The following is a 98,738-nucleotide window of genomic DNA, read 5'->3' as shown; positions in this document are numbered from 1 at the left end:
TGGCTGACAATACATGGAAATTTAGCTGTGCCCCCATGATGGATTGGACCGACCGGCATTGCCGGGTGTTCCACCGTCACCTCACCCGACGGACGCTGCTCTATACGGAGATGCTGACGACGGGCGCCGTCATCCACGGTGATCGGGAACGGCTGCTTGGGTTCGATGCGATCGAGCACCCGGTGGCGCTTCAGCTCGGCGGCTCGGATCCGCGCGAGCTCACGCTGGCGGCGCGGATCGGCGAGGATTTTGGCTATGACGAGATCAACCTCAACGTTGGTTGTCCGTCCGACCGCGTGAAGGACGGCCGCTTCGGCGCCTGCCTGATGGCGGAGCCGGAGCTCGTGGCGCGGTGCGTCGATGCGATGAAGCGCGCAGTTGCCGTTCCCGTCACGGTGAAGTGCCGCATCGGCATCGATGATCAGGATCCGGAAGTGGCACTCGATACGCTCGCGCGAGCGGTGGTTGCGTCCGGCTGCGACGCGCTGATCGTGCATGCGCGAAAAGCCTGGCTCAATGGATTGTCGCCGAAGGAGAACCGCGACATCCCGCCGCTTGATTATGATCGCGTCTATCGTCTCAAGCGCGCAATGCCGGACGTGCCTGTCATCATCAATGGCGGCGTCCCGGGCATCGACGAGGCGAAGGCGCATCTGGCGCATGTCGACGGCGTGATGCTCGGCCGCGCCGCCTATCAGGAGCCGTGGCGGCTGCTCTCTGTCGATGCCGAGATCTTCGGCGCGCCTGCGCCGCACGCGACCATGCAGGACGCATTCGAGGCGATGATGCCCTACATCGAGGAGCAGCTCGCGCGCGGCACGCGGCTGCACGCCATCACGCGGCATTTCGTCGGCGCGTTCCACGCCGTTGCCGGCGCACGTGCGTTCCGCCGCCATCTCGCCGAGCAGGGTGTGAAGCCGGGCGCAGGTGTCGACGTGCTCCGCGATGCGATCGCGCGCGTCGGTGCGCGCGTGCCGGCGGAGGCCGCTGCTTAGCAGCGTCCACCACGGAGAACGAGCCGGATCGCAAGATCCGGCCCTTCGTCGATCCGCAATCAGCGGAACAGGTCGAAATGATAGTTCACGCCGACGCGGAAGGTGTGGAACTTTGCTGCATTCCAGTCCGGCAGATCGTCGTGCTTGAACTCGGTGTAGAGATACTCGGCTTTGGCCGACCATTTCGGCAGGAATGCCCACTCGACGCCGCCGCCTGCGGTCCAGCCCATCTTCATCTTGTTGATCGGGCCGTCTTTCAACTCACCCGCGGCGAGGCCCGCGGTCCCGAAAAACAACAACCGTGAATCCATCGTGGCGATACCGGCGCGGGCCCGGCCGGTCATGAACCAGGGAATGCTCACGGCGGCGCTGTTGGGGGCGTCGTGGTTCTTGATGTCTCCACCCTCGAAGTCGTTCTCGATGCCGACCACGAACATCGGCGAGAGCTGATAGTTATAGCCGATCTGCACGCCGCCGAAGGCGCCCTTGACCTTGCCGCCGCTCACGCCGACGAGGTTGTTGAAGGCATCGTCGCCGCTCTCGGCGTAGCCGGCGTTGAGGCCCGCATAAAGACCGGTCCACGAATACACCGGCTGTGGTGACGTGTAGGCGGAGGAGGGCGCCGCATAGCGCGGCGACAGGCCGGCAGCGCTGGCACTGCCTGCGGCGAACGCCGTGGCAAAGGGCAGGGCGCGCATCGTGCGGCGTAAGGCGGCTCTGGCATTCATGACTCAAATCTCCCACTTGGCCGCTTCCGGCGGGAAGCAGCGCTTGTCCAACCCCGATCCGGGAATGTCAGTGGTTATAAACCGACCAGGCGGTTTGTAAATACCGGAAATGCCACACCCTCTGCGCATTCGGCGGGCTACCCAAGATCGTCGTTGCGATGGAAGGATTAGTCGACGGCCGTGCGCGGGCGGCGGTGGCTGCTCTGCAGCTCGGGATAGCCCGTGAGCATCAGCTTGTCGGCGCGCACGCCCCAGCTCTCCAGGCGGTCGAGGAAGCTCATGCCGAGCAGATTGGTCTTCATCTGGCCGCGCTGCACGACGAGGGCCGGCACCGATTTCTCGACGAGATGGCCGACGGCGAGACGATCGAGCGTGAGCCGTGCCGCCTTGGTGTGGCCGCCTGCGGTCTCGAGGTCGACGTCGTATTCGAGCATTTCGAGCGGCAGCCCGATCGCCTTCGCCGTTTCCCAGGTCAGCACCACGGAGGTCGCGCCGGTGTCGATCACCATCGGTGCGGCGACGCCGTTGATCTTCGCGCGCAGCGCGAATTCGCCGCCCTGGCCGCGCGGGATCTGCACCGCCGGGGGCGGGGCGGCGGTCTGTCCGCGGAAGATGTGCGAGACCTTGTGGCTCGCGCGCGCGATCTGATCAGGGTCGCCATAGGCGACGACGGCCCCCGCTGTGCCGGCGAGCATGATGAGGACGAGGAGGAAGCGGATCATTGCGCACCTCTATAGGTGCGCGGGGCGATCAGGTGCGTTTCGGTGATCCCGCGATCGGCTGCAAACCGGCGTCCGCCATGCGTGCCGGCAACAGCGCCATGACCGAGAGCCGTTCCGCGCTTTCCATTGCGTGCCAGCGCGCGATCTCCGGCAAGGTGCGGCCGCAGCCGAAGCACAGCTTGGTCTTGGGATCGATCATGCAGACCGCGACGCACGGCGTTTCTTTGCTCATTCGGACATAGTGGAGGGTTGTCGGGCATGTCTGCAAGCATCTGGTTAAGAGCCCGTACCTGCGCTCATGATCGGCTTATGGCGCGGCCGGCGTTTCTCGTCGGATACAGCGGACCCTTCAGGCTGGAGCGGTGGAGAATCGTCCGACAGCGGCGCCAGCGCGCTCATCACCCGCTCCGGCGGGAAGGTGACGATCACCTCGGTGCCGATGCGCAGCTTCGATTTCAGCGTGAATGTGCCGCCATGCAGGTCGATCAGGTTCTTGGCGATCGGCAGGCCAAGGCCCGCGCCCTGTTCCGCCGACTTGATCGAGTTGGAGCCCTGGCCGAACGAGGCGAGCACCACCGGGATCTCGTCCTCGGGGATGCCGGAGCCGGTATCCTTCACCGAGAGATACTGTCCGCCCGAGGCGGTCCAGCCGGCCTTGAGCCAGATCTCGCCGCCTTGCGGCGTGAACTTGATCGAGTTGGAGAGCAGGTTGAGCACGACCTGGCGGATCGCACGCTCGTCGGCCCAGAGCCGCGGCATGGCCTGCTCGAACACTTCGTGGATGGTGATGCCGCGGCTGGAGGCGCGCAGCTTCATCAGATGATGGCAGTCCGCGACGATGCCGACCAGCGACACCGCTTCCTCGTTGAGCTCGTAGCGGCCGGCCTCGATCCGCGACAGATCGAGGATCTCGTTGATGAGGTTGAGCAGGTGCACGCCGGAATTATGGATGTCGGCCGAGTACTCCTTGTAGACCGGCACCGCATGCGCGCCGAAGATCTCGCTCTTCATCACCTCGGAGAAACCGAGGATGGCGTTCAGCGGCGTGCGCAGCTCATGGCTCATCTGAGCGAGGAAGCGCGACTTGGCGACGTTGGCGGATTCGGCGCGGTGGCGCGCTTCGTCCGAGATCGCCTTGGCCTGCTCCAGCTCGCCGATCAGCGCGTCCTTCTCGGCCCGCGCTTCGAGCGTCGCGAAGGTCGAGGAGTGCAGGCGATGCGCCAGCAGCACGAAATAGCCTTCTGCGGCAATCGCCAGCGCGGCCAGGATGTAATTGTCCAGCGAGCCGGTCATCGCAAAGCTCAGCGCCATCGCGACCGCAACCGGCGCGGTGGCGGCGAGGGCGGCGATCGGCAAGTTCGCGGCCAGCATGCTCGATACTGCAATCACCAGCAGCATCAGGAACATCATCAGCGTTTCCGTGACCATGTCGAGCACGGGATGGATCAGGATCGCCATCCAGCACAGGCCATAGAGCAGGTCGAGCACGACGAAGCGGGTGCGCCAGGCGCGCGTTGCCGCGGGCGAGGCGGGTTCGGTCAGGAAGCGCCGGCAACTGCGGACCATCGCGCCGTGGATGCAGAGCATCCCGGCGGTCCAGAGCGCGGCCGGGATCGGCTGCATCCACAGGCCAAACAGCACGCCGGTCGCAACCACCAGCAGCATCACGACATAGGAGGCCGACAATCGCGTCTGCGCGTATTGGCGCAGCATCTCGGCGTCGAAGGCCGGCCGGGTTCCGCTGGTCGACGTTAACTTATCGCGGGCCTCGCGCACCCGCTGCGCCGCAGCCCTTCGGCTGCTCGCCGATGGAGCGCTCACCGGCTCGGCCGGAAGCTGCACTACCTCAGGCTTTTCAGCGGGGTTACTCATCGAACAACAACGATTCCTGCCCGCGCCGGGCGCGGGCCTTCTGCATTGTCTATCTCTGGCAAGAAATCCTTAAGAGGTGACTTAAGGAGCTAAAGAATTACGTTAACCCGGCGTTAATTTTGGATCCGGTCAGCGCCGTCAATGCAAGGCCGCGTGCTGCGCAATATAGACCACCGCGCCGGCCAGATAGCCCGCCAGCGCGGGAGGGGCGATGCGGCGGGCGTACCAGAGGAACTCGATCCGCTCGAGGCCCATGGCCGCAACGCCCGCGGCCGAGCCGATGATCAGGATCGAGCCGCCGGTGCCGGCGCAATAGGCGATGAACTCCCAGATGAAGCTATCAGGCGGATAATGCGCGAGGTCGTACATGCCCATGGTCGCGGCGACCAGCGGCACGTTGTCGATGATGGCGCTGAGCAGGCCGAGCGCGACGACGATGACGTCCTGGCGGCCGATCGTGGCATCGAGCCATCTGGCCAGTAGCGACAGCAGGCCGGCATGCTCGAGGCAGGCGACCGCGAGCAGGATGCCGACGAAGAACACGACCGAGCTCATGTCGATCCGGGTCAGCGCGTGCACCAGCGTGAGCGGCTGGCGCACATGCTCCTCCTTGTGGCGGTGCACGATCTCGCCGACCAGCCAGAGCACGCCGAGCCCGAACAGGATGCCCATGAAGGGCGCCAGATGCGTGACCGCCTTGAACGCCGGCACCGCGATCAGCGTGCCGAGCCCGAGATAGAACATCAAATTGCGCTCGAACCGGTCGACGGCCAGGAGTCCGTTGTCCTTTGGCGGCGGTGCGATGGTCTTGCCCCTGAGCGAGAAGCTGATGAAGGCGAGCGGCACCAGCAGATTGAGCAGCGAGGGCAGGAACACCGCGCCCATGATCTTCAGCGGCGTGATCTGCCCGCCGATCCACAGCATGGTCGTGGTGACGTCGCCGATCACGGTCCAGGCGCCGCCGGCATTGGCGGCAATGACGATGAGGGAGGCGAACAGCAGGCGGTCGTCGCGGCGGGCGATCAGCTTCTGGATCAGCGAGATCATGACGATTGTGGTCGTCAGATTGTCCAGGATCGCGCTGAGGAAGAACGTGACGAAGCCGATCAGCCAGATCAGCGTGACCTGGCTCGTCGTGCGGATCAGGGAGGTGATGACCTCGAAGCCGTCATGGGCGTCGATCACCTCGACGATGGTCATGGCGCAGATCAGGAAGAAGACGATCTGCGCGGTGGAGCCGACGGACTCGTCGAGCTGGCGGCCGACCAGTGCGTGGTCGCCGGTTGCGACCGCGTAGATGGTCCACAGCAGCCCCGCGCCGAGCAGCGCTGTGGCGCTCTTGTTGACGCGAAGCGGGTGCTCGAGCGCGATCGCCGCGTAGGCGAGGACGAAGATGGCGGCGATCGCGATCAGCAAGGTCGTTTCAGGTCGTCAGGTATCAGCGATTGAGGCGCGCGAGCAGGCTCGACGTATCCCAGCGCTTGCCGCCCATCTTCTCGACCTCGGCGTAGAACTGATCGACCAGCGCGGTGACAGGCAGATTGGCGCCGTTGCGGCGGGCTTCGGCGATCGCGATCGAGAGGTCCTTGCGCATCCATTCGACCGCGAAGCCGAAATCGTACTTGTCCTCGTTCATGGTCTTGTAGCGGTTTTCCATCTGCCACGACTGCGCGGCGCCTTTCGAGATGGTCTCGATCACGGCGGCGACGTCGAGGCCGCTCTTCTTGGCGAAATGGATGCCCTCGGAGAGACCCTGCACGAGCCCGGCGATGCAGATCTGGTTGACCATCTTGGTCAGCTGGCCCGAACCGGCCGGCCCGAGCAGTTTGCACATCCGCGCATAGGCGCCGGTGATGATCGGCTCGGCGCCGGCATAGACGTCCTCAGCGCCGCCGCACATCACGGTCAGCACGCCATTCTCGGCGCCGGCCTGGCCGCCGGAGACGGGGGCGTCGATGAACTTGAAGCCGGCCTTGGTCGCGGCCGCATCGAGCTCGCGGGCAACCTCGGCGGAGGCGGTGGTGTGGTCGACGAAGGTTGCGCCCTTCTTCATGCCGGCGAATGCACCGTCGGCGCCGATCGTGACCGAGCGCAGGTCGTTGTCGTTGCCGACGCAGCACATCACGAAATCCTGGCCCTCGGCGGCGGCCTTCGGGGTGGCCGCCGTCTTGCCGCCGAACTTGTCCGCCCATTCCTTCGCCTTGGCCGCGGTGCGGTTGTAGACGGTGACCTCATGGCCCCCTTTTTTCACGAGGTGTCCGGCCATGGGGAAGCCCATCACGCCGAGACCGAGGAAAGCGACTTTAGCCATTGTGGTACCTTGTCCGTAGTTTGAGTTTTACGGTTGTAGCCGGGCGGGGGGCGCCCATGCGGCATTTTGAGGTTCCGCTTCGGAGCGGACCGGGCGCACCATAAACCCTTAAGGGCGGAGGGCAACGCCTTCGTTTGGCGCCCTCTTGTGCTAGGATGGCGGACCTCAAGAACTTCAAAACAAGGGAGCGAAACATGGGTGCGGGTTTGGGCGGCGTGAGCGTTGGCGTCCTCGATCATTTCAACATAAGGACCCGGAATCTGGCCGAGACGGTCCGCTTCTACGAAGACGTGCTGGGTCTGGAAAAAGGCGCCCGGCCGAATTTCGCCTTCCCGGGGGCCTGGATGTACAGCGAGGGCAAGGCGGTGGTGCACCTCGTCGATATTTCGTCGACCTCGGAGCCACAAAAGCCGGATTCCGGCGTTGTCCACCATGTCGCCTTCGTCAGCCGCGGGTTTGACGGCATGAAGCAGCGGCTGACGTCCAAAGGGATGAAGTTCGACTCCCGCCAGGTGCCCGGCGGCGACCTCTGGCAGATCTTCGTCCACGACCCCAACGGGGTCATGATCGAGCTGAACTACGAGGCGGCCCTGGAGCAGGGCGCCGCGCCCGCCGAGATGGCTGACGATATCGGCAGGCAGTAGCCTTTTGGTCGTTTCCGCTCTAATGGGGCATCCTGAAGCCTTGGGCCTGATCTGACCGGATCGTGCCCCGTTTGGGAGATGCGCTTTGAGCGTGACGCAGCAACAGGTTCTCGACAGCCTCGCCCGGATCAAGTCGCCGCGCGGGGTTGCGCTCACCAATGCCAATGTGCTGAGCCCGATCAGCGCCTCCGACGGCAAGGTGTTCTTCTCGATCAATGTCGATGCCGCCGAGGCGCGGGCCTGGGAGCCCATCCGGGGCGAGGCCGAGGCCGCGGTGCGCGCCATTCCGGGCGTCACCACCGCGATGGTGGCGCTCACCGCCGAACGCAAGCCGGGCTCGGCGCCTCCGCCACCACCGCAGCCGAGCCGCGGCGCGCCGGGCGTGCAGCCGGTCCATGCGCACAAGCCGCCGCCGCAGGGCGGCGCCCAATCGCCGATGGCGCGGCAGTCGGAGATTCCAGGCGTTGCCGCCGTCATCGCGGTTGCCTCGGGCAAGGGCGGCGTCGGCAAGTCGACCACCGCGCTCAACCTGGCGCTCGGCCTGCGCGACCTCGGCCTCAAGGTCGGGCTGCTCGATGCCGACATCTACGGCCCCTCGGTGCCGCGGCTGACCGGTTTGCGTGACAAGCCGGAGCTGGATGGCGAGCGCAAGATGATTCCGCTGCGGCGCTTCGGCCTTGCCATCATGTCGATCGGCTTCCTGGTGGAAGAGGAGACCGCGATGATCTGGCGCGGGCCGATGGTGATGTCGGCGGTGACACAGATGCTGCGCGACGTCGCCTGGGGCCAGCTCGACGTGCTCGTCGTCGACATGCCGCCCGGCACCGGCGATGCCCAGCTCACGCTGGCGCAGAACGTGCCGCTCAAGGGTGCCGTGATCGTCTCGACCCCGCAGGACCTGTCCCTGATCGACGCGCGGCGGGGGCTTGCGATGTTCAGGAAGGTCAACGTGCCCGTGCTCGGCATCGTCGAGAACATGAGCTATTTCCAGTGCCCGCATTGTGGCACGAAATCCGACATCTTCGGCCATGGCGGGGCGCGGCACGAGGCCGAGAAGCTGGGAGTGCCGTTCCTGGGCGAGATCCCCCTGCACATGGCGATTCGCGCCACCTCGGACGCCGGCAATCCCGTCGTCGACAGCGAGCCGGACGGTCCCCATGCGGCGATCTACCGCGCCATTGCGGGGCAGGTCCGCGACCAGCTCAAGGGCGTCATCGCCGCGGCCTGAGGCAGCCCATCGGGCATGCGACTTTCGTAGAGCCCCGTCATGCCATTGTCGCGTTCCGAAAGAGCCGCGTCCGTGTTAAAGGCCCACGGCAGTCAAGCCCCCTTCGGACCGGCGCGGGCCCAACGCGTCGCCGGAATGAGCGGCAGCAAAAAGAGAAGTTAAGGGGAAACGCCCCAGCAAGGAGAGACCTGAAGATGAAGCGTCGTGATTTTCTCAAAGTGTCGGCAGCAGGCGCGGCGGCGACCGCTGTGGCCTCGCCGGCGATCGCGCAGTCCTCGCCCGAGATCAAGTGGCGCCTGACGTCGAGCTTCCCGAAGTCGCTCGACACCATCTATGGCGGCGGCGAGCAGCTGGCGAAGTACGTCGCCGAGATGACCGACAACAAGTTCCAGATCCAGGTGTTCGCGGCGGGCGAAGTCGTCCCCGGCCTCCAGGCGCTCGACGCGACCTCGAACGGCACGGTCGAGATGTGCCACACGGTCTCGTACTACTACGTCGGCAAGGACCCGACCTGGGCGATCTACGCCTCGGTGCCGTTCGGCCTCAACGCCCGCCAGCAGAACTCCTGGTGGTACCAGGGCGGCGGCCAGGAGCTCGGCAACGAGTTCTTCAAGAAGTCGAACGTGATCGGCTTCCCCTGCGGCAACACCGGCACCCAGATGGGCGGCTGGTTCCGCAAGGAGATCAAGACCGTTGCCGATCTCTCCGGCCTGAAGATGCGCATCGGCGGCATCGCCGGCCAGGTGCTGCAGAAGGTCGGCGTGGTGCCGCAGCAACTCGCCGGCGGCGACATCTATCCGGCGCTGGAGAAGGGCACCATCGACGCCGCCGAGTGGGTCGGCCCCTACGATGACGAGAAGCTCGGCTTCGCCAAGGTTGCCAAGTACTACTATTATCCGGGTTTCTGGGAAGGCGGTCCGATGGTCCATGCCTTCACCAATCTGGAAAAGTGGAACTCGCTGCCGAAGAACTACCAGGCGATCCTCACCAACGCGGCGGCCAATGCCAACAGCTGGATGGCCGCGCGCTACGACATGCAGAACCCGGCGGCGCTGAAGCGTCTGGTTGCCGGCGGCACCCAGCTTCGTCCGTTCACCAACGAGGTGCTCGAGGCCTGCCTCAAGTCGACCAACGAATTGTGGGCGGAGATCTCGGCCAAGAACGCCGACTTCAAGAAGTCGATCGACGCCATGCAGGCTTACCGCTCCGACGAATATCTGTGGTGGCAGGTCGCCGAATACACCTACGACAGCTTCATGATCCGCTCGCGTACTCGCGGCTGATCGTTCGAACAAGTCGCAAGAGGGGAAAGCCCGGCCTCGAGAAGAGGTCGGGCTTTTTCTTTGCCGCGGCGCGTCGGAAGGGCCAAACAAAAAAATATCGAAAACAACCCCATGCACAGTAGAGGCGGGGTGAGGCACGTTGTCCTGGGCGACGTGGCTAATCGTCTGACATGTTAGGAGAAATCAGCGCGACCGGGCAATCCTGGCGCGGCCGTTGCCAACGCGGCGATTTTTGCTTGGCACGACCGACATCGTCATTTGGCGCGCGTCTGTTTCCAATCGTCATTGCGAGCCAACGGGTCCGCGCAAAGCGCGGCCCGATGACAGGCTCCGCGAAGCAATCCAGAGTCCCTCCGCGGAAAGATTCTGGATTGCTTCGCTGCGCTCGCAATGACGAGCGGATGGAGTGGGGCTCAGCCGAGTCGGAGAGCCGTTTTGACTCGTCGGGCAAAACAGTGGCAGAATGTCATCATCGTATAATCCGAAATCGGTGCATGGTGCCGATCCCCAGGACATGACGATGAGCTTCGATCCCGATGACGTTCAACGCGCGCTGAGCAAGGCATGGTCGCTGTCGACTTCCAGCCAATGGAGGGCTGACAATCCAGCGGCGGGGCAATGCAACGTCACGTCGCTGCTGATCCACGATCACTTCGGCGGTGACCTGCTGAAGACGCCGCTGCCGGCCGGCGACCATTTCTACAACCGGATCGAAGGCACGCGGTACGACTTCACGGCGAGCCAGTTCGATCGGCCGATCGCTTACGTGGACTTGCCGACCAATCGAGCCGAGGCGGAGTTGGGCGCGACAGGCGAACAACTGGCAGAACTCAGGGCCGCGTTTCAGAGGCATCGACCGCAGTCAGCTTAGGGGCAGCGCATCGGGCTCGCCGAACCATCGCGCAGTGACCCGAGACACTTCCTCACCGCCCGAAGTTTTTTCGGTCGCCCAGGCCACGACGCCATCGGGGCGCACGAGCAAGGCGGTCAGGCCCAATCGATCCTTCACGTCTTTCGCAACATAGTTGATCCGGCCGCCCCAGCGGCTCGCAAGCGCCTGGAGCGATGAGCGGTCGTCAAAATCCAGCAACAATCCTTTTCCGGTTCTGAGGCGCTCGCTCAGCCTTGTCCCGTCGGCGAATTCGAAGTCGGGCGCACTTCGGCCCACCAGAGCATGGCCAGCGCCAAGGTCATAGCGGAGAGAGACGCCCCACACGCGTTCGGCGAAGTACGTCGCACCATCGCGTGTGTCGATCAGATCGCGAACGATTGCTTCGAGCGCGCGCGAACTCCTGCTGGGGCGCATGAGCGCGACCTGGGCGCGTGACCAGTCGAGGACTTTTGCGCCCGCCGGATGTCGCTCGGCCGAATAGGTGTCGAGCAGGAGGGCCGGCGCATCGCCACGAATGGTCGCTGCGAGCTTCCATCCAAGATTCATGGCATCGCCGAAGCCGAGGTTGAGGCCCTGGCCGCCCAGCGGCGAATGGACGTGCGCGGCGTCGCCCGCGAGCAGAACGCGGCCTTTGCGGTAGCCGGTTGCCTGATAGGCACGATCGGTCCAGGTGGTCGCGAGCAGCAGGGCAGTCACCTTTACATCGACGCCTGAGACCTTGCGAAGCACTGCCTCGATATGGTCGCGCTGCGGTTCTGTGCGGTGGGCCGCACCGCCGTCGAAATCGACCATCGCGATCGTACCGGGCGCGGCAAATGTGTACATGCCTGAGGGCGTGTAATGGCGACCCGGCCTAAGCGCGCTCGGATCGGACAGCTCGACCTGCACCGAATAGCCGGTGAACTCCGGCTCGGTGCCGGTGAAGCCGATGCCGGCCGCCTTTCGCACGCTGCTACGCCCGCCGTCGCAACCAACGAGCCAGCGGCCGTTGAACGTTGCGCCAGTCACCTCGACGGCAACGCCATCGCCCGATTGCGTGAAGGCCTCGACGCTGCAGCCGCGCCGGATCTCTGTACCCAGCGCCTCGGCGCGGATCGCAAGAATGGACTCGATGCTCGCCATGTCGGCCGCAACGCTTCCGATCGGGCCGGGCAGGCGGTACGGCCATTGCGTGCTGTCGATCTGGTCGTGGAAGAACTGGATGCCGGCGAAATGACCGCCGGGGCGTCGCTGCTGCTGCATCCAGTGCGCGGCTGCCGGCGCGTTGCGGCTCACTGCGCGGGCTTTCAGATCATCCAGCAAGCCGCGGCGCTCGAAGCTCTCGATGCTCGGCACCGAAAGGCCGCGCAGACCAAACGGCAGGCTCTTCAGCGGGGAGTGCGGGGCTTGTGCCTTCTCCAGCACCAGCACCGAACAACCGGCAAGCCGCAATTCGCAAGCCAGAAACAGGCCAACGGGACCGGCGCCGGCGATGATCACGTCATAGGGAATCGTGTGGGAGGGCTGCATAAAATGCTCCGTTGTCGATATTCGACTGTCGATGTTCGACCGGAGCGTTTCCCAGATTTGAGACCTCACGGACGAACGTGTGGTCGCCTCAACAGCGACCGTGTTCGTCGTGGGGATCTCAGGCCTGAGGCCAAAGACCAGAGCTTTCGTTACCGAAAGGACTTGGGCTTACCAGACCAAGTCTGCCTTTTCCGACGTGGTCATTTAGTCGTTTGATCGCAGCCGCGTCAACGGGCTTTCCTGCGAGCTATTGACCAGCTCCTGCCATGTTGGGGCGCTTCGTAGCCAGCTCCGGCGTGCAGGGTGCGTCTTCAATCGTTCTATTTGAGAGGGCGGGGCTTGATGTCCGCCATCTCGACATGCGCGATACGTAGTTTTTCGGTGTTCCTTTTGCGGAACGATCAGGCTATCGGGAACCGGCAATCGGGCTGAAGCTGCGGCGGAATCATCACCGCCGTTCCGGCTTCACGGGACGGTATACCGGACCCAACAAGTCCCGACGGGAATTCAACCTTCATCGAATACGGCGGCATCTCGATCCTTGATCGAGATGCCAGGACGGCCGTTGTCTGGGGACTTATCAGTGACAATGGCAATTGAGATTTTACAACTCCTGGTACGCTCGGCCGACAGCTGGATTTTTGAAGGCAGCCTTTCGGGTCTGAGCGACCGGGAATGGATGACCTTGCGCTATCTTGCCCGTGCAAACAGGTTTTCGAGGACGCCGAGCGCTCTTGCCAGCTTCCTGGGGACGACCCGCAGCGCCGCATCGCAGATTGCCGCCGCGCTGCAGAGCAAGGGATTGATGGTCCGCAAGCCAATTGCGGAAGACAAGCGCTCGATTGCGCTCTGTCTCACGGCAGAGGGCGAGAAATTCCTCGAGCGTGATCCGATGAATGCCCTGCGAGATCGGCTCGTTGCACTCGATGTCATCGACCGATCCCGGCTGCGCGACACGCTTCGCAGCGTCCTCGACGGGCTCGATGTCGGCAAGCGCCGCCATCATGCCGAGATTTGCACTGAATGCATGTTCCTGATCGAGAGGGGCGAGGGAAAGGACAGACATTTCAGGTGCCAGTTCTTCAGGAAACCCATCGCCCAGAAGGACACGACCCTGCTTTGCGCCTATTTCGAGGAACGAAGCGAGAGAGGTCAGCTGCAGGCAGGCCCGTAAGACCTCGTGGCGCAGGACATGCAGGCGTCTGCTATTTCCCGCGATACCTGAGCGCCTCGACCAGCAGCGAAAAGGCCGGCGAGGGTTGGCGGCGGCTCGGATAGTACAGATGATAGCCCGAGAACGGCGGACACCAGTCCGACAACACCCTGACCAGCTTGCCGGCGGACAGGTGGTGCTGCACATGTCCCTCCGTGAGATAGGCGAGGCCCAGGCCCTTGAGCGCTCCGTCCAGCAGAAGGCCGGCGCTGTTGAAGACGAGCTGTCCGTCGACGCGCACATTCAGTTCGCGGCCGCCTTTCTCGAACTCCCACGCATACAGGCTGCCGCCATGGGTCGGAAGGCGCAGGTTGAGGCAGTTGTGATGCGTCAGATCCTGCGGGATCCTCGGGCGCTTGCGTGCGACGAAATAGGAAGGCGAACCAACCACGGCCATGCGAAGGTCGGGGCTGACGCGCACTGCGATCATGTCCTTGGCCACGAGTTCACCGGGGCGAATGCCGGCGTCGACCTGCTGCGCCACGATGTTGGTGAGGCCGTAGTCGATGACGATCTCGACATGGATGTCAGGGTATTTCGGAAGGAGCTTCGTCAGTGCCGGCAGCACGATTTCGGATGCCGCATATTCGGTCGCGGTCAGCCGCACCGTTCCGGCCGGTTTCTCCCTGAGCTCGCTGAGCGCGGCGAGGTCGGCGTCGATCTCGCTGAATTTGGGAGCGATGCTTGCAAACAGGCGTTCGCCGGCCTGGGTCGGCGTGACGCTCCGCGTCGTCCGGTTGAGCAGCCGCATGCCGAGCCGCTCCTCCAGGTTCCGGATGATCTGGCTGAGCGCGGACTGCGTCATGCCGAGCTTCGCCGCTGCGCGCGTGAAGCTGCGTTCGCGCGCCACCGCGAGGAAGGCAAGGAGATCGCCGGCGTCGTCCCGGTTCATTGATTAGCCCAGCTAATGACTGCATTCGAAATCTATCACCTAATCAGGGGAGCGCGGAAGCTCTAGGTTCGGCTCAGCCAATCAGACCACGAAGCAGGAGCCGAGAGAGGCATGTCGGCAACGACGATGCAGGAGCCGGTCGCGGACCCTCGCGGGGCTGCAGCCTTGCTGCCGATCATGGGCGTGGTCTTCGTGGCCTTCCTCGTCATCGGCGTTGCGATGCCCGTGCTTCCGCTTCACGTCCATGATGGGCTCGGCCTCGGCACCTTCGTGGTCGGCCTCGTCGCCGGCAGTCAGTTCGCAGCTTCCCTGGTGTCGCGGCCATGGGCGGGGCACTTTTCGGACAGAAGCGGAGCCAAGCGCGGCGTGGTTGTTGGCTTGCTAGCGGCCGCCGCCTCCGGACTGCTGTACCTGGCTTCGCTGGGGTTGACCCAGGCGCCGCTGATCTCGGTCGCAATACTACTGCTCGGACGCGGGCTGCTGGGCGCGGCCGAGAGCTTCATCATCACCGCTGCCGTGAGCTGGGGACTTGCGCTCGCCGACGGCCGTGGCACGGGCAAGGTGATCGCCTGGGTGGGGGCGGCGATGTTCGCGGCCTTCGCGATCGGCGCGCCCGCAGGCTCCGCGCTCTACGCTGCCTATGGATTTGCCGCGATCGCGGCCGCGACGGCGGTGGCTCCATTGCTGACGCTGCTGCTCGTCGTGCCGCTTCCCGCGATTGCGCCGGTGCACCAGGCGCGTCTCTCGTTCGTTCAGGTCGTCGGCTCGGTGTGGGTGCCGGGTTTCGGCTCGGCGCTCGGCAGCGTCGGGTTCGGTGCGGTGACGACGTTCGTCGCCTTGCTGTTCGCGAACCGTGGATGGGCGAGCGGTTGGCTCGCCTACAGCGCCTACGCTGTCGCGTTCATCCTGGCGCGGGTGTTCTTCAGTCATGCGGCCGACGCAGTCGGCGGCGCAAAGGTGGCGCTGGTGTGCGCGCTGATCGAAGCGGTCGGGCAGGCGTTGATCTGGCTCGCTGCCCGGCCTGAGATGGCGCTCGCCGGCGCAGCGCTGACCGGCTTCGGCTTCTCGCTGGTATATCCCGGCTTCGGCGTCGAAGCCGTGCGCCGCGTTCCCGCGCAGAGCCGGGGCCTAGCCATGGGCGCCTACACCGCCTTCCTGGACCTTGCGCAAGGGCTTGCGAGCCCTGCGCTCGGGCTGATCGCGACCGGTGCGCGGCTCAACATCGTGTTTCTCGTCAGCGCAATGACCGTGCTCTGCGCCGCAATCGTCGCCTCATGGCTGATCGTGCATCCCGCAACATTGGAAGGATCCCCGCGATGAAGCTGCTCGCAGTCACCCTGTTTTCGTTCTGTCTGCTCGCCGGCGACGTGAGCGCCGCCAGCGAGGTACAAGGAGCCAATCTTATGTCCAAGCCCGAAGACATCCGCGCCGTCGCACCCGCGCTCGAAGGCTATGCGCAGAAGGTTCTCAAGGACGAACTCTGGAAGCGGCCGGGCCTCTCGGTTCGGGACCGCAGCATCGTCACCGTTGCGGCTCTCATCGCCCGCAACCAGACGGTGGAGCTGCCGACCTATCTCGGTCTCGCGCTCGACGGCGGCGTGAAGCCGTCCGAGATCTCCGAGATCATCACGCATCTGGCCTTCTACACCGGCTGGGCGAATGCGATGGGGGCGATCCCGGCGGCGAGGGACGCGTTCAGGAGCCGCAACATCGGCGCCGATCAGCTGCCGCCGGCATCGGGGCCGCAGCTTCCGCTCGACGAAGCCACGGAGAAGCAGCGGGCGAGCCGGGTCGGCGAGCAGTTCGGACAGATCACGCCGAGCCTCGTGCAATACACGACCGACGTGCTGTTCCGCGATCTCTGGCTGCGGCCGGCGCTGGCGCCGCGCGACCGCAGCCTCGTCACCGTGAGTGCACTGATCGCAACCGGCCAGGTGGCGCAGATCACCTATCATTTGAACCGGGCGATGGATAACGGGTTGACGCGTGAGGAGGCCGGCGAGGTACTCGGGCATCTCGCTTTCTACGCCGGCTGGCCCAACGCGTTCTCCGCAGCGCCCGTCGTCAAGGACGTCATCGAGAAGCGTCCGCGCTGAGGGAGGCCGGGCCATGCCTCACGTCACACGCAGGGGCGCGCTGATTGGCGGCGCCGCCGCTGCTATCGCAATTCACCGGGCGCTTGCGGCCGCAGCACAGAAGGAACCTGACATGGACATCGACATCAAACGAAACGGATCGCGCCCCTCCCAGAAGGGACCGGCCGATTGGTTCACCGGAACGGTGCGCATCGATCCGCTGTTCCAGGCGCCCGATCCTGCGCGCGTGGCGGCCGGTCAGGTGACGTTCGAACCGGGCGCCCGAACCGCCTGGCACACGCACCCGCTCGGCCAGACCCTGATCGTCACCGCCGGTCTCGGCTGGGTGCAGCGTGAGGGCGGCCCCGTCGAGGAGATCCGGCCCGGCGACGTCGTGTGGTTTCCGCCGGGACTGAAGCATTGGCACGGCGCTTCGCCGACCACGGCGATGACCCACATCGCCATTCAGGAAGCCCTCGGCGGCAAAACCGTTGACTGGATGGAGAAGGTCAGCGACGAACAATATCGCAGGGGATAGCGCGCAGAGCCGCTATATCGGCTTGCGTTCTGCGAAAATCCAGGGAGCCGGGCATGGCGATCGTCTTCATCACCGGCAGCACGGATGGTCTTGGCCGGGCGGCTGCACAATCGCTGATCGATCAGGGACACCGCGTGGTGCTGCACGCGCGATCGGCCGATCGCGCCGCGGCGGTTGCGGACTTTGCCTCGCATGCCGCGGGCATCGTGGTCGGCGACCTCCGAAGCGCCGTCGAGACGAAGGGCATCGCCGACCAGGTCAACGCGATCGGACGCATGGACGCGATCATCCACAATGCCGGCGTCTACACCGAGCGGAGCCGCGGTTCGTCCGCGGAAGGCCATGCCGGCATGTTGGCGATCAACACGCTGGCGCCGTACATGCTGACGGCCCTGATCGCGCGGCCGAAACGGCTGGTCTATCTCAGCAGCGGCCTGCATCGCGGCGGCGAGGGCTCGTTGCGCGACCTCGACTGGACCCGGCGAAGCTGGGACGCGGCCAAGGCCTATGCCGAGAGCAAGCTGCATGCGGTCGCGCTGGCTTGCGCGCTGGCACGGCGCTGGCCGCATGTCCTGAGCAGCGGCAGGCCTGAACGCCGGTTCTGCGTCGTTTTGACGATCATTCGATTGGATTTCAATCGGGCGCCCACCATGGATGGTGAGCGTCCTGGACGGAAAACAGACCGGCAGGATGCCGGCACCGCAGATGCGGAGAACAGCGCCGGCTCGATTCGCCCGTTGCGCGCTTTTCTGTCCGGTATAGACTTGGAGTAGGCGTGATTTTTTTGCGCCGGCTGTTGCGCGGCTGAGGGTTGCGTCGTGGCGAAAGTGGTTTTCAATCTGACCATTGAAGATAGTGGCGAAAGTCATTGCCGCATCGTCGCGGACTACAATTCATCGAGCCGCGAGATTGAAGTCGAAAAGCTCAAGCCGAGCTTTCGTCAGAATCTGAGGCCGTTGCAGGAAGCAATTCTCCAGTGTGCTGCCGCGCGCAACGCGAATGCGTCCGCGACAGGTGGCAGTGATGAAGCGAGACCCGCTTTGCGTGACGCTGCCGGAGGTCTGACCTCGGGGTCGGACGAGCGGATCGTGCAGGAGATCGGATCGCAGCTCTTCGAGTTCATCTTTCAGCGCAAGATCCTCGAGCTCTATCAGGAATGCTCCCAGGCGGCGCGAAAGCACGATCAGCCGTTCCTGATCCGTCTGCGGGTCACCGACCCCACGCTCGCCTACGTGCCGTGGGAGACGATGTACGACAGGAAGAACCGCTTCTACGTGACGACGTCGCAAAGCACGCCATTCATGCGGGCCGTCGACGACTATGGCGAGGAGCGCCGGGTGGCCGCGGCAAGGCCGATACGGATGCTGGGTATGGCCGCGCGGGTCAAGGTCCTGAACGGATTGCCGCTGGACGAGATCGAGGTCGATGCCGAGCAGGTCGCGATCAAGAAGGCGTTGAGCGAGCTGGACGACGGCAAGAGGCTGAAACTGTCGTGGATCCCCTCGGCGAAGGCTCGGGATCTCAACCGCCGCTTCCTGAGGGGAGACGAAGGCAAGCGGTGGGACCTGTTTCACTTCATCGGGCACGGCGGTCACGATCCCGAGCGGCAGATGGGCTTCATCGTGGTCCAGGAGGAGGGCGGGCCGAAGGGGAAACGGCTTTATGCCGACGACCTGAAAGCGTTCCTGACGCAGCCCGGGCAAACGCCGAGCCTCGTCGTCCTGAACTCCTGCAGCGGCGCGCAGGGCGAACCAGGCTCCCTGTTCTCGAGCACTGCTGCCGAGCTCATCCAGGGCGGCGTGCCGGCGGTGATCGCCATGCAGTTCGAGATCAGCGACAATATGGGTCTCGCCTTCGCCGATACGTTCTACACCTATCTGGCGGAGAGCGTCTCGATCCAGGCCGCGCTGGCGCATACCCGGGCCGAGTTGAAGGCGCGGCAATTCGCCGAATGGATTTCGCCGGTCCTGTACATGCGCGGTCTCGACGGGGAAATTTTCGTGGACCGGGCCGGATCGGAGTGAGTTTTCATCCATGCATGGTCTTGACCCGTCGATCGTAGCTCTCGGCCTCGGTGCGATTGCGGTCTGCGTCGTCAGCGCGATCGACTTCCACGCACCTTTCGAGACCGCGGACATCCGCTTTGCCGTGATGCGCGATCGCTATTATTTCGCGGTCTTCGCCTACGTCACGGTCGCGGTGACGTTCTATTTCTTCGTCGCGATCCTGATGTCGCGCGGAACTGGCCTCGTCGTTGCGATCCCTGCGACGATCGCCTTCATGGTGCTGACGCCCCATTTGCCAGTGCTCGGCTGGGTGATCGATTTCCTGCGAAGAATGATGCAGACGCTGGCACGCTACCCGCAGGCCGTGGAGACCGTCATCGTCGCCATCGCGCGGTCGCCCATCAAGGTGACGGAGCGGGCAAGGCCGGAGTTGCAGCGCGAGCTCGAAGGGTACGGCGTTCCCGCCAGGCTGATCGAGAAGGCTCTCAACGATGACGACCAGGTGCTCGCACCCGGCGCCGCGAACATGATCAAGCAGGTCGCTTCCCTCCACACCAGTTTCGTCGAGCTGCGCGGCAACAAGCGGTTCAAGAGATTCTTCCGCGCCCGCAAAGCCGCCTTCGACGAGATGGAAAGGCAATATCGGCGCATGCTGCGACGGTCGGCCCGTGCCCTCCTGCTGACGGACGACATCACGGTATCGGCCCTGGACGCGGAGGAGCTCGCGTACGAGATTTCCGACTTCATCTCCGAGGAATGCGAGGATCTGCGTGTCGCCTACCAGCGCCGATTGGCCGAGGCGACGTTGTCGGTGGTGGACAGGCGCGACTCCCGGATGGAGCTGATCTCCAGCTTCGGATACCAGACCGTTCTTCCCCAGCCGCTGCCGTTTGCGCCTCTGGTGATCATCTTCGTGCTCGACTTCGTGGTCTCCGTCGCACCGCTGTTCTTCATGAACCTGTCGAAGAATTATGAAGTCGGCTCGCTGACCGGAGGCCTCTCCTCCGGCGCACATGCGGTCGCCGTGATGATCTCGATCTTCTTTGCGATCTATCCGAAGGCCTCGACGAATTTCGCGCGTCCCTCGCTGTATGCCTTGCCCTGGCGCTCCTACATCGTCTTCGGCGCGCTATCCTATCTGCTCGGCAATTTTGTGCTCTGGATCACCTACAGCGCGATCCCGATCGCGCCCGGCTGGCTGGCAAGCGGTCATCCGCTTGCGGCGAGCTCGCTGGTGTCCCTGGTCTTCCTGGTCAATACGCTGGTCCTGAGCATTCTTCTCGACGTGCGGCTGAGGGCCGACCGACTGGACTATCACGAGGCAAGGCTGAGGGATGGCGCGACCCATGCGGTGGTGATGGCGTCCGTCATGCTCTGCGTTCTCATCGGCTTCACATTGGTAAGCAGACATTTCGGTCTGAACATGCCGTACATCTCCTGGCTGGTCTACGCCGGCATCGTCGCTCTTTTCGGTGTGCTCGGATTCGTCATGGGCTATCTCGTGCCCTCGACCGCCGAAGCCTACATCGAGGCCAACAAGCTGATCCGGAAGTCGTCGGCGCTCGACGGCAACCGGCTCGAATGGGCGGCGCCGGTGTCTCAGCCGAGCACGCAGCTCAGATCCTGATTTCGCGCCGGGCTCGCAAGGTCCGTGCGGCACATGAGAACGCGGCGAAGCAGGCCGTCTGGACAGGGGCGAAGTCATGGCTGAACTCGAAGTAGCGAACGGGATCGTGGTTCGTGGTCCCGACGATGTCGAAATCAGGATCGTTCAGGACGGTCCTGTCCGCCGCGGATTTCGCCGGGGCACTGCCAGCCAGATCGATGGCGCCAATCAGCTCAAGGGGGCGTTGTCGGCCTCCGACTTCACCATTGCGGCCGAAGTGGAGATGGTGCCGACGCGCCCGGGAACGCGGGCGCTGCGACGGGATGCATCGACGCCGACGCAGATCGAGGTCGAAGTCGGCCCGTCTGAAAGGGCGCTGGTCCTGATCGAGGGCGCAGGCGGCGTCTATGCCTGGACGTATCCGCAAGCGGCGGGCCAACCGTCAAGGCAGCGTGGAGGTGGACAGGTTCTGGTATTTCCGCTGACGGCCACGACGAGGGGCTCGGCGCGCGGCGTCGCCCCCGCCAGCGGCAAGCGCGGTCCCGTTCTCGACTGGGTGTCCGACAAGCTGATCGATCCGGTCCGAGCCTACGTGCTGAAGTTTGCCGCCCGAACCGCGATCGATGTGGCGACTGACTATATCGAGGGGGACAGGGAAGAGGGCATCGTGGTGATGGCCGGGCTCGATCCGGCCGCATGGACACCGGCGCGATCGGCGCGGCCTCGACTGCCGCAGGACCGCCCGCTGAAGATCCTGCTCATGGTGCATGGCACGTTCTCGTCGACGGCGAGCGGCTTCGCGCAGCTTGCCGGCTCCGACAGCGGAAAGACGTTCCTGTCGAAGGCCAGCGCGCACTACGACGCCGTGCTCGGCTTCGATCACAAGACCCTGACCGTCACACCCCGGGAGAATGCGGCCGCTCTCGTCGCCGCGCTGCAGGCGCTCGGCATCCCCAAGAATTCCTCGATCGACGCCGTCATCCACAGTCGCGGCGGACTGGTCTATCGCGTGGCCGAAAACCTGCTTGCGGACGAGCGGCCGGACATCCGGCTCGGCAAGGCGATCTTTGTCGGCTGCACCAATGCCGGAACACATCTGGCCGAGCCCGAGAACTGGGCGGCGATGATCGATCTCTACACCAACGGGATCATGGCCGGCGTCCGCGCGGTTTCATTCCTCGCAGGCGGTGCTGCGCTGAGCCCCGTCGTGTCGCAGGGGATCAAGACCGTCGGCCGTTTCGTCCAGGCGTTTTCCGAAGTCGCCATCGACGAGGGCCGGGTGCCCGGGCTTGCCGCGATGCGGCCGACGAGCGATCTCGTGAGGGAGTTGAACGGAGCGGCCGGTCCTCTCGACAGGCTCGCAGCCTATCATGCGATCACGTCGAATTTCGTCGCGCAGATCGCGCCCGACAAGGGCGTGACGAAGGAGTTCGCCGAGTTCATTGCCGATCGCGTGACAAACCGCCTGTTCCAGCTCGACAACGATCTGGTGGTGGATACGGCGTCGATGACATCGTTCGGGACCCGCGGCCCGCGCCTTGCGAAGGACGCGACATTTGCTTTCGGCGATACGGACGACGTGTTTCACACCACGTATTTTGCAACAGATGTCGTCCCTTCGAAATTGAGCGAGTGGCTGGGTCTTGGGGCAGCTCGTCCCGAGAGCGTCCCGGCGCAAATCGATCTGCAGCAGCCGCCGCCGCGGCGATCGAGGCGGGGCGTGGCGTCCATCGTCGAAAGCCCGCTTGAATCAAGTTCGGCTGCGCGCGAATGGGAAAGCCCCGGATCCGGCTCGATGCCGGACACGCTCACATTGCGACGGACGCGATCGCGCTCGGCTCCATCTGCGAGGCCAGCCGAGGCAAGGGAGGCGCCTGCCGCAGGTGACACGCCGCCCCCGGCATCGACGTCGCCCGGTTCACGAACCGCCGCCTGCTATTTCGCGGCGGAGATCGAGTCTCATCCGCCGCCGAAGAAGCCGGTCCCGCTGTTCGTCACGGTCTCCCGACAGAAGATCGAGGCGGCGGAGAGCCCGGCCTCGGCCGCCCTGAATGCGCCGGTCAATGTCGATACGGCCCGCGCCATCGTCGTCGAGGTCATCGCGCGCAAGAATTGCCGGGTTATCGGAGAGGCCAGCGCCGAGATCGACCTGCCGCAGGGTCAGCGAGCGGAGTCGCTACGCTTCGTCGTAGAGGGCACGGCGGAAGGCGCGGCCGACATCCTGGTCGAAGCACGGCAGGGCCCGCGCATTCTCGCGTCATTCGCCCTGGCCCCCGTGTTCGTCGACGCCGACAGCAAGACCTTGCGCAAGAGCCAGGCCGGACTGGCCATGGCGGCGCATCCGGACGAGCCGGCGGTGCTGCGGATCTACGAGATCATGGAGAGCGGCAAGGTGACGCTGCGCTTCGATCTTGCCTGCGTCGATCCGAACATCGCGGTTTCGGAATCGCGCACGCTTCCAGGCGGCTTCTCCCGCGATGTCTACGTTGCGGAGATCTTCAAGGGCATCGAGAGCGCGTGGCTCGCAACGAACCGCTTGTATGACCAGTTCCTGTCGCGCCTGCAGGCCAACGGAATCGTCATGGCCAACGAGTTGTTGCCGGACAGGGTCCGCGAGGCGTTGTGGACCCACCGCGACGCGATCCGCGCGATCCAGGTCATCTCCGAGGAGCCGTTCATTCCCTGGGAGCTGCTCTACATCAACGATCGGAAGTCCGGGCCGGACGGCAAGGGTTTTCTCGCGGAATGGGGGCTGGTGCGCTGGCTGCACAGCACGCCGTGGCCAGGTCCGCAGCTCGCCATGCGCAATGATCGCGTCAACTGCGTGATCCCGGCCTATGTCGATCCCGGCCTGCGGCTCGAAGGCGCCGATGCCGAACGCCAGATGCTGGCCAAGCTGTTCGGCAGCCCCCGCGAGGTGACGGCCGAGAGCATCGCGGTGACCGGCTTCCTGCAGAAGGATGCGAAGGACTGCGACGTGCTGCACTTTGCCTGCCATGGCGAGGCGGCCCAGCGGGCGGTGATGACGGCTGACCTGTTGATGACGGGCGCCAAGGTCGACGGCAATTTCGCGCAGGACTCGCTCTCGGCGGATCAGGTCAAGGCCTATGCCCGGTTCGCCGAGAGCGGGCCAAATCCGATGGTCTTCATCAACGCCTGCCAGACCGGGCGCGCCGGGCGCGGCATCGGCGGCGGTGTCGCCGGTTTCGTCGACGCATTCCTGCGGCCGTACTCCGAGCGCGGTGCGGGCGCGCTGGTCGGCGCGCTCTGGTCGGTCGACGATAAGCTGGCCTACAGCTTTGCCGAGGCGTTCTATCGCTCGCTCAAGGGCGGGGATACGCTGGTCGACGCCGTCCGCGCCGCGCGCGAGGCCGCCAAGAACCGCAAGGAACTGACCTGGCTGGCCTATTCCGTGTACGGCAATCCGTTCGCCCGCGTCCCGGATGCCTCCTAGGCAGCGGGATCCATCGCTCGCCCTCCGCTTACATGAACCTGACAGGAGCTTCCTGCCAGAGTGCTTTTTCGCTGGCCGAAACCGGTCGAATGGGGGAAGAGAGCACGGATGCGGCGCGAGCCGTGCCGTGACACCGGGACATCCGGCGGGAAATGCGATGCGCCTTCTGATCGTCGAGGACAATGCCGAGCTGTCGCGGCTCGTGGCCGCCGGGCTGTCGGCGGCCGGCTATGAGAGCGACATCGTGGGCAGCGCGGCCGAGGCGCGCGAGGCGGTCAGCAGCGTCAGCTACGCCGCGATGATCCTCGACCTCGGTCTTCCCGATGGCGACGGCCTGTCGGTGCTGCGCGAGCTGCGCCGGCAGATGGAACCGCTGCCGGTGCTGGTGCTGACGGCGCGCGGCGGCCTGCAGGACCGCGTCAGCGGCCTGCGCAGCGGCGCCGACGACTATCTCGCAAAGCCGTTCGCGATGGAGGAGCTGGTGGCGCGGCTGGAGGCGATCCTGCGCCGGCCGGGCCAGCTGCTCGGCCGCTCGCTGCATCTGGCCAACCTCGTCTACGACACCGAGAGCCGCCAGATCTTCGTCGACGACCAGCCGCGGATCATCTCCGCGCGCGAGACCTCGGTGCTCGAGATTTTGCTGCGCCGGCAGGGGCGGGTGGTGCCGAAGAAGAACGTCGAGGACCACATCTTCGGCCTCGAGGGCGAGGTCGCCTCCAACGCGGTCGAGGTCTACGTCTCGCGGCTGCGCAAGCAGCTCGCCGAGCACGGCGCCAAGGTCGTGATCCACACCATCCGCGGCGTCGGCTATTTGATGGCCGAGGAGAAATAGCGTGTCCGGCGCCCGGTCATCCGCCAGGCCGACGTTCAAATCGCTGATCTGGCGCATCGTGTTCCTGCACATCGTCGCGGTCGCGGTGGTCGCGATCTTCCTGCCGCTGGTGCTGTTCTGGCTGCTCAACTCGGAGGTCGACCAGCTCCATCGCGACGCCATGCGCGCCCAGGCCGAGGTGCTCGGCGAACGCATCGTCCCGCAGGCGGACGGGACGCTGACGTTCATTCTGCCGGACAGCCTGCGAGGTCTCTATTCGGAAGCCTATGGCCGGTATCTCTACGACATCCGCGATGAGGACGGCCGTGTGCTGTTCTCGTCCCGCCGCAAGGCGGGTGCCGCGACACCGGCGCCGCCGCTGTCGGAGACGATTTCCGGCGCCGGCGTGACGCGCGTCATCGAGGGCAAGACGGTGCGCATCCGCGTCGCCGAGGACCTTTCGCATCGCGACGTCATCATCGACGACATCATTTCGAACTTCTTCCGGCGGGTGGGATGGATCACCATCCCGATCCTGCTGGTCCTGCTCGCCACCGACATCATCATCTTCCGCCGCGCGATCGCGCCGCTGTGGAAGGCCTCGGAGGAAGCCAGCAATATCGGCCCGGCGCGCACCGACGTCCGCCTGCCGACCGAGCAGATCCCGCGCGAGATCATGCCGCTCGTCACCGCCGTGAACCAGGCGCTGGACCGCCTCGAGGACGGCTTTCGCGTGCAGCGCCAGTTCACCGCGGATGCGGCGCATCAGTTGCGCACGCCGCTCGCGATCCTGCGCACGCGGATCGAGACGCTGCATGACGGCGCGGCAAGAGAGGCGCTGCATGCCGACATCGAGAGCATGAGCCGCATCGTCGCCCAGTTGCTGGAGATCGCCGAGCTCGACACGCTGGTGCTCGATCCCGGCGAGACCGCCGATTTGCGCGCGGTCTGCACCGAGGTGGTCGGTTCGATCGCGCCGTTCGCACTCGCCCAGCACAAGGACATCGCGCTGAAGGGCACCGATGCGCCGGTGCTGATCCACGGCAATGCGGAGATGCTCCAGCGCGCGATCTTCAACCTCGCCGAAAACGCCATCAAGTTCACCGCGACGGACACTGCGGTCGACGTCGAGGTCGGCGAGGACGGCTCCGTGCGCGTGCGCGATTGCGGCCCGGGCATCGCGGAATCCGAGCGCGACCTGATCTTCCAGCGCTTCTGGCGCGCCGACCGCCAGCGCAGCGACGGCGCCGGCCTCGGCCTCTCGATCGTGCGCGGCGTCGCCGACGATCACGCCGCGACGGTGGCGGTGGCGAACCTTCCCGGCGGCGGCGCGGAGTTCACGTTGCGGTTTCGGCTGGCGGAGGAGGGCGCTTTACCCTCTCCCCTTGTGGGAGAGGGTGGCTCGGCGCGATAGCGGCGAGACGGGTGAGGGGTCTTTGTCCGCGAGCCAAACTCTTTGTTGAGCTTGCCGAGACAACCCCTCATCCGGCGCTTCGCGCCACCTTCTCCCACAAGGGGCCTGTTGCGCTACGGCCTTTTGAGGCAGGAGACGTAGGGAGAGAGGGCTGTGTTGACGCCGATTGTCAGGCCGAGATCTGTACTTGGTGCCCTTGGCGGGCGTCTCAGGCGGCGAGCGCGGCCCAGCGCCTCATGTTGAACGCGATGGAGGCAAGCAGGACCTGCCCGCTTGCCTTCATGAGACCGACATAGCGGATGCAGGTCAGCCGCATGCGGCGTTTGAGAGTGGCGAAGGTGGTCTCGACCTGGGCTCGTCGGCGCGCGATGAGGAGGTTGTAGCGTTTGAGCCGAGGCGGTAGCTCCGGGTGATGTCGGTTGGGACGACGGGCGATGCGGGGCTTCTTGCCTTCCGCTTTCAGCCGAGCCCGTCGGGCATGGGTGTCGTAGGCTGCATCGGCCCACACCACGGCTTCATCGCCACGGATCAGTTCGTCGGCCGGCGTTGTGTCGTTGACATTGGCGGGCGTGGTCAGGACTGCGCGGATCAGGCCGGATCCCTCGTCGACACCCATGTGAGCCTTGTAGCCGAAGGTCGAACCACCCTTGCCCTGCCGCTTGGTAAACCGGGCATCTGGGTCGTTTGAGGGACGATCCTGCTTCGGAGGGGTTGACACCGCCTGGATCAAGGTCGCATCCAGCATCGTGCCGCGCTTGAGGATGACCCCGGCATTCTCGAGCTGGCGATCCAGCTCGCCAAACAGCTTCTCCAACAGCCCTTGTTCGACGAGCTGGTTCCGGAAGCGGTTCAGAACCGTGTGGTCGGGCGTCGCATCTTCGAGGCTCAAACCGACGAAGCGCTTGAACGACAACCGGTCGCCCAACGCTTCCTCGAGTTCGCGTTCCGAAAGACCATAGAGCGACTGCAACAGCACCGCACGAAACAGCACCAGCACCGGATAGCCTGGACGACCGGGGCTCCCTTCATCCCGCAGATGGCCGATCAGCTTCTCGAACCGGTACCACTTGACCAGGCCAGCCAGCCGATCCAGCGCTGCATTGGCGCCGGCCCCCTTCGGCATCAGTGCTTCCACAAAGCTCGGCTGTCCCGTCCGCTTAACCGCCATCGTCATCCCCTCAAGGCTTTGCCCTAGGGAATCACAACTGGCGAATTACGCAACAGGCCCACAAGGGGAGAAGGAAAAAAGCGGCGCGCTATTTCACCTTGCTGTTGGACAAGTCCATGATCATGCGCGTGGCGAGGTAAAGTCGCGGCACGATAGTGTCGAGCTTCACATATTCGGCATCATTGGAATGCGCGCCGAAGCCCGAGAGGCCCATGCCTTCGACCACCGCGCCCTTGGTCTTGAGCGCGGCAAAGGCGGCGTCGGTGCCGCCGCCGGTCGCCTTCTCGTCGACCTTGAGAGGCATTCCGAGCTCGCCATAGATCGTCTTGCCGTAGGCCGCCACGCGGCGCGAGGCGTCGTTGGCCTCGAGCGGCGGACGGCGCACCTCGAATTTCAGCTCGACCTTGGAATCGGGCAGCAGGCGGTTCTTGATCTTCTCCTGCAGCGCTTTTTCCAGCTCGTCGAAATCCGAGACCTTGAGCGCGCGCGCATCGGCCTGGGCCGTGGCTTCGGCCGGGATCACGTTGCGGTTGGTCCCGGCCTTGGAGACGGTCCAGTTCAGCTTCAGGCCTTGCTCGGGCTTGGACAGGTCCTTCATCTGAAGCACCTGGTGCGAGAGCTCGTAGAGTGCGTTGATGCCGCCCTCGGGCCTTGCGCCGGCATGCGACGACTTGCCGATCACCGAGAGATAGGCCGAGCCGATGCCGCTGGTGGCGAGCCGCAGCGTACCGTCGGTGCCGCCGCCTTCGAACGAGAACACCACGTCCTGATCCGAGGCGAGTTTCGTGATGGTGCTGCGCCAGCCCGGCGAGGAGATCTCCTCGTCGCCGTTGGTGAGCACCGTGAGCGTGCCGTATTCCCTGAAGTTCAGTTTCTGCAGCATCGCCACGGTGTGGAGAATGAGCGCGACGCCCTGCTTGTCGTCGGCGATGCCGAGGCCATAGGCCTTGTCACCGTCGACGCGGAACGGCTGGTCTTTCAGCATGCCCTTCAGGTACACCGTGTCCATATGGGCGATCAGCATGATCTTCTTAGCTCCGGTGCCCTTGAACACGGCGTGCACGGCCGGACCAATCTTCTCGGGCGTGTCGTCGAGGCGATAGATGTCGGTGGGCTGCAGGATCTCCACCGTGCCGCCCAGCTGCTTGAGCTGGTCGGCGACCCGCCCGGCGATCTGGTTCAGGCCGTCGATGTCCTTGCTGCCGGATTCGATGCTGACGAGATCGCGCAGCGTGTCGAGCAGCGGCTGCTGCTCCTTCTGTGCCAGCGCGTGGACATCGGCCACCGGCTCGGCGTGCGTGACGGTGGCGGCACATGCCAGCCACAGCGAGGCGATCAACGGAGCGACGAGCGAGGGAACAGATCGGGGCATCCGCGGCGGTCCTTCGGTTGAAGAAGGAGCCGGTATGCCTGTGTTCGCGACGCTTGTCACGCGCGCTGCTGAACCCGCTCCCCTTGCGGGAGAGGGTGGCTCGCCGCGTTAGCGGCGAGACGGGTGAGGGGTTCTCTCCGCGAGTCCCACTCTCACTTGAGTTCGCCGAGACAACCCCTCATCCGGCGCTTCGCGCCACCTTCTCCCACAAGGGGAGAAGGAAGAAAGCGCGCCGCTTACTTCTGCGGTGGTCCCAGATCCAGCGGCGGCAGCTCGATCTGCGGGACCTCGATCTTGACCTTGTCGAGATCGACGTTGAGCGGCTTGTCGAGCAGACCCGTCACCACGGACGGGAAGATGATCACCAGCAGCACCATGATCATCTGCAGGCCGATCCACGGCATCGCGCCCCAATAGATGTCGGAGCTCTTCACTTCCTTCGGAGCCACGCCGCGCAGGTAGAACAGCGCGAAGCCGAACGGCGGATGCAGGAACGAGGTCTGCATGTTCACGCACAGCATCACGCCGAACCAGATCAGCGCAGCGTCCGGTCCCACGACGGGGGCGAGGATCTTCTGCGCGATCGGCGCGATCATCGGCAGGATGATGAAGGCGATCTCGAAGAAGTCGAGGAAGAACGCCAGGAAGAAGATGAAGAGGTTGATGAAGATCAGGAAGCCCCAGACGCCGCCGGGCAGCGAGGTCAGGAGATGCTCGAGCCAGACGCCGCCGGAGACGCCGAGGAACACCACCGAGAAGCAGGTCGAGCCGATCAGGATGAAGGTGACCATGCAGGTGAGGCGCATGGTGGATTCGTAGCCCTGCTTGATGAGGTCGCGCAGGTCCGGGATGCGCGCGGCCTGGAAGCAGATCCACGCCACCGCGAGATAAGTCACCGCGAAGGCGAGCTTGAAGATCAGATTCTCGCTGTACAGCATCGCGATGATGGTGCCGATGCCGGCGGCGATCACGCCAATGACCAGTACCTTGCGATCGTTCGAGGTGAAATCCTTGTGGTGGATCGCGGCGAGCACGATGGCGCCGACCGCGCCCATGGCGCCGGCTTCCGTCGGCGTCGCAAGGCCCATCATCATGGTGCCGAGCACGACGAAGATGAGGACGGCAGAGGGGATGATGCCCATCAGGCACTTCTTCCACAACGCCCAGCCGGTCAGCGTGCGGGCCTCCTTCGGCACCGGGGGCACGTGGCCCGGCTTGATCAGGCCGAGGATGAAGGTGTAGCCGGCGAACAGCATGATCTGGAACACCGAGGGACCCCAGGCGCCGAGATACATGTCGCCGACCGACTTGCCGAGCTGGTCGGCGAGCACGATCAGCACCAGCGAGGGCGGCACCAGCTGCGTGATGGTGCCGGAGGCAGCCAGCACGCCGGTGATGTAGCGCATGTTGTAGCCGTAGCGGATCATCACCGGCATCGAGATCAGTGCCATGGCGATCACCTGCGCCGCCACCGTGCCGGTGATGGCGCCGAGGATGAAGCCGACGATGATCACGGAATAGCCGAGGCCGCCGCGGACCGGGCCGAACAGCTGGCCCATCGAATCCAGCATGTCCTCGGCGAGGCCGCATCTCTCCAATATCGCGCCCATGAAGGTGAAGAACGGGATCGCGAGCAGCAGCTCGTTGGAGAGCACGCTGCCGAACACGCGGCCGGGAATGGCCTGGAGGAAGTTGAGGTCGAAGAAGCCGAGATGGATGGCGAGGAAGCCGAAGGACAGGCCGACCGCGGCGAGCGTGAACGCCACCGGGAAGCCGATCAGCATCGCCAGAACCAGGCCGCCGAACATCAGCGGCGGCATCATTTCCAGCGTAATCATTGGGTCGGCCTCTCGTACTTGGCGTCGATCGTCACATAGCCCTGGAGAGCCGCGATACGCTTGATGACTTCGGAAACACCCTGGAGCGCCAGCAGGACGAAGCCGGCGGGAATTACGAACTTGATCGGCCAGCGGATCAGGCCGCCGGCATTGCCGGACATCTCGCCGACGTCATAGGCCTGCATGAAGAACGGCCAGGACAGATAGGCGAGCAGGAGACAGGCGGGGATCAGGAAGAACAGCGTGCCGATCAGGTCGAGCAGGAGCTGGCCGCGCTCGGACAGCAGCAGATAGAAGATTTCGACCCGGACGTGCTCGTTGCGCTTGAAGGTGTAGGACGCGCCGAACATCACCAGGATCGCGAACATGTACCATTGCATCTCCAGCCAGCCGTTGGAGGAGTAGCTGAAGGCGTAGCGGATCATGGCGTTGGCCGCACTGACCAGGCATGACAGAAGCACCAGGAGATTACAGACGTAGCCGATCTTCTCATTGAGAAGGTCGATGGCGTTGCTCACCGCCAGCAATGGACGCATCTTATTTTTTCTCCGTCGCGGTCTAACTTCACGGGAGCAGCATCAGCACGCATCGCTCGGTCCGCATGCGAAAAAGCACGCGACCGCACGGCTCTTTTTCCGAAAAGCGTTGCGGCGTCAGTCCTCCCCTCGTGCCTTGCCGTCTTGACCGCGACCGCCAACGGGCGGGCCGGCTTATTGCTGCCGGGCAAGCAAAGGCGGTCGCACCAAACCAGCGGCGTCACCTGCCGTCAATCGGAAAATGGACAAATTGACGCCGGCTCAAAAGCTTAACACCGCAAAAGCTTAGGTTAGCGCCGGCCGGCCTGGAAGGCCTTCATCCGGCCGATCAAGAACCTGAGCAACTGGCTGGCCGCGGTCGGCAGCTCGCGGCCCAATCGGGTGACGATGTGGGCTTCTGCCGAGGAAAGCAGCGCATTGTCGACGGGGAGGGCGATCAGCGATCCGTCCTCGAGGTCCGCGGCCACTGAAAACGCCGGGAGCAGCGTCACGCCAAGGTCGGAGCGGACGAAATCTCTCAAGATGCTGATCGAGGTCGTCGTCAGCTTCGGCGAGAGACCGATCTTCTCGGACGTTTCGGCCATCGCGAGCAACTGACGCGTGCCGTAACCCGCATGCATGATCCCAAGCGTGTGCCTGGCAATCTCCCGGAGCTTGAGCGGGCGGCGGAGCTTCGCAAGCGGATGGTCGGGGCGCGCGATCAGACAGATCGGCTGCCGGATGGTAGCGCAGGAGCGGATTCGCGGATCCTGCGGCGGATGATAGACGAGCCCGATATGGCAGCGATCGTCGGCAATGGCACGAATGACCTCGCTCGTGCCGGCAAGTTCCAGCGAAATGGTGAGCCGTGGATGCTTCCGCCAGAACTCGCCGAGCGCGCCGCCCATGAGATCGGCGACAAAGCCTTCGCCCAGCACGAGGTCGATGTGACCGCGGTGCAGTCCCTGGAGTTCCCGCAAGCGGGCGAGGGTGTCGTCGCGGTCCACTTTGTGGCGGCGATAATGCGCGATCAGAAGCTCGCCGGCCTCGGTCGGCCGCACGCCGCGGCTATGGCGATCGAGCAGGGCGGCATCGAGCTCCCGTTCCAGCAGGGCGATCTGCCGGCTCACCACGGACGGGTTGACGCCGAGTGCGTCGGCCGCGGCGCGCACGGCGCCGTAGCGCGCGGCTTCGAACAGATAGCGGAGGCGGTTCTCGTCGAGTGCATTGCTCATGCCCAAGTGTTGCCCATGAGGCAACATTAGGCAATCGTCCTGCTGATGCCCGAACCCGGGCCGGATCCCTATGGTCTTCCCGGCACTCGCAGGGTGAGGGACAGGACATGGCGGTCGTCGGCGTCGTTGGGCTCGGGAATATGGGGCGCGGCATGGCGCTCTCGCTGATGCGGGCCGGGCATGAGGTGCTCGGGACCGACGCCTTGGAAAAGGCGCGCAGCTCGCTCGCGTCGGAAGGTGTTGCGGTCTTCGGGAGTGTCGGGCCGCTTTGCGCCCGTGCGGATCTGCTGGTCCTCTCGCTGCCGACCGCCGAGATCGTCGATGCCGTCGTCGCCGGCGAGGGTGGAATCATCGCCCATGCACGGCCCGGCTTACGCGTCGTCGACACCTCGACATCCCATCCCGCGACGACCCGGCGGCTTGCCGCGGCGCTCGCCGCGCATGGCATGTCCATGATCGACGCGCCGGTCAGCGGCGGTCCGAAAGGCGCCATCACCGCCACCATGACCATGGTGATCGGCGGCGCGGATGCCGATGTGGCCGCGGTCGAGCCCGTCCTTGCGGGCATGAGCGCGAAGCGCGTTCATGTCGGATCGGTCGGCGCCGGGCATGTCTGCAAGCTCATCAACAATTTGCTGTGCGCGGCGCATCTGCTGACCGCTGCCGAGGCGATACGCATCGCGCGCGAAGCCGAGGTCGATCCGGCCCGGCTGCTCGAAGGCCTCAATGCCGGCTCCGGCCGGTCCGGCGTCACGCAGGTCAATCTGCCGACCTGGGTGCTGAACGGCGCCTTCGATTCCGGTTTCACCATGAAGCTGATGCGCAAGGACGTGCGCCTGGCGAGCCAGCTCATCGGCGAGCTCGCGCTCGACTTGCCGATCGCCGCGGAAGCCGCGCGGATCTGGGCGGAAAGCGCCGCCTCGATCGGCGACGGCGAAGACTTCAACAGGATCGTCGAGACCCAGCTCGGCAGGATGTGAGCGACACCATGACCTCCTTCATCGAAACGCGGCTGCGCGATGCGCTCGCGCCCTTCTGGCCCGACTGCGCGGCGATCGGCTCTCACGTCGCGGGCCGAATTGTCGCTGGCACCGGCGAGCTCATCACGATCGACGATCCCGCAACCGGCGCGCCGCTCTATGCCTATCGTGATGCCGGCGAGGCGGTTGTTGCCGAGGCGGCCTCGGCGGCGATCGCGGCGCAAGCCGGCTGGTCGCGGCTCACCGGCGCGGTGCGCGGGCGCGTCATGCAGGCGATCGCGCGGGCCATTCAGGGCAAGGCCGAGGAGCTGGCGCGCCTTGAGTCGCTGTCGGCGGGCAAGCCGATCCGCGATACGCGTGTCGAGGTCGCCAAGGTCGCCGAGATGTTCGAGTACTATTCCGGCTGGGCCGACAAATTCCATGGCGACGTGATCCCGGTGCCGTCGAGCCATCTCAACTATACGCGGCGCGAAGCCGTCGGCGTCGTGCTCCAGATCACGCCCTGGAATGCGCCGATCTTCACCTGCGGCTGGCAGGTCGCACCCGCCATCGCCATGGGCAACGGTGTGCTGCTCAAGCCTTCCGAGCTGACGCCGCTGACCTCGATGGCGGTGGCGCTTCTAGCAGAACAAGCGGGATTGCCGGTCGGTCTCGTCAACGTGCTTGCAGGCTACGGACATACGACGGGGCAGGCCGCGCTCGGCCAGCCGGCGGTGAAGAAAGTCGTGTTCGTGGGTTCAGTGCCGACGGGCCGGCTGATCGCGGAAGCCGCGGCCAAGCGGCTGCTGCCCTGCGTGCTGGAGCTCGGCGGGAAATCCGCCAACATCGTATTTGCCGACGCCGACCTCGCGCGCGCCGCGATCGGTGCCCAGGCGGCGATCTTCGCGGGCGCCGGACAGAGCTGCGTCGCGGGCTCGCGGCTGCTGGTCGAACGCTCCGTCTACGACCGCTTCGTCAGGATGGTCGCCGATGGGGCCGCGAAGCTGAAGGTCGGCGCGCCCGGCACGGCGGAGACCGAGGTCGGTCCGATCAACAACGCCCGGCAATACGCCCGCGTGCTCAGCATGGTGAAGCAGGGCCTCGCCGAGGGCGCAACGCTCGCGACCGGCAGCGATGGCAACATGGGGAAGGGCGGCTTCTTCGTCGCGCCGACCGTGCTGCGCGACGTCAGCAACAGCATGGCGGTTGCGCGCGACGAGATTTTTGGACCTGTCGTCGCAGCGATCCCGTTCGATTCAGAGGAGGAGGCGATCGCGCTCGCCAATGACAGCGATTTCGGTCTGGCCGGCGCGGTCTGGACCCGCGATGTCGCGCGCGCGCACCGGGTCGCCGCGCAAGTCAGGGCCGGGACGTTCTGGATCAACTCCTACAAGACGATCAGCGTCGCATCGCCCTTCGGCGGCTTCGGCATGAGCGGCTACGGCCGTTCGAGCGGGGTCGAGACACTTTTCGAATACACGCAGGTCAAAAGCGTTTGGGTCGAGACCGCGGCCGAGCCGGCTGTGGGCTTCGGCTACGCGCTGGGGATTCGGGAGTAAGGCTTTAGGCTATTGTTTGAGCGGTCGTAGATCTTGCCGGGGCGATCGGGCAGGCTTGAAAAACGCTCTCAGCGGCGGCAATCTCCACCTGAGTGAGGCCTCGATCTGGAGAATCTCGGCTTATGCCGACCGATGCGAGGATCGACGATGAAGCCGCGGCTTATCATGTGGCTTGCCGTTGTTGCGGGCATCGCCCTGGTGCTCGGCGTCGCCTGGGCCGCCGTCCTCTGGACCCGCCCGGAGCCTATTCGCATCGCGTTCGCCAATTCGCTCTCTGGCCCATCCGCCCCGGCTGGGACGGAAAGCCTGATCGCGATGCAGCTTGCAATCGACGAAGTGAACGCCAAGGGTGGCGTCAACGGACGGCTGATTGAACTGGTTCTGTTCGACGACGCAAGCGATCCGGCCGTGGCGCGCGCGAATGCGCAGGCGATCGCCGACAGCCCATGCGTCGCTGTGCTCGGCCATTATCTCAGCTCCGCATCGCTCGCGGCCGCGCCGGCATATAAGGATGCGCGGATTCCGGCGCTCACGGGAAGCGCGGCTGCCGACGATCTGACATCCACCAGTGATTACTATTTTCGTGCGTTGTCGCCAGTCTCCGCACAGGCGCGCTCGATCGCGGAACATCTGCGCGCCGTGATGAAGGAGCCGAGAGTCCGTCTTGTTCACACGCGCGATTCCTACGGCAAGAGTTTTGAGCGTGGATTTGCGGCGGCCTATCCGGCGGAGCAGCTGCGTGTGTTCGGACTGGACGTCGCAGCCGGTCAGATCCGATCGATGGATGAGGTGCTGGACGCTGCCGCGCAGGAGCCAGGTCCCGGTGTCATCGTCGTCGGCGCGGCAGCCGACTATATCGCAGACATCGTCAAGGCGCTGCGTCGCCGCGGCATCAAGGGGACGATCATCACAACCCAGGGCGCGGGCCGCGAAAGCTATTTGAGAAATTTCGTCAACGAGCCCGAGGAACAAACGCGTCCGGGTTTCTTCAGTGAGAATCTGTATGCGGCATCGTCGCTGATTTTCGACAGCGCCGGCGTGGCGGCGCAGGCTTTCGCCGCCGACTACAAAGCGAGAGCGGGAACCTCCCCAAGCTGGGTTGGCGGTGGCTCGTATGACGCCGCGCGCCTGATGATCGACGCGCTGAGACGAGCTGCCGTACATCGCCGGTTTATGGGGCAGGGGATTCAGAAGCCATCCGACAGCAAGGTTGCGGATCGCGACCGGGTGCGCCTCGCACTGGCCGCGATCGACAGTCCGAAATCGGCGGTCGTCGGGCTGACGGGGCGGCTCTATTTCAACGCGAACCGCGACATTCCGCGCCCGATCCGAATGGGCTTCTTCCGTTACGGTCGGTTCGTCACGGCGCCGCTGCAACTCGTGCGCATCGATCAGCCGGATGGGATCGATCTCGACGCCGAACGGGAGAAGGGCCATGTCATCGCGTTCGAGGGGCGGCGCTATTGGATTCAACGCGTCGTTTATACCGGCATCGACATCATTCGCGTCGGTCGGATCGACGTGAAACAAAATTCGTTCAACGTCGACTTCTATCTCTGGATGCGGTTCGCTGGCGACGATGAGGCGCAGACGCACGTCGAATTCCCGGCCTTGCTGGATCGCGGGGCGTTCGATGCAGCTCGGCCGATGCAGGCTGGACGGGAAGACGGCCTGAGTTATCGGCTCTATCGCATCAACGGCGATTTCAAGACCCGTTTCGATCTCCATGATTATCCGTTCGACACGCAGGAATTGCGTCTGCATTTCCAGAACACGGAACAACGGCGGGAACTCATCACGTATGTCATCGATCGGTTCGGCTTGCGCCTTGCCGACGACGGAAGCTCGCGGGCCGAGGACGGGGCCTATTCCGGGCTTCCGCTCTGGCGATTTCTGGGACTGAACTATTTCGTCGAATCCATGTCCAGCGGATCGACGCTCGGCAAGGCGTCTTTGTTTGATGCCGAGGCAATGACGGAATTCGCAGGATTCGATGCGACCATCGTGCTGCGCCGCAGCTCCTCCATCTACATGCTGAAGAACCTGCTGCCGATGTTCCTGCTCGTGCTCGTCGTATTCGCGACGCTGTTCTTTCCCGAAACCATGTTTCGTGAACGCGTGACGATCCCAGTGACCTCGATCCTGGCGAGCGCGGTGCTGCTCGTAGCGGTGAGCAGCCAGATCGGCGATGTCGGATACACGGTGGTGGTCGAAGAGATGTTCTACATTTTCTTCGTACTATGCCTGATGACGATATTGGCGGGCTACAAACATGAAAAACTTCGGGCCACCGGCCGAAAGCGCGCCGCTGTCGTTCTGGATCACGCAGCGCAGGTCATTTATGCCGGGACGGTGCTCGCTGTCATCGTCGTGCTCTACCGGCGTTATGCCTTGTGAGGCACGCGTAATGCACTGCCGCGGCCCTCCGGGGCCGGATCATGCTTCAGCCGCCCGTGACGCTCATGTGCCTGGAGACGCTGGGGCGGTCGTGGCGGCGGTCGATGATGAAATCGTGGCCCTTGGGCTTGAGCCCGATGGCGCGGTCGATCGCAGCGGCCAGCAGCTCATCGTCGTCGGATGCACGCAGCGGCTTGCGCAGGTCCGAGGCATCCTCGTGGCCGAGGCAGGTGTGCAGCGTTCCCGTGCAGGTGATGCGCACGCGGTTGCAGGATTCGCAGAAATTATGGGTCATCGGCGTGATGAAGCCGAGCTTGCCGCCGGTCTCGGCGACGCTGACATAGCGCGCAGGGCCGCCGGTGGATTCAGCGAGATCAGTCATGGTGAACTGCTGGGCGAGCCGCGCGCGCACCAGCGACAGCGGCAGATACTGATCGATGCGGCCCGCGCCGATCTCGCCCATCGGCATCACCTCGATCAAGGTCAGGCCCATGCCCTTGCCGTGGGCCCAGCGCATCAGTGAAGGCAGCTCGTCCTCGTTGAGGTTCTTCAGGGCGACCGCGTTGATCTTCACGGCGAGGCCTGCGGCCCGCGCGGCCTCGATGCCTTCCAGCACCTTGTCGATCTCGCCCCAGCGGGTGATCTCGCGGAACTTCTTGGGATCGAGCGTGTCGAGCGAGACGTTGATGCGGCGGACGCCGCAATCGGCCAGCTCCTTCGCATGCTTTGCGAGCTGGGTGCCGTTGGTGGTCAGCGTCAGCTCGTTCAGGGCGCCACTTGTCAGATGCCGCGACAGCGAGCGCACCAGCGTCATCACGTTGCGGCGGACCAGCGGCTCGCCGCCGGTGAGGCGCAGCTTCTTCACGCCCTTGGCGATGAAGGCCGTGCAGAGCCGGTCGAGTTCCTCCAGCGTCAGCAGGTCCGCCTTGGGCAGGAACGTCATGTCTTCCGACATGCAGTAGAAGCAGCGCAGGTCGCAGCGGTCGGTGACGGAAACGCGCAAGTAGGTGATGGTCCGCCCGAACGGATCAGTCATCGCGCTCGACAGCGCCGCGCGGGGGCTAGCAGAAAATCCGTTCATACCAACTGCCTTGTCACTTACGGCGACGGGCGCACCTTTGCTTCAGCGGTGCTCTGGAAGCAATCTAAGCATCGGACGCGGCTAGGACAATCGGGTGGTATACGTAACTCAGCGCTTGCCCGCGTTCGGATCGGGAAACGGCGAGCCGGTGGCAGGTGCGGCATCAGCCGGTGCCGCGGCCGTCGCGGCCGGCTTCGGCTTCTTCGGCCGGTGCGGCTTGCGGACGGGTTTCGGCGGGGTCGCCGGCTGGAGTTCCGCAAATACCGGATTCGGATCGGTGGTGACCGAAGCGGGCGTGGTGAAATCCCCGGGATTCTTGATCACGTTCACCGGCACGCTCGCGGGCTGGTACTTGGGCAGCGCGAAGGCGACGGTGAACGGCGCATCCGGGGCGGGAATCGAGACCGAGCAGGGCGTCTTGCAGCCCGGACCGAGCGAGGTGGTGGCGTCAGCGCCCGGGGGATTGGATTCGAGCCGGACCTGGACGGTCGGCGGCGCCGATTTGAACATGTCCCAGGACATCGAGGAGCAGCCACCCAGGCTTGCTCCGGCCAGCGCAATCGCCAATACACGACGCATGAACCACCCACATCCGCTGCGACGAATCGCCACATCCCGGGCGGACCTTAGGGATGTCGCTGAGGGCAGGCAACCGGCGCGCCGCGCATAGTTAACAATTGGTTAACGCGGGGTTTTTAAGTTTATTGCTGGGATTTCAAGATCTTGCTGAACTCTAGGCCGTCATCAGGCTGCTGGCGGCCGCGGGCAGGTCGCGCATGTGATGAATCAGCCGGTCCGGCTTCAGCTCGGCGATCGGCACGTCCGTGTAGCCGAAGCTGACCCCGATCACGGGAACCCCGGCCCGCCGGGCGACCCCGACGTCGGTTCCGGCGTCGCCGACCATGATGCTGGATTTCACATTGCCGCCGGCCCGGGCCACCGTCTCCCGGAAGATGGTCGGATCGGGCTTCTGGACGCCAAAGGTGTCGGCGCCGCAGATCGCCGCGAAACGGCGGCTGAGGCCAAGCTGGTCCAGGAGGCGCTTGGACAGCCATTCCAGCTTGTTGGTGCAGACCGCGAGGCGATGGCCTTGCGCCGCAAAATGGTCGAGTGCGGCCTCGAGCCCCTCGAAGGGGCGGGATTCGACCGCGATATGCTCGGCGTAATAGGCGATGAAATCCGCCGTCATCCGGTCCATGTCGGCGGGGGAGACGGTGCGGCCCTCGGCCTCCAGGCCTCGCTCGATCAGCTTGCGGGCGCCGGCGCCGATCATGTTGCGGGCCGAGGCCATCGGCACCGGCGGCAGGCCTTCGCGGTCGAGCACGTAGTTCAGCGCGGTGATCAGGTCGGGCGCCGTATCCACAAGCGTGCCGTCGAGATCGAAGACGAGGGTGTAGGGGGAGGTCGTGGAGGGCGAGGTCATGGGCCAAGCGCTATCGGGCCGGCCGGATCGGCGCAAGGGCAGAAGCCATAAGTTCACCTTATAAGATCGGCGCAGAGGCCTGTTCCGGCGGGGAAAACGAGGCTACATAGGCCGCCGCAAGCAGGTATACCGGCGGCACTCTCAAGCCAGAGGCGGGCGCAAACTTGAACATGGACCAGTTGAAGCGGCAGGCGGCGGCGCGTGCGCTGGAGGAGGTGCGTGACGGCATGCAACTCGGGCTCGGCACCGGCTCGACCGCGAAGCATTTCGTCGAGCTGCTCGGCGAGCGGGTGGCTGCCGGGCTGAAGGTGATCGGCGTGCCGACCTCCGAGGCGACGCGCGCCGATGCGGAGCGTTGTGGCGTGAAGCTGACCACGCTCGATGAGGTCGATCATCTCGACATCACCGTCGACGGTGCCGACGAGATCGATCCCGAGCTCAATCTGATCAAGGGTGGCGGCGGTGCGCTGCTGCGCGAGAAGATCGTGGCGGCCGCCTCGGATCGCATGATCGTGATAGCCGACGACAGCAAATGGGTGCCGACGCTCGGCAAGTTTCCGCTGCCGGTCGAGGTCATCCCGTTCGGGCTTGGCGCGACGCGCCGCGCGATCGAGAAGGCATTTGCGGACTGCGGCGTTTCCGGGCAAATGGCGGTCCGCAAGGCCAAGGACGGCCACGTTTTCGTCACCGACGGCGGCCACTGGATCGTCGATGCCCAGCTCGGACGGATCGCGGATCCCGCCAGCCTCGCCAAGGCGTTGAGCGCGATTCCCGGCGTGGTCGAGCATGGATTGTTCATCGGCTTGGCCAGCTCGGCCGTTCTGGCGGGCGGCGAGGGAATCCGCGTAATTGAACGGCGAAAGCCCTAAGGAGACTAGGAATGAAGAGCGTTTTGAAATTGTTGCCGGCCGTGACCCTTGCTGCTGGCCTGGCCGTCTCGGCCGCCCCGGCCTTCGCGCAGCAGGCGGCTCCCGCGCAGCCCAAGGCACCCGCCGCGCCGGCCCAGCCGAAGGCCTCGCCGGCCGCGGTCGCGGCGGCCAGGGAAATTTTGCAGATCAAGAACGCGACTGCGATGTATCAAGGCGCCGTGCCCGGTCTCGTTGAGAAGACCAAGATCGCGCTGATCCAGCAGAACCTCAACTACCAGAAGGACCTCAACGAGGTCGCCCAGGTCGTCGCCCAGCAGCTCAACGGCCGCCAGAACGAGATCGGCGATGGCATGGCGCAGATCTATGCCAGCGAGTTCACCGAGCAGGAGCTGAAGGACCTCGTCACCTTCTACAAGTCGCCGCTGGGCAAGAAGCTGATCGACGCCGAGCCGCGCGCCATCGGCCTCAGCATGGCCTTCATGAACTCCTGGGCCCAGAACTTCTCCGAGACCGTGATGGGGGCCTTCCGCGCCGAGATGCGCAAGCGTGGCAAGGAAATCTGACGGTACCTATCTGATCAGTAATCCTTGAAAGAAGAGGTCGGAGTGGACAATGGCTGAATTCGACGTCGACCTCTTCGTCATCGGTGGCGGCTCGGGCGGCGTGCGTGCCGCCCGCATCGCGGCCGGTCACGGCGCCCGCGTGATGATCGCGGAAGAGTACCGCATGGGCGGCACCTGCGTGATCCGCGGCTGCGTGCCCAAGAAGCTGTTCGTGATCGGCTCGCATGTCCGTCACGAGATCGAGGACGCCGCCGGCTTCGGCTGGACCATCCCGTCCATGAGCTTCGACTGGGCGACGCTGATCGCCAACAAGGACAAGGAAATCGCGCGACTGGAGGCGGCCTACACGACGAATGTCGAGAAGTCGGGCGCGCAGATCGTCAAGAGCCGCGCGGCGATCGAGGACAAGCACACCGTCCGCCTGCTCGAGAACGACCGCAAGATCAGGGCGAAGTACATCCTCATCGCCACCGGCGGCGCGCCCAACCACGGCGCGGCGATTCCCGGCATCGAGCACGTGATCTCGTCCAACGAGGCGTTTCACCTCAAGAAGCTGCCGAAGCGGATCGTGATCCAGGGCGGCGGCTACATCGCGCTGGAGTTCGCCGGCATCTTCGCCGGCTTCGGCTCCGACGTCACCGTGATCTATCGCGGCGACAACATCTTGCGCGGCTTCGACGAGGACGTGCGCGCCCATGTCCGCTCCGAGATGGAGAAGCAGGGCATCACCATCCTCACCGGCTGCACGGTGGCCAAGGTCGACCGCCACGGCGACGAGTTCACCACGCATCTGTCGAACGGCTCGAGCATCGCCTCGGACCAGGTGATGTTCGCGATCGGCCGCCATCCCAACGTCGCCAATCTCGGCCTGGAGAACGCCGGCGTCGCCATCAATCCGAAGAACGGCGGCATCGCGGTCGACCATTTCTCCAAGAGCTCGGTCGACAGCATCTATGCCATCGGCGACGTCACCCACCGTTTCAACCTGACGCCGGTCGCGATTCGCGAGGGTCATGCCTTCGCCGACACCGTGTTCGGCAAGCGCGAGGTGCAGGTGGATCACGCCAACATCCCGACGGCCGTGTTCTCGCAGCCGGAGGTCGGCACGGTTGGTCTGACGGAAACCGAGGCGCGCGCGCAGTTCAGTCGCGTCGACATCTACAAGACGACGTTCCGCCCGATCAAGGCGACCATGTCCGGCCGCGACACGCGCGTGCTGATGAAGCTCGTGGTCGACGGTTCGACCGATCGCGTGCTCGGCTGCCACATCGTTGGCGATTGCGCCGCCGAGGTCACCCAGGTGGTGGCGATCGCGGTGAAGATGAAGGCGACCAAGGCGGATTTCGACGCGACCATCGCGCTGCATCCGACCGCGGCCGAAGAGCTCGTCACCATGCGCACCCCGACCGCGCGGCACGTGCGTCAGGCGGCGGAGTAGGACCGGCGGTACGAGCACTCTCAATCGAACAAGTTGGTGCGCGCTTACCCTCTCCCCTTGTACAAGGGGAGAAGGAAGAAAGCCGCGGGCGTCTAGCTGCGACCCGCTTCAGCTATACAGATACCCGACCGGCTTGCCCTCGGTGCGCAGGGGACGGATATCCTTGTGGGTGATGATCTGGCCGGCGAGGCCGTCGATCTCGTCGCGCTGCGTCGGCGTCCAGCTGCGCAACTCGTTCATGCCCTTGAGCAGGCCGAGGCGGAGGACCTGGGTGTTCTCGCCGACGGCGACGAGGCTGATGGACTCCTTGCCCGCCGTCACCACATCGCCGGCGGAGAGCTGGAAGCTCTCGCCGGACTTCTTCTTGAACTCGGCCGTGCCGCGAATGACGCGGTAGATCACGACCTCGCCCTTCGCAAAACAGGTCGCGTCCGCTGCGGCAGACGTGCTCTTCGGCAAGAGTGCGTGGCCACGCGGGTCGGTCGCGACGATGTGGCCAGTGACGAGATGCCCGCTCGGAATCTCGATGCCGATATCGCGCACGTAAACCGGCATGGCTGATTTGACAGAACCATCGGTGAGCGGCTTGAACAGCGCGTCCAGCGCCAGGGGATCCTGAAGCCAGAAGCCGGCATTGGCCGGGCGGTCATGCAGCGGATGGCTCCAGGCCACGCGCGGCGTTTCGTCCTCATTGATCTGGTCCGGGCCGACAATGGTCGGGTTCGGAAAGGTGGTAGGATCGGTGATGAAGGCTTCGAGGAATTTGCCGGAATAGCCCATCGAGATCGGATCGGGCACCACCGTCTGCGGCGTCTTCAGGTTCTCTTCGGTCGACAGGCCCGACCAAGTGTAGAACAGCTGGCGATGCACGATCGCGCTTTGCAGCATCACCGCGCCGGGGCCGACATTGTACCAGCGTCCGTCATAGTCGAAGGTGAATGCGCCCGAGGTGACCAGCACGAGCTGGAAGCCGCCCGGCGGAAGATGAAGGTGGAAATCGGTGGGACCGGTATCCGGGCGGTAGATCGGCAGGTTGGTCGCGACCTCGTGCAGCAGGAAGGTCTCGTTGTTGGCGTGGAAGCCCTCATTAGCGCGGTTGTAGAGCGCCTGCGGCCGGTAGGTCGCCTCATATTTCGCATTCTTGTCGCGGTCGATCGCGACGAAATCCTGGTTATTCAGGCGAAGGGGTGTGCCATCCGGACGGGTGAGGCCGGTGAATTTGAGATCGCCCGCGGCATGCACGTTCATGGCATTCTCCGATGTGATGCCGTCATCCCGGAGCTGGGCGCACGCATCTTGCTGCTCCTGTCGTGGGAGGGCAGGGAATCCGGCGTAACGATGTCTTGCGAATTTTGGGCCAGTCGGCGCACGGCACAGCGCGCAAGCTCTCCGGCTTCACGCGGCGCGAAAAAAATCGAGATTGCGCCTGAGGTTAGGGAACATGTTCACCAACCTGCCCGGGCCAACTCGCAAAGCCCGCAAGTCCGGTGCGGGGGTGTATCTTGTCTAATTTGTCGGCATGTCCTGCAAACGGCATGCAGCCCTGCAAGTCGCGGGCATAGGCGAATGCCGCCGGCTCAGCGTCTGATACCGCTCATTCGAACGACCGACGAGCCATCCGCTCGGGCTTGCCGGATGGGCTGTCCGCCCACTTCGCCATGTCCACCGCGCGCGCGTCGATGCCTTCGCACCAGAGGCAGCTCAGCTCCGCGCGGCCCTTGGCCGTCAGCATCGGGACAAGCGCATGGCCGCAGCCGGTGCAGGACGTGATGCTGTTCATGCGCTTCTCCGCGATCATCGAAATTCACGGACGGCACTTTCGCCGCCGAAGCTTGCGCGGGCGCTATGGCGGCGCAGCAGCGCTGCGCGCCATCGGGGCGCTCGTTCCCGAGATCGTAGCGAACCATCGTGACACGGCTGCGATGTCGCCGTCCCGTCGCGCATCTTGTCGAGGCGCGAATTGAAGGAGCGACGCCGTCGCCCACACTCCGTCATTGCGAGCGTAGCGAAGCAATCCAGAGTCTTTCCGCGGAGACAGTCTGGATTGCTTCGCTACGCTCGCAATGACGGTGTTGAAACAGGTGTGTACGAAACCTTGCGCTCCCGTTCCCGTCCGGGACACGGGGGCTGCGTGCGCAACTGCTTAACCAAACAAGGCAACACGGAACCGATGCGGCGGCTGGTCGCAGTCGTATCGCCTTGATTCCGACAGACCCATCTTTATCTCTGAGGCGAACAAGAATCCGGGCCCCTCTGGCGAGGACGCCGACAGATGTCGGCAAACCTCGCGATGTCGGATGACCTGTCCCGCGCGAATGCGATGGATCGGCCGACCGTCGGGCCTTATCGAGTTCCTTCCGACCCGCCGTCCCCATCGCAGCTCCGCGCGGCCATTTGCGCAAAACGAGGAGCAACGATGTCTGACGCCAAATTCTCAAATACAATCGAGATCACCGAACCGTCCAGCCTGAACGAGCAGGCCGCAGTGGCGCTGGTCATTGCCGGCGCGCTGGTCGCCGTGGCCGACCGGCGCGTCTCGCCGGTCGAGCGTGACGAGGTGATCCGCTTCATCAGGGATCGCGGATTGGCGCCGCATATCGGCGACGAGCGGCTGCTTTCGATGTTCGACGAACTGGCGGAACGATTGGAAGAGCCGGACTTTGCCAATGTGGTGATCGACACGCTGCGGCCGGTTTCGAACATGCCGCTGTCGTCGCATCTGATCGAGCTGTCGGAGCGCGTCGCGGCCGCGGACGAGGACGTGCATCCGCATGAGGTGCAGGCGATCAAGCTGCTGCGGCTTTTGACGCTGGTGCTGCCGCGCGCAAAGCAGGTCGGGCCGGGTGCGGTGAGCTCCGCCCCAAAGGAGTGAGCATGAGCACAGCATCGGATGAGCACACGACCGGGACGGCGGGCGCCGCCAGCCAGCTGGCCGGCGGCGATCCGCGCCTCGACAAGCTCGTCCACCGCCTGCCGCCGCGCATGGCCGACACCGTCAGCTATCTGCTCAAGCCGTCCAGCCGCTGGGTGCGGATCCCCTCGGGCGCGCTGCTCGTCGTCGGCGGAGTGCTCTCCTTCCTGCCGGTGCTCGGCGTCTGGATGCTGCCGCTTGGCCTTGCGCTGCTCGCCGAGGACGTGCCGGCGCTGCGTTCCTCCCGTTCAAAGGTCTTCGACTGGATCGAGCGGAAGAAGCCGCATTGGCTCGATCCGTCCACACCGAAAAATGATCAATCATGACTGAATTCATCACCGCCGACGCGCTGTCTGCACTGCTTCAGGTCGTCCTGATCGACCTCGTGCTTGCCGGCGACAACGCCGTCGTCATCGGTCTTGCCGCGGCCGGCCTTCCGGCCGATCAGCGCCGGCGCGCCATCATCGTCGGCATTGCCGCGGCAACTGGCTTGCGCATCGTGTTTGCCGGCGTCGCGACCCAGCTGTTGCAGGTGATCGGCCTTCTGCTCGCCGGCGGCGTGCTGCTGCTCTGGGTGTGCTGGAAGATGTGGCGCGAGCTGCGCGAACAGCCGCATTCGGGCGAGCTCGCATTCAACCATGGCGGCGGCGCAGGTAGCGCGCCGGTGCAGCGAAAGACCTTCGGCCAAGCCGCGGTGCAGATCGTCGCCGCCGACGTCTCGATGTCGCTGGACAACGTGCTCGCGGTCGCGGGCGCCGCGCGCGAGCACCCCTACATCCTGGCCTTCGGCCTGCTGTTGTCGGTCGCGATGATGGGCGTTGCCGCCGACCTGCTCGGCCGGGTGCTGCAGAAGCAGCGCTGGATCGCCTATGTCGGTCTCGCCATCATCGTTTACGTCGCCTTCGAGATGATCTATCGCGGCTCGCTCGAGCTCGCGCCCGTGATCGCGAGTCTCTGAGCGCGAATCCTTGAAGCGAAATCTCCTGCCTGCACTCCGGAGTGATCAATGAAGCCTGAACCCAAAGCACATTTGGTTGCGCCGTTGTCGCGGCCGCAAATCGGCCCGTTCGCGCAGCTGATCTTCGGCTCGCGCTGGCTGCAGGTGCCGCTCTATGTCGGCCTGATCATCGCGCAGGGCGTCTACGTGCTGCTGTTCCTGAAAGAGCTCTGGCACCTGGTCGTGCATTCGTTCGATGCCAGCGAGCAGCAGATCATGCTCGTCGTGCTCGGACTGATCGACGTCGTCATGATCTCGAACCTCTTGGTGATGGTGATCGTCGGCGGTTACGAGACCTTCGTCTCCCGTCTCAACCTGAGCGGCCATCCCGACGAGCCGGAATGGCTGAGCCACGTCAATGCCAGCGTGCTCAAGATCAAGCTGGCGATGGCGATCATCGGCATCTCTTCGATCTCGCTGCTGCGGACCTTCATCGAGGCCGGCAATCTCGGCACCACGCGCAGCAATTTCACCGAGAGCGGCGTGATGTGGCAGGTCTTGATCCACCTGACCTTCATCATCTCCGCGATCGGCATCGCCTGGGTCGACCGCCTCAGCGAGAACGGCCACCGCAAGGCGGCAGGCCACGGCTGAGCGCGGGCGCACCTGACCGGACGTCACGGCGTCTGAGGATAGGCCGCGTTCTCGCGCCGCTCGCGCTCGCCCAGTTCGCGCACCAGCTCCTGAAGGAGGGATTCGGTGTAGGCAGGCAGGGTGCGCTCGGCACGGACATAGATGCCGAGATCGGACCAGACCGGGCTGCCGGCATTGTCGAGCGGCAGGAAGACGAGCTGGCCGTCGCGTGACAGCCTGTTGATGCCGAGCTGGGTCTGGAAGGCCACACCGACGCCGCGCGCGGCGAGCTCGCGCATCAGGTCGATCGAGTTGGCCTGGATCGCCGGCTCCGGCGTCTCCGAGAGCTGCGCGATCAGCGGCTGCAGCAGATGATAGATCGACAGCTCCGGCAGCGCGTTGATGACGGGGAAGGCGAGGCATTGCTCCAGCGTCACCGTCTTGCGGCGCGCCAGCGGATGCTCGCGTGCGACCACCGCGCCGAGACGAAACCGCTTCAGGGCGACCTGCCGCAAATCGGGCGGGTGGCGGAGCGCCATGGCGATGCCGATGTCGGCTTCGCCGCGGCTCAAGGACTCCAGCACGTCCGACGACCCCTTCACCTCGGTGGTGAAGCTGACGCGGCGGGCCCGGCCGCGATGGGATGCGATCAGGTCCGGCAGCACGGATTCCGTCAGCGATTCGATACAGGCGATGCGGACGGTGCCGCTCCAGGCGCCGGAAAGGGAGGCGACGTCCGAGCGGAAGCGGTCGAGGTCCTGGAGCACGTTCATGACATGCCGGGCCAGCATCTCGCCGACCGTCGTCAGCGTCAGGCCGCGCGCGTTGCGCTCGAACAAGGGTGATCCAACCTCTTGCTCCAGCTTGAGAATCTGGCGGCTGACGGCCGAGGAGGCAACGTTCAGGACGCGCGCCGCGGCGCGGATCGAGCCGGTGCGGCGGACCGCGTGGAAGTACTGGATGGCGGGTGAATGAAATCGCATGGGGTGCCCTGGGGAGACTATAGCCGTTGCCGAAACGGCAGCAACATGTGCGAAATTCTCTGCTTTTCGAGAGCGCTGCTTCTCCTTAGGTTCGCCGCCGGTTTGGCCGGCCCTGCCGGGAAGACGCCATGCCGTGCGCAACGAGGCGCCAGGGGATTTCGGGGTGGACGGGAACATCGCTTGCGAGCTGGAGCACGGGCCGGACACCCGTCTGGTCGATCGCCGACGGGCGGCCGCCTATGTCGGCGTGACCGCCGGGCGCTTCGAGCAACTCGTGCGCGACAACGTCGTGCCGCCGCCGGTGATGGTGGACAACAAGCGGCGCTGGCCGATCGCCTTGCTCGATGTCGCCAGGGAAGCGGTCGTCAGCAGCATGCCGTGCCTGCCGCAGGTGATGGCCGACGCCGCGCCGGAGCTGCGCCCCTGCGAGCGCGACCCGGCGCCGGCCGCACATGAATTGCCCGATCAGGCCTGGTTCGAGCAGCGCGCACGCTTCGTGCAGCGCGTGCGCCGCTCGCTGCTCTCGGGCAACGAGATCCGCCTCCTGCGCGAGTTCAAGCTGCTGAAGCAGAACCAGATCAGCATGTTCGGCTATTACGGCAGCTTCGAAGCGCTGATGGTGCGCGGCTACATCGTCGAGATCGATCGCAAGCCGCCATCGAGCCGGCCGCTGGTGACCTATCGCCTGACCGAGCGCGGCGAGCAGGTGGTGTCGGCGCTGAAGGACGAGCCGCTGATGTAAGCGGCCGCGTGGCGCTGCCGGGACCGTGTCGCCGTCCGAAGTCGAAACCACGCTCCCTCCGGCCGGTTCGAGATATTCCAAAACAACCGGCTGGACCTGATCGCAACTATCGCTATATTTTTCAGGATATAGCGGAACTGCGCTCCGGAGTTCTCGATGGAAATCAAGGTCAGAGCGCTCACGACCTGCGAGGTGGCGGCCGACGGCGGCGCGATCTCGCTGGGCTTCGAGGACGTGACCGGCAATCCTGCCGCCGTCAGCGTCTCGCTCAACCAGGTCGGCGCCCTCATCATGACGCTGCCGGGATTGCTCGAGACGGCGCTGAAGGCCCGTTACGGCGACCAGAGCCTGCGCTACGCCTATCCGCTGGCGTCCTGGGTGCTGGAGCAATCGACCGACACGACCCAGCGCATCATCACGCTTCAGACCGAGGACGGCTTCAAGGTCCGCTTCTCGATCCCGAAGGCGGAGCAGAGCCTGCTCGGCGAAGCGCTGACGCAGCCGATGCCGGAAGTGACGGTGCGGCCGAACTAGTGGCAGAGTGTGTTCACGACTTCCGCGACCTGGCGATGTCGCTCCTGAGCGCCTCCAGCTCCTTGTGCACGGCGCGCGCGGCGTCGCGCTCGATCTTGCGGTAGCGCGCGACGAGCTTTTCGCCAAACGGCGTGAGCATGGCGCCGCCGCCGTTCTTGCCGCCGGCCTGCGGCTCGACCACGGCATGTCCGCAGATGCGCTTGATCTCGTCGACGAGGTCCCAGGCGCGCTTGTAGGACATGTCCATGGCGCGGCCGGCCGCCGAGATCGAGCCGTGCTCGCGGATCTGCTCAAGCAGCTCGATCTTGCCGGGGCCGATCCGGTCCTCGCCGTCGAGGTCGATGCGAAGGCTCAACTGGGGAAGCGGTTTGGCGCTGGCGCGCGGCATGACGAGGACTCTTGGATCAATTCGCAACTGAGATTGCCACTCTTGCTTGCCGTGGACAAGGTGAGCGCGCGGTCCTTCATCACCGCACGGCGTGCATCTCCAGAAACGCCTTCACGCCGGTCACTGTGCCCGTGTCCGACGGCACGTAGCCGGGCAGGGTGGCGACGGCGGCGCGGAAATCGGCGCTGCGGATGATCTCGAGGATGCGCTGCATTGGCGCGGTGTCCAGGAACGCGCGCTTGCAGACGAAGAAATAATCCTCGGTAAGGAGGCGGATGAAGTCGAGGCCGAACTGTCGCGCGGCCGCCTCGACGCCGAAGCACGCATCCGCCATGCCGCTCGCGACATAGGCTGCAACCGCCGCGTGGGTGAACTCGATCTGTTGCGCGCCGTTGATCCTGCTCTCCTCGATGCCGTTCGCGGCGAGCAATTGGTCGAACAAGAGGCGCGTGCCGGAATCATGGTCGCGGTTGACGAAGCGGACGTTCGGCCTGGTGAGGTCATGAAGCGAGGCGATGCGCAGCGGATTGCCGCGCGCGACCATCAGGCCCATCTCGCGCGTGACGAAGCTGATGATGCGGTCTTCGCGCGGATCGAGCCATTCGCGCGCCGCCTTGATGCCCTGGGCGCGCAGCGCGCCGTGCGGCAGATGCAGGCCGGAGAGGTCGCAGGCACCTTGCGCCAGCGAGACCAGCGAATGCTGGTTGCTGACATAGCGCAGATCGACGCCGATGCCGGGCTCGCGGTCGAGGAATTCGCGCAGCTTCGCCACCGCAAAGCCGTGGCTCGCGTGAACGCGGATCACCGCGGGACGCTGTTCGAGGAACGGCTTGATCTCGCTGGCGAGCTCCTGCGCGAGGTTTTCGAGCTGCTGCCCGAGCCGCGCCTGCATGCGCTCGCCGGCCCACACCAGCCGCTCGCCGAACGGCGTCAGCTTCGAGCCCTTGCCGCGCTGGGTCTCGACCAGCGGCGTGCCGAAGAACTCCGACCATTGCTCGATCAGATTCCAGACATGGCGATAGGAGAGGTGCGCGTCGCTGGCGGCGCTGGTGATCTTGCCGGTCTTCCGGATTTCGTTGAGCACGCCGAGCATGACGGCGACGGTGCGCGGGCTGCCCTCGCGGCGAAACCGCCAGACAGCCTCGATCTCGATCTGAAGCATCGGCCTTTCCTTATGAACTACGCTTCATATGTTCCGCGTTCATTTGCAGATCATATCATATTTACTCCGGCCAGTAGGCGCCTAGTCTGGCATACCAGAACAGGAGGAAATATGATGTCCGTTGCATATGACTTTGCGCATTCGCCGGCGACCGAGTTCATGGCCCGGCCGCAGCACCTGCTCATCGACGGCCGCCGCGTCCCCGCCAGCTCCGGCCGCACCTTCAAATCCCTCAATCCCGCCACCGGGCAGGTCATCGCCGCCGTCGCCGAGGGTGGCGAGGCCGATGTCGAGCATGCCGTCGCCGCCGCGCGCCGGGCGTTCGAAGGCCCATGGCGGACGATGCGCGCCTCCGAGCGCGGCCAGATCCTGCTGCGCTGGGCGGATCTGCTTAAGGCACACGCCGAAGAAATCATCGAGCTCGAGTCGATCGATGCCGGCAAGCCGATTTCCGCGACGATGCGCCAGGACTTTCCGGCCGCCGTCGACACGCTGATCTACTACGCCGGCTGGGCCGACAAGATCAGCGGCGACGTCGTGCCGGTGCGCGACGATGCCCTGACCTACACCATGCGTGAGCCTGTCGGCGTGGTCGCGGCAATCGTGCCGTGGAATTTCCCGCTGATGATCGGCATGTGGAAGCTTGCACCGGCGCTCGCCTGCGGCTGCACCATCGTGATGAAGCCGGCCGAGCTGACCTCGCTGTCGGCGCTGCGCATCGCCGAGCTCGCGCTCGAAGCCGGACTGCCGGCGGGCGTCGTCAACGTCGTGACGGGACCGGGACGAGTCGTCGGCGATGCGCTGGTTAATCACCCCGATGTCGACAAGGTCACCTTCACCGGCTCGCCCGGCGTGGGGCGCGGAATCATGAAGGGTGCCGCCGGCAACTTCAAGCGCGTCTCACTCGAGCTTGGCGGCAAGTCGGCCAACGTCATCTTTGACGATGCCGATCTTGAAGCAGCGTCGAAGGCGGCGGCCTCCGGCATCTTCTTCAATGCCGGCCAGGTCTGCTCGGCCGGCTCCCGCGTGCTGGTGCAGGAGAAGGCCTATGACGAGGTGGTCGAGCGACTGGCTGCGCGCGCGAAATCGCTCAGGATCGGCGATCCGCTCGACCGCAAGACGGCGCTCGGCCCCGTCATCTCCGAGAAGCAAATGAAGTCGATCCTCGACTACGTCGATATCGGCCGGAAGGAGGGCGCGACCCTCGTCACCGGCGGGACGCGGGTCGGGGAGCGCGGCCACTTCATCAGCCCGACGGTGTTCGCAAACGTCGAGCACGAGATGCGGGTCTCCCAGGAGGAAATTTTTGGCCCCGTCGTCAGCGTCATCAAGTTCAGGGACGAGGCAGATGCCCTGCGGATCGCCAACGGCACCGCCTACAGCCTCGCCGCGGGCGTCTGGAGCCGTGACATCGGCAAGCTGCAGCGCTTCGCCAAGCGGGCGCGCGCGGGCACGGTCTGGATGAACACCTATGGCTATACCGACGTGCGCCTGCCCTGGGGCGGCGAGCGCGACTCCGGCCTCGGCCGCGAGCACGGCACCGCGGCGCTCGACAATTTCACCGAGCCCAAGGCTGTCTGGATGAATCTGGCCGTCTGATAACCTCCCGATCGGCCAATCCTGGGCCCGCCTGATCGTCCGGTCAGGCGGGCTCTTTTTCGAGATCGATAAAATTGTCTGCATCCGGCTCAGCAGGCGCAAACCCTCCCGACAAGAAGCGCGGCGCCTTAAACCAGAGCTTTGGAACCGAGCTGCATCCTGCCCGCAACAGGGCAGGGCATCATCATGTCAATCTTCAGGGAGATCGTCGTCGCGGTTGCGGGAGTGTACGCGCTCCTGTTCGCCTGCGACGCGGTGTTCGGCGTCGGCGAGGCGCGCTTCGACGACGCCTATTACAGCGCCAGCTTCTACGCACCCAAGCCGAAGGAGTTTCGGTTCGCGAGCGACACGCCGCCGGCGATCCGCGTCAGCGAAGCGTTCGCGCAGTTTGCGCCAAGCGACGCCAAGCCGACCAGGCGCTACTCGGCGCTGACGACGATCATCCGCTGACGCAGTCTCACTCGCCCTGAAGCCATTCCGCGACGCCGCGCCACAGCGTGTCGCGGTGCGCGGGGCGGAAGAAGCCGAAATGGCCGATAGCCTTGGCGCCGACCTCGGATGGCCTGACCGTCAGCACGTCCGGCTTGATCGCGGTGAAGCCGCCCGTGAGCAGCTCGACCGCGGGCCGCGTCGCCCAGGGATCGTCCGAGAAGCACAGCGCGCGCAGCTCGCCCTTGAACGTCGCGAAATTCTCCAGCGCCGGCAGCTTTGAATCGAACAGATAGCGCGGGCTCCGGACCCACTCGGCCCATTGCAGGAACACGCCCTTGGGCAGATCCTCGCCGATGCCGGCCCAGCCCGGCGCGTAACCGAGCGCGTGGGCCAACGGCACGCCGACAAAATTCATGAAGGCGTAGACGCGGTATTTCTCCGGTGAGGTCATCAGCCGCCAGGTCGCGGCCTGCGAGGCGACGAAGGCGGCGCGGGAGATATCGCTGTTGTTCTCGATCAGCCCGAGCGCCTGGCCGCCGTAGGAATGGCCGACATAGGCAAGGGGCAGGCCATGATAGCGCTCGCGCATCCAGCGCACCGCGGCGGTGACGTCGAGCGCGGCCCAGTCCGACATCGAGGCCTTGAAGCCGACCAGCGATTTCGGCTGGTTGTAGCCGACCATCGCCGGCAGCCGGGAATCGCCGATGCCGCGGTAGTCGTAAGTGAGGACCGCGCAGCCGCGATGGGCGAGGTAGGAGGCAAAGCCGCGGTAGATTTTTCGCGGGACGGCGGTGGCCGAATTGATCAGGACGGCGTGGCGCTTGGTGCCGCGCGGCAGGAACAGGGTGCCGGCCAGCGCATACCCGTCAGTCGCCGGGAAGCTGATCTCGTCGATGAAAACGTCGTCCAGTGCCGCGTCCATGGGCGGAAGGTGTCTTGCCGGTTTCCTCGCTACCCCTAGCAAATGCGAATTCAGCTTTGCCCGCAAGGGTTTGCAATGCGAAACGGATTTACAACTGGCGATGTCGTGCCAGCCTGTGTATAAGGCGGCCCTCGCAACCCCTAGATCAGGTTGTGCTTTTTGCTTCACGGAGAGATTGCGATGTCCGAGCGGTGGACGCCCGAGTCCTGGCGCAGCAAGCCGGTGCTACAGGTGCCCGATTATCCCGACGCCAAGGCCCTGGCCGACGTCGAGGCGCAGCTTGCGACCTTTCCGCCGCTGGTGTTCGCCGGCGAGGCGCGCAATTTGAAGAAGGCGCTGGCCCGTGTCGCGGCCGGCGAGGCCTTCCTGCTCCAGGGCGGCGACTGCGCCGAGAGCTTTGCCGAGCACGGCGCCAACAACATCCGCGACTTCTTCCGCGTGCTGCTGCAGATGGCGGTCGTGTTGACCTATGCCGGCGCGGTGCCGGTGGTGAAGGTCGGCCGTATCGCCGGCCAATTTGCAAAACCGCGGTCGTCGCCGACCGAGAAATTGAACGGCATCGAGCTGCCGAGCTATCGCGGCGACATCGTCAACGACATCGCGTTCACGAAAGAGGCGCGGGTGCCGGATCCGCAGCGCCAGCTGATGGCCTATCGCCAGTCGGCGGCGACGCTGAACCTGCTGCGTGCCTTCGCCACCGGCGGCTACGCCAATCTCGGCAGCGTGCATCAATGGATGCTCGGCTTCCTCAAGGATAGCCCGCAGTCCCGCCGCTACAAGGAATTGGCCGACCGCATTTCGGATGCGCTCAATTTCATGCGCGCCTGCGGCCTCGATCTCGAGGCCCATCCCGAGCTCCGCTCGACCGATTTCTACACCAGCCACGAGGCACTGCTGCTCGGCTACGAGCAGGCCATGACCCGCGTCGATTCCACCACCGGCGACTGGTATGCGACCTCGGGCCACATGATCTGGATCGGCGATCGCACCCGCCAGCTCGATCACGGCCACATCGAATATTTCCGCGGCATCAAGAACCCGATCGGGCTCAAATGCGGCCCGTCGCTGAAGCCCGACGAGCTCCTGAAGCTGATTGACGTGCTCAATCCCGACAACGAGCCGGGCCGGCTGACGCTGATCGGCCGCTTCGGCTCCGACAAGGTCGGCGAGCATCTGCCGAACATGATCCGCGCCGTGAAGCGCGAGGGCAAAGTGGTGGTCTGGTCGTGCGATCCCATGCACGGCAACACCATCACCTCGACGTCGGGCTACAAGACGCGGCCGTTCGACCGCATCCTGTCCGAAGTGAAGTCGTTCTTCGCGATCCACGCCGCCGAAGGCACCCATGCCGGCGGCGTGCATCTGGAGATGACGGGCAAGGACGTCACCGAATGCCTCGGCGGCGCCCGCGCGATCACGGACGAGGATCTCAACGACCGCTACCACACGGTCTGCGATCCGCGCCTCAACGCCGAGCAATCCATCGACATGGCCTTCCTGGTCGCCGAGCTGCTGAAGCAGGAACGTGCCGGCAAGACCAAGCCGATGCCGGCCGCAGCGGGGCTCTAGGACCTTGCTGCGAATCTGGAAGGCCACGATCAATTCCCGCAACGGTCTGGCTTTTGCGTTCCGTTCGGAGCAGGCCATCCGCGAGGAGATATTTGCGCTCCTCCTGTCGCTGCCGCTGGCCTGGTTCATCGGCGCCACAGCGATGCGTGCGGTCGAATTGATTTGTGCGGTCGCGTTCGTGCTGACGGTCGAGCTGCTCAACACCGCGATCGAGAAGCTCGCCGACCGTCTGACCATGGATCACGACAAGCAGATCGGCCGAGTCAAGGACATGGGCTCGGCGGCCGTTGGTGTGGCGCTGCTGATGGCGGGCGCGTTCTGGATCTTCGCCATCGTCGAGCGGCTGGGTTTCGTCTGACGAGAATTGAAAAGGGCCGTCATGACCGAACGTCTCAACGCATTCGCGGTCACGCTCGCCCAGCTCAATCCGACCGTGGGCGACATCGAGGGCAATGCCGCGAAGGTGCGCGCCGCGCGCGCGCAAGCGGCCGGCGACGGCGCCGATCTCGTGCTGTTTCCGGAATTGTTCATTTCTGGCTATCCGCCGGAAGATCTGGTGCAGAAGCCGGCCTTCCAGGCCGCCTGCCGCGTCGCGATCGAAGCGCTCGCCCGTGAGACCGCCGATGGCGGGCCGGCCATGCTGGTCGGCACGCCCTGGGTCGAGGACGGCCGGCTCTACAATGCCTGTGCGCTGCTCGACGGCGGCCGCATCGCCGCGCTCCGCTTCAAGTGCAATCTGCCGAACTACGGCGTGTTCGACGAGAAGCGGTTGTTTGCGCGGGGACCTGCGGCCGGCCCGGTCACGGTGCGCGGCGTGCGCATCGGCGTGCCGATCTGCGAGGACATCTGGCTCGAGGAGTCCGAGGACTACGAGAACGTGGTCGAGACGCTGGCCGAGACCGGCGCCGAGATCATCCTCGTCCCGAACGGCTCGCCTTACGCCCGCGACAAGAGCGACGTGCGGCTGTCGGTGGCGGTCGCGCGCGTCACCGAGAGCGGGCTGCCGCTGGTCTATCTGAACCAGGTTTGCGGGCAGGACGAACTGGTGTTCGACGGCGCCTCTTTCGCGCTCAACGGCGATCTCTCGCTCGCAGCGCAACTGCCGGCGTTCGAGGAAAACGTCACCACGCTCCGCTTCACCAGAAACGGCGACGATTGGCGCTGCACGGGGCCGATCGCGGAGCAGGTCGAGGGCGACAAGGCCGATTACGCCGCCTGCGTGCTGGGCCTGCGCGACTATGTCGGCAAGAACGGTTTTCCCGGCGTGCTGCTCGGCATCTCCGGTGGCATCGATTCCGCGCTGTGCGCGGCGATCGTGGTCGATGCGCTCGGCGCCGACCAGGTGCATGGCGTGATGCTGCCCTATCGCTATACGGCGGCACACTCGATTGCGGATGCCGGCGAACTCGCTGGCCATCTCGGCATCCGCTACGAGGTGTTGCCGATCGCGGAAGCCGTGACCGGGTTCGAGACCATCCTGTCCGGCATCTTCAAGAACCTGCCGCCTGACATCACCGAGGAAAACCTCCAGGCCCGCACCCGCGGCACGCTGCTGATGGCGATCTCCAACAAGACCGGGCTGATGGTGGTGACGACGGGCAACAAGTCGGAGATGTCGGTCGGCTACGCCACGCTCTACGGCGACATGAACGGCGGCTTCAACCCGATCAAGGACATCTACAAGTCGCAGGTGTTTCGGCTGGCGAGCCTGCGTAACGGCTGGAAGCCGGATGGCGCGCTCGGACCTGCAGGCGAGGTCATTCCCCCTGACATCATCACGCGTCCGCCGACGGCGGAGCTGCGCGAGAACCAGACCGATCAGGATTCATTGCCGCCTTACGACGTGCTCGATGCCATCCTCGAACGTCTGGTCGAGCGCGAGGAGCCGCTCGATGCGATCATCGCCGCCGGCTTCGACCACGAGACCGTCACCCGTATCGATCATCTGCTCAACGTCGCCGAATACAAGCGCCGCCAGGCTGCGCCCGGCGTGAAGGTGACACCCAGGAATTTCGGCCGCGACCGCCGCTATCCCATCACCAACCGCTTTCGCGACAAGGGTGAGAGGCTGCCGGCCCCGGACGAGACGCTGGTCTCGCGCGGCAGCAAGGCGTCGATCGACGCGTTCGAGGGGTGAACTCCGTCTTGAGCGGCGGCGAGTGCTATGACGGGGTTGCGAAAAACAGCACCCGTAGGAAGTGCGTGTATTCGGATTCGAGCACCATGATCGACACGAATACCAACACCGCGATCGGCGGCAGCAGGATGGCATAGGCCAGGGCCAGTCGCTCCCAGGCCATGTGCATGAAGACGGCGACGATCAGGCCGGCCTTCAACATCATGAACAGCAGGATCAACGACCACCTCAGATAGCCGTGCAGGCCAAAGAAGTCGACGAGATAGGAGCCCGTGCTGAGGACGAACAGCCAGCCCCAGACCACGAGGTAGAGCTTGATCGGGTGCTGTTGACCCTTGGCGTGAACGGCTCCCGTTGCGACTGCGCCATGCGCCGGAGCGTGGAGCTGTCCTTCCATGTGTACCGCCGCGTTTGTCATGCGCCGACCTCACCAAAGGTAGAAGAATGCAAAGATGAAGACCCACACGAGATCGACGAAGTGCCAGTACAGGCCCATGATCTCGACGATCTCGTAGTACCCCTTGCGGCTCGTGAAGAAGCCGCGCCTCTCGACGTCGAAGTCTCCGCGCCAGACTTTTCGCGCGATCGCGATCAGGAAGATCACGCCGATCGTCACGTGGGTGCCGTGGAAGCCGGTGATCATGAAGAAGCTCGCACCAAACTGCGGCGCACCCCATGGATTGCCCCAAGGCCGAACCCCCTCCATGATCAGCTTGGTCCATTCGAAGGCCTGCATTCCGACGAAGGTTGCGCCGAAGGCTGCGGTGACCAGCATCAGGATTGCGGTTCTCACGCGATCGCGGCGGTAGCCGAAATTGACGGCCATCGCCATCGTTCCGCTGCTGCTGATCAGCACGAAGGTCATGATGGCGATCAGGATCAGGGGGATGTGGTTGCCCCCGATATTGAGGGCGAAGACTTCGCTGGGATTCGGCCACGGCACGGTCGTCGACATGCGCGCCGTCATGTAGGAGAGCAGGAAGCAACTGAAGATGAAGGTGTCGCTGAGGAGGAAGATCCACATCATGGCCTTGCCCCAGGACACGTTCTTGAAGGCGCGCTGATCGGACGCCCAGTCGTCGGCGATGCCGCGCCAGCCTTCAAGCCGCGCAGTCGATTGGCCAGAATGTGTCAGCACGGTCTCAGCCATCTGGACTTGCCTCCCTAGCTCAGCAATCGGCGGCAGATGTCGACGAAATCATCGGTCCAGCCGGTGAGAAGACCGAGCAGGACAAGCCAGACCAGCAGCAGGAAGTGCCAGTAGATGGCGCACAGTTCCACGCTCAATCGCATCTCGGCGATCCCGGCGCCACGCCACATCCTGGCTGAGGTTCGACCCAAGGCCACCAGACCGCCCGTCAGATGCAGCCCGTGTACCGCGGTCAACAGGTAAAAGAAGGAATTCGCCGGATTGGACGCTACGAAATATCCGGCAGCCCCGAGCCGTTGCCAGGCCAGCAGCTGTCCGGCGAGGAAGATCACGGCAGATGCTCCGCCAGCGAGCAGACCGATCATGACGCTCTCAGTGTCCTGTCGCCGAGCAGCCACGTACGCCCATTGCAGCGCGACGCTGCTCAGGACCAGGACGCCCGTGTTGACCCACAGCAGCCGCGGTATCGGCATCGGCCGCCAGTCCACCACGCTCATGCGCATCGAGTAGGCGCTGATGAAGAGGACGAACAGTGCGCTCGCGACAGCGAGAAACACGCCAAGTCCGACCTTTGCCGCCGGCCAGGTCATGGCATCGCCGCCGGGGAAGTCACCGACCGGGCCTTCCTCCAGCCAGGGCTTGGCCGTCAGCCGCTGCTGCGACAGCCACCATCCGGCGATCACCGCAAGCACAGCCAGGAACAGAATGATGGCGCTCACAAAGCAGCTCCCTGAACGAGCTGCGTCGCGCGTGGCGGCTGGTTCTGCGGAATGAAGTCCTCCGCGGCGCCAGGCACACTGTAATCATAGGCCCAGCGGTACACGATCGGGAGCTCCTTGCCCCAGTTGCCGTGTCCCGGAGGCGTCTCCGGCGTTTGCCACTCCAGCGTCGTTGCCCGCCACGGATTGCCGCCTGAGGCCTCACCCTTGAACAAGCTCCAGGCGAGATTGAACAGGAACACCATCTGGCTGAAGCCGACGGTCAAGGCCACCACGGAGATGAAGGCGTTCAGTGAATGGGCCGAGGAGGGGATGAACGACGTGTCCCCGAGCTCGAAATACCGGCGTGGAACCCCGAGCAGTCCGAGATAGTGCATCGGGAAGAAGATCAGGTAGGCGCCCAGGAAGGTGACCCAGAAGTGAAACTTGCCGAGGGCGTCGTTCAGCATCCGCCCCGTCACCTTTGGGTACCAATGATAGATCGCGCCGAGCACGACCATGATCGGCGCCACGCCCATCACCATGTGGAAATGCGCGACAACGAACATGGTATCCGAGAGGGGCACGTCCACGACGACGTTGCCGAGGAAGAGGCCGGTGAGCCCGCCGTTCACGAAGGTGATGATGAAGCCGAGGGCGAACAGCATCGGCACCCTGAGATGAATGTCGCCGCGCCACAGGGTCAGCACCCAGTTGTAGACCTTGATCGCGGTGGGGATGGCGATGATAAGCGTCGTGGTGGCGAAGAAGTATCCGAATTGCGGGAACATGCCGCTCACATACATGTGGTGCGCCCAGACGATGAAGCTGAGCGCGCCGATCGCCACGATCGCCCAGACCATCATGCGGTAGCCGAAGATGTTCTTGCGCGCATGCGTGCTGATCAGATCGGAGACGATGCCGAAGGCGGGCAGGGCGACGATGTAGACCTCGGGATGGCCGAAGAACCAGAACAGGTGCTGGAAGAGCAGCGGGCTGCCGCCGCCATGCTTCGACAGTTGTCCCATCTCTACGAGAGACGGCATGAAGAAGCTGGTTCCCAGGAGACGGTCGAGCAGCAGCATGACCGAGGCAACGAAGAGGGCAGGGAATGCCAGCAGCGCCATGACGGTCGCCGTGAAGATGCCCCACACCGTCAGGGGCAGGCGCATCAGCGTCATGCCGCGGGTACGCGCCTGCAGCACCGTCACCACGTAATTCAGCCCGCCCATGGTGAAGCCGATGATGAACAGGATCAGGGACGACATCATGAGAATGATGCCCCAATCCTGCCCGGGTGTTCCGGAGAGGATTGCCTGCGGCGGGTAGAGCGTCCAGCCGGCGCCGGTGGGACCGCCGGGCACGAAGAACGTCGAGGCCAGCACCAGGACCGCGAGCAGGTAGACCCAGTAGCTCAGCATGTTCACATAAGGGAAGACCATGTCCCGGGCGCCGACCATCAGCGGGATCAGGTAGTTGCCGAAGCCGCCGAGGAACAATGCGGTGAGCAGATAGATCACCATGATCATGCCGTGCATGGTGATGAACTGGAGGTACTGGTTGGCATCGATGAAAGAGAAGGTGCCGGGGAATCCCAGTTGCAGCCGCATCAGCCACGACAGCACCAGGGCCACCAGCCCGATGGCCGTGGCCGTCAGCGAATACTGAATGGCGATCACCTTGGCGTCCTGCGAGAAGACATACCGTGTCCACCAGCTCCTCGGATGATAGAGCTCGACGTCAGGTACTTCGGCAGGCGGAATGCCTTCGATCCCTTCATATGGAATATCGACCATAGAAACCTCCTCGGTCGTTTCCATCGGAAGCGAGGCGTTGGCCTCATGCGCCCGATCTATTTCGTGGCGGCAGCTTGCTCCTTGCCACCGGATTGGTACGTCGCCTTCACGACGGCTTTTGCCGAAGACAATTCGGCAAACGTCTTTTGTTGCTCCAGCCAAGCGTGATATTCACGCTCTTCGTCGACGATGACCTTGGACCGCATCTGATAGTGAGCCGCGCCACAGAGCTCCGCACAGAGAACATCGAACGTTCCGGTCCGGATCGGCGTTATCCAGAAATAGGTCACCATGCCTGGAACCATGTCCATCTTGGCCCGGAATTCGGGCACGTAGAAATCGTGCAGGACATCAACCGAGCGGAGAAGAACCTTGACCGGCTTTCCCAATTGAAGGTGCAGGTCACCGTTCTCGATCACGACGTCGTCCTGCGCGTGTGCGTCGTCGCGATTGAGCCCCATCGGATTGTCGGACGCGATGTTGCGGACATCGGATGTGCCCAGCTGCCCATCCTTGCCCGGAAGGCGGAAGCTCCACTGCCATTGCTGGCCCATGACCTCGACCTCGGTGGCATCCGCAGGCACCGTCACGAACTGGTGCCAGACCACGAGGCCAGGCGCCAGCATGGCCGCGACGCCGACGCCGGTCCCGACGCTCAGCCACCACTCGAGCCTTTTGTTTTCCGGATTGTAGTCAGCCCGTCTTCCCTCTTTGTGGTGAAAGCGGAAGACGCAGTAAGCCATGAAGGCGATGACCGCGACGAAAACGAAGCCCGTGATCCAGAATGTGATGTTGATGGTGTGGTCGATATAGGCCCAGTTCGTGGCGATCGGCGTCCACCACCACGGGCTGTAGATGTGAAACAGCACCGAGCCGATCGCGACCAGAAGCAGTATCAGTGCGACAGCCATCCTGATCCATCCTTGCCATCGAAGGCTACGGATACGAATCCAGGGCGGAGCTCAGTCTGTCGCGATGGCTGGCCTTTCTTGGTTGGCATCTATGCCATCGCCGGCCTTTTGCCTCGCCCATTCCACGGGTCGCGAAATCAAGAGAACGCTTCGCGACCATCAACTAAGGGCGTCTGCGTCTAAAATGATACCGCCCCAATCCGGCGTCAATAGAGCAATGTAGGTGCCCCGACGTGGCGTGGTTGCCGTCGCCGGCAAGCCGACAACGCGTCAGGTGCGCACGTCGGGTCAGGTTGATGCGACGCACAAACCCGTGCTGGTGCACAATTCACCTAACCGTGAGCACAGCCGTGCCCCGCGCGCGCTAAGCTCGCGAGGCAGGTCGCGACGGGTTCCGTCCGGCCAGGCTCGTTTCGCTGAACCTGGGTTGCCGTACCCGACCCATCGCGTTTCCTGCTCGTCAGGCGGACACGCGTGGCTGAAAAGCGCGTGTTATCGACAATCGCGATTTTCAGCACGGGAGGCTCCGTTCATGGCCACTCTGTACTCCCACGACATCATCAGGCGGCACGTCTTCGGCGAAGCGGCCTCCTATCCCATTCGCAAGATCAGCTTGTCGGACCTGACCGAGGCGCTGCGCCTGGGTTGGGAGGATTTCCAGGCGATGCCGAGTCACGCGATCGTCGTGTGCGTGATTTATCCCGTTCTCGGTCTCGTGCTGTTCAGGATGGTTCTCGGCTATTCGGTGTTGCCGCTCCTGTTTCCGCTGGCCGCCGGCTTCGCCTTGATCGGGCCTTTTGCCGCGATCGGTCTCTACGAACTCAGCCGGCGTCGCGAACGTGGCGAGGAGGTCGATGCGTGGGATGCGATCAAGGTGCTGCGCGCACCGTCGTTCGGTGCCATGGTCGAGCTCGGCGTGCTCCTGCTGGTCCTGTTCGGGGCCTGGATCGGTGTCGCAAACGCAATTTATGTCACGATCTTCGGTCACGCGGCGGCTGCAAGCATTCCCGATTTCGCGACGCGCGTGCTGACGACACCGGAAGGCTGGTCGCTCATCGTCGTTGGTTGCGGTGTCGGCTTCCTGTTTGCGGTTGTGGCCTTGTGCGTCAGCGTCGTGTCGTTCCCGTTGATGCTCGACCGGCATGCGACTGCGATCGACGCGATCCGCACGTCGCTCCGAGCGGTGGGAACGAATCCGGTTGCGATGGCCGGATGGGGCCTCATCGTGGCGGCGCTGCTCGTGATCGGCTCGCTACCGCTCTTCGTCGGTCTCGCCGTCGTTCTGCCGGTGCTCGGTCATGCCACCTGGCACCTCTATCGGCGGATGGTCGAGCCCAACCCGAATCCACCGGACGAGCCGCCGCCGCCCCCGAAGGGAAAGCGCTACGCAGCGGACTTTCCGGCCAATCTCTTCCCGTGGAGCCGCGAGGGCGAGCAGTAACTGCGAAACGGCCGCGCCTGGCGGCCGCCTTCGCTGGGCATGATGGGTTAGGCCTACTTCTGCTGCTGCGGCAGGAAGGTCGGGCCGACCGAACGGATCGGCTTGTTCTCTGAACTCGGCGCAGCCGTGCCGCTATCCGCCGGCGGTGTCGCGGCCGGTGCAGCGGCCGTCGTCGGCGCGGGCGCCGCGCCCTTCTTGGTGTTGGCAGGCTGCGGCGCGCCCTTGTTGAGACGCTGCTGCTGCATCTTCCTGGCGCTCTCCTCGGTGACGATGATGTCGCCCTGCTGCTCGACGGTCGCCTTGTCGTCGGCCGATTTGAGCGCATCCGCCCAGGTCTGTCCGGCCGCCTTGCAGGAGCAGGACGGGTTGAACTCGCTGCGGAATTTGAACGCGGTTGGCAGCGCCGTGTAAGGCTGGCCGCCGATGGAGACCGCCGCATTCATGTCCTCGCCGGGATTGCGATGGGTGTAGAGCACGGCTTCCGCGGCCGGGCACAGCGCCTTGCAGGTCTTCTCGTCATCGGGGAAGCGCGCCGGCACCGTGGCGAAGGAGATCGGGAAATAGGCGCCGTCGCAGGTGCGCACGCACACGGTGCGGAAGGTGCCGGATTGCGGGCCGAGATCGGAGGGCGGTACGGCTTGCGGATTGTTCGGGTTGTTGCCGCCGTTGAAGAGGTTGCTCAGGAAGTTGCCGCCGCCCTGCGACTGCGCGGCGTTGGCATATTGCGGACCGCAATTGTTCTGCGCCAGCGCCATCAGCACCGAGCGGCGCTGGTTGTCGCGTTCCGGGCTGAAGCCGCCGGAGCCGCCGCGCAGGCGCTCGAGATTGCCGGTGATCTGGTCCAGATTGGCGCGCATCTGCTGGATCTGGGTGTTGACCGGGCTGCACTGCGCCGACTGGCCGTTGAAAAGCGAGAAGAAGCCGGAGGAGTCGCAGCCCATGCGCTTGGCCTGCATGGTGACGCGGTCGAGCTCGGCCTGCTGCTTGGCCTGGGAATCCTGATAACGGCGAATCTGCTCCTCGCGCGCGGGATCGCCACCGCCGCCGCCACGGTCGAGCGCGGCGAGCTGGCCCTCCAGCCGGGCGCACATTGGATTGGGGCCAAGCCCGTTCTGGCCGGGCTGAGGCGGCGGGCCGGGGGGACCTGCCTGCGCGAAAGCGCCATTGGCGAGCACGACGGTGCCGAGGAGCACGGTGCAGGTAAGAAGGGAGCGGGCACGGGAGAGGGACAAAAATTCAGGCATATCCGCCATTCTAGCGAGGTCACGGCCCGGCATGATCTGGGGGCCGAAGCGCGCCCTCCAATAGCCGCTTCCTGCGGCATCGTCACGTCGTTTCAGGGGCCGAAGACTGGTCCTAAGGTCCGCCAGCTCCGAGGGAATTCAGCGCTGGCAGGTGATTGCGACATATTCGTCGCAACGGCCATGGGAGCAGTTTGCGCCGGTTTTGGGGACAGAGCCGGTAATTTCGTCGGGATCGACCCGGCGATAGCTTGATGCCTGGGCAAAATCCCGTGACTGGCAGTAGGTGCGTGCGACCTGCGCCCCGCATTTGTCGCCCTTGGCCAGGCACTTGTCGACGCCGTAGCCGTCCGCCTGGTTGGCGATGATGAAGACGCGGGTCTCGGCGAATGCGCCGGATGCCGCGACGAGGGAGGCACAAGAGACGAGCGCGAACAGGGATCGCATGGGGGTACCGGGGGCTGGAGACCGCCCGCTCTTAATAAACTCAAAAGGTTAAGGGGAATGGAACCATTGCGGCGGGCCGGCGCGCATTGCGGGCAGAAGACGGCATTTTCGCGGCTCCCTTGACGTCAGGGGTCCTCGTGGCCCATATGTTCCCGCATGAACGGTCTCCTCGCCATTTGCATCATTTGCGAGATTACGAGCTAGCGATTCGCTGGCTGGAGCCGTCTTTTCTCAAACACATTGAGAGCACTGGACGCCCGGCCAACAGCCGACGGGTGTCCCTATGGAATTGCGCCTTTACGATACGCTGACGAAGGAAAAGCGCCCCTTCGTGCCGCTCGATGCGAAGAACGTCCGCATGTATGTCTGCGGACCGACGGTCTACGACTTCGCCCATATCGGCAATGCGCGGCCGGTGATCGTGTTCGACGTGTTGTTTCGGCTGCTGCGCCACACTTACGGCGAGGCGCACGTCAAATATGTCCGCAACATCACCGACGTCGACGACAAGATCAACGACCGTGCCGCGCGCGACTTTCCCGGCCTGCCGCTGAACGAGGCGATCCGCAAGGTCACCGAGCAGACGGGCAAGCAGTTTCACGCCGACGTCGATGCGCTCGGTGCGCTCAGGCCGAGTGTCGAGCCGCGCGCGACCGAGCATATCGCCGAAATGCGCGAGATCATCGAAAGGCTGATTGCCGGCGGCTTCGCCTATGCCGCCGAGGACCACGTGCTGTTCTCGCCGCAGGCGATGAACGCGGCCAACTCCTCGCTGCCGCGCTACGGCGCGCTGTCCAATCGCTCGCTGGACGAGATGATCGCCGGTGCTCGCGTCGATGTCGCGCCCTACAAGAAGGGCAACACCGACTTCGTGCTGTGGAAGCCGTCCAAGCCGGGCGAGCCGTCATGGCCGTCACCGGCCGGTATCAAGGCTGAGGGCCGGCCGGGCTGGCATATCGAGTGCTCGGCCATGGCCTGGAAGCATCTCGGCGAGCATTTCGACATCCATGGCGGCGGCATCGATCTCGTGTTTCCGCATCACGAGAACGAGGTCGCGCAGACCTGCTGCGCGTTCCACCGTGAACGCATGGCGAATTACTGGATGCACAACGGCTTCCTGCAGGTCGAGAGCGAGAAGATGTCGAAGAGCCTCGGCAACTTCATCACGATCCACGAGCTGCTCAAGGACTGGCCGGGCGAGGTGCTGCGCCTGAACATGCTGAAGACGCATTATCGCTCGCCGATCGACTGGACCATGAAGTCGCTGGAGGAGAGCGCCAGGACGCTCGACGACTGGTATCGCGTCGCCGCCGACGTCGTGCCAGGCGAGCCGGCTGCGTCCGTGGTCGAGCCGCTGCTCGACGACCTCAACACGCCGTTGGCGATCGCGGCGCTGCACGGCTTGCGTAGCGAAGCCGCAGCATTGTCGGGTTCGTTGCGGCTGCTCGGCTTCCTCGCCGAGAGTGCAGCGCAATGGGAAAGCCGCAAGCAGCAGGCGAGCGGCGTCGATGCCGCTGAAGTCGAGCGCCTGCTCGCGGAGCGGACGGCTGCGCGTGCGCGGAAAGACTTCAAGGAATCCGACCGCATCCGCGATCTGCTCGCCGCGATGGGCGTTGCGATCAAGGACTCCAAGGACGGAACGACCTGGGAGGTCGCGCGATGAAGCGGCCCGACACGCCGTTTCCGCGGCACTGGCTCTATTACATCGCGCTGAAGATTCTGCTGCTCGGTGCCGCCGTGGCGATCGTGCTGAAACTCTATGGGATGTGGTGAGGACGATGGGACAGACTTTGCCAAAGCCCGCACTTAGGCCGTTCCTGCCCGATGACGTGCCGGTGCTCGCTGCGATCTTCACCGCCAGCATCGAACAGCTGACCGGCGACGACTACAGCGAAGCGCAGCAGCAGGCCTGGATGGAGGCGTCGGAGGACGAGGAGTTCGGCAAGCGGCTCGCCTCCGACCTGACGCTGATCGCGACGCTCGAGGGCTCGCCGGTCGGCTTCGCCTCGCTGCGCGGCGCCGATCACATCCGGATGCTCTACGTGCATCCGGCCGTGGCCGGGCAGGGCATCGCGACCATGCTGGTCGACGCACTGGAGAAGCTCGCCGGCGGCCGCGGCGCCAAGAGCCTTTCGGTCGATGCCAGCGATACCGCGGAGGGCTTCTTCGCCAAGCGCGGCTACACCGCCCAGCAGCGCAACAGCGTCACCATCAATGACGAGTGGCTCGCCAACACCACCATGAAGAAGACGCTTGGAGCTGTGCCATGAGCAAGGAGCGTCTTTATCTGTTCGACACCACGCTGCGCGATGGGGCACAGACCAACGGCGTCGATTTCACGCTGACCGACAAGCAGGTCATCGCGGCGATGCTCGACGACCTCGGCATCGACTATGTCGAGGGCGGCTATCCCGGCGCCAACCCGCTCGATACGGAGTTTTTCGGCTCCAAGCCGAAGCTCAATCACGCGCGCTTTACCGCCTTCGGCATGACGCGCCGGGCAGGGCGATCGGTCTCCAACGATCCCGGCGTCGCGGGCCTTTTGGAAGCCAAGGCCGATGCGATCTGCTTCGTTGCAAAATCCTCCGCCTATCAGGTGCGCGTCGCACTGGAGACAACGAAAGAGGAAAACCTCGCCTCGATCCGCGACAGCGTCGCGGCGGCAAAGGCGGCGGGCCGCGAAGTGATGCTCGACTGCGAGCATTTTTTCGACGGCTACAAGGAAGATGCCGCATTCGCGCTGGCCTGCGCCACGGCTGCCTATGAAGCTGGCGCACGCTGGGTGGTGCTGTGCGACACCAATGGCGGCACCATGCCTGATGAGGTCGAGGCCATCGTCACCGAGGTGACGAAGCACATTCCCGGTGATCACGTCGGCATCCACGCCCATAACGACACCGAGCAGGCGGTGGCGAATTCGCTCGCCGCGGTGCGCGCCGGCGCCCGGCAGATCCAGGGCACGCTCAACGGCCTTGGCGAGCGCTGCGGCAACGCCAATCTCTGCTCGCTGATCCCGACGCTGAAATTGAAGAAGGATTTTGCGAACACCTTTGAGATCGGCGTCACCGCGGAGAAGCTGGCGACGCTGGTGAAGGTGTCACGTACCCTCGACGACATGCTCAACCGCGTGCCGAACCGGCATGCTCCTTACGTCGGCGAGAGCGCCTTCGTCACCAAGACCGGCATCCATGCCTCCGCGGTGCTGAAGGATCCGCAGACCTATGAGCATGTGCTGCCGGAGCTGGTCGGCAACCATCGCAAGGTGCTGGTGTCCGACCAGGCCGGCCGCTCCAACGTCATCGCCGAGCTCGACCGCGCCGGCATTGCCTACGAGAAGAGCGATCCGAAGCTGACGCGCCTCGTCGAGGAGTTGAAGGAGCGCGAGGCACAGGGCTACGCCTACGAATCCGCCAACGCCTCGTTCGATCTTTTGGCGCGCCGCACGCTCGGCAAGGTGCCGCATTATTTCGAGGTCGAGCAGTTCGACGTCAATGTCGAGCAGCGCTACAACGCGCTCGGCGAGCGCGTCACGGTGGCGCTGGCCGTGGTCAAGGTCGATGTCGCGGGCGAGCACCTGATCTCGGCGGCCGAAGGCAACGGCCCCGTCAACGCCCTCGACGTCGCCTTGCGAAAAGACCTCGGCAAGTACCAGAAATACATCGAGGGGCTGACGCTGATCGACTACCGCGTCCGTATCCTCAATGGCGGCACCGGCGCGGTCACGCGCGTGCTGATCGAGAGCGAGGACGAGAATGGCGACCGCTGGACCACGGTCGGCGTCTCCCCGAACATCATCGACGCCTCGTTCCAGGCGCTGATGGATTCGGTGATCTACAAGCTCGTGAAATCGGGTGCGCCGGCGTAGGATGATGACGTAGGGAACGGCGGCGCCACAAGCGCCGTCATCGCGAGCGAAGCGAAGCAATCTAGACTGCCTCGGCGGATAGACTCTGGATTGCTTCGCTTCGCTCGCAATGACGAGGGGGGAGCACGGCATATGATCGACCACATCTCCGTCGGCGTCAGCGATCTCGATCGCTCAGCAAGATTCTACGACGCATCGCTCGCCGCCCTCGGCCTCACGCGCCTCGTCACGCGGCCGCGCACGGTGGGCTTCGGCAAGGCCTATCCGGAGTTCTGGATCAATTTGCGCGAAGGCATGCCGCGTGTCGGGCCGGAGAGCGGCGTGCACGTCTGCCTGCGGGCGAAGACCACGGCCGAGATCGACGCGTTTCACGCCGCCGCGTTGTCCGCCGGCGGCGCGTCCGACGGCGCGCCGGGCCTCCGTCCGCACGATCGCGTGCGCTACTACGCGGCCTTCGTCTTCGATCCCGATGGTAATCGAATCGAGGCGGTGACGTTTCCGCAGGAGTGACTAGAGTTTGCGCGCCACTTCCGGGGCGAGCTGCTTTTCCGCCTCGGCGATCTGTGCCGCGGCCGCTTTCAGCTTCGGCAGGATCTCCTCGACGCGATCGGCCTTGATGATGTCGACCGACAGGCCGGCGCGAATGAACTCGGTCTGGCGCATGTGCGACAGGAGCGAGAACAGCGGCTCCCAGAAATTGTCGATATTGGCGAGCAGCACCGGCTTGGCGTGACGGCCGAGCTGCTTCCAGGTCAGCTGCTCCACCAGCTCCTCCAGCGTGCCGACGCCGCCCGGCAGCGCCACGAAGGCGTCGGAGCGTTCGAACATCAGCCGCTTACGCTCGTGCATGTCGGGGGTGACGATCATCTCCTGCACGCGCGTCAGCGCGTTCTCGCGCATCCGCAGGAATTCGGGGATGATGCCGGTGACGGTGCCGCCGTGATCGAGCACGGAGGTCGCGACCGAGCCCATCAGGCCGAGCGAGCCGCCGCCATAGACCAGGCGGACGTTGTTCTCGGCGAGCGCCTTGCCGAACGCCTTGGCGCCTTCGGTGAAGTGGGGATTGGTTCCGGGACCGGAGCCGCAATAGACACAGACGGTTTTGATCGTGCTCATTGGTGCCATGATGCATTGCAGCGAAGGGGCGTCAAGTCCAATCGGTGATTCGGCCCATCCGGAAATCTACCGGTAAACGGCGACAAACAATCAAAGATTCGCCATCTGGCGGGGTGCGCTGGCATCCGGAAGGCTCTATATGACGGGCGAAAATCGCAAATCGTAACGCTGCCCGCATCCGGCGGGCTGTCAGGCTTTTTGATGGACCAACCTCAATCGCTTCCCGGCGCCGACGTTCCTGATCCTCCCGCCGGGGGGCCGCAGGCCGGGGCCACGCTGATGGGCACGCTGGCGCATCTGTGGCCCTATATCTGGCCGGGCGACCGCTTCGACCTGAAGATGCGGGTGATCTGGTCGATGGTGCTGCTGCTCGCGGCCAAGCTGATCACGCTGACGGTGCCGTTCAGCTTCAAATGGGCGACCGATGCGCTGACCGGCGCCAACACCGCGCCGGTACAGGCTGACAATTGGCACCTCTGGGTGATCGCCTCGCCGTTGCTGCTGACCGCCAGCTACGGCGTGATGCGCATCCTGATGGCGGTGCTGACGCAATGGCGCGACGGCATTTTTGCCCGCGTCGCCATGCACGCGGTGCGCAAGCTCGCCACCATCACCTTCGTCCACATGCACGAGCTGTCGCTGCGCTTTCATCTGGAGCGCAAGACCGGCGGCCTGACGCGGGTGCTCGAGCGCGGCCGCGAGGGCATCGAGGTCATCGTGCGCATGGTGATCCTGCAACTGATCCCGACCATCGTCGAGGTCTCGCTGCTGATGGCCGTGCTGCTCTGGCAGTTCGACTGGCGCTACGTGGTCGCAACCCTGATCACGGTCACGGTCTACATGTACTACACCTACATCGCGACCGAGTGGCGGATCGGCATCCGCCGCAAGATGAACGATTCCGACACCGAGGCGAACACCAAGGCGATCGACTCGCTGCTCAACTACGAGACCGTGAAGTATTTCAGCGCCGAGACCCGCGAGGCGCAGCGCTACGATCGCTCCGTGGCGCGCTACGAGGAGTCGAGCATCCAGGCCTACACCTCGCTCGCCGTGCTCAACACCGGCCAGGCCGTGATCTTCACGCTGGGTCTGACCGCGACCATGCTGATGTGCGCGATCGGCATCCGCAACGGCACCAACACGGTCGGCGATTTCGTGCTGGTCAACGCCATGATGATCCAGCTCTACCAGCCACTGAACTTCATGGGCATGGTCTATCGCGAGATCAAGCAGGCGATCATCGACATCGAGAAGATGTTTGGCGTGCTGGGGCGCGAGGCCGAGATCAAGGACGCGCCCGACGCGAAGCCGCTGGTGGTCTCGGCCGGCACGGTGCGCTTCGAGGACGTGCGCTTTGCCTACGAGCCGTCGCGTCCGATCCTCAAGGGCATCAGCTTCGAGGTGCCGGCCGGCAAGACGGTCGCGATCGTCGGCCCGTCGGGCGCGGGCAAGTCGACGATGTCGCGGCTTCTGTTCCGCCTTTACGACATCTCGGGCGGCAAAATCCTGATCGACGGCCAGGATATTCGCGAGGTCACCCAGGCCAGCTTGCGCGCCTCGATCGGCATGGTGCCGCAGGACACCGTGCTGTTCAACGACACCATCCGCTACAACATCCGCTACGGCCGCTGGGACGCCAGCGATGCCGAGGTCGAGGAGGCGGCGCGGCTGGCGCAGATCGACCATTTTATCCGCATGTCGCCGAAAGGCTACGAGACCCAGGTCGGCGAGCGCGGCCTGAAACTATCGGGCGGCGAGAAGCAGCGCGTCGCGATCGCGCGCACAGTCTTGAAGGCGCCGCCGATCCTGGTGCTGGACGAGGCGACCTCGGCGCTGGACACCCACACCGAGCACGAGATCCAGGGCGCGCTCGAGCGCGTGGCGAAGAACCGCACCTCGCTGGTGATCGCGCACCGGCTCTCCACCATCGTCGGCGCCGACGAGATCATCGTGCTGGACCAGGGCCGGATCGCCGAACGCGGCACCCACGCAAGGCTGCTCGCACTGGGCGGCCTCTATGCCAGCATGTGGAACAGGCAGCGCGAGGCCGAGGCGGCGCGCGAGAAGCTGGCCCAGATGGCCGACTCTGGCGAGGCTCCCAACCGGGAGCCGCCGCCGGTCCGGGACGCCCTGACGACGCCTGCGGCGGCGGAGTGACCTTGTCTCCGGTCCCAACTCTGGCCTAAACAACCGCGCGGGGCACCCCGCGTGCCATAAACTCCTAGGCGGCAGATAGCGATGTCCATTCTCGATTCGATCCAGCGTCAGATCCCGCCGATCCACAAGGAGGGCTATCCCTTCATCGGCGGCTTTGCGCTGGCAAGCCTGATCCTGTTCTGGCTGTGGTCGCCTTTGGGATGGATCGGCACGATCCTGACCGTGTGGTGCGCGCTGTTTTTCCGCGACCCCGTGCGGGTCACGCCGGTGCGCGAGGGTCTTGTCGTGTCGCCGGCCGACGGCCGCGTCTCGATGATCACCATGGCGCTGCCGCCGGCCGAGCTCGGGCTCGGCGACCGGCCGCTGCCGCGCATCTCGGTGTTCATGAGCGTGTTCAACTGCCACGTGAATCGCGCCCCCGTAGCGGGCAGGGTGGACCGCATCGCCTACCGGCCCGGCCTGTTCATCAATGCCGAGCTAGACAAGGCGAGCGAGGACAATGAGCGCAACTCGCTGGTGATCTCGACGCCGACGGCGCGGATCGGCGTGGTCCAGATCGCAGGCCTCGTCGCCAAGCGCATCGTCTGCTTCGTCAGGGAAGGCCAGGCGATCGGCGCCGGCGAGCGCTTCGGCCTGATCCGCTTCGGCTCGCGGCTCGACGTCTACCTGCCGGTCGGCAGTAAGGCGCTGGTCTCGGAAGGGCAGACCGCGATCGCCGGCGAGACCATTTTGGCCGACCTTGCCGGCGACGACCCGAGCCGCGCCTTCCGCGCCAATTAACCAAAGTCGGTTCCTTGCGGGCCTTCCGCCGCAATGGCGGAGGGGAACGGGGCTTGCTATATCTCGCCCTAAGATAAGGACGAGCCATGACGCCCTATGACGTGAGAGATCCCGATGTCCGCCGCCGGCGGTTCCGCCCCATTCCGGTGCGGATGCTGGTGCCCAACGTCATCACGCTGCTGGCGATCTGCGCCGGCCTGACCTCGATCCGCCTGTCGATCGAGGGGCGGATGTCGCTCGCCGTCTACGCCATCGTGTTCGCGGCCGCGCTCGACGGCATCGACGGCCGCATCGCGCGCATGATCAAGGGCCAGTCCAAGTTCGGCGCCGAGCTCGACAGCCTTGCCGACTTCGTCAATTTCGGCGTCGCGCCCGGCCTGATGCTGTATTTCTGGCAATTGCACGAGCTCGGCAATGCCGGCTGGATCGCCGCGATGGTGTTCGCGATCTCCGGCGGCCTCCGTTTGGCGCGCTTCAACGCCACCATGGACGATCCGAATAAGCCGGCCTTCGCCGCCAATTTCTTCACCGGCGTGCCGGCGCCGGCCGGCGCGATCACGGTGCTGCTGCCGATCTATGTCGCCTTCCTCGATCTCGGCCGGCTGCCCGCAGCGGTGACGGCGGCCTATACGCTGGTGATCGCCTTCCTGATGGTGTCGCGCCTGCCGGTGTTCTCCGGCAAGACCAAGCGCATGCGCGTGCCGCCCGAGCTGGTGCTGCCGGCCTTCGTCGCGGTGATCGTGTTCATCGCGCTCCTGATTGCCTATCCCTGGCACGTGCTGTCGATCGGCACGGTGCTGTATCTTCTCGCTCTGCCGCTCGGCTACAAATCCTATCGCGACCAGGCGCGCGCGATGGAAGCCACCGCACCTGTGGGAGGCGAGGTCCCGTCGCCGCCGTCGGCGCCGACACTGGCGAATTTGTCGGAGCCGCCGCACGACGACGACCGGCCCGGACGGCTGCACTGAGCGGCCCCGCGCGGATATCTGCCATGAGGCCCTCTGAGTTGGGTTGAGGCCCGATCTCGGCTATATCGCCCTGTGCCGGCGGCATCGCGCCAACAGCGACCGCCAATCTGGGAGAGAACGCCGTGACTGATAAAGCGACCGGGCCGCTGCCCGCCTCCGTCCTCGAAGCGCTGGGCCGCTACGACACCCCGACGATCTGCAACGCCATGGAGATCGTGGCGCCCGAGCGCCGGCTGATCGGCTACACCACCAAGCAACTGGTCTGCCCGTTTCCCGATCTGCCGCCGATCGTCGGCTATGCCCGCACGGTCGCAATTCGCTCGGTGCTGAAGTCCTCGCTTGCACCTGAAGAGCAGTCGAAGCGCCGCATCGAATATTACGAATATGTCGGCACCGGGCACGGTCCGCGCATCTCGGTGATCCAGGACATCGACGGTCCTGATGTCGGCTATGGCGCGTTCTGGGGCGAGGTGCAGAGCAACGTGCACAAGGCGCTTGGCTGCCTCGGGGTCATCACCGACGGCTCGATCCGCGACATCCCGCAATGGGCTCCTGGCTTCCAGGCGCTCGCCGGCTCGATCGGCCCGTCGCATGCCTGGGTGCATGCCGAGAGCTTTGGCGGCGAGGTTCGCGTCGCCGGCATGACCGTGAAGTCCGACGACCTCATCCATGCCGACCAGCACGGTGCCATCGTGATCCCGCTCGACATTGCGGCAAAGCTGCCCGAAGCGGCCGAGCTCTGCGGTCGCCGCGAGACGCCGATCCTCGAGATCGCGCGCAGCCCCGACTTCTCGCTGGAGAAGCTGAAGGCCGCACTGAAGCGCTCGGCGGAGATTCACTAAGCTTTGGGGGGAGGAGGCTCGCACTCTGCCGCAGTCAGGGCAGAGATGAACTCCGCCGTGCCCTGATGATGCGGCCATCGCTTGACATTCCGCTGGTCCGAATCCGGCAATAGCAGGCATCAAGCCGATGCCAGCTCCCGCCGGCCGCTTGGGCATAAGAGAAAGACGTCATCGGAGATGCCGGCCTCGTGAGGCCGGCATTGAGCATGGCATTCCGGGGCGAAGGCGACTAACCGCCGGGGCCGGTGTTATACTTCGAGGTGGTAGTCGGCCACGCGCCGCCCGAAACCGTGTCGAGTTGATCATCCGGCAGCGCATCACTCAGCGCTGCGACCGGCGCCTTCGCCTGTGCGGGATCGCCGGGTTTGACAGTCTCTTGATGTGCCGCACCTGCCTCGGACGTCTTTTCGACCATTTGCAGCTCCTTTGAAACCAGTCTGGTTGCTGTGACGGATGTGCCGCCGCAATCGATAGGTCCGAGCTGGCGAGAGAAGGTTCAAGGTCCCGCCTGGCACGCGAGCATTCTTGCTTGCCGATCAGCCCACGAGGTCATCACGTCCGAGTGATTTTAGCTTGTGGTCGTTCAAACTCAAGCAAAGGTTGCGGTACCCCAGGTCCGTGAAGTCCGATGGTCTCACCGGCAAGGTGCAGTCGTGATCCCACTCGACGTGGCCACAAAGCTGCCCGAGGCCGACGAACTCTGCGATCGCCGGAAGATGCCGACCCGGGATCGCCCGCAGCCCCGATTTCTCGCTGGAGAAGCCGAAGGTCGCGCTGAAGCGCTCGGCGGAGATCCACCAAGCGCGACCTACGGCCGCGATGCCGGCCGCGGGTTGCCGTGTTCCGTCAGAAACAGGGCGGCCTGATCCGGCTCGCCGAGCACGGCGGCGGCGCATCCGATCAGGGTGCAGCCGCCGGCAAGATCCCACAGCGTGATGTCGTCTGTGCTGTCGGAGGAGTGAATCAACCGCGCTGCGAGCACGGCGAAGGCGGCTTCGACAAAGAGCAGCACACTGAACGCCGGCAGCACGAGCTCCGGCTCCAGCAGATGGAGCGCCAGCACCGCCGGCAGTGCGGTAAGAAGACTGAACAGCGTCAACATCGCGATGTCTCCCGCGATCGAGCATGCCGGACGGCCAGAAAATACCAAATGATCGATCGTCTCGACGTGGCGTAGGGCCGCAGCGTCGTTCCAGCGCGCCTACGTATGGTTAGCGAAGTGTTGAGATTCCCGTCCTTGGACGGCAATCGCTGCGCGCGCAGCAGCGCCTCGCACACTGCCCCGGCTTAACCTTTACGCGGCTTTAAGGGCGGCGCTCTAGGGTTTCCGATGCGGTTCGGGGTTGGGCCGCGCCAGCGGCCAGGACGGCCGTTGTTGCGGACGCGTTGGAGTCTCCCATGGATATCATGACGGGCGTTGGGCTCACGGCGGGCATCATCGTCATCACGGCGATGATCTTCATGGGCGGCGACCTGCACATGTTCATCTCCGAACATGCCATGATCATCATCTTCGGCGGCTCCATCTCCGCGACCATGATCCGCTTTCCGCTCTCGGCGCTCCTGCACGGCCTTCCGCTCGGCGCCAAGTTCGCCTTCACGATGAGCCGGCTGTCGGCCCACGACCTCGTCGACGAGCTCGCCCGCATCGCCGAGATCGCCCGCAAGCAGGGCCCGGTGGGTCTCGAAAAGGTCGAGACCGACGAGCCCTTCCTCGCCAAGGGCATCCGCTACGTCGCCGACGGCTACGACCTCGACTTCATCCGCGACAATCTCGAGCGCGACCGCGACAACTTCCTGATGCATCTCGACGAGGGCAGCAAGATCTACCGCGCCATCGGCGACTGCGCGCCGGCGTTCGGCATGATCGGCACCCTGATCGGCATGGTGCAGATGTTCGCCAACATGACCGATCCGTCCAAACTCGGCCCGTTCATGGCGACCGCGCTGCTCGCAACGCTCTACGGCGCGCTCGTCGCCAACCTGTTCTGTCTGCCGATCGCCGACAAGCTGCACGGCAAGCTGCTGGACGAAGAGACCAACCGCACCCTCATCATCGACGGCATCCTGATGATCCGCGACTCCAAGAGCCCGACCTTGGTGCGCGAAATGCTGCTGGCCTATCTGCCGGAGAAGCATCGCCACGCCGAGGGCGAGCCGGTGCCGGCGTAAGGCCGCTCCCCGGGATCAACAGAGATGGCCAAGAAGAAACGCGGCGATGCTCACGGCGGTGGTCACGGCTGGTTCGTGACCTTCGCCGATCTGATGGGCCTGATGATGAGCTTCTTCGTGATGCTCGTCGCGTTCTCGACGCAGGACGCCAACAAGCTGAAGATCGTCGCCGGCTCGATGCGCGATGCCTTCGGCGTGCAGAGCGAGGCGCGCTACGCCGGCATCGTCGAGTCGGACGGCCTGCCGACACGCCCGCGGCTGAAGAACGTCGATCACATCCAGCCCGAGGATGCCTCCAACACGCCGACGCCGGACCAGGAGGATCGCGACCGCACGTCGGGCGCCAAGATGAAGATCGACCGCAATTTCGCGCTCGCAGCGGCCTCGCTGCGGCAGGCCCTGCAGGACATGCCGGAACTGACCGAGATGTCCAAGCACATCATGTTCGAGGAGACCAAGCAGGGCCTCAACCTCGAGATCGTCGACCAGGACGGCCGTTCGATGTTCGCCGACGGCTCCAAGGTGCCCTATGACCGCACCCGCCGTCTGATCGAGAAGCTCGCGGTCCCGCTCAAGGCCACGCCGCTCCGCGTCTCCATTGCCGGCCACACCGCGGCCGGATTCGTGCCGACCCGCAGCGATTACGGCGCCTTCGATCTGTCGGCCGACCGCGCCAATGCCGTGCGCCAGATCCTCGAGCGCGAGGGCCTGCCGTCCTCCCACATCTTCGCGGTTTCCGGCAAGGCGGACACCCAGCCGCTGTTTCCGGACGATCCCTCGCTTGCCGCCAACCGGCGCGTGACCATCACGCTGATGCGCGAAGACCCGCCGTTGCCGCCGAATCTGAAGCCATAATTCCCTTGTGCTACCATCTTACCTGAGGCATCTCGTCGCGCAGGCGACGGCGTGGCCGCACCGTCACAGCATCCGGCTCCGTGCCTGCTATGCTGTGCGGATTGACAGGCGCGCAGGAAGCGTCAAAAGGCGCCGGATCAAATTCAGGGACGAAGCGTTTTCCATCCTCATGGCGGCGAGCATCACACAGACCGAGACCCAGGAAGGGCCGGTCACCTCGGGTTTTTGGGCCCTTACGCTCGGGAGCATCGGCGTTGTCTTCGGCGACATCGGTACCTCGCCGCTCTATGCATTCCACGAGGCTGTCAGGGGCGCGGCTGGCGGTGAGCCCGTCTCGCGGGTGATCGTGCTCGGCGTGCTCTCGCTGATCCTGTGGGCGCTCCTGATCGTCGTGACGGCCAAATACGTCCTGCTGCTCTTGCGCGCCGACAACAACGGGGAGGGCGGCACGCTCTCGCTGATGGCCCTCGGGCAGCGCGCGCTGGGCCGGCGGAGCTGGTTCCTGCTCGCCCTGGGCGTCGTCGGCGCCTCCATGTTCATCGGCGATTCCATGATCACGCCGGCGATCTCGGTGTTGTCGGCGGTCGACGGACTGAAGCTCGCGACGCCTGCGTTCGAGCACTATGTCGTGCCGCTCACGGTCCTGATCCTGGCGCTGCTGTTCGCGGTGCAGAGCAAGGGCACGGCGCTGGTGGCATCCGCCTTCGGCCCGGTGATGGTGGTCTGGTTCACGGTCCTGGCGGTGATGGGCGCGGTCCACATCGCCGACGATCCGTCGGTGCTGGCGGCGATCAATCCCTATTACGCCCTGCAATTCCTGCTGACGCACGGCACGATCGGCCTCGTGACGTTGGGAGCGGTGTTCCTCGCGGTGACCGGCGGCGAGGCGCTTTACGCCGATCTCGGCCATTTCGGCCGCAAGCCGATCCAGTCGGCCTGGATGTTCTTCGTGCTGCCCGCGCTGCTGATCAACTATTTCGGGCAGGGCGCCCTGGTGCTGTCCGATCCCAGCGCGATCGAGCACTCGTTCTACCGCATGGTGCCCGAGAAGCTCGTGCTGCCGCTGGTCGGGCTTGCGACCGCCGCGACCGTGATCGCGAGCCAGGCGGTGATCACCGGTGCCTATTCGCTTGTCTATCAGGCAGTGCAGCTCGGCCTCTTGCCGCGCTTCGAGGTGCGCTACACCTCCGAATCCCATGCCGGCCAGATCTATCTGCCGCGCGTGAACCGGCTGCTGCTGATCGGCGTGATGCTGCTGGTGCTGCTGTTCCGCACGCCCAGCGGTCTCGCCTCGGCCTATGGCATCGCGGTGTCCACCACGATGGTTGCCGATGGCATCATGGGCTTCATCGTGATCTGGAAGCTGTGGAACTGGCGCGCCGCGACCGCTTCGATCGTGATCCTGCCCTTCGTCATGGTCGACATGACCTTCTTCAGCGCCAACCTGCTCAAGCTGCTCGAGGGCGCCTGGGTCCCGCTGCTGTTCGGCGTGGTCATGGCCGGGACGATCTGGACCTGGCGGAAGGGCACCGGCATCCTGATCCAGAAGACGCGCCGGATCGAGGTGCCGCTGGATGACCTGATCCGCAGCCTGGAGAAACGGCCGCCGCACATCGTCAAGGGCACCGCGGTGTTTCTCACCAGCGACCCCTCATTCGTGCCGACCGCGTTGTTGCACAATCTCAAGCACAACAAGGTCCTGCATGAGCACAACGTGATCCTGACCATCGAGACCGCGCAAACGCCGCGGGTCGATCTGTCCGAGCGCTTCCGCATGGAGAAGGTCAGCGACAAGTTCTCCAAGGTCCGATTGCGCTTCGGCTTCATGGAGCAGCCGAACGTACCCAAGGCGCTGGCGATCGCGCGCAAGCAGGGCTGGCAGTTCGACATCATGTCGACATCGTTCTTCGTGTCGCGACGGTCGCTGAAGGCCTCGGCGCAGTCGGGCATGCCGCTCTGGCAGGACCATCTGTTCATCGCGCTGAGCCGGTCCGCCAACGACGCCACCGACTATTTCCAGATTCCCACCGGGCGGGTGGTTGAAGTCGGGACCCAAGTGACCATTTAAGCGCTGCTGGCAGAACTATGCAGATTTGCATGGCTAAGGCCCAAAATCGGGCTAGGCCATGCCGGTAGCGCAGGACTATAAGCCCCGCGCCCTTCCGCCATTGTGCAGTGAAGCATTTCAGAGGCCACCAGGCTCTCCCATGACAAGTGACGTAGCGATTTCCGCCCCGGAAACGGCGGCGGCCAATGGGCATGGCGACGCCCACACCACCGCCCGCTTCGGCGCGCTGACGCTCGGCAGCATCGGCGTCGTCTATGGCGATATCGGCACCAGCCCGCTTTACGCGTTCCGCGAGGCGGTGATGGCGGCCTCGGGCGCGGAGGGAGTGCCGACGCCGGCGGCCGTCCTTGGCGTGCTCTCGCTGATCCTGTGGGCGCTGATCGTCGTGGTGACGCTGAAATACGTCGTGATCCTGCTCCGCGCCGACAACAACGGCGAGGGCGGCACCCTGGCGCTGATGGCACTGGCCCAGCGCGCGGTCGGCACGGGCGGGGCCACCATCGTCCTGCTCGGCATCATCTCCGGCGCGCTGTTCTACGGCGATGCCGTGATCACGCCGGCGGTCTCGGTCCTGGGCGCCCTGGAAGGCATGAAGGACATCACGCTGACGTTCGAGCCTTACATCGTTCCGCTGACCGTGGTGATCATGGTGTGCCTGTTCGCCGTACAATCGCGCGGCACAGCGCGCGTCGCGGCGTTCTTCGGTCCGGTGATGTGCGTCTGGTTCGCGGTGATCGCGGTGGCGGCGGTGGCTCCGATCATCCGGCAGCCGCAGGTGCTGTTCGCGCTGAACCCGCTCTACGCGGTGTCCTTCATGCTCCACCACGGCATCATCGGCTTCGTCACGCTGGGCGCGGTGTTCCTGGCGGTCACCGGCGCCGAGGCGCTTTACGCCGACCTCGGTCATTTCGGCAAGCGGCCGATCCAAACCGCCTGGCTGTTCATCGTGCTGCCGGCGCTGGCGCTGAATTATCTGGGGCAGGGGGCGCTCGTCCTGGATGACCCCGGGGCGATCGTCAGCCCGTTCTTCCAGTTGTTTCCGCAAGGCTGGGTCCGCGGGAGCATGGTCGTGCTTGCGACTTTGGCCGCCGTCATCGCGAGTCAGGCCGTCATCACCGGCGCCTATTCGCTGACGCGTCAGGCAATCCAGCTCGGCCTTCTGCCTCGATTTGAAATTCGTCATACCTCTGAAGCCCATTCCGGCCAGATCTTCATCCCGCGCATCAACCAGCTCCTGCTGGTTGCCGTGATCCTGATGGTGCTCTTGTTCCGTTCTTCCAGCGCGTTGGCGTCGGCCTACGGCATCTCGGTCACCGGGACCATGGTGGTCACGGCCATGATGGGCTTTGTCGTGATCTGGAAGGTCTGGCGGTGGTCGCCGATCGCAGCTGCCGCTGTGATCGCGCCGTTCATGTTCCTCGATCTCACCTTCCTGGCCGCCAACCTGCTCAAGGTCTTCGAGGGCGGCTGGGTGCCGATGGCGCTCGGCGCGGTCATGATCATCCTGATGTACACGTGGCGGCGCGGCAGCCGGCTGCTGTTCGAGAAGTCGCGCAAGCTCGAGTTCCCGCTCGCCGACCTCGTCGCCATGCTGGAGAAGCGGCCGCCGCAGCGGGTGCCCGGTACCGCCGTGTTCCTGACCTCGGATCCGCTCAGCGCCCCGACCGCGTTGATGCATAGTCTGAAACACTACAAGGTGCTGCACGAGAAGAACGTCATTCTCACCATCGAGACCGCGCAGACCCCGCGCATCGACCCGGCCGAGCGGGTGAGGCTGGAGCAGATCTCGCCGACCTTCTCCAAGGTGACGCTGAAGTTCGGCTTCATGGAATCGCCCAATGTGCCGAAGGCCCTCGCAATCGCCCGCAAGCTCGGCTGGCAGTTCGACATCATGTCGACCTCGTTCTTCCTGTCGCGCCGGGCGCTGAAGCCCGCCGCCCATTCCGGCATGCCGCGCTGGCAGGACCGGCTGTTTATCTCGCTGAGCCGCTCCGCCAACGATGCGACCGACTATTTCCAGATCCCCTCGGGCCGCGTGGTCGAGGTCGGCACCCAGGTGACGATCTAGGGCCGGGGATTCAAAGCGGACTTCAAGTCGCTGCGATTTAGCTTTAACTTGCGCCGCGCGGCTCAAGCCTTTGTGGTGCTTGATTTTCGTTTCCCGAGAGGCGAGGTTGCCGCGCGCCGGGATCGCCCCGGCAAGCGCCTTGCGACGTTGGAGGATGAAGTGGCAAACCAGGTACAGGATCTGACCCCGGACGAGGTCTCCAAGGGTGTTGCGGAAGGGCGCTACCTTCTGGTCGACGTCCGTGAGCCGAACGAGGTCGAGGCCGAGGCTTACCCTTACGGCGTCGTGGTTCCGCTCTCGACCTTCGACCCCACGGCGATCCCCGATCCCCAGGGCAAGCAGGTCGTGTTCGCCTGCCGTTCGGGCAAGCGGTCGGTGACGGCCTCGCTGGCGGCGCAGGCGGCGGGCCTGCCTTACGACAAGCATCTGGCCGGCGGCATGCTCGGCTGGAAGGCGGCGGGCCTTCCCAGCAAGGTCGGTGGCTGATCGGCCCCAATGTCTAACAAGATGTCCAAGAGCTCGTCCCTGAACAAGGTCTTCGCCGACCTTCCTGTCACCATCTTCGAGGCGATGTCGCAGGCCGCGCGCGACAACAATGCCATCAATCTCGGCCAGGGCTTTCCGGACGATCCCGGCCCCGAGGACATCCGCCGCGCCGCGGCCGACGCCTCGCTGAACGGCTACAACCAGTACCCCTCGATGATGGGCCTGCCGGAGCTGCGCCAGGCGATCGCGACCCATTACGGCCACTGGCACGGCCTCAAGCTCGATCCGATGAGCGAGGTGATGGTCACCTCCGGCGGCACCGAGGCGCTGACCTCGGCGATCCTCGCGGTGGTGCAGCCCGGCGACGAGGTGGTCTGCTTCCAGCCGGTCTATGATTCCTATCTGCCGATCATCCGCCAGGCCGGCGGCATTCCGCGCCTCGTCCGCCTCGAGCCGCCGCACTGGCGCCTGAATGAGGACATGCTGAAAAGCGTCTTCAATTCAAAGACCAAGGCGGTGCTCTTCAACAATCCCCTGAATCCGTCCGCGGTGGTCTATCCGCGCGAGGACCTCGAGCTCTTGGCGCGCTACTGCCAGGAGTTCGACGTCATCGCGATCTGCGACGAGGTCTGGGAGCACGTCACCTTCGACGAGCACAAGCACATCCCGCTGATCACCATCCCCGGCATGCGCGACCGCACCATCAAGGTCGGCTCGGCGGGGAAAATCTTCTCGCTGACGGGCTGGAAGATCGGCTTCGTCTGCGCCGCGCCACAGCTCTTGCGCGTCGCCGCCAAGGTGCATCAGTTCCTGACCTTCACCACCGCGCCGAACCTGCAGGCCGCCGTGGCCTACGGCCTCGGCAAGTCCGACGACTACTTCCTGTCGATGCGGAAAGACCTGACGCGGAGCAGGGACCGCCTGACCAAGGGCCTCGAAAGCCTCGGCTTCCCCGTGCTGAAGTCGCAAGGCACCTACTTCCTCACCGTCGACCTGTCGCCGCTCGGGCTCAACGAGAGCGACACCGAGTTCTGCTGGCGCATCGTGAAGGACTACAAGGTCGCCGCGATCCCGGTCTCGGCGTTCTACGAGCAGGACCCGGTCACCTCGGTGGTGCGCTTCTGCTTCGCCAAGAAGGACGAGACGCTGGACACCGCACTGGAGCGGCTGTCGGACGCGGTGCGTGGACGCAAGAGGTAGACCGAGATGACGAACGTCAGCCGCGCGGGGTTTTGTCTCGGTCTTGCCATCGCCGCGCTGACGTTGCTCTCCGCCCCCGCAGGAGCCGAGGAGCGGGTCGTCAACTTCTACAACTGGTCCAACTACATGGCCCCGGATGTTCTGGAGGCCTTCACCAAGGAGACCGGCATCAAGGTGGTCTACGACACCTTCGATGCCAACGAGACGCTGGAGACGCGCCTGATGGCCGGCAAGTCCGGCTACGACGTCGTGGTGCCCACCGCCTATTTCCTGCAGCGCCAGATCAAGGCCAACATCTTCCAGAAGCTCGACAAGTCGAAGCTGCCGAACCTTGGCAATGCCTGGCCCGTGGTGACGCAGCGCCTCGGCATCTACGATCCCGGCAACGTCTACGCCGCCAACTACATGTGGGGCACGACGGGCATCGGCTACAACGTCGCCAAGGTGAAGCAGATCCTCGGACCCGACGCCAAGATCGACAGCTGGGACATCGTCTTCAAACCGGAGAACCTGGCAAAATTCAAGGACTGCGGCGTCCACATGCTCGACTCCGCCGACGACATCTTCCCGGCGGCGCTGAGCTGGCTCGGGCTCGATCCGAACTCGACCAAGCAGGCGGACCTCGAGAAGGCCGCCGACGCCGTCGCCAAGGTCCGGCCCTCCGTGCGCAAGTTTCACTCCTCCGAATATCTGAGCGCGCTCGCCACCGGCGAGATCTGCTTCGTGGTCGGCTGGTCCGGCGATATCATGCAGGCTCGTGCGCGTGCGGCCGAAGCCAAGAGCGGTGTCGAGATCGGCTACACCATCCCGAAGGAGGGCGCGCAGATGTTCTTCGACAATCTCGCGATCCCCGCGGATGCCAAGAACGTCGCGGAAGCCTACGAGCTGATCAACTATCTCTACCGTCCGGACGTCGCCGCCAAGAACTCGGACTTCCTGTCCTACGCCAATGGCAACCTCGCCAGCCAGAAGCTGGTCGATCCAAAAATCCTGAACGACAGGAACATCTATCCGGACGAGGCGACGCTCGCAAAACTGTTCGTCATCACGGCGCGCGAACCGGCGACGCAGCGGGTGATCAACCGGCTCTGGACCAAGGTGAAGACGGGGCGGTAGTTGGTCCGGGAGCGAGCCCCGAATCCAAAACCTGCAAAACAACCCCATGCACAGTAGAACCGCGGCGTGCGAGTTGCCGGTCATTTGACACGTCGGGCAAAACACCGGCAGAATGACATCCTGCCCATCAGCTCCAGACACTGCGCGCCACGCGAAGCATCGCGCGGGTGTCGTGCTTCTCACCACTCATACCGCACCGTGCCTTTGCCGGTGTAAGTCTGCGTGCTCTGCGAGAACTCGCCCTCGACCGTGCCGGCGAGTGTGAGACCGTTTCTCCACTTCATCTCGGCACGGCCGCCGACAAGCGCGGAGTCGGCCGCCGGCTGGGCGCCGTTGACGGTGAAGGCTGCGCCCGGCAGCGTCTGGAAGGCTGCGTTGACGAAGCGGTTGGTGTTGGTGTCGTGCGCCCAGGCGAGCCGGCCGCGCAAGGTGAGCACGCCGTCGCTGACCAGGAAACGTTGGTCAGTGCGGGCGCCGAGCTCGGTGCGGACATTGGTGGTGTCTTGCGCTGTGTAAGAGAGCGCGAACGTGTTGCTGCCGACCAGCGCGGTCTCGCCGTAGCCTGGGAGATGGAAAGTCGTGGCCTGCACCGCGGCGTAAGGCGTGACGCCGAAGCTGGAGGCGGGGATGGGCGCGAAGCGCCAGCCGGTTTCGAGGCGGCTGGAGAACGTGCTGGCCTTGAAGTTCGCGGTGAGCTTGTCGGTGCCCGACACCGTCACGGTGCGGTCGGTGGTGACGTCCTGCCAGCCATAGGCGAGGGCGGCGGAGATGTAGGCCGGGCCAAAGTTGTGGCGGGCATAGAGGCCGGCCTGGAACAGATCGGCGCGGCCGCTGCCGAGGCTGTCGGACAGCGAAAAATTATAGCCGGCGCCGCCGAGCGCGAAGCCGACCAGCGTATTCGGCGAGACGCGATAGTCGGCACCAACCACGGTGCCGTAGATGTGGCTGGTGGTGGTGCTCGAACCCGCCGCGGCGTTGCCGTTCAACGTGCTGGCGCCGCCATAGCCTGAGGCCCACACGCCCCAGCGGCGGTCGATGACATCGCCGCTGGCCTCGCGCGGTGTCACCGCGGCATAGGCTTCGCGCACCCTGGCGTCGCGCGGGCCGGTTGAGGCGTATCCCAGCGTCGCGCCATCGCCGCCGGCCCCGCCGCGCTCGCCGTCCGAGCCGCCATTGAGCGGGTCGAGCATGTTGACGAACTGCTGTGTCGCGTTGAACGCGGCTTGCGTGCCGGCGGCGCCGGGCTGGCCCGAGACCTGGCCGAGCGCGTGGTTGAGTTGCGGGTTGCCCATGTTGAGCAGTGCATCGAAGCCGGCCGGCGGTGTCGCGCCGCCCGCGACCGCTCTGTTGATGGCGTCGGCAACATTGGTCGGGTTGGCGCCGGTGCCCGCCGGCAGCACGATCGCGCCAGGATCGAGCACGAGGTAGACGTTGTTGGCGTCGTAGGTGAGATGCGGATTGCGCGTGGGGCTGAAGCTGCCGGAGACGCTCAGCCCGGCGAACTGGGTGCCACCGAGCCCGCCGGTCGCGTTGAGGATGGTGTAGGTCTGGCTGCGGAAGCTGCCGGGGATCGCCACGGCCTGCACGGTGGCGCCGGTGAGCGTCGCGGTGCCCGAGACGTTGGTGCGGTCGGCGGCTGACGCGGAGACCTCGACCCTGTAGAAGCTGCCGGCGGTGAAGGCGAGATTGCCGCTGACGGTGAGGGTGCCCACGGAATTGCCGGGCGCCAGCGTGCCGCCGCTCGCGATCGTCGTGTTGCCGACGATGCCGGTGCCGCCGAGTGTGGCGCCGCTGTTCACGGTGAGGCTGCTGGAGGACGCAATCGAGCCGTTCACCGCCAGCGTGCCGCCGTCGACGATTGTTGCGCCGGTATAGAGGTTGATGCCCGAGAGCGTCAGCGTGCCGGTGCCGACCTTGATCAGCGATGTTCCGGTGACGCTCCCGTTGCCGGTGAGCACGCCGGTGACATCGGTCGACAGATTGTTGCTGCCGACCGTCAGCTCTATGCCGTTGAGGTCGAAGCGGCCGCTGCCGGCGATCGAGGCAGCGGTAAGCTTACCGTCGCCGCTCGGGCCAGGAGTGAAGAAGTCGAACACGGCGGTGGACGCGGTGTTGATGAGCTGCGCGTTGTCGGGCGTCGAATTGCCGTCGAACAGTACGTTGCCGCTGTTGAGGATGATCGCGTTGCCGGCGTTGGAGTTGCCGTAGAACGCCAATTGCGCGTTGTTGGTGATGGTCGTGTTACCGGCCGTGGTATCGAGGAATGCCAGCGTTCCGGCGGAGATCGTCACGCTGGAAAATGTGTCCGCGCCGGTCAAGGTCAGCGTGCCGGCGCCGGACTTGGTCAGCGCGCCGCCGCTCAGATTCTGGCTGACGACGAAGTTGTTGGCTGGCGCCGCAATATCGAATGTGCCGCCGTTGGCCCCCCAAATGATGCTGCGCGTGGTTGCGTTGAACGTCGTTCCGGTGATCTGCAAGGTACCGCCCTTGAAGGTCAGGCTGCCCGCGAGGTCGCCCAGATTGTCGTCGGACGCGACGCTGACGGTGCCACCGGCGAAAGTAGTGCCGCCGGTATAGGTGTTGGTGCCCGTGAGCGTCAGCGTGCCGGTGCCGGTCTTCACCAGCGAGCCGCCCGTGGCGCCGCTGTAGCCGCCGTCGGCGATCACGCCGCTCACGGTGGTCGACAGATTGTTGCTGCCAACGGTCAGCTCGATGGCGCCGAGATAGAAGGTGCCGTCGCCGGCGATCGAGCCGGCGCTGAGCTTGTTGTCGCCGTTCGGGCCGGAGCTGCCGGAGAAATCGAAGAAGGTGTTGGCCCCGTTGTTGATCAACTGCGCATTGCCGGCGGTGGCATTGTCCCGGAACCAGGTCATTCCGTTGGGGTTGATGGGGCCACCGGCATTGTTGGTGATGACGGCGTTGCCGGCGGTGCTGGTTTCGGTGAATGACAGATTGTAGGTGTTGTTGATGGTTGCGCTGCCGGCCGTGCTGGCGCCGTTGAACGACGCCGCAAAGTTGTTGGTGATGGTTGCGCTGGCCGCAGTGCTCGAGTTTCCGAAGTTCAAGCCGCCATTGTTGGTGATGGCAGCGCTTCCGGCCGTGCTGTTTTGACGAAAGTCGATTCTGTTGCTGCTGGTGATGACCGCATTGGCGGCGGTGCTCGAACCGCCGAAAGAAAGCGATCCGTCGTTGTTGATGGTTGCGGTGCCGGCTGTGCTGGTGTTGAGGAAATACGCGTAGCCCAAGTTGTTGACGGTGATGGTCGCGCTGCCAGCCGTAGTGTTGTCGCGGAAAGACAATTGGCCGTTGGCCGTGATGGTGGCGCTGCCGGCCGAGCTCGTATTGTAAAAACCTATGAAAGTGTAGTTGCTGCCGCCGCCGATGATGGCGTTTGCGGCCGTGCTCGAGTCCTGGAAGATGACCTGGCCGGTGCTGGAATTGGCGATGGTGGCACTGCCGGCCGAGCTCGTGCCGTAGAAGTATGTCAGGCCGTCGTTGTTGATGGTCGCGTGGCCGGCCGTGCTGTTGTCGTAGAACGCCGTCGTTCTGTTGTTGGCGTTATTGATGGTTGCGCCCGCTGCCGTGCTGGCGTCGCGGAAATAGAACGTGCCGTAGATGTTGTTGCTGAGGTTTGCGGTTCCGGCCGAGCTCGTGTTGTGGAAAGTGACGGCGTAGGTGGGAGTATCGGCATTGTTGATGATCGTGGCGCTTCCGGCCGTGCTCTGGTCGTAGAAGTCGATGGTGCCGTGTCCCGTGCTGGTGATCGTGGCGCTGCCGGCGCTGCTTGTGTTGCGGAAGATCACGGCCCCTTCGCTGGAGATGCCGGTGATGCCGCTGGTGTCGGCGTTGACGACGTTGAGCGTGGCGCCGGCGCCAACATTGACGGTCCCCAGAATGGTGCCGGTACCGGCGGCCGTGCCGAGCTGTAACGTGCCGCCATTGATCGTGGTGCCGCCGGTGTAGGTGTTCGCTCCCGACAGCGTCAGCGTGCCGGTGCCGATCTTGACCAGCGAGCCGCCGGTGCCGGCGACGACGCCGCTCACCTCGGTCGAGGAATTGTTGGAGCCGACGGTCAGCTCATTGGCGCCGAGCAGGTACAAGCCCGCGCCCGCGATCGAGCCGGCGCTGATCTTGTTGTCGCCGTTGAGGCCCGCGGTCTGGCTGAAGTCGACCAAGGCGTTGGCATTGTTGACGATCGCCGCAGCGCCGGCCGTGCTGTTGTCCTGAAAGGTGACGCTACCATTGACGGTGATGGTTGCGGTGCCGGCCGTGCTGTAGTCCTGGAAGGTGATGCCGCCATTGTTGGTGATGGTGGCGCTGCCGGCGGTGCTGTAGTCATAGAAAAAGAGGAGGTTGGTGTTGGTGATGGCTGCGTTGCCCGCGGTGCTGTTGCCGTAAAAGATCGTCGTGCTGCCGTTGTTGTTTGTAATGGTTGCGTTGCCGGCCGTGCTGCTGTCGCCGAATTGAAGAAGGGAGCTGTTGTTGTTGATTGTCGCCCCGCCGGCCGTGCTGGTGTTCTGGAAAGCCAGCGAGGAGTTGTTCGTGATGGTGGCGCTGCCGCCGTTGATGGTGATACCGGCGCCCGTGAAGTTCAGCGAGTTGCTGACGTTAAAGGTGTAGTTCGAGGCGCCGGCATTGAAGGTCCAGCCGCCGACGCTGGCGCTCGAAATCACCAGGCTGGTGGTATCAGAGGCGCCGAAGGTGGCCGTGCCCGCCGGGACGAAGCCGCCGTCCCAGTTTGAGCCGGTGCCATAGTCGTTGCTGCCGGGAGAGGTGAGCCAGGTGCCATCCGACGCGGCGCGCGAAGGCGCGGCCGGCAGCATCCAGGCCAGGGCCAGCGCCGACGACGTCAGCAGCGCAGCCCGCAGCCGGCGGGTCGCCTTGAAACAATCTTTCCCCGTCCTCACCACGTCCCCCATGCACTCGCGAGTCCTCGACCGGATTCATCGCATTGGGCGGGAGAGGTGTCCTGATAAGGGGTTGGCTCATTTCTGAAGCTTTCTGATATTTCGGTTTCAGACCCGATTTTGGGGCATTTTCGGCAGACTTCCGCTATAGGAGCCGGCTGGGAGAGTTGCTTTGGGGGATCATTTGCTTCGTTTCGCCGGCTTCGAGCTGGACCAGCAGCACGCCGAGCTACGCGGGGCCGACGGCACTCCGATCAAGCTCCGACCCAAGACTTTCGAGATGCTCAGGTTGTTCGTCGCCAGCGGCGGCCGGGTGCTGAGCAAGCAGGAGCTGATGGAGGCGGTCTGGCCGAACGTCCATGTCGGCGAGGACAGCCTGTTCCAGTGCATCCGGGAGCTGCGCACCGCGCTCGGCGACGAGCGGCGGCAGCTGATCAAGCTCGCCTCCGGCGGCGGCTATCTGCTGGCGACGGAGGTCTTGGCAGCGCCCGAATCCGGCCCGGTGCAGGCCGAGGAGACCCGGCCGGACCCGGGCGACGAGGTCGCGCCCCTGCCGCCGGCCGAGGTCGCCACCGCAAGACCACAGCGTGCCATGTTCGGCTTGAGCCGGCAGGCCACGATTGCCGCCGTGGCCGGGCTCTGTGTGATCATCATGGGGCTTGCGGTTGCCGCGCCCGTGCTGAAGCCGGACATCCTGTTCAAGCGAACGCCGCCGCGGCTCGCGGTGATGCCGATCGTTGACGACAGCAAGGACGCGCGCGGCGCGGCAATGGCCGCCGACGTCACCGCCCGCCTCACCGATGGTTTTGCCAAGATCCAGAACATCAGCGTGGTTGCGCCACGCATGGCGGCCAAGGGCGGCGACAGCACTGCTGCATCCGCCGCATCATCCGATTACGAGCTGCGCGGCGAACTGGAGCGTCGCGACCAGTCCTGGACGTTGCGCGCGCGGATCATCAAGGCCCCGACCGGCGAGGTGCAGTCGGTCGTCACAGCGTCCGTTGCTGCGGATGAGGTCGACGCGCAGCTCGCGCAGTCCCGGCTCGTCGCCGGCGTCGGTCATGGGCTTGCGCGCCGTCTCAACGAGATTCTGGAGTCGCGTGTGCCGCGCGTCCAGGCAGCCGGGGCGTCGGCCGGCGGCGACAAGGTCGCCGTCGAGCAGGCGCTCGCCTCGATCAACCAGACCACGCGCGAGCGTTTTGGCGCGGCGCAGGCGATGCTGCAAAAGGCGCTCAGCGACGACCCTGATAATCTCGACATCGCGGTCGCGCTCGCCTCGCTGCAGATGCGCGGCATCCAGATGGTCTGGTTCAGCCCGGAGGAGGCTGTTGCGGTCGAGGCAAAAGCCAATGCGACCCTCGAGCAGGCGTTACGGTCGAAGCCGAATTCCATTCCGGTGCTGGAGGCCACTTGCCGCTTCCTCAGCGCCACCAACCATTTCGTGGAAAGTCTCGTCACCTGCGCCAAGGCCTTGAGCTTCGATCCGTGGAACGGGTCCGCGCTCTACCTGATCGGTCTCGGGCAGGTCTATCTCGGCCGCTTCGACGACGCGCTCACGACATTCCAGCAGGCCGATCGTTACGACACGCCGCCGGCCTCGCGCTGGACCTGGCTGCTCGGCGCCGGCATGACCTATGTCCTGATGGAGCGCTATGAGGAGGCCTTGCCGTGGCTGCAGCGCTCGATCGCCATCACGCCGGGGACCGGCCGCTCGCACTTTCTGCTCGCCGCCGCCTACCAGAGAACGGGGCGGCGCGAGGAGGCGAGCGCGGCGATGTCGGAGGGACTGAAACTGCGGCCCGGCACGACGAAACTCAACGTCTCGCCGCCGATGAAGAACGCAAGCCCGGTGTGTCTCGCCGCCTGGGAGCGCGTGGTTCAGGCCGAGGTCGACGCGGGATTGCCGGAGCAGTGAAGTTCTCCGTCATTCCGGGATGGTGCGCAGCACCAGACCCGGAATTTCGAGATTCTCAGATGCGCAAAGGCGCACCGGGGTTCGATGCTTTCGCATCGCCCCGGAATGACGACAATGGCCGCGCGCCTACCGCCACCTTCTGTGCAGCCACAGCCACTGCTCGGGATGCTCGCGCACCCAGCTTTCCACCACGCTGGTGATCGCCTGCGTCGTGCCCTGGATGTCGATCCTGCCCTCGGCGTCGCGCACCGGCTGGACTTCTTCCGTCAGCTCGCCGCGGAAGCGGCCGCCGGGCAGGCGGATGATGCGGACACCGTGGATCGGGCACTCGACCTGGCGGAGCAGGCGCGCCAGCATCGGATTGGCGCGGGTCTTGCGGCCGAAGAAGGTGACCTCGACGCCGCCGGTCAGATACTGGTCGATCAGCATCGCAACGTGCTTGCCGTCCTTCAGCGCCTGCGCGAGCCGCAGCGGCGCCTCGCGCCCCGCGGGGATCAGCGTGCCCATGTTGACTTGGCGCATCTCCTGGATGATGCGGTCGGCGGAGGCGATGTTGGGCCGACGGTAGAGGATCGCGGCGTCCAGCCCGTGCGAGACGGCGGCGAGCGCCGGCAATTCCCAATTCGCCAGATGGGCTGCAAAGATCAGCGCCGGCTTGCCGTCGTCGCGGATCTGGTCGAACAGCTCGATGCAGCGCGCCGAAAGTTCGATCCGGCTCTTTTCCGGATGCTCGCGGTCGTAGTCCCAGACGTGGTCCATATGGGCGAACTCGGCGCCGACGCGGCCGAGATTGTCCCACACACCCATCAGGATGTTTTCGATCTCTTCGGGCGATTTCTCCGGAAAGGCCGCGATGAGATTGGCGCGGCCGATGCGGTGCTCGCGCAGGCGCGGGCCGATCGTTTTGACGACGCGTGCGAAGAAGTCCGAGGTCTTGACCGGATCGAAATAGCGCGTGGTGCGCAGCATGCCGACCGTGGCGGCGCCGATCAGGGCTCCGCTGATCGATTTGGCTGCATTCCGCGCGCGAATCTTCGTGCTGATAGAAATCAGCGCCATGCGTCCGGTCAGGCCGGTTCGCGGGTCAGGATCAGCGAGGCGTTCTGGCCGCCGAAGCCGAACGAGTTCGACATCACCGCGGTGACGCGGGCATCGCGCGCCTTGTTGCCGACGACGTCGAACAGGATCGTGGGATCCGGGGTCTCGTAGTTGATCGTCGGCGGGATGCGCTGGTGCTCGAGCGTGAGCAGCGAGAAGATCGCCTCCACTGCGCCTGCGGCCGAGATGGTGTGGCCGACCATCGACTTGTTGGAGGTGACCGGAATCTTCTGCGCGAGCTCGCCGAACACGGCCGATGTCGTATTGAACTCCATCTTGTCGTTCTCGGGCGTCGCGGTGCCGTGGGCGTTGATATGGTCGATCTGGCCCGGCTCCATGCCGGCATCGGCCAGCGTCTTGTTCATGCAGCCGATGATCGGCTTCCCATCAGGAGACGAGCGGGTGCGGTGGAAGGAATCGGTGAGCTCGCCGCAGCCGGCGATCACGCCGAGGATTTTTGCACCGCGCGCGGTGGCGGCTTCATAGCTCTCCAGCACGAGCGCGCCAGCGCCCTCGGCCATGACGAAGCCGTCGCGGTTCTTGGAGAAGGGGCGGGAGGCCGCCTGCGGCGGATCGTTCTGGGTCGACAGCGCCGAGAGCAGCGAGAAACGCACCAGCGCTTCCGGATTCACCGTGCCGTCGGTCGCGACGCACAGCGCCGCGTCGGTCTCGCCGCGGCGGATCGCCTCGACGCCGAGCTGGATCGAGGTCGCGCCGGAGGCGCAGGCCGTCGACAGCGAGATCGGCGAGCCCTTGGTGCCGAAGGTCTCGGCGAGATGGGCGGCGACCGAGCCGAACATGAAGCGATGATGGTAGGCGCTGTACTTGCCGCCGCCGGAAATGCGCAGCAAATCGTCGTAGGTGATGTCGAGCTGGCCGACGTCGCGACCGAGTTCGCGACGTTGCGGCCATTCGACCTCGACCGGCGCAACTGCAAGGAAAAGGGGACCCGGGAAATCCGCCTTGGCGCCGATGCCGGCCTGCTCCAGCGCTTCCTGCGTCACGAGCTCGGCCATCCGTTCGGACAGGGCCGTGGAGGAGAACGGATCGACGCTGACGAAATCGACGGTGCCGGCCATCGTGGTCTTCAGGCCCTCGACCGGAAAGCGCGTGATGGTGCGGATGCCGGATTCGCCGGCCACGAGCTTGGCCCAATTGTCGGCCTTGCCGGCGCCGAGCGAGGTCATGATGCCCATGCCGGTGACGACGACGACGGGACGCCCGAATTTGTCGCGTGGTGCAGTCATGTCGATCCCCCGATAGAGCTAGAGCATTCAGCCGAAGCGCAACGCGCTTCAGCCGACAGCCTCGACCAGCGCCATGCCTTCGCCGCGCCAGTGTCCGGCCCCCACCACCACGATCTGGGTGGGCGCCCCCTGCATTTCAATCTCGGTTCCGGTCGAATCGTTCGGCGGGAACAGCGCGCCACGCGAGATCGACAGCGCCGCGAGCGCAATTCCGAGCGGGAATTGCGTTTCCATGGCGTGGCCGAACACCGTGCCGGTCGAGCGCACCGGAAAGTCGGCATGGCTCTTCAGGAAGCCGCGCTCTTCCGAAGTTGCGGGCTCCGCACCGGTCGCTCCGGTGATGATGGCGCCCTTGCCGTCGCGCTTCGGCAGCTTGGCCCACAGCTTCTCCAGTGTTGCAGCCATGTCGCCCGGCTGCTTGCGGCGCGCGAGATCGGCAACGACGCTCGACAGCTTTGCATAGGGCTTTGCGCCGCGCGCTTCGGCGTGGGCCTTTGATTCAAGCACCAGGAACGCGCCGGCCGAGCCGAGCGCGAAGCCGGCGTGGTCCTTGCGCGCCCAGACGGGGGCGAACTTGTCCTTGAGGTTGAAGTCGCCGAATTCGTAGAGGACGAGCAAGTCCTTGCGCTCGCCATTGTGCGAGCCGCCGACGAGGGCAATGTCGCTCTCACCCGAGGCGATACGCGCAAGCGCGATTCGTGCGGCGTCGGCGCCGGCGACCTCTTCGCCCATGAAGGTGCGCGAGGTGCCGCCAAGGCCGTGCACGATGGCGATGTTGCCGGCGAGCAGGTTGGAGAGCTGGGCCAGGAACAGCGTCGGCCTGAGATCACTCATCAGCCGCTCGTTGAGGAATCCGGGCGCGTTGGCGCCCTTGGCCTCGGCGGTGAGAATGCCGCTGTCGACGTTGATGTCGCGCTCGCCGCCGCCGGCGGCGACCACCATGTCGATCTTCGACAGGATATCCTTGTTGCCCTTGATTCCGGCGGAATCGAGCGCGAGGCCGGCCGCATAGGTGCCGATGCGCTGCCAGGCTTCCATCTGGCGCTGGTCGCCCTTCTTCGGAATCTGGCTGTCGAAGGTCACAGGCATCAGGGGATGCACGACGTAGGGCGCAAAGCCCTTCTCGTCGACATTGATGCGCTTTTCCTGGAGCGCGGCCCAGTTGGCGTCCAGGCCTTCGCCGAGCGAGGTGGCAAGGCCAATGCCGGTGATCCAGACTTCCGTCTGGCCGGGCTTCGAAGCGGTGTCAGTCATGGCGATACGGCCTGTTGCGGAAAGCCGACGCGCTCGGCGACTTTCGCCATGTACCCGCGCATATCCGCGTTGGGGAAGGGGATCAGCGTGAAGGTGAGCGCCGAATTGGCGCGCAGCTTGCCGCCGACCCTGATCTTGGCTTCGGTCATGGCATAGCCCGAACCCTCGTAGGTGAGGTTCGCCTCGATGCTCATGAGATCGCCGGGGAACACCGAGCCGCGGACCTTGCCTTCCTTCACGGCGGCCAGGATCGGCATGCGCTCGAACTTGAACACGCCGAGCTGAAGCCAGCCCGAGGCCTGCGCCATCGATTCGATCAGGAGCACGCCGGGCATCAAGGGATAGCCCGGAAAGTGCCCCTCGAAGACGGTGCTTTCCTTCGGAACCTGGGCTTCGACGACGATCTTCTTCTCGTCGACGTTGAGGTCGACGATGCGATCGATCATGTGGAAGTATTCGAGTTGCATGACCGCCCGATTAGGCGCTCGCGCCCTTGGCGGCAACCAGCTCGTCGATGCGCGCGCACAGATTCTTCAGCACGAAATATTGTTCGGTGGTCGCCTTGCCGTCGTTGACCTCCTGGGTCCACTTTTCCAGCGGCAGCTTGATGCCGAACTGCTTGTCGATCGCGAAGGCGATATCGAGGAAATCGAGGCTGTCGATGCCGAGGTCATCGATGGCATGGCTATCCGGCGTGATCGTGTCGCGCGGGATGTCGCAGGTTTCAGCGATGATCGTGGCGACCTGATCGAATGTGGAAGACATCACTAAGCCTTTGATATATTGCGGATATTTGTCAGATTTTCCAGAGTGGCGCGATGGGAGGGCATCGCGCCCCTGATGACGCCCTCAAACCCCCCTCTGGCCGGGTCGAAAGCCCGTATATCGGAGCGCCGCCCTGAGTTCAATGGAGCCGGACAGGGCCTAAGGGACAGGATTGGGGACGCCGGTGGCAGGGCCTCCGGCCGGCGGCGGGGCCTAGATGTGCGGCGTGGTGATCTTGGCGCAGTCGCGGCGGCCCATCAGCACGCAATCCTGGGTCCGGCGCAGGTCGGCGATGCTCACGGCGAGCCAGATCCCGATTGCGGTCAGCGCGATGGTGAAGGCGAGCGCGGCGATATTGGCGAGCATGCGGTGGCGGAAATCGTCGGGCTCGGCGCGGGGCCGCTCGTACCGGGACAGGTCGAGCGGCTCGGGCGTGACCCGCAGCGGCTGCACGCTGCCGTTGCCCCGGTGGACCGCCGGGCTGGGCGAGGTGCGCGGCCTGAACTGGAGCACCCGATGCTCGTCATCCGAGCTTATGGGCCGCTGGGTTTTCATGGTGCGGGGTCACTCCGAAGCAGCGATTTTTAGATAGCACACGTGATGAAAGCGTTGCAGAAAATCTTCTCAACGCAAACGTGCGTTGCGCTATTGCACTATCTTTCGTGAACGCGCGCGGCGCCGGCCGTCACGCTGGCGTCAGGGCGTACGGGTTGCGTTGCAACAAGCGTTACGACGCGCGCGTTGCGCGGTCCCGGTGAACATCGTCTTGTGATCTCCACGTCCGCCCCGAACGCATTTTGCCGCTGCAGAGCCCATGGTAATCAGGGGAACCGGACCCACCGGCTGCATCCATGCGAGGGGCTTTCGACCATGACCACGACCAACGCGCGCGAACCGAGAGTGCATCCGGTGCCGATCCTGTCGCTTCGGCCGACGCAGATGACGGTCGGCATGCGCGAGGTCAAGGAGAAGCGCAAGCGCTGGCGCGAGCACGGCAAGAAGAAGCAGGCCGACCTGCTCGGCACCCATATGATCCCCGTCGTGCACGGACCTGACGAGCGCTATTACGTGATCGACCATCATCATCTCGGCCGCGCACTGCACGACGAGGGCATCAAGGAGGTGCTGGTGACCGTGGTCGGCGATCTCCGCATGGTCGAGCGCGAGGCGTTCTGGGGGGTGATGGATAACAAGCGCTGGGTCTATCCCTACGACGCCAAGGGCGAGCGGCGGTCGTTCCGCGATCTGCCGAAATCGGTCGCCGATCTCAAGGACGATCCCTTCCGCAGCCTTGCCGGCGAGCTCCGCCGCATGGGCGGCTTCGCCAAGGACACCACGCCGTTCTCGGAGTTCCTGTGGGCGGACTTCCTGCGCCGAAAAGTGTCGCGCAAGGCGGTCGACGCGAACTTCGACAGCGCACTGGAGAAGGCGCTGTCCGCGGCCAAGAGCAAGGATGCGGTCTATCTGCCCGGCTGGTGCGGGCCGGCAGACGATGATTGAGCGCAACCGCTCACATCAGTCGCGCTGGAAGATCTTGGCGCCGGGATAGGCGCGCCGCGCGTAGGTGACGACCAGCGCCCGGTCCTGGGTTGCCAGGAAGGGCGTTCGGATCCGGCACGATCCGATGATGAGGTGCCACAGACCATTGAGCCTCTGAATGACGACTTTCATTTGAGTAGTCCTCGACGATTCCGCATTCCAGCAAGTGCTGCCTGTCGCGGCGGCCTTGCGATTCACGATCGTGATCTCGGGTGCAAAATTCCCGGTTCCGCTCACGCCCGCTGTAAAACTACGGCGACACTTGTTAGTTGGTTACGGCATGCGGCCCGATAAGCCGGCTCTCATCACACCCTGTTGAGTGAAGTCATTTTCCGCGCCGACGAAACCGTCCTGAAACAGAGCCGTCCCAACTATCCCGGTATCGAGCTCACACAGGAGGCAGAAATGCGCCGTATGTTCTTCGCAATTGCCTTGCTCGCCGTCGCCTCAGCAGGGATCTCGGCCTCGTTCGCCGCAGTTCATCACGCCAAGACGCTGACATTTGCCGAGCGCTTTGCCCCGGCACTCGACCTGATGGCGAAGCAATAGCGGCCCGGCGGTTTGCGGCACACCGCGAAGCGGCGCGATCACTTCGGATCTTGCGGGCCGGTTGAAGAGAGTAGCCGTTCGAATTCCGCGGCAGCTTCGCCGTCGCGCGCCTTTTGCAGCAGCGCGTGGCGCTCGGCACCGGCCGGAAGCTTGCTCGCGGCGGCGCGGGCGTCCCGCGTGAATTTGTCCAGGCGCTCCTGGAGCGAGCGGGCCGGTCGCGTTCGGTTGCGTTTCTTGGTCATGAATTGCCTTTCCGTTGCAAAAACAACCATGGCCGCGCGAGCGCTGTCCTTAACTTTTGTTGAAGCTGCCGACCGACCGCGGGCGCCCGGTCGAGTTGCATCGGGCGTGGTACGGTGCTCGATGAGCGCAAACTTTAGGAACTGGCGGGTTTCGACGGCAGTTGCCCTCAGCAGTCGCCAACGCCCCGAGGGAGCCCGATGCCGCGCTTCCATTTCGACATCCACGAGAACGGCCGGGTATTTCCCGACGAGGACGGGCAGGATCTTGCGAGCGAGAACGACG

The 98,738-nt window shown here is 64.8% G+C and carries 93 protein-coding genes and 1 pseudogene (1 of these 94 only partly in view); 53 read left to right on the top strand and 41 right to left on the bottom strand.

What is annotated here, in order from left to right:
- Positions 1-35 precede the first annotated feature (35 nt).
- The gene (gene dusA / locus QA649_RS28830) at positions 36-995 is read left to right on the top strand and encodes a tRNA dihydrouridine(20/20a) synthase DusA (protein WP_283020155.1); all 960 of its coding nucleotides are present in this window, start codon (positions 36-38) and stop codon (positions 993-995) included.
- Between the two features lie 59 nt (positions 996-1,054).
- Here the strand turns inward: dusA and QA649_RS28825 are convergent, their stop codons facing one another.
- The 6 genes from QA649_RS28825 to QA649_RS28800 all read right to left on the bottom strand — a co-directional run bounded on the left by QA649_RS28825 (position 1,055) and on the right by QA649_RS28800 (position 6,628).
- Entirely contained in the window at positions 1,055-1,723 is a 669-nt protein-coding gene (locus QA649_RS28825; RefSeq protein WP_283020154.1) for an outer membrane beta-barrel protein, read from the bottom strand.
- 167 nt (positions 1,724-1,890) lie between these two features.
- Positions 1,891-2,445 carry a TIGR02281 family clan AA aspartic protease gene (locus tag QA649_RS28820; protein WP_260384606.1) on the bottom strand — a complete coding sequence of 185 codons (555 nt, stop codon included), beginning with the start codon at positions 2,443-2,445 and terminating at the stop codon, positions 1,891-1,893.
- 28 nt (positions 2,446-2,473) lie between these two features.
- Entirely contained in the window at positions 2,474-2,677 is a 204-nt protein-coding gene (locus QA649_RS28815) for a DUF1289 domain-containing protein (protein WP_018645472.1), read from the bottom strand.
- Between the two features lie 44 nt (positions 2,678-2,721).
- Positions 2,722-4,317: a HAMP domain-containing sensor histidine kinase gene (locus tag QA649_RS28810; protein ID WP_260384604.1), complete on the bottom strand. Its 1,596-nt coding sequence runs from the start codon at positions 4,315-4,317 to the stop codon at positions 2,722-2,724.
- 138 nt (positions 4,318-4,455) lie between these two features.
- Entirely contained in the window at positions 4,456-5,733 is a 1,278-nt protein-coding gene (nhaD, locus tag QA649_RS28805; RefSeq protein WP_283020153.1) for a sodium:proton antiporter NhaD, read from the bottom strand.
- A 22-nt stretch (positions 5,734-5,755) separates the two neighbouring features.
- Positions 5,756-6,628 carry an NAD(P)-dependent oxidoreductase gene (locus tag QA649_RS28800; protein WP_018645475.1) on the bottom strand — a complete coding sequence of 291 codons (873 nt, stop codon included), beginning with the start codon at positions 6,626-6,628 and terminating at the stop codon, positions 5,756-5,758.
- A gap of 194 nt (positions 6,629-6,822) precedes the next feature.
- Here QA649_RS28800 and QA649_RS28795 point away from each other — a divergent pair, with 194 nt between their 5' ends.
- The 4 genes from QA649_RS28795 to QA649_RS28780 all read left to right on the top strand — a co-directional run bounded on the left by QA649_RS28795 (position 6,823) and on the right by QA649_RS28780 (position 10,654).
- Entirely contained in the window at positions 6,823-7,272 is a 450-nt protein-coding gene (locus QA649_RS28795) for a VOC family protein (protein WP_283020152.1), read from the top strand.
- 85 nt (positions 7,273-7,357) lie between these two features.
- On the top strand, positions 7,358-8,500 hold the full coding sequence (locus tag QA649_RS28790; RefSeq protein WP_283020151.1) for an Mrp/NBP35 family ATP-binding protein: 1,143 nt from the start codon (positions 7,358-7,360) through the stop codon (positions 8,498-8,500).
- A 194-nt stretch (positions 8,501-8,694) separates the two neighbouring features.
- The gene (locus QA649_RS28785) at positions 8,695-9,783 is read left to right on the top strand and encodes a TRAP transporter substrate-binding protein (RefSeq protein WP_283020150.1); all 1,089 of its coding nucleotides are present in this window, start codon (positions 8,695-8,697) and stop codon (positions 9,781-9,783) included.
- 520 nt (positions 9,784-10,303) lie between these two features.
- The gene (locus QA649_RS28780) at positions 10,304-10,654 is read left to right on the top strand and encodes a hypothetical protein (RefSeq protein ID WP_283020149.1); all 351 of its coding nucleotides are present in this window, start codon (positions 10,304-10,306) and stop codon (positions 10,652-10,654) included.
- On the opposite strand, the gene QA649_RS28775 is transcribed toward QA649_RS28780, so the two are convergent.
- On the bottom strand, positions 10,646-12,184 hold the full coding sequence (locus QA649_RS28775; RefSeq protein WP_283020148.1) for an FAD-dependent monooxygenase: 1,539 nt from the start codon (positions 12,182-12,184) through the stop codon (positions 10,646-10,648). The two genes, QA649_RS28780 and QA649_RS28775, sit on opposite strands and share 9 nt — an antisense overlap.
- A 589-nt stretch (positions 12,185-12,773) precedes the next feature.
- On the opposite strand from QA649_RS28775, the gene QA649_RS28770 reads away from it, so the two are divergent.
- The gene (locus QA649_RS28770; RefSeq protein WP_283020147.1) at positions 12,774-13,358 is read left to right on the top strand and encodes a MarR family transcriptional regulator; all 585 of its coding nucleotides are present in this window, start codon (positions 12,774-12,776) and stop codon (positions 13,356-13,358) included.
- 31 nt (positions 13,359-13,389) lie between these two features.
- Here QA649_RS28770 and QA649_RS28765 read toward each other — a convergent pair whose 3' ends face one another.
- Positions 13,390-14,289 (bottom strand): LysR family transcriptional regulator, encoded by a 900-nt coding sequence (locus QA649_RS28765; protein ID WP_283020146.1) that lies wholly within the window; start codon positions 14,287-14,289, stop codon positions 13,390-13,392.
- Positions 14,290-14,400: 111 nt separating this feature from the next.
- On the opposite strand from QA649_RS28765, the gene QA649_RS28760 reads away from it, so the two are divergent.
- From QA649_RS28760 to QA649_RS28720, 9 genes are all read left to right on the top strand, one after another.
- Positions 14,401-15,609, top strand: a complete 1,209-nt coding sequence (locus QA649_RS28760) for an arabinose transporter (protein ID WP_283020145.1) — start codon at positions 14,401-14,403, stop codon at positions 15,607-15,609.
- An 83-nt stretch (positions 15,610-15,692) separates the two neighbouring features.
- Positions 15,693-16,385 carry a carboxymuconolactone decarboxylase family protein gene (locus tag QA649_RS28755; RefSeq protein ID WP_349254081.1) on the top strand — a complete coding sequence of 231 codons (693 nt, stop codon included), beginning with the start codon at positions 15,693-15,695 and terminating at the stop codon, positions 16,383-16,385.
- 118 nt (positions 16,386-16,503) lie between these two features.
- Complete coding sequence (locus tag QA649_RS28750) at positions 16,504-16,902, top strand: cupin domain-containing protein (protein ID WP_283026122.1); 399 nt, start codon at positions 16,504-16,506, stop codon at positions 16,900-16,902.
- Between the two features lie 53 nt (positions 16,903-16,955).
- Positions 16,956-17,675, top strand: a complete 720-nt coding sequence (locus QA649_RS28745; protein ID WP_283020143.1) for an SDR family NAD(P)-dependent oxidoreductase — start codon at positions 16,956-16,958, stop codon at positions 17,673-17,675.
- 267 nt (positions 17,676-17,942) lie between these two features.
- Positions 17,943-18,926, top strand: coding sequence for a CHAT domain-containing protein (locus tag QA649_RS28740; RefSeq protein WP_283020142.1), 984 nt, complete (start codon positions 17,943-17,945; stop codon positions 18,924-18,926).
- Positions 18,927-18,936: 10 nt separating this feature from the next.
- Positions 18,937-20,535: a hypothetical protein gene (locus QA649_RS28735; protein ID WP_283020141.1), complete on the top strand. Its 1,599-nt coding sequence runs from the start codon at positions 18,937-18,939 to the stop codon at positions 20,533-20,535.
- A gap of 76 nt (positions 20,536-20,611) precedes the next feature.
- On the top strand, positions 20,612-23,968 hold the full coding sequence (locus QA649_RS28730; RefSeq protein WP_283020140.1) for a CHAT domain-containing protein: 3,357 nt from the start codon (positions 20,612-20,614) through the stop codon (positions 23,966-23,968).
- A 157-nt stretch (positions 23,969-24,125) separates the two neighbouring features.
- On the top strand, positions 24,126-24,800 hold the full coding sequence (locus QA649_RS28725) for a response regulator transcription factor (protein ID WP_018645489.1): 675 nt from the start codon (positions 24,126-24,128) through the stop codon (positions 24,798-24,800).
- A 1-nt stretch (position 24,801) separates the two neighbouring features.
- Complete coding sequence (locus QA649_RS28720) at positions 24,802-26,193, top strand: ATP-binding protein (RefSeq protein ID WP_283020139.1); 1,392 nt, start codon at positions 24,802-24,804, stop codon at positions 26,191-26,193.
- Positions 26,194-26,401: 208 nt separating this feature from the next.
- On the opposite strand, the gene QA649_RS28715 is transcribed toward QA649_RS28720, so the two are convergent.
- The 5 genes from QA649_RS28715 to QA649_RS28695 form a co-directional block, all read right to left on the bottom strand.
- Entirely contained in the window at positions 26,402-27,367 is a 966-nt protein-coding gene (locus QA649_RS28715) for an IS5 family transposase (protein WP_283020138.1), read from the bottom strand.
- A gap of 82 nt (positions 27,368-27,449) precedes the next feature.
- Positions 27,450-28,733 (bottom strand): M20/M25/M40 family metallo-hydrolase, encoded by a 1,284-nt coding sequence (locus tag QA649_RS28710; RefSeq protein WP_283020137.1) that lies wholly within the window; start codon positions 28,731-28,733, stop codon positions 27,450-27,452.
- Positions 28,734-28,969: 236 nt separating this feature from the next.
- Positions 28,970-30,571 (bottom strand): TRAP transporter large permease subunit, encoded by a 1,602-nt coding sequence (locus QA649_RS28705; RefSeq protein WP_018645494.1) that lies wholly within the window; start codon positions 30,569-30,571, stop codon positions 28,970-28,972.
- Positions 30,568-31,107, bottom strand: a complete 540-nt coding sequence (locus tag QA649_RS28700; protein ID WP_145831530.1) for a TRAP transporter small permease subunit — start codon at positions 31,105-31,107, stop codon at positions 30,568-30,570. Before QA649_RS28700 ends, QA649_RS28705 begins: the two co-directional genes overlap by 4 nt.
- Before the next feature lie 290 nt (positions 31,108-31,397).
- Positions 31,398-32,321, bottom strand: a complete 924-nt coding sequence (locus QA649_RS28695) for a LysR family transcriptional regulator (RefSeq protein WP_283020136.1) — start codon at positions 32,319-32,321, stop codon at positions 31,398-31,400.
- Between QA649_RS28695 and QA649_RS28690 the strand changes: the two genes are divergently transcribed.
- The 3 genes from QA649_RS28690 (at position 32,237) to QA649_RS28680 (ending at position 37,236) form a co-directional block, all read left to right on the top strand.
- A complete protein-coding gene (locus tag QA649_RS28690) occupies positions 32,237-33,301 on the top strand; it encodes an NAD(P)-dependent oxidoreductase (protein ID WP_349254032.1) in 1,065 nt (354 codons plus the stop codon). The genes QA649_RS28695 and QA649_RS28690 overlap by 85 nt on opposite strands.
- A gap of 8 nt (positions 33,302-33,309) precedes the next feature.
- Complete coding sequence (locus tag QA649_RS28685) at positions 33,310-34,839, top strand: aldehyde dehydrogenase family protein (RefSeq protein ID WP_283020134.1); 1,530 nt, start codon at positions 33,310-33,312, stop codon at positions 34,837-34,839.
- 147 nt (positions 34,840-34,986) lie between these two features.
- Positions 34,987-37,236, top strand: coding sequence for an ABC transporter substrate-binding protein (locus tag QA649_RS28680; RefSeq protein WP_283020133.1), 2,250 nt, complete (start codon positions 34,987-34,989; stop codon positions 37,234-37,236).
- 46 nt (positions 37,237-37,282) lie between these two features.
- Here the strand turns inward: QA649_RS28680 and moaA are convergent, their stop codons facing one another.
- The 3 genes from moaA to QA649_RS28665 all read right to left on the bottom strand — a co-directional run bounded on the left by moaA (position 37,283) and on the right by QA649_RS28665 (position 39,740).
- The gene (gene moaA, locus QA649_RS28675) at positions 37,283-38,317 is read right to left on the bottom strand and encodes a GTP 3',8-cyclase MoaA (protein ID WP_283020132.1); all 1,035 of its coding nucleotides are present in this window, start codon (positions 38,315-38,317) and stop codon (positions 37,283-37,285) included.
- Between the two features lie 108 nt (positions 38,318-38,425).
- Positions 38,426-38,896 (bottom strand): hypothetical protein, encoded by a 471-nt coding sequence (locus tag QA649_RS28670; protein ID WP_283020131.1) that lies wholly within the window; start codon positions 38,894-38,896, stop codon positions 38,426-38,428.
- Positions 38,897-39,050: 154 nt separating this feature from the next.
- Positions 39,051-39,740 (bottom strand): HAD-IA family hydrolase, encoded by a 690-nt coding sequence (locus tag QA649_RS28665; RefSeq protein WP_283020130.1) that lies wholly within the window; start codon positions 39,738-39,740, stop codon positions 39,051-39,053.
- Between the two features lie 164 nt (positions 39,741-39,904).
- On the opposite strand from QA649_RS28665, the gene rpiA reads away from it, so the two are divergent.
- The 3 genes from rpiA to gor are packed head-to-tail and all read left to right on the top strand — an operon-like array spanning position 39,905 to position 42,610.
- Positions 39,905-40,609, top strand: coding sequence for a ribose-5-phosphate isomerase RpiA (gene rpiA, locus QA649_RS28660; RefSeq protein ID WP_026312395.1), 705 nt, complete (start codon positions 39,905-39,907; stop codon positions 40,607-40,609).
- Positions 40,610-40,620: 11 nt separating this feature from the next.
- The gene (locus tag QA649_RS28655) at positions 40,621-41,172 is read left to right on the top strand and encodes a DUF2059 domain-containing protein (RefSeq protein WP_283020129.1); all 552 of its coding nucleotides are present in this window, start codon (positions 40,621-40,623) and stop codon (positions 41,170-41,172) included.
- Positions 41,173-41,221: 49 nt separating this feature from the next.
- On the top strand, positions 41,222-42,610 hold the full coding sequence (gene gor, locus QA649_RS28650; protein WP_283020128.1) for a glutathione-disulfide reductase: 1,389 nt from the start codon (positions 41,222-41,224) through the stop codon (positions 42,608-42,610).
- 108 nt (positions 42,611-42,718) lie between these two features.
- On the opposite strand, the gene QA649_RS28645 is transcribed toward gor, so the two are convergent.
- Together QA649_RS28645 and QA649_RS28640 are read right to left on the bottom strand one after the other, a co-directional pair.
- Positions 42,719-43,858 carry a hypothetical protein gene (locus tag QA649_RS28645; RefSeq protein WP_283020127.1) on the bottom strand — a complete coding sequence of 380 codons (1,140 nt, stop codon included), beginning with the start codon at positions 43,856-43,858 and terminating at the stop codon, positions 42,719-42,721.
- Positions 43,859-44,204: 346 nt separating this feature from the next.
- Entirely contained in the window at positions 44,205-44,390 is a 186-nt protein-coding gene (locus QA649_RS28640; protein WP_283020126.1) for a hypothetical protein, read from the bottom strand.
- A gap of 636 nt (positions 44,391-45,026) precedes the next feature.
- On the opposite strand from QA649_RS28640, the gene QA649_RS28635 reads away from it, so the two are divergent.
- From QA649_RS28635 to QA649_RS28620, 4 genes are read left to right on the top strand one after another with little or no spacing between them, the layout of a single operon-like run.
- Complete coding sequence (locus QA649_RS28635) at positions 45,027-45,482, top strand: TerB family tellurite resistance protein (RefSeq protein ID WP_283020125.1); 456 nt, start codon at positions 45,027-45,029, stop codon at positions 45,480-45,482.
- Positions 45,483-45,484: 2 nt separating this feature from the next.
- On the top strand, positions 45,485-45,847 hold the full coding sequence (locus tag QA649_RS28630) for a hypothetical protein (protein ID WP_283020124.1): 363 nt from the start codon (positions 45,485-45,487) through the stop codon (positions 45,845-45,847).
- On the top strand, positions 45,844-46,479 hold the full coding sequence (locus tag QA649_RS28625; protein WP_283020123.1) for a TerC family protein: 636 nt from the start codon (positions 45,844-45,846) through the stop codon (positions 46,477-46,479). The genes QA649_RS28630 and QA649_RS28625 overlap by 4 nt, the downstream gene beginning before the upstream one ends.
- 48 nt (positions 46,480-46,527) lie before the next feature.
- Complete coding sequence (locus QA649_RS28620; protein WP_283020122.1) at positions 46,528-47,112, top strand: TIGR00645 family protein; 585 nt, start codon at positions 46,528-46,530, stop codon at positions 47,110-47,112.
- Positions 47,113-47,135: 23 nt separating this feature from the next.
- On the opposite strand, the gene QA649_RS28615 is transcribed toward QA649_RS28620, so the two are convergent.
- Positions 47,136-48,074 carry a LysR family transcriptional regulator gene (locus QA649_RS28615; RefSeq protein ID WP_283020121.1) on the bottom strand — a complete coding sequence of 313 codons (939 nt, stop codon included), beginning with the start codon at positions 48,072-48,074 and terminating at the stop codon, positions 47,136-47,138.
- 163 nt (positions 48,075-48,237) lie between these two features.
- On the opposite strand from QA649_RS28615, the gene QA649_RS28610 reads away from it, so the two are divergent.
- Together QA649_RS28610 and QA649_RS28605 are read left to right on the top strand one after the other, a co-directional pair.
- Positions 48,238-48,816 (top strand): hypothetical protein, encoded by a 579-nt coding sequence (locus tag QA649_RS28610; protein WP_283020120.1) that lies wholly within the window; start codon positions 48,238-48,240, stop codon positions 48,814-48,816.
- Positions 48,817-48,972: 156 nt separating this feature from the next.
- On the top strand, positions 48,973-49,350 hold the full coding sequence (locus tag QA649_RS28605; protein ID WP_283020119.1) for a hypothetical protein: 378 nt from the start codon (positions 48,973-48,975) through the stop codon (positions 49,348-49,350).
- 13 nt (positions 49,351-49,363) lie between these two features.
- Here QA649_RS28605 and QA649_RS28600 read toward each other — a convergent pair whose 3' ends face one another.
- On the bottom strand, positions 49,364-49,738 hold the full coding sequence (locus tag QA649_RS28600; RefSeq protein ID WP_211403352.1) for a winged helix-turn-helix domain-containing protein: 375 nt from the start codon (positions 49,736-49,738) through the stop codon (positions 49,364-49,366).
- A gap of 79 nt (positions 49,739-49,817) precedes the next feature.
- A complete protein-coding gene (locus QA649_RS28595) occupies positions 49,818-50,900 on the bottom strand; it encodes a substrate-binding domain-containing protein (RefSeq protein ID WP_283020118.1) in 1,083 nt (360 codons plus the stop codon).
- 114 nt (positions 50,901-51,014) lie between these two features.
- On the opposite strand from QA649_RS28595, the gene QA649_RS28590 reads away from it, so the two are divergent.
- Together QA649_RS28590 and QA649_RS28585 are read left to right on the top strand one after the other, a co-directional pair.
- Positions 51,015-52,499, top strand: coding sequence for an aldehyde dehydrogenase family protein (locus QA649_RS28590; RefSeq protein WP_283026121.1), 1,485 nt, complete (start codon positions 51,015-51,017; stop codon positions 52,497-52,499).
- A gap of 186 nt (positions 52,500-52,685) precedes the next feature.
- A complete protein-coding gene (locus tag QA649_RS28585; RefSeq protein ID WP_283020117.1) occupies positions 52,686-52,949 on the top strand; it encodes a hypothetical protein in 264 nt (87 codons plus the stop codon).
- A 7-nt stretch (positions 52,950-52,956) separates the two neighbouring features.
- Here the strand turns inward: QA649_RS28585 and QA649_RS28580 are convergent, their stop codons facing one another.
- Positions 52,957-53,853 (bottom strand): alpha/beta fold hydrolase, encoded by an 897-nt coding sequence (locus QA649_RS28580; RefSeq protein ID WP_283020116.1) that lies wholly within the window; start codon positions 53,851-53,853, stop codon positions 52,957-52,959.
- A gap of 180 nt (positions 53,854-54,033) precedes the next feature.
- Between QA649_RS28580 and QA649_RS28575 the strand changes: the two genes are divergently transcribed.
- Genes QA649_RS28575 through QA649_RS28565 form a run of 3 tightly spaced genes read left to right on the top strand, consistent with a single transcriptional unit; the run spans position 54,034 to position 57,559 of the window.
- Entirely contained in the window at positions 54,034-55,422 is a 1,389-nt protein-coding gene (locus QA649_RS28575; protein WP_283020115.1) for a 3-deoxy-7-phosphoheptulonate synthase class II, read from the top strand.
- A 4-nt stretch (positions 55,423-55,426) separates the two neighbouring features.
- Positions 55,427-55,780 (top strand): diacylglycerol kinase, encoded by a 354-nt coding sequence (locus QA649_RS28570; RefSeq protein WP_018645520.1) that lies wholly within the window; start codon positions 55,427-55,429, stop codon positions 55,778-55,780.
- Between the two features lie 21 nt (positions 55,781-55,801).
- On the top strand, positions 55,802-57,559 hold the full coding sequence (locus QA649_RS28565) for an NAD+ synthase (RefSeq protein WP_283020114.1): 1,758 nt from the start codon (positions 55,802-55,804) through the stop codon (positions 57,557-57,559).
- Positions 57,560-57,584: 25 nt separating this feature from the next.
- On the opposite strand, the gene QA649_RS28560 is transcribed toward QA649_RS28565, so the two are convergent.
- Genes QA649_RS28560 through QA649_RS28540 form a run of 5 tightly spaced genes read right to left on the bottom strand, consistent with a single transcriptional unit; the run spans position 57,585 to position 62,114 of the window.
- Positions 57,585-57,977 carry a cytochrome C oxidase subunit IV family protein gene (locus QA649_RS28560; protein WP_283020113.1) on the bottom strand — a complete coding sequence of 131 codons (393 nt, stop codon included), beginning with the start codon at positions 57,975-57,977 and terminating at the stop codon, positions 57,585-57,587.
- A gap of 9 nt (positions 57,978-57,986) precedes the next feature.
- Positions 57,987-58,709 (bottom strand): heme-copper oxidase subunit III family protein, encoded by a 723-nt coding sequence (locus tag QA649_RS28555; RefSeq protein WP_283020112.1) that lies wholly within the window; start codon positions 58,707-58,709, stop codon positions 57,987-57,989.
- 14 nt (positions 58,710-58,723) lie between these two features.
- The gene (locus tag QA649_RS28550; protein ID WP_283020111.1) at positions 58,724-59,428 is read right to left on the bottom strand and encodes a cytochrome c oxidase subunit 3; all 705 of its coding nucleotides are present in this window, start codon (positions 59,426-59,428) and stop codon (positions 58,724-58,726) included.
- Positions 59,425-61,203, bottom strand: coding sequence for a cbb3-type cytochrome c oxidase subunit I (locus QA649_RS28545; protein ID WP_283020110.1), 1,779 nt, complete (start codon positions 61,201-61,203; stop codon positions 59,425-59,427). Before QA649_RS28545 ends, QA649_RS28550 begins: the two co-directional genes overlap by 4 nt.
- A gap of 56 nt (positions 61,204-61,259) precedes the next feature.
- The gene (locus tag QA649_RS28540) at positions 61,260-62,114 is read right to left on the bottom strand and encodes a cytochrome c oxidase subunit II (protein ID WP_283020109.1); all 855 of its coding nucleotides are present in this window, start codon (positions 62,112-62,114) and stop codon (positions 61,260-61,262) included.
- Between the two features lie 532 nt (positions 62,115-62,646).
- Here QA649_RS28540 and QA649_RS28535 point away from each other — a divergent pair.
- Positions 62,647-63,555: a DUF2189 domain-containing protein gene (locus tag QA649_RS28535; protein ID WP_283020108.1), complete on the top strand. Its 909-nt coding sequence runs from the start codon at positions 62,647-62,649 to the stop codon at positions 63,553-63,555.
- 53 nt (positions 63,556-63,608) lie between these two features.
- Here the strand turns inward: QA649_RS28535 and QA649_RS28530 are convergent, their stop codons facing one another.
- Positions 63,609-64,808, bottom strand: coding sequence for a DUF2865 domain-containing protein (locus tag QA649_RS28530; RefSeq protein ID WP_283020107.1), 1,200 nt, complete (start codon positions 64,806-64,808; stop codon positions 63,609-63,611).
- Positions 64,809-64,937: 129 nt separating this feature from the next.
- Positions 64,938-65,243, bottom strand: coding sequence for a hypothetical protein (locus QA649_RS28525; RefSeq protein WP_283020106.1), 306 nt, complete (start codon positions 65,241-65,243; stop codon positions 64,938-64,940).
- Between the two features lie 283 nt (positions 65,244-65,526).
- Here QA649_RS28525 and cysS point away from each other — a divergent pair, with 283 nt between their 5' ends.
- The 4 genes from cysS to QA649_RS28505 all read left to right on the top strand — a co-directional run bounded on the left by cysS (position 65,527) and on the right by QA649_RS28505 (position 69,618).
- On the top strand, positions 65,527-66,906 hold the full coding sequence (gene cysS, locus QA649_RS28520) for a cysteine--tRNA ligase (protein ID WP_283020105.1): 1,380 nt from the start codon (positions 65,527-65,529) through the stop codon (positions 66,904-66,906).
- Positions 66,907-67,021: 115 nt separating this feature from the next.
- Positions 67,022-67,513, top strand: coding sequence for a GNAT family N-acetyltransferase (locus QA649_RS28515; RefSeq protein WP_283020104.1), 492 nt, complete (start codon positions 67,022-67,024; stop codon positions 67,511-67,513).
- A complete protein-coding gene (gene cimA, locus QA649_RS28510; protein WP_283020103.1) occupies positions 67,510-69,108 on the top strand; it encodes a citramalate synthase in 1,599 nt (532 codons plus the stop codon). The genes QA649_RS28515 and cimA overlap by 4 nt, the downstream gene beginning before the upstream one ends.
- Before the next feature lie 132 nt (positions 69,109-69,240).
- Positions 69,241-69,618, top strand: a complete 378-nt coding sequence (locus QA649_RS28505; protein WP_283020102.1) for a VOC family protein — start codon at positions 69,241-69,243, stop codon at positions 69,616-69,618.
- On the opposite strand, the gene QA649_RS28500 is transcribed toward QA649_RS28505, so the two are convergent.
- Positions 69,619-70,224 (bottom strand): TIGR00730 family Rossman fold protein, encoded by a 606-nt coding sequence (locus QA649_RS28500; protein WP_283020101.1) that lies wholly within the window; start codon positions 70,222-70,224, stop codon positions 69,619-69,621.
- 201 nt (positions 70,225-70,425) lie between these two features.
- Between QA649_RS28500 and QA649_RS28495 the strand changes: the two genes are divergently transcribed.
- From QA649_RS28495 to QA649_RS28480, 4 genes are all read left to right on the top strand, one after another.
- Entirely contained in the window at positions 70,426-72,384 is a 1,959-nt protein-coding gene (locus tag QA649_RS28495) for an ABC transporter ATP-binding protein/permease (protein ID WP_283020100.1), read from the top strand.
- A gap of 81 nt (positions 72,385-72,465) precedes the next feature.
- Positions 72,466-73,164 carry a phosphatidylserine decarboxylase gene (locus QA649_RS28490; RefSeq protein ID WP_018645537.1) on the top strand — a complete coding sequence of 233 codons (699 nt, stop codon included), beginning with the start codon at positions 72,466-72,468 and terminating at the stop codon, positions 73,162-73,164.
- Positions 73,165-73,250: 86 nt separating this feature from the next.
- Entirely contained in the window at positions 73,251-74,132 is an 882-nt protein-coding gene (locus tag QA649_RS28485) for a phosphatidylcholine/phosphatidylserine synthase (RefSeq protein ID WP_283020099.1), read from the top strand.
- Between the two features lie 122 nt (positions 74,133-74,254).
- Positions 74,255-74,974 (top strand): RraA family protein, encoded by a 720-nt coding sequence (locus QA649_RS28480; protein ID WP_283020098.1) that lies wholly within the window; start codon positions 74,255-74,257, stop codon positions 74,972-74,974.
- Positions 74,975-75,203: 229 nt separating this feature from the next.
- Here the strand turns inward: QA649_RS28480 and QA649_RS28475 are convergent, their stop codons facing one another.
- On the bottom strand, positions 75,204-75,389 hold the full coding sequence (locus tag QA649_RS28475; protein ID WP_283020097.1) for a hypothetical protein: 186 nt from the start codon (positions 75,387-75,389) through the stop codon (positions 75,204-75,206).
- Between the two features lie 223 nt (positions 75,390-75,612).
- Between QA649_RS28475 and QA649_RS28470 the strand changes: the two are divergent.
- Positions 75,613-75,772 (top strand): annotated as a pseudogene (locus QA649_RS28470) (RraA family protein); the annotation flags it as partial.
- A 10-nt stretch (positions 75,773-75,782) separates the two neighbouring features.
- On the opposite strand, the gene QA649_RS28465 reads toward QA649_RS28470, so the two are convergent.
- Positions 75,783-76,076, bottom strand: coding sequence for a hypothetical protein (locus tag QA649_RS28465; protein ID WP_283020096.1), 294 nt, complete (start codon positions 76,074-76,076; stop codon positions 75,783-75,785).
- Positions 76,077-76,372: 296 nt separating this feature from the next.
- On the opposite strand from QA649_RS28465, the gene QA649_RS28460 reads away from it, so the two are divergent.
- From QA649_RS28460 to QA649_RS28430, 7 genes are all read left to right on the top strand, one after another.
- Positions 76,373-77,146, top strand: coding sequence for a MotA/TolQ/ExbB proton channel family protein (locus tag QA649_RS28460; RefSeq protein WP_018645542.1), 774 nt, complete (start codon positions 76,373-76,375; stop codon positions 77,144-77,146).
- 24 nt (positions 77,147-77,170) lie between these two features.
- Entirely contained in the window at positions 77,171-78,001 is an 831-nt protein-coding gene (locus tag QA649_RS28455; protein ID WP_018645543.1) for a flagellar motor protein MotB, read from the top strand.
- Positions 78,002-78,170: 169 nt separating this feature from the next.
- Positions 78,171-80,069, top strand: a complete 1,899-nt coding sequence (locus QA649_RS28450) for a potassium transporter Kup (protein ID WP_283020095.1) — start codon at positions 78,171-78,173, stop codon at positions 80,067-80,069.
- Positions 80,070-80,208: 139 nt separating this feature from the next.
- The gene (locus QA649_RS28445) at positions 80,209-82,137 is read left to right on the top strand and encodes a potassium transporter Kup (protein WP_283020094.1); all 1,929 of its coding nucleotides are present in this window, start codon (positions 80,209-80,211) and stop codon (positions 82,135-82,137) included.
- 159 nt (positions 82,138-82,296) lie between these two features.
- Positions 82,297-82,623 carry a rhodanese-like domain-containing protein gene (locus QA649_RS28440; RefSeq protein WP_283020093.1) on the top strand — a complete coding sequence of 109 codons (327 nt, stop codon included), beginning with the start codon at positions 82,297-82,299 and terminating at the stop codon, positions 82,621-82,623.
- A 21-nt stretch (positions 82,624-82,644) separates the two neighbouring features.
- Positions 82,645-83,823, top strand: a complete 1,179-nt coding sequence (locus tag QA649_RS28435; protein ID WP_283026120.1) for an aminotransferase — start codon at positions 82,645-82,647, stop codon at positions 83,821-83,823.
- Positions 83,824-83,829: 6 nt separating this feature from the next.
- On the top strand, positions 83,830-84,939 hold the full coding sequence (locus QA649_RS28430) for a polyamine ABC transporter substrate-binding protein (protein ID WP_283020091.1): 1,110 nt from the start codon (positions 83,830-83,832) through the stop codon (positions 84,937-84,939).
- Positions 84,940-85,118: 179 nt separating this feature from the next.
- Here the strand turns inward: QA649_RS28430 and QA649_RS28425 are convergent, their stop codons facing one another.
- Positions 85,119-89,846, bottom strand: coding sequence for an autotransporter domain-containing protein (locus QA649_RS28425; RefSeq protein ID WP_283020090.1), 4,728 nt, complete (start codon positions 89,844-89,846; stop codon positions 85,119-85,121).
- Between the two features lie 184 nt (positions 89,847-90,030).
- Between QA649_RS28425 and QA649_RS28420 the strand changes: the two genes are divergently transcribed.
- Positions 90,031-91,761: a winged helix-turn-helix domain-containing protein gene (locus QA649_RS28420; protein WP_283020089.1), complete on the top strand. Its 1,731-nt coding sequence runs from the start codon at positions 90,031-90,033 to the stop codon at positions 91,759-91,761.
- Between the two features lie 126 nt (positions 91,762-91,887).
- On the opposite strand, the gene QA649_RS28415 is transcribed toward QA649_RS28420, so the two are convergent.
- From QA649_RS28415 to QA649_RS28390, 6 genes are all read right to left on the bottom strand, one after another.
- Positions 91,888-92,820 carry a lipid A biosynthesis lauroyl acyltransferase gene (locus QA649_RS28415; RefSeq protein ID WP_283020088.1) on the bottom strand — a complete coding sequence of 311 codons (933 nt, stop codon included), beginning with the start codon at positions 92,818-92,820 and terminating at the stop codon, positions 91,888-91,890.
- 8 nt (positions 92,821-92,828) lie between these two features.
- On the bottom strand, positions 92,829-94,106 hold the full coding sequence (locus QA649_RS28410) for a beta-ketoacyl-ACP synthase (RefSeq protein WP_283020087.1): 1,278 nt from the start codon (positions 94,104-94,106) through the stop codon (positions 92,829-92,831).
- 48 nt (positions 94,107-94,154) lie between these two features.
- Positions 94,155-95,360, bottom strand: coding sequence for a beta-ketoacyl-ACP synthase (locus tag QA649_RS28405; RefSeq protein ID WP_283020086.1), 1,206 nt, complete (start codon positions 95,358-95,360; stop codon positions 94,155-94,157).
- On the bottom strand, positions 95,357-95,827 hold the full coding sequence (locus tag QA649_RS28400) for a 3-hydroxyacyl-ACP dehydratase FabZ family protein (protein WP_283020085.1): 471 nt from the start codon (positions 95,825-95,827) through the stop codon (positions 95,357-95,359). Before QA649_RS28400 ends, QA649_RS28405 begins: the two co-directional genes overlap by 4 nt.
- Positions 95,828-95,837: 10 nt before the next feature.
- Positions 95,838-96,125 (bottom strand): acyl carrier protein, encoded by a 288-nt coding sequence (locus tag QA649_RS28395; RefSeq protein ID WP_007592476.1) that lies wholly within the window; start codon positions 96,123-96,125, stop codon positions 95,838-95,840.
- Positions 96,126-96,338: 213 nt separating this feature from the next.
- On the bottom strand, positions 96,339-96,680 hold the full coding sequence (locus QA649_RS28390; RefSeq protein WP_018645555.1) for a hypothetical protein: 342 nt from the start codon (positions 96,678-96,680) through the stop codon (positions 96,339-96,341).
- Positions 96,681-96,995: 315 nt separating this feature from the next.
- Between QA649_RS28390 and QA649_RS28385 the strand changes: the two genes are divergently transcribed.
- The gene (locus QA649_RS28385) at positions 96,996-97,625 is read left to right on the top strand and encodes a ParB-like protein (protein WP_260384550.1); all 630 of its coding nucleotides are present in this window, start codon (positions 96,996-96,998) and stop codon (positions 97,623-97,625) included.
- A gap of 15 nt (positions 97,626-97,640) precedes the next feature.
- Here QA649_RS28385 and QA649_RS28380 read toward each other — a convergent pair whose 3' ends face one another.
- A complete protein-coding gene (locus tag QA649_RS28380; RefSeq protein WP_283020084.1) occupies positions 97,641-97,796 on the bottom strand; it encodes a hypothetical protein in 156 nt (51 codons plus the stop codon).
- Between the two features lie 183 nt (positions 97,797-97,979).
- On the opposite strand from QA649_RS28380, the gene QA649_RS28375 reads away from it, so the two are divergent.
- On the top strand, positions 97,980-98,213 hold the full coding sequence (locus QA649_RS28375; RefSeq protein WP_283020083.1) for a hypothetical protein: 234 nt from the start codon (positions 97,980-97,982) through the stop codon (positions 98,211-98,213).
- Between the two features lie 38 nt (positions 98,214-98,251).
- Here the strand turns inward: QA649_RS28375 and QA649_RS28370 are convergent, their stop codons facing one another.
- Positions 98,252-98,455 carry a hypothetical protein gene (locus QA649_RS28370; RefSeq protein ID WP_283020082.1) on the bottom strand — a complete coding sequence of 68 codons (204 nt, stop codon included), beginning with the start codon at positions 98,453-98,455 and terminating at the stop codon, positions 98,252-98,254.
- A gap of 198 nt (positions 98,456-98,653) precedes the next feature.
- Between QA649_RS28370 and QA649_RS28365 the strand changes: the two genes are divergently transcribed.
- Positions 98,654-98,738, top strand: partial view of a hypothetical protein gene (locus tag QA649_RS28365; protein WP_283020081.1) — the 5' end (the start) only. Its footprint extends 146 nt past the window's final position; the window shows 85 of its 231 coding nt (coding positions 1-85); its start codon is at positions 98,654-98,656; the stop codon falls past the right edge of the window.

Source organism: Bradyrhizobium sp. CB1717 (genome assembly GCF_029714325.1).
Lineage (GTDB): Bacteria > Pseudomonadota > Alphaproteobacteria > Rhizobiales > Xanthobacteraceae > Bradyrhizobium.
This window is presented reverse-complemented; position numbering and strand designations above follow the sequence as displayed.

Coding starts and splice junctions, on each gene's coding strand:
- QA649_RS28525 (WP_283020106.1), bottom strand. CDS start 65,243: ATGCGATCCCTGTTCGCGCTCGTCTCTTGTGCCTCCCTCGTCGCGGCA.
- QA649_RS28815 (WP_018645472.1), bottom strand. CDS start 2,677: ATGAGCAAAGAAACGCCGTGCGTCGCGGTCTGCATGATCGATCCCAAG.
- QA649_RS28565 (WP_283020114.1), top strand. CDS start 55,802: ATGACCGAACGTCTCAACGCATTCGCGGTCACGCTCGCCCAGCTCAAT.
- QA649_RS28580 (WP_283020116.1), bottom strand. CDS start 53,853: ATGGACGCGGCACTGGACGACGTTTTCATCGACGAGATCAGCTTCCCG.
- QA649_RS28435 (WP_283026120.1), top strand. CDS start 82,645: ATGTCCAAGAGCTCGTCCCTGAACAAGGTCTTCGCCGACCTTCCTGTC.
- QA649_RS28710 (WP_283020137.1), bottom strand. CDS start 28,733: ATGCCCCGATCTGTTCCCTCGCTCGTCGCTCCGTTGATCGCCTCGCTG.
- QA649_RS28460 (WP_018645542.1), top strand. CDS start 76,373: ATGGATATCATGACGGGCGTTGGGCTCACGGCGGGCATCATCGTCATC.
- QA649_RS28730 (WP_283020140.1), top strand. CDS start 20,612: ATGGCTGAACTCGAAGTAGCGAACGGGATCGTGGTTCGTGGTCCCGAC.
- QA649_RS28665 (WP_283020130.1), bottom strand. CDS start 39,740: ATGACCTCGCCCTCCACGACCTCCCCCTACACCCTCGTCTTCGATCTC.
- QA649_RS28465 (WP_283020096.1), bottom strand. CDS start 76,076: ATGTTGACGCTGTTCAGTCTTCTTACCGCACTGCCGGCGGTGCTGGCG.
- QA649_RS28800 (WP_018645475.1), bottom strand. CDS start 6,628: ATGGCTAAAGTCGCTTTCCTCGGTCTCGGCGTGATGGGCTTCCCCATG.
- QA649_RS28560 (WP_283020113.1), bottom strand. CDS start 57,977: ATGACAAACGCGGCGGTACACATGGAAGGACAGCTCCACGCTCCGGCG.
- QA649_RS28500 (WP_283020101.1), bottom strand. CDS start 70,224: ATGAGCACGATCAAAACCGTCTGTGTCTATTGCGGCTCCGGTCCCGGA.
- QA649_RS28450 (WP_283020095.1), top strand. CDS start 78,171: ATGGCGGCGAGCATCACACAGACCGAGACCCAGGAAGGGCCGGTCACC.
- QA649_RS28635 (WP_283020125.1), top strand. CDS start 45,027: ATGTCTGACGCCAAATTCTCAAATACAATCGAGATCACCGAACCGTCC.
- QA649_RS28820 (WP_260384606.1), bottom strand. CDS start 2,445: ATGATCCGCTTCCTCCTCGTCCTCATCATGCTCGCCGGCACAGCGGGG.
- QA649_RS28540 (WP_283020109.1), bottom strand. CDS start 62,114: ATGGCTGTCGCACTGATACTGCTTCTGGTCGCGATCGGCTCGGTGCTG.
- QA649_RS28370 (WP_283020082.1), bottom strand. CDS start 98,455: ATGACCAAGAAACGCAACCGAACGCGACCGGCCCGCTCGCTCCAGGAG.
- QA649_RS28625 (WP_283020123.1), top strand. CDS start 45,844: ATGACTGAATTCATCACCGCCGACGCGCTGTCTGCACTGCTTCAGGTC.
- QA649_RS28575 (WP_283020115.1), top strand. CDS start 54,034: ATGTCCGAGCGGTGGACGCCCGAGTCCTGGCGCAGCAAGCCGGTGCTA.
- QA649_RS28415 (WP_283020088.1), bottom strand. CDS start 92,820: ATGGCGCTGATTTCTATCAGCACGAAGATTCGCGCGCGGAATGCAGCC.
- QA649_RS28405 (WP_283020086.1), bottom strand. CDS start 95,360: ATGACTGACACCGCTTCGAAGCCCGGCCAGACGGAAGTCTGGATCACC.
- QA649_RS28695 (WP_283020136.1), bottom strand. CDS start 32,321: ATGAGCAATGCACTCGACGAGAACCGCCTCCGCTATCTGTTCGAAGCC.
- QA649_RS28600 (WP_211403352.1), bottom strand. CDS start 49,738: ATGCCGCGCGCCAGCGCCAAACCGCTTCCCCAGTTGAGCCTTCGCATC.
- QA649_RS28400 (WP_283020085.1), bottom strand. CDS start 95,827: ATGCAACTCGAATACTTCCACATGATCGATCGCATCGTCGACCTCAAC.
- QA649_RS28705 (WP_018645494.1), bottom strand. CDS start 30,571: ATGATTACGCTGGAAATGATGCCGCCGCTGATGTTCGGCGGCCTGGTT.
- QA649_RS28780 (WP_283020149.1), top strand. CDS start 10,304: ATGAGCTTCGATCCCGATGACGTTCAACGCGCGCTGAGCAAGGCATGG.
- QA649_RS28390 (WP_018645555.1), bottom strand. CDS start 96,680: ATGAAAACCCAGCGGCCCATAAGCTCGGATGACGAGCATCGGGTGCTC.
- QA649_RS28630 (WP_283020124.1), top strand. CDS start 45,485: ATGAGCACAGCATCGGATGAGCACACGACCGGGACGGCGGGCGCCGCC.
- QA649_RS28670 (WP_283020131.1), bottom strand. CDS start 38,896: ATGCGTCGTGTATTGGCGATTGCGCTGGCCGGAGCAAGCCTGGGTGGC.
- QA649_RS28535 (WP_283020108.1), top strand. CDS start 62,647: ATGGCCACTCTGTACTCCCACGACATCATCAGGCGGCACGTCTTCGGC.
- cysS (WP_283020105.1), top strand. CDS start 65,527: ATGGAATTGCGCCTTTACGATACGCTGACGAAGGAAAAGCGCCCCTTC.
- QA649_RS28385 (WP_260384550.1), top strand. CDS start 96,996: ATGACCACGACCAACGCGCGCGAACCGAGAGTGCATCCGGTGCCGATC.
- QA649_RS28735 (WP_283020141.1), top strand. CDS start 18,937: ATGCATGGTCTTGACCCGTCGATCGTAGCTCTCGGCCTCGGTGCGATT.
- QA649_RS28445 (WP_283020094.1), top strand. CDS start 80,209: ATGACAAGTGACGTAGCGATTTCCGCCCCGGAAACGGCGGCGGCCAAT.
- QA649_RS28475 (WP_283020097.1), bottom strand. CDS start 75,389: ATGGTCGAAAAGACGTCCGAGGCAGGTGCGGCACATCAAGAGACTGTC.
- QA649_RS28555 (WP_283020112.1), bottom strand. CDS start 58,709: ATGGCTGAGACCGTGCTGACACATTCTGGCCAATCGACTGCGCGGCTT.
- QA649_RS28495 (WP_283020100.1), top strand. CDS start 70,426: ATGGACCAACCTCAATCGCTTCCCGGCGCCGACGTTCCTGATCCTCCC.
- QA649_RS28380 (WP_283020084.1), bottom strand. CDS start 97,796: ATGAAAGTCGTCATTCAGAGGCTCAATGGTCTGTGGCACCTCATCATC.
- gor (WP_283020128.1), top strand. CDS start 41,222: ATGGCTGAATTCGACGTCGACCTCTTCGTCATCGGTGGCGGCTCGGGC.
- QA649_RS28760 (WP_283020145.1), top strand. CDS start 14,401: ATGTCGGCAACGACGATGCAGGAGCCGGTCGCGGACCCTCGCGGGGCT.
- QA649_RS28825 (WP_283020154.1), bottom strand. CDS start 1,723: ATGAATGCCAGAGCCGCCTTACGCCGCACGATGCGCGCCCTGCCCTTT.
- QA649_RS28515 (WP_283020104.1), top strand. CDS start 67,022: ATGGGACAGACTTTGCCAAAGCCCGCACTTAGGCCGTTCCTGCCCGAT.
- QA649_RS28430 (WP_283020091.1), top strand. CDS start 83,830: ATGACGAACGTCAGCCGCGCGGGGTTTTGTCTCGGTCTTGCCATCGCC.
- QA649_RS28530 (WP_283020107.1), bottom strand. CDS start 64,808: ATGGCGGATATGCCTGAATTTTTGTCCCTCTCCCGTGCCCGCTCCCTT.
- QA649_RS28765 (WP_283020146.1), bottom strand. CDS start 14,289: ATGAACCGGGACGACGCCGGCGATCTCCTTGCCTTCCTCGCGGTGGCG.
- QA649_RS28655 (WP_283020129.1), top strand. CDS start 40,621: ATGAAGAGCGTTTTGAAATTGTTGCCGGCCGTGACCCTTGCTGCTGGC.
- QA649_RS28595 (WP_283020118.1), bottom strand. CDS start 50,900: ATGCTTCAGATCGAGATCGAGGCTGTCTGGCGGTTTCGCCGCGAGGGC.
- QA649_RS28770 (WP_283020147.1), top strand. CDS start 12,774: ATGGCAATTGAGATTTTACAACTCCTGGTACGCTCGGCCGACAGCTGG.
- QA649_RS28795 (WP_283020152.1), top strand. CDS start 6,823: ATGGGTGCGGGTTTGGGCGGCGTGAGCGTTGGCGTCCTCGATCATTTC.
- QA649_RS28620 (WP_283020122.1), top strand. CDS start 46,528: ATGAAGCCTGAACCCAAAGCACATTTGGTTGCGCCGTTGTCGCGGCCG.
- QA649_RS28395 (WP_007592476.1), bottom strand. CDS start 96,125: ATGTCTTCCACATTCGATCAGGTCGCCACGATCATCGCTGAAACCTGC.
- QA649_RS28490 (WP_018645537.1), top strand. CDS start 72,466: ATGTCCATTCTCGATTCGATCCAGCGTCAGATCCCGCCGATCCACAAG.
- QA649_RS28605 (WP_283020119.1), top strand. CDS start 48,973: ATGGAAATCAAGGTCAGAGCGCTCACGACCTGCGAGGTGGCGGCCGAC.
- QA649_RS28745 (WP_283020143.1), top strand. CDS start 16,956: ATGGCGATCGTCTTCATCACCGGCAGCACGGATGGTCTTGGCCGGGCG.
- QA649_RS28505 (WP_283020102.1), top strand. CDS start 69,241: ATGATCGACCACATCTCCGTCGGCGTCAGCGATCTCGATCGCTCAGCA.
- QA649_RS28785 (WP_283020150.1), top strand. CDS start 8,695: ATGAAGCGTCGTGATTTTCTCAAAGTGTCGGCAGCAGGCGCGGCGGCG.
- moaA (WP_283020132.1), bottom strand. CDS start 38,317: ATGAACGGATTTTCTGCTAGCCCCCGCGCGGCGCTGTCGAGCGCGATG.
- QA649_RS28640 (WP_283020126.1), bottom strand. CDS start 44,390: ATGAACAGCATCACGTCCTGCACCGGCTGCGGCCATGCGCTTGTCCCG.
- QA649_RS28700 (WP_145831530.1), bottom strand. CDS start 31,107: ATGCGTCCATTGCTGGCGGTGAGCAACGCCATCGACCTTCTCAATGAG.
- QA649_RS28685 (WP_283020134.1), top strand. CDS start 33,310: ATGACCTCCTTCATCGAAACGCGGCTGCGCGATGCGCTCGCGCCCTTC.
- QA649_RS28585 (WP_283020117.1), top strand. CDS start 52,686: ATGTCAATCTTCAGGGAGATCGTCGTCGCGGTTGCGGGAGTGTACGCG.
- QA649_RS28645 (WP_283020127.1), bottom strand. CDS start 43,858: ATGAACGTGCATGCCGCGGGCGATCTCAAATTCACCGGCCTCACCCGT.
- QA649_RS28725 (WP_018645489.1), top strand. CDS start 24,126: ATGCGCCTTCTGATCGTCGAGGACAATGCCGAGCTGTCGCGGCTCGTG.
- QA649_RS28410 (WP_283020087.1), bottom strand. CDS start 94,106: ATGACTGCACCACGCGACAAATTCGGGCGTCCCGTCGTCGTCGTCACC.
- QA649_RS28590 (WP_283026121.1), top strand. CDS start 51,015: ATGTCCGTTGCATATGACTTTGCGCATTCGCCGGCGACCGAGTTCATG.
- dusA (WP_283020155.1), top strand. CDS start 36: ATGATGGATTGGACCGACCGGCATTGCCGGGTGTTCCACCGTCACCTC.
- QA649_RS28680 (WP_283020133.1), top strand. CDS start 34,987: ATGAAGCCGCGGCTTATCATGTGGCTTGCCGTTGTTGCGGGCATCGCC.
- QA649_RS28485 (WP_283020099.1), top strand. CDS start 73,251: ATGACGCCCTATGACGTGAGAGATCCCGATGTCCGCCGCCGGCGGTTC.
- QA649_RS28615 (WP_283020121.1), bottom strand. CDS start 48,074: ATGCGATTTCATTCACCCGCCATCCAGTACTTCCACGCGGTCCGCCGC.
- QA649_RS28715 (WP_283020138.1), bottom strand. CDS start 27,367: ATGACGATGGCGGTTAAGCGGACGGGACAGCCGAGCTTTGTGGAAGCA.
- QA649_RS28455 (WP_018645543.1), top strand. CDS start 77,171: ATGGCCAAGAAGAAACGCGGCGATGCTCACGGCGGTGGTCACGGCTGG.
- QA649_RS28775 (WP_283020148.1), bottom strand. CDS start 12,184: ATGCAGCCCTCCCACACGATTCCCTATGACGTGATCATCGCCGGCGCC.
- QA649_RS28755 (WP_349254081.1), top strand. CDS start 15,693: ATGTCCAAGCCCGAAGACATCCGCGCCGTCGCACCCGCGCTCGAAGGC.
- QA649_RS28545 (WP_283020110.1), bottom strand. CDS start 61,203: ATGGTCGATATTCCATATGAAGGGATCGAAGGCATTCCGCCTGCCGAA.
- cimA (WP_283020103.1), top strand. CDS start 67,510: ATGAGCAAGGAGCGTCTTTATCTGTTCGACACCACGCTGCGCGATGGG.
- QA649_RS28810 (WP_260384604.1), bottom strand. CDS start 4,317: ATGAGTAACCCCGCTGAAAAGCCTGAGGTAGTGCAGCTTCCGGCCGAG.